This window comes from Brasilonema sennae CENA114 (genome assembly GCF_006968745.1).
Taxonomy (GTDB): Bacteria; Cyanobacteriota; Cyanobacteriia; order Cyanobacteriales; family Nostocaceae; genus Brasilonema; species Brasilonema sennae.
This window is the reverse complement of sequence record NZ_CP030118.1, coordinates 3538016-3653358: the sequence shown is the minus strand read 5'-3', so window position 1 is coordinate 3653358 and position 115343 is coordinate 3538016. Positions and strand designations below refer to the sequence as shown.

The following is a 115343-nucleotide window of genomic DNA, read 5'->3' as shown; positions in this document are numbered from 1 at the left end:
AGTTTTTTACCCTGTTGCACAAGGTCTTGTGTTTTACCCTCGCTAATTGTAAATTGATGAACAGTAGAATTGACAAGAGGAGCTTGTGCCAACACTGGTGATATGAGCACGCAGACAAACATCGCAATTGCTGCGAGTATTGGTTGAGCTATCCAACTTCTACCTGGGTATTTAAATGAAACAATGGATTTTATAATACGGAAAAATACAGGCTTTTTTCCCGCCATGCTCTTTCCCCTTGATTACAATTCAAAGTCTTCTTTCACCTTTCTATTTTCTCCTAAACTTAACTCAACACTAAAGCGTTTTCCTGATTCCCCTTTGAAAAATTTTAGTTGAATGTAGTTATCTTGCAACCTCGAAGTGACTTCCTGAAGGGTTTTTCCTGCTTTAGACAGCAAAGTCAATTTCAGATCAGGCGGCAAATATCTTTCTCCACCCGTGGGATGTACCTGGATCAAAACACCTAATTTTTCATCGCTTTCCTCTGTGATATTTACCAAAAGAGCCACAGTTTTGTAACCGAGTTGCACCCCCAAGTCAATCAGTTTAGCTTTTTTAGCACCTCTTTGTGTAATTCTAGTACTAAGAGCTAAATTTGCCTCTGGATTTATCAGGGTGTCAATTGTTTGCCAGCTTTGTTCAAACACTCCCTCTAACCATTCACTCAACTTGGTTATGGTATTATTCAAAGACCTCTGGAGTGAGACTAAAGAAGATTGAGCGGAAGTTACAGGTAAAGGAATAGCTAAAGGTTCCGAGAAATAGTAGTAGAACAATAAGTGATTGAGTTCGGTATCAAATAAAGACAGCGGTACTTGGTAATAACCATCCCGAAGCTCTAAATTGAATTGATTACGATAATTCATCAGTTCGTCGTAGCGCAAAACTCCTCTAATAATTACTTGTTCTTCCTCTTCTAACACCTCAACAACGACATAAAAATGAACAGCCGCAGAACTTGGGATTTTAACAACTTCATCCAGCAAATGTTCGATCGCAATTGGACAAATTTTATAATCTCCTAAATGCAGATGATAAATATCCTCAAGAACATTCGTCTCTTTACAAATCACTTTTTGTGGTATGCGTGTACTTAGCCATTTTTCACAACCAATGCTTGCCAGTGTATTTAGATAAGTTTGCCATTGTTGTGCTTCGCTATTTACGAATTTGCTGTTATCGATTGCGTTGTCAAAGTCTTCTAGCTCTAGCCAAATAACTTCTGAGAGCAAAAGTCTTATATCATTTGAATTAACCGGATAATTAAGCATGATTGTATTCCTGATTTGTGTTTTATATTTAAGATTTTCCTGGGTTCACTTCAAGACAAGGATTTGAGGATATGAGCGTAAGTTGTATGCACGTTATTCTATATATTTGCGAATTTGCTGAGCATATAAGCTATTCATCGAACGGCCTTTTCCAACTCTGATTTCTTCTGCCGCTTCTCTAAAGATTTCCTCATCGGCAAAAGCTTCAATCTCTTCGGCTAATTTTTTGACATATTCTGGTTCAGCAGGAATTTTGGTTAAACCTTTTTCCTCAGCCTTGCTTAAAACACTATCAAGAACTTGTTTCACTGTTCTGGTACGTATTTTACTGAGCAATTCTCCTGGATTCAACACTCGTCGAGCTTGATCCCAACTTGTCATTCCCAATTGTGGTGCAATATCCTTAAGAGATAAACTCTGACAGTAATATAACTGTAAACCAGGAATAAATTGTTCAGCGAAAATACTATAATGCTTGCTTTTTTTTAAATAGTTTATGCGATCGCCTATTTCTTGCATAATCGCATTACTCAAGGTTAAGCTAAGTTGATCGTGCAAAAAATCCAAGATTTCCTGCTCTTCTATATCCACTTCATTAAAATTGTTAATGGGTAAATCTGTTCTATATGTATAACCTCCTGTATTAGAATCGTGGACTTCTAAAGATTCTCGACAACTCCATATATCATAGTGTCTGAGTTGTCGAACAACCTGTTTGAGTTCAGTCATTAACTCAAAAGTTGAATTGATAATAATATCTCTTTTTTGCAATTCATTGAGCATTTCTTCCATCTGAGGACTTGATGGTTCTGGACATTTTCTGACTCCCTTTGAATTTTTTTGAACTCTGTCACGACGATAGACAGCATGAAAAACTTCTACCAAGTGGCGATCGCGCTTTGATAAACTTTCCAATTGTTTTACTCTAACTCTATTCAGAAGCGCCCAATCACTGAAGTGCTGAAATCCAAACTCAGCTAAAAAATCTTTTAATTCGGGGTTTTGTGTAGTTTTCAAGAATGCCCAATTGTCTAAGCTCATTTTAGACTTTAGATCGGCATTAAATGTCTGCAAAATTTTGAGCGAAAAAAAGTTGTAACTTCTTGTCCTACTTTCCCCATTCTTATCCAGCTTGAGTTGAGTTTTTCCATCTCCATCTACAATAATTAAAGTTTCTCCATCGTCATCCAAGACAAACCTAAGCAATTCCTGGTAGGTAAAAAACTTGTCACCACTGAATAAATTGTCAATTTTTTGACACGCTCTTAAGATGGGTTCAGAAACATAAGACCGCAAACAAAGTCCTGCTTTGGCGCGACTTGTAACATCAACTACAGAATTTTCACCGCCAAAATAGGATAGCAAATCAGCTTGGATATTAGCTGGAGCGAGATTGTGAATCTGTTGGATAAACTCCTGTGCAGCAGGAACTGAACGATGTTCGTATCCAACTCTTTGACTGGTACTTATTCTATAAATTTTCCAGTATCTAGATAATACATCCATGGCGAGTGCATACTCCAGGATAACCAATCCCATATAGTTGCACTCTATATATAAGTGCCCGTGTTTTTAACTTATGCAGTTCTCCCAGTCTCCTTAACTGTGAATAAACACGCTTAACGCTTAACAGGCAAGAAGGGAGATGGTCTACAATCCTAAATCTACGGCAATGCGATGGGCGCAGGCAAACCCAGAAAACGCCACTGCATTTAAACCCTGACCTGGAAACGTACTATCTCCCACACAATAAAGTCCTGGGATAGATGTTTTATTAAACGGCATCCCCAGCAACCCCCGTAACTTCCGGCGCGGAATCGGTCCGTAAGTTCCATCCTGACGACCTAAAAAGCGGCGATAAGTTAATGGCGTCCCCACCTCCAGATAATCCAACCCCGCATTCAAACCAGGAAAAATCTTCTCCAGACGGTCAATAATTCGCCAAGCTGCTTCTTCCTTCTTCACCTGGTATTCCTTTGCACAGAGTCCTTGCCATTCATCAATCCAGTGAGGTGTAAAGGCGTGAATAATGTGATGTCCTGCTGGCGCTAAATCTGCGTCAAGCAACGTCGGGATAGACACAAATAAAGTCCCTTCCGGTTCTGTTATCTTTTCCCAATCTTCTAACACGATATGATGACACTCCGTCCCCTTTGGCAAAATTTCTGCCTTCACTCCCATGTGTAAACTGAGAAAACTGGGTGATTTTTGATAGCGTTGCTGCCAGTTTGTTTCACCAAAAGAAAATTGTTCTTGAGTGAGTAATTTTTCAAATGTATCCCAACGTGTTGCATTGGACACGATGCGCTTCGCACGGTGCGTCTGACCGTTAGCGAGTTGTACTCCCACAGCTTGTCTGTTTTCTATAATAATTTTTGTTACCCTAGCTTGGTACTGAATCTGACTACCTGCTTTGACAAGCCCCTCTACTAATTTTTGGGCAATTTGTCCGACGCCCCCTTTAGGGTAGTTAACTCCTCCATAGTGCCTGTCAGAAAATACCATTCCAGCATTTATCATTGGTGTCATCTCAGCTGGTACGACCGACCAGCAATAACACTCCATATCTATAAATTTCAACAACTCAGAGTCTTGAATATAGCGTCGGGCTATATCTCCAGCATTTTGGGGCAGATACTTTACCAAACCAAGACATGCCAAAGGATGCTGAAAAAATACACGCATTAAATACCGGGGTTCTTCTAGGGACAGCAAGTCAATGCTGTTAAGACAATCAAAGACTTTCCAGCATTCGTCATAAAATCGACGAATCCCTTGGCTTTCATTAGGAAAATACGCAGTCACATGTTGTAAAAATTTTTCATACACTTTATCAACCTTTAGGTTTAAGCCATTAGGCAGATGATAGTGAATTTGTACTGGATCGGGAATCACTTCTAAGCTAACGTTAACAGCTTGCAAAGCACGAGTGAGTAAGTTGGTGCTACCGTTCTGCCCAAACCCAAAAATCATCGACGCCCCAACATCAAAGCGATAGCCTTGCCGTTGAAAGTAACCCGCACTACCTCCTGGAATCAGATAACGTTCTAGTACGAGTACCTTAGCACCTTTTGCCGCCAGCTGAGTTGCTGTCACTAAGCCACCAATTCCAGATCCAATGACGATAACATCACTCTGCATGCATTTTTTTGTTATTTGTCGCTTGTCCTTTGTTTTAGTAAATCATGATAAGACTCGTATTTGATTTTTGCGAAGCTTCGTACAGTTTATCTTAAAGCGTTAAGCGTTCCCTATAACAAAAAAGAGGGAAAAGCCTGCTACCGCTGGCCAATCCCGTCTGCCGATCCTTAAAGAGAGGAGAACACTGAAAATACAATATAACCTTGATTGAGAATCTATGTCAACTACTATTGAAAAAAAATTTCAATAAATTTTTTCGTGCTAATTATAGCAGTGAGTTGCATACAAAAAAAAGTATTATGATGTTTCAGTTGTTATACCATATAGAAAAAGCCCATTTCTGGCTATGACGCTACAATTGCGTGTTTATGTCCCGCCCCACCCCCTAATCAAGCACTGGTTAGCAGTTGCCCGTGATGCTGCCACACCCTCCGTATTATTTCGCAGTGCGATGACTGAGTTAGGACGTTGGTTGACTTACGAAGCTGCTAGAGAGTGGTTGCCAACTCAAGAAGCGACAGTGCAAACCCCTTTGGATGTCAGCCCAGCAACTTTAATAGATCCAACGGTTCCAATGGCAGTGGTACCGATTCTGCGAGCTGGGCTAGGATTACTAGAGGGAGCACAAACAGTGTTACCTTTGGCGTCGATTTATCATCTTGGTTTAGTGCGAGATGAAAAAACACTCCAACCCTCTACTTACTTAAACAAATTGCCAGAAAAATTCCAACCGCAAACGCGAGTGTTAGTCACCGATCCAATGTTAGCCACTGGAGGGTCGATGATGAATGCAATGGCAGAATTAACACAACGGGGTATTGATCCAGCCCTAACGCGGATTGTATCTGTGGTAGCAGCTCCACCAGCTTTACAAAAACTGAATGATGCTTATCCAGGTTTAATTGTTTACACAGCGACTATTGACGCAACAGTCAACAATCAAGGATTTATCATACCAGGATTAGGAGATGCAGGCGATCGCATCTTTGGAACATAAGCTAATATGCACATTCGACAGCATGAGGTGCAAAAACAACCCAACAGGTGCAGCGTTTCTTCAAGGCAGTAAAATTATGAGTCAGCAAGATAGTTTTGCAAGTGGTTTTTTTGCCGGAGCAATTTTCGGTGGTGTGGTTGGTGGTATTATCGGTACGCTTGTTGCCACAAGACGTGATCCAGAACAAATCCTAGAGGAAGAGCCTCAAACAACCACCAACTTAACAGAAGCTAAAAAAGCAGCCAAAAGACGTCAGATGAGAGCTTCGGAAAATGAGAATATGGAAATGGAAGTGGCACGGCGATCACTTGAAGATAAAATCGCCCAGCTCAATGCCACAATAGACGAAGTCCGACAGCAGCTAGGGAATGTGAATGCCAATTCAGAGCAGCTGATTCACGAACGTTCTTCGTCGCGTAGCCAGGAGTTACGCTAATTAGCGAGCATTAGCAGATCGCAAATGCTAACTACAAATGGTGAGAAACCGCAGAGTATTTATCATGGAGACATGCAGAATCTGCAACCGCCATTTGACTTAGCCTCATTTAAAATCGAAGATAAGACCGCTTTTGACACTTCGTAGGAAATTAACCAATCCATGGATTTACTGATTGACACACTGAGCAAATTCATACAAATTTATAGTCTTCTACTGATTATTAGAGTCCTGTTAACATGGTTTCCCAGCATCAACTGGTATAATCAACCGTTTGCAGCGTTAAGCCAAATAAGCGACCCCTATCTGAATCTGTTCCGTTCAATTATTCCCCCATTGGGCGGTATTGATGTTTCACCGATATTGGCTTTTCTATTACTCAACGTATTAGGCGGTTTGCTCTCTTATCTAAGCGCCAATCCATTAGTTGGTTAAGTCTAAAGTTGAGAAATATGAACCTTTGTAGAGACGGAGGTTGACAACGTCTCTACATATTCATATTGTTCAACTACTTACGGACTTGAGCGCTAAATCCAGCCGCCTTGAACTTCTTCAACTTCAAAGGTTCAGGCTGGTTTGCTGCTACAGAAATCCTCAATTCAAAATCACTAACACCCGGTGGAATTTCCTTGATAGAACCAAGACGGTTACGGTTTTCCATGGCAGAATTATTGTTAGCATCATAAATGCGCCCAAAAATATCTGCATCGTAGACAGTTTTGTTCGTGCCATTTTGAGCTTTGCCTGTGACTATAAAGCAATTTGCTGCCATAGTCGTACCACTTGTCACAGATCCTTTTCCTATTTCTGATGGACATTTGTGATAGGAAAGCTCAGAGAGTTTTATCTGTGTCAGCGCTAGAGCACTTGGCGTAAACACCCACGATACAATTCCTATGACACAGGAAACCAAAATCACCTTCAAGACTATTGAGTACTGAATCCTCAATCTTGAGTAATTCTTTGTAAATAAGGGCACAGAATTTAAGAACGATACTAAGCTATTTTTCTTTTGCATATCTCCAACAACAAGAATAACAAAACAATGCACCGATAAAAAGGCTGCGACTAACTCAGCACAGATAAAAAGCACCATTGCGGTATATTTCAACCTCAGCTTACCTGAAATTAGCTCTCAAGCGATTGGATAGTTGTTTTGAAGTTTTGTAATAATTATGATAGATAATACTCTTAATTGCTATATAGCGTATGAGTCCAGATGAGATAAAAGCAGTTTTGCAAGCAGCGTTTGATCGTTGTGATGTCGCAAGCTGTCCCCTCTGTGATATGCAGAAAGGAATATTACTGCAAATCTTAGAGCAAATCAAGGGGTCTCAAACTGGTGTGTCTGATAGCGCTAATCCTCTAGACGAACTAACAAAACAAGAATTGCAAGCATTTTTAGAGTTCTTCAAAGCACAAGAACAACAAGACGGCTCATGGAAAGCGCAATTGCTCAACGACTGGCTAAATCAAAATGACTCCGGTGCAGTACAATTCATTCGCGATCGCTACGGGTTATCCTGGCTAAATCGTATTGAGCCATATCACTTTGACAAGTACTTTACTAAAGATGTCCTCAAGCTGAAAGTGGGCGATGCTCCAGCAGGGAGCCTTACGATTGGTGATCGCATTGAAATTTGCAACGCTCTTTGGGAATGGGTACAAGATAATGGTCCTTGCACCCCAGAATGGTATCCCTGTATTGTCATTAATGTTAATGAAATAAGCGATGGCGATTCTTCCTCAACCGACTGCATCGTCCGCTTCTACAACGGTGCTGAATTTGAAATTCAAGGTATGTACGAGTGGAATCGCGTTCATTGGCGAAGAGGGAGTTAATAGACATCTCCGGAAATTAATGATGCGTTACCTGAAACCCTTGTAGAGACGTTACATGTAACGTCTCTACATTCTTTTTCGGAGATGTCTAATAACAATTCAAAATTCAAAATTCATGGTTGCTGAGCGCAGTCGAAGCAAAATTCAAAATTTGGAATCTCCCCCACATCACCTCATCACCCCATTAATCTTCTAAACCCAAATGCTGTCTCAAAGCTTGGCGCATCACGTCTACGGGAACAGTATCTTGTTGTAACCAGATTTTTAATGCTGCTGCGCCTTGTTGAACAAGCATTTCCAGTCCATCAATGGCAATAGCGCCCACCTGCTGCGCTTGTTTGAGAAATTTTGTTGGGTTGGGGGTGTATATCAAATCGTAGGCGATCGCCCCTACAGGTAAATTCCCCATTTCCTCTGCACTTAAAGGTGATTCTTCAACCTTGGGATACATCCCGATCGGGGTTGTGTTTACTAATAGGTTTGCTTGTGGAATAAGTTTTGGTAAAGAATCCCAAGTGTGGACGTGTAAATTATGCGACTCCTGAAAATCACCCCAACTCTTCTGGAATTCTTCTAACTTTTGGGCGTTGCGCCCAACAACATAAATCTTCTCACAACCTAATTCCGCACAACCTGCAACAACTGCTCTTGCTGCACCACCATTGCCTAAAATCACAGCTACTGTTTGGCTCCAATGCTGATGATATGTTGTTCGCAAAGGAGCGAGAAACCCTTCACAGTCAGTGTTTGTACCAATCCATTTGTTCTCTTTACGACTTACTGTATTGACTGCTCCTATAGCTTTGGCGATCGGTGAAACTTCGCAGAGCAAAGGCAATATTGTCTGTTTATGGGGAATTGTAATGCTAAAACCGACAACACCTACAGCAGCAAAGCCTTGAACAGCGATTTCTAAATTCTGTGGTTCTATTGGAAAAGGAACATAGACGTAATTGAGTCCCAAGTGGGTAAGTGCAGCATTGTGCATCACTGGTGAGAGTGAATGTTCCACCGGATATCCAATCACTCCAAGTAGTTTAGTTTTGCCTGTAATCATGAGTTTGTCATCGGTTATTTATTATTAGTCATTATTAACTTTCATGACCAAGAAAGGAGTGTACGGTTTTGCGGGTGTAAGGGTGTAGAATGCCACTGGAGAATTTTCCAGCGTTGTACCTACACCCCTAAACAAACGGCAACCCGGTCCCCACGCTTATCTTTGATGAGCTTGGTCAATAAAATGGTGGTCGATCCTGTGCCCTCACCAATTACTGCCCCTACATCCTTACACCCCTAATTATTGACACCCATGAAAGCAAACGAATATAAATCTACACACGTTTTTTGAACTGTTCCTCAGAAACCCAAGCACCGTGGAACCCATAAGGTATACGCTGAGGAATCATCACTCGTGCTATTGGTTCATCAGTGATATCCTCAGCACTAACTACCACGAATTCAGAAGTTTCCTCTACGGTGTCGTAAACATAAGTCACAAGCCAGCCGTCATCTTCTGCTTTTGCATTAGGACGTGGTACAAACACAGCTTCACCACCATAACGTCCTTTTCCAAATTCATGGGTTTCGGACTTGCCACTGTTCAAGTCATACTTAATCAAACCATCGAACACAGGCATGGAACTTTTCGCCATTTTCGCAGTGTAGCCGTATCGTGTTTTTTGCCCCAAGAAATTCTCATTCACACGAGGAAATTCAGAAGGGACATCATCCAGCATCTCTTCGCTGACTTTGCCCGTTTTCAAGTTAAACCGCCAGCGATGCAAACGAGGGATATCTCCTTGAGAATCGACGTGTGTGTCTTGCGGCACATCCAAAACAGTGGTGGAATTCATCCGACAAGCAATCAGAACTACCTCATCTCCTTCCTCGTAAGCGTTGAGAGTGTGGAAGACGTAGCAAGCGGGAGTCTCAAACCATACAATGTTACTGTTATTGCCATAACGTGGAACAATACCAAAGCGACTCGGTTTGTCGTGCTCAAACTTCATCATAGGTTCGCCGCGTTTTTGCCTTTCCATATTGAAAGTCAGCGGCAAATCCATAAAAATTGTGTAGTCTTCAGTGATGGCAAAATCATGCATCATCACGCCTGTTGGTATGTCAATAGGTTCCGTCTGCAAAAGTTCGCCTTGTGGTGAAACCACACTGTATTGCAGATAGGGCGGTGCGAAGCTGTAACCAAAAAACATCATCTCACCCGTCACTGGATCTACTTTGGGATGAGCAGTCACGGGTGAGACAAGTTTACCATTGTAAGTATGTTCACCCAGAGTCTTTAACTCAGGAAGTTTGATAGCGTGAGGCGCACCTCCTTCCCACAAGGCCAAAAGTTGACCTGCATGCCACACAAGAGCAGTATTCGCTGTATTCTTGCTTAGTCCGTGAGGATTGTCCATTTGTGGTGGTTCTAGGAACCCACTCCAGACAGCTTTACCTGCTTCGTTCTCAATTTTCCATGCTTTTGTGCGCACATAGCGGTTGCGATAGGCAGCTTTACCGTTAATAATTCGCACCCCATGCAACATTCCATCCCCATCAAACCAATGGTACTCCCCAATCGGCTTCCATTGAGGATTAGGACCATTGCGCACGAACATTCCTGATAAGTCATGAGGGAGTTCACCTATGACTTTTAGGGAGTTTGTGGAGATTTCCTCGCGTATTGGCGCAAAGTTACCATCGAGATAAGGGTTGACTTGTGTTATTGCCATAATTCCTGTCCCAAGCACAAATAGAATATGTTATCGGCACTTCGTTATCTTAGCCATAGCCTCTAATATAGATAACAATCACAGAGACTTGAAACAGAGAATATATTTGTAGGGATATCAGTACGAACTGGTGTGGAGGTGTAAAGGTGTAATACCCTTTCACAAAAATCCTGGTACATTTGACTCCCCCTACTCCCCCTACTTCCCTACACCCTGTCTTTAGGGCATTGACTAATGACTGGTAACTAGTGACTAATGACTAGTGAGCAATCTAAAATCCCAATTGGTATTGGAATTTGGTATTGGAATTATGAGTCTAACTGTTTATTTGCTCCGTCACGGACAGACAGAATACAGCCGCAGTAATTTTTTCTGTGGTTCGCTAGATCCAGAACTTACCACAGATGGCTTGGAGATGGCAAAAGCTTTTGCGACTGCATACAGTTCTAAACCTTGGACGGCAATTTTTTGTAGTCCAATGGGACGAACCATAGCTACCGCAAAACCCTTATGTGACGAAATCGGTATCCAACCAGAATTGCGGGATGGCTTAAAGGAAATTAACTATGGCAAATGGGAAGGCAAAACACCAGAGACGGTGAATCTAGAGTTTCATGATGATCATATCCGCTGGCTAGCAGATCCGGCTTGGTATGCACCTAGTGGAGGGGAAATGGCGATCGCCATAGCATCTCGTGCTACCCAAGTTATTGAAGAAATCAAGCATCGTTACAGCAGTGGCAATGTCTTAATTGTTTCCCATAAAGCAACCATTAGAATTATGCTGTGCAGCTTGTTGGGAATTGATGTCGGGCGTTTTCGTTATCGTTTAGGATGCCCTGTCGGTTCGGTAAGTATTGTAGAATTTAGCTCACATGGTCCTTTACTTAAGGCATTAGCTGACCGTATTCATCTGGACGAGCGGTTACGTAATTTACCAGGAACTTAACAGTTACCAGTGAACAGTGAACAGTTATCAGTTGTTACTGTTCACTGTTAAGCGTTCGCTGCGCTGACTTTGTTAGTTCACCAAATTAAACCGGATTCCTATAGGTAAGCATCTTGTTTGTCCGATAGCATAAAGATTAATATCATTTTTATTTGGAATTACTTATGCTGCCGGTTGTTTCTACTATTCCTCTGCGTCACATGGCTTCAGGTGATGTCTTATCCCTGCAAGTCTACAAATTCATTGGCGCTCAACCGGGCAAAAAAGTTTACATTCAATCTAATTTACATGGTGCGGAAATTGCTGGTAATGGTGTTATTTATCAACTGATTGAATTTTTGCAGACGATAAATGATACAGACTTATTTGGCGAAATTTGGTTAGTTCCTGTTTGTAACCCAATGTCAACCAATGAGCGATCGCACATTTTTTCCTCTGGACAATACTGTAGTTATGAAGGAAAAGATTGGAATCGTATATTTTGGGACTACGAAAAGCACGCTGACGATTTATTGGAATTTGCCAAATCTCAAATCAATTTTGAACCAGAGGTGGTCAGAAAAAACTACCTGGCTAAAATTCAGCAAAGTTTTGTTAAAAATTTAGAAAAAATCAACTCACCTAGTGGAGTTCCTTACACGGAACGATTTAGCTACAGACTGCAATCTCTAAGTTTAGATGCAGATTATTTAATTGACTTACATAGTCACGCTAATCAAGCATTAAACTACCTTTATCTCTACCGTAATAGAGAAGAAAGTGCAAAATATTTTTTACTCCCATTTGGAATTAAATTTGTTGAATTTAGATGCGATGAAGATGGTTTTGATAAAACCTTTATCCAACCTTGGTTAGCTTTGGAAGAGCATTTCAAACAGCTTGGTAGAGAAATTAGGTTTGATATAGAGGCTTGGACACTTGAACTTGGTACAGGAATGCAAATGAACCCAGATTCAGTGGAGAAAGGTCTTCGAGGTGTGAAAAACTATTTAGCATACAAAGGGGTTTTGCAAATCTCTGGGTTTCCTCTCAAGGGAAGCGAATCTCATAACATGAATTTGAAACTAAGAACTCAAATGAAAAGATATTATGCCCCAACAGGTGGAATGATTCAATCAAGAGTAGAATTGGGAAGTTATGTAAAAACTGGAGAGCGAATTTATCAAATTTTGAGTTTTCATAAGGACGGTACATTACCAACTGTGATTGATGTGAGTGCAGAACAAGATGGATTAGTTTTTGATGTCTCAAGCAATCAGGCAGTTAACGAAGGTGAGGTTGTGTTAGGAATTATTGGAGAACTTGTTCTAACTTCAAATTCAAAATGAATAACATCAAAGGGAGCATCCCTATTTTGCGAAAACGTGTTTATCCGCAGGTGTAGCCGTAAATTTTAAATGAGCTAATTACTTATGCTTCCTGTTGTATCTACCATTCCTCTGCGTCACATGGCTTCAGGTGATGTCTTATCCCTGCAAGTCTACAAATTCATTGGCGCTCAACCGGGCAAAAAAGTTTACATCCAATCCAATTTACATGGTGCGGAAATTGCTGGCAATGGTGTTATTTATGAACTGATTGAATTTTTGCAGACGATAAATGATACAGACTTATTTGGCGAAATTTGGTTAGTTCCTGTTTGTAACCCAATGTCAACCAATCAGCGGTCGCACATTTTTTCCTCAGGACGATTCTGTAGTTACGAAGGAAAAGATTGGAACCGTATTTTTTGGGACTACGAAAAGCACGCTGACAATTTATTGGAATTTGCAAAATCTCAAATAAATTTTGAACTAGAGGTTGTCAGAAAGAATTACCTTAATGTTATTATACAAAAATTTGCTCAGATTTTAGAAAAGATTAATTCTTCAAGTGGAATTCCTTACACTGAACTATTTAGCTATAAACTACAATCTCTGAGTTTAGATGCAGATTATTTGATTGACTTACACAGTCACACATCTCAAGGATTAAACTACCTTTATGTCTTTCGTAACCGAGAAGAAAGTGCAAAATCTTTCTTGCTCGACTTCGGAATTCGATTTGATAAATATGATGGTGATGCTTTTGATGAGGCTTTTATCAAACCTTGGCTCGCTTTGGAAGATTGCTTCAAACAACTTGGTAGAGAAATTAGGTTTGACGTCGAGGCTTGGACACTGGAACTTGGTACAGGCATGCAAATGAATCCAGTTTCAGTGGAGAAAGGTCTTCGAGGCGTGAAAAACTATTTGGCAGAAAAAGAAGTTTTGCGAATTGATGAATTTCCTCTAAATAAAAATACATTGAATCAAATGAGTTTTAAACGAAGAAGTATGAGCAAAAAATATTTTGCTCCAACAGGTGGAATGATTCAAAAACGAGTAGAGTTAGGAAGTGTTGTGAAAGCTGGAGAACGAATTTATAAAATTTTGAAATTTAATAAAGAAGGTAAGTTACCGAGCGTGATTGATGTGATAGCAGAACAAGATGGATTAGTTTATGATATCTCAAGCAATCAGGCAGTCAATGAAGGTGAGTTGGTGCTACGAATTATTGGATAGTCTGTTCTGACTTTAGTATAGGACTCGTATGTTATTTTTGCGAAGCTAGGTACACTTTTATCAGTTCTCAGTTATCAGTTACCAGTGATCAATTGTTCACTGTTCACTGTTAAGCGTCTCTACTTTGTGATTCACCAAAGAAAATCGGATTGCGATAGATGGTACGTAAGCGAAATCAGCTATAGTAGTAATTTCAGGGTAGTTTTCTATTTGATTTGTGTTTGTACAAAAAGTTACTTAATCCTAAAAGTAAAATATGACGGTAGAGCCAGGGGTAAATAGTAGTCAAAATGATGTCTTCTCTCTTTCAGGAGAAGTGGTAATTCCGCAGGCTCCTCCTGAATATAAGTCAGGTTTTGTCGGCATTATTGGTCGTCCAAATGTCGGTAAATCTACGTTAATGAATCAATTAGTTGGACAAAAAATTGCGATAACATCACCAGTAGCACAAACAACACGCAATCGGTTACGAGGTATTCTCACCACTCCAGAAGCGCAGATGATTTTTGTGGATACGCCAGGAATTCATAAACCTCATCATCAATTGGGGGAAGTGCTGGTGAAAAATGCCAAACTAGCCATTGAATCGGTAGATATGGTGTTGTTTGTGGTGGATGGATCGACGAATTGTGGGACAGGCGATCGCTATGTTGCTGATTTACTTGCTCACAGCACAACACCAGTTATTTTAGGCTTAAACAAAATTGACGAACAGCCTTCAAATTTCCAGACAATAGACAATAGTTACACCGAATTGGCAAGGGAACATAGGTGGCAAACAAGAAAATTTTCTGCCAAAACTGGTGTCGGATTACCTGAACTGCAACAATCATTAATTGAACAGTTAGAACTAGGACCATTATATTATCCACCAGACTTAGTAACAGACCAGCCAGAACGCTTTATTATGGGCGAATTGATTCGAGAACAGATTTTGCTGTTAACTCGTGAAGAAGTACCCCATTCAGTTGCGATCGCCATTGACTTGGTGGAAGAAACACCAGCTATTACCCGTGTACTTGCGACTATACACGTTGAGCGCGATTCCCAAAAAGGAATTCTCATCGGTAAAGGCGGGGCAATGTTAAAAGCTGTTGGTAGTGCAGCGCGCGAACAAATGCAAAAGTTGATTGCAGGAAAAGTTTACTTGGAATTGTTCGTCAAAGTGCAACCAAAATGGCGTCAGTCTCGGACACGTTTGGCAGAGTTGGGGTATCGCGTGGAAGAATAGAATAATGTTTCAAAATAATACCTTGCGCTTAAATCTACCAGCTAATATTTCTGTGCTGCGCATTTTAATTGTAGAAGATGATCCGATGATGCAACTGGGATTGGAACAGTCATTAATGGCTCATCCCCAGTTGGAAATTGTCGGACAAGCAGAAGATGGCTACTTGGGTGTGCAAGCAGCACTGAAATTAAAACCGGATTTGGTAGTGATGGATATTGGGTTACCCCGGTTGGATGGAATTGCTGCAACACAGCAAATTAAAGCAGCATTACCAGAAACTCACGTTGTGATGCTGACATCGCATCAAACAGATACAGAAATTATTGCGGCGTTGTCTAGCGGTGCAGATGCATATTGTATCAAAGGGGCGAGTGTAGAGCGACTGTTGAGTGCGATCGCCGCCGCAGTTGAAGGTGCAACCTACCTCGATCCCCAAGTTGCCAGACGAGTGATTGATAATCTCAAACCTCCTTCTCCCAGTGGAAACGCCGCAAATTTATCTGGGCGCGAGTTAGAAGTTTTGAAACTGATGGTAGAAGGCTTAAGCAATCCAGAAATTGCACAAAAGCTTTATTTGAGTCCCAATACTGTCAAAACTCATGTTCGGGGGATTATGAATAAGTTATCTGTTGACGATCGCGTGCAAGCTGCAGTTGTCGCGCTGCGTTCTGGATTGGTGTGAAAAACCAAGCGAGTACCAAAAAATAAATTATCCATTATGTAGGGTGGGTTAGGCGCACGACAGTTGAGGTTTTACATGATAATTAAAGTGCGCCGTAGCCCACCATTGTTTCCTGCGTCACTAGAAATTAGTGTTACTTGCCTAATCGCCTCTGACTCTTGTTTGCCAATACATTCATTTCAGCGATTGGCAAAACAAGTTTATCTGCTCAAGTATTCTGCAAGTTTCTCGTGATTTCAACAATCACTGCTTTTAAAGGTGGCAATCCTTCATGAACCGTTGCCCAGACAACATTTACATCAATTCCCCAATACTCATGCACTAACACATCTCGCATACCAGCCAACGCTTTCCAAGGAATTTGAGGGTACTGGCTGCGGATGTCGTCGGGAATTCGCTTGACTGCCTCTCCTAAGATTTCGATTGACTTCACAACAGCTAAAATTTTCTCACGGTTAACTCGAAATGTCTCAAAATCAATCCCGTCTGTAAACGCTTCAATGTCCGCAATAGCATCCAATATGTCTTGGAGAAATTCTGAAAGTTGTCGCTTAGTCATATATAAACGACTTCCGATAACACTCGCTCCCGGATTCTTGGCTTTAAACCGTTTTGCGTTACTATATCAACCTTCATACCGATCGCATTACTGAGATAGTCGCGTAGCTCTACCAGCTTAAATAAGGTAGGCGCTCGATCATAGTCAATGAGTACATCAACATCGCTCTCCTGTGTCTGTTCACCACGAGCGTAAGAACCAAAGATGCCTAGCTGCGTGATCTGATACTGCTCCTGCAACAGCGGTTTACTCTGTCTGAGAATTTGCTTAATTTCCTCCAACGTTTTCATCTTCAAAAGTTTTACTCCAAAGTTATCAAAAGTTGTGTTCAGATCAATTTTGCTGATGGGGATTAAATCAAGAAGTCTTTTTATGTTCTAGCAAATTAGGTTGAATGGATGAAGTAGAATTGTAAATGTTGAGGGCTGGTTTATCAACGTTAACGAATTTACTGCTGTCGCTGGATATTAGCAGGATTATTCACGCTAGGTGAAACTGTGAAGCGAACTAAAGCAAAGATGCATAGCCCTAAGAACAAGTACAAAGCAACTTGCCACCAACGATATTGAGCAGATCTCATTGCTGATTTCATATTAGAGCGAGGATGCCAAGCTTGATAAAAATCTGAGTAGGACATATTTTGGGCGCAATGCCAGATGACTTTGTAACGCTCTTTGTTTGGTTTGGAGTTATCCCTCAAGGCAGTGACAACTTTCGCCATCTGATCTGTTGTCAAAATCTTTTCTAAGCTTTCTGCCGCTTGCCTACGGGTGAATTCATCCTGAGAGGTGTCGATTAACTTTACCAAAGCTGCGATCGCACTTTCGTTGCCAACAGCTATTTTCCCTAAGCTATCTGCCACTAGCCAACGGGTGTATTCATCCTGTGAGGTGTCGATTAACTTTACCAAAGCTGCGATCGCACTTTCGTTGCCAACAGCTATTTTCCCTAAGCTATATGCCGCATCCCTACGGGTGTCTTCATCCTGTGAGGTGTTGATTAACTTTACCAAAGCTGCGATGGCTTTTGCGCGATGCGTCTGTTGCAGTGCTGTATTTGCTCCTTCTTCAACGGGATCTGCAAATGTCTGCCACTGCTTTGTTTGCGTATTGAAGTAACCAAAACCCCATTTAACAATTTGCTCTACGATGTCATCAGCTTTAGAACAATCTCCAAACTCAACAATTCCCATTGCTGCTAAGAAATAAGCTCTATACTGATAAAATTGTCCGCACCCGTCGTTAAACTCCACTAAAGCTTTTATAAACTCTTCTTTCTTCTGGCTTTCCAAATCCAAATTCTCTCGCCCCAGCCACAGCAAAATCACTTCTTTCCATTGCGGCTCAAAAATTTGATATGGCTTAGGTTTACCTGTATCTTTATCTTTTACAGGTTTATTTTTGTGTTCGCGAGGTAAGAAAAAGTCCCAATCATCAATTGTTAGCGCTGCGAAATATTCCTCAAATGTAGCATGAAAGAAAGCATAAACTTTTTCTTGTGATTGAGATTCCGCTGCAATTCCGACATGATTCAACCAGCCAAGTTGCAGTGCTTTGTAAAATGAAGACTTCTCATCATCTGGATCATCTAGTTGCTCTTTAATGAAACTTTCCAGCAACCGGAATCGAGAACCACCCTCTTGAATATCCCGTAGCGCCAAACGTCCCAATGCATTGTTTAATTTCTGTTGTTCTTCAGTGCTGATGGGGAAACGGTTTTTTTTCCATGTGTAAATTTGCTGGACAAACTGCTGGTAAAGTCCCGCCTTTGTCTGTGGTAAATTTCCTTCCTCACTCTGCCAAATGCTACACAAAAGCGTCAACCGCAGAGGATTTTGTACCAAGTCTCGCAAGCGTCCCCGTTCCGCGTTATCCAATTCTGCCTTCAACCGTTCCGCCTTACTCTTCCTCTCCTCACTTTTATCACTCCCCCTCTCCTCGCTTTTATCACTCCCCCTCCCCTCGCTTTTATCACTCCCCCTCTCCTTAATAAGGAGAGGGGGCTGGGGGGTGAGGTTCCTCTGGGAAGTGAGGTTCCCAAACCAATTATCAATAAACTCATGCACCTGCTTAGGATAATCAAAATCCAGTAGGCGATAAGTTTCAAAAGTTTCTAACGCATTGTAATCCGCTTGCCAGACATTCAGCCGACAAGTTAACACCACCCGCGACTGGGCGATCCATCCTGTGAGTTGTTGCGCGATCGCCTGCAACGTCTGCACACCGAACACAGCCACCTCATCCACCCCATCCAACAACAACCAAACTCGCCCTTGCTGAATTTGTGTTGTCAACTCCTCTTTCGCCTGAGTCAACTGTGTTGGTGGAACAGCAAAAGAAAGCCAATTGTTGAATAAATAACTTTGTAAATCCGTCAAAGTGCCACTTCGCCCCAGATCTGCCAGCGAAATCCAAATTGAGAAACCCAAGTTTTTCTCTAACACCCAAAACGCGATGGATTGCAGCAGAGTTGTTTTCCCTGCACCTGCTTCGCCAATTAAGGCGATGTGCTTACCCTTAGTTTTGCCTTCTGCTTTTTCCAAGATTTGAGTCAAGAAAGCTTCATGCTCAAATCGCTGCTTTTCCTCATACTGCGGTTCATACAAGCGCGTTCCCTCTTCTGGGGAAACGTCGTCCTTGTCGCGTTTCTCAGGTTTTGTCCGCTGCACCAGTGCTAGGGGAACATAAATCTGCTCCCTTTGCAATTTGGCAGATTCATCTTGCATCAAGGGATTACTGGTTAGCCGCCGCTGGGATTCCAGTAATTGGCGGCAAATTTCATGCCAGTTGATGGGAGTCGCACCAGAATCATCAGAAACACCAATGTTCTGATTGTGTATGTTCACTATGCTGTTTTGAGCATAAACCCCTATTTTTTCGGCAAACTTACCAGCGTCTTCAGGCATAGTCAGCTAAACCGCAATCAAAATGACTGGTTTTGAATCGAACCCGTACCACCGATCACAACTTGCCCAATTTTTTCTGCTAACTTTTGTAAGTTTGGCATTGTTGGCTGTTGAGAGCTAAGTGTATTTGCTACTTCTTCCACTTGTGGAGCTAGTTTTGGATCACCTTTCGCTGCTGCTTCTACTTCCACAACTCCTTGAGCAATTTCCGTATCTTTGTCTGCCGCTGCTTTGAGTTCCAGCACAGCTTGCCCATAATCTAATCGCTGCTGTTCGTTTGCTTGTGCAGTATTGGTGAGCAATGGTAACTTATTCTTATCACGAAGCTGTTCGATTAACTTGCGACTTTGCTCCCATGCAGCATCTCCAAGATTTTCGCCAGTTTTCTCTAGTGCTTTTGTTAGAAGAAGGGTTGCGATAGCTGTAGCCACAGCCGTTAAAGTAACTGGTTCCATAAATCATTTCATAGTAGATTCTTCTGTATTATTTATACCGCAGCATTCACTAATTTTTCGGAATGACACCTTGCACCGTTTCAGAAATTAGTCTGCACATATCACCTATCATTTCCGGAACTGGCTATTTTGACAAGAATTAGTTAAACTCACATGATTAAATTTGAGACTCAGGGCTACAAATTAGCAACACTCACTAAGATTAGGGTACTGGTGTGGGAAACAAAATTCAACTGATAGACAGGATACGACTGGCTTTTGCTGTGTCAGTCGCAAAAAGCGTTACTTTCACAGTGCGATCGCTGCGCTTGGGTGCAGCGAGTGTTTTACCAGGTTCTCTGGCGCGTCGCATTGAACCCCGATTGTTGCAGTTATTAACTCAACAAGTCAAAAACGGAGTCATCTTAATTGCTGGTACTAATGGCAAAACAACCACATCGCTGCTCTTATGCTCAATTCTAGAACGCAAAGGGTATCGTGTTGCTCACAACTCTACAGGCGCAAATCTAGAAAATGGGTTGATGACAGCACTGCTGGAAAACACTAACTTAGTCGGCGGACTAGATGTTGATTACGCGATTTTAGAAGTCGATGAAAATATTCTACCGAAGATTCTCGCACCAATTCAACCTAAGATAATCCTGTGTTTAAACCTGTTCCGCGATCAACTCGATAGGTATGGAGAAGTTGACACAATTAGCAAGCGTTGGACAAAAGTCATTTCTACTCTTCCAACAGAAACAGTTGTCATTCCGAATGCTGATGATCCAACTTTATCTTATCTTGGTCAGCAGTTACCCCAGCGGGTGTTATTCTTTGGCTTGAATGAACCCGAAAATTATTTAGATGAAATTCCTCACGCCGTCGATTCTATATTTTGTCCTAATTGCGGACACTCACTAGATTACAAAGGAGTTTACTTGTCTCATTTAGGAGATTTTCACTGTCCTAAGTGTGGCTTTAATAAAAGTCAACCCGCGTTTGATAGCAGCGAATTTCCACAAATTCTTGTAGGTTTATACAACAAATATAATACTTTGGCAGCCGCTACCGCTGCGATAGAATTAGGAGTTGATGAAGCAACTATCCTGGATACAATTAACAACTTCCAAGCTGCATTTGGTCGTGCTGAAGAATTAGAAGTTAATGGTAAACGGGTACGAATATTGTTATCAAAAAATCCTGTAGGGACGAATGAAACAATTCGCGTCGTGACTCAAAGTCTTGACAAAACGACGCTGCTTGTGCTGAATGACAGAACACCCGATGGAACTGATGTATCTTGGATTTGGGATGTCGATACAGAGAAATTGGTAGAACGGGGAGGGACTTTAATTGTGAGTGGCGATCGCCTCTATGACATGGCGCTACGTCTGCGTTACAGCGAAAAGACTCCTGAAAGTGACTTCAATTTAATTGTCGAAGAAGATTTACGGCAAGCAATTGCAACCGCCTTAGAACACACACCAGAAAATGAAACCTTGCACATATTACCCACCTATTCTGCCATGCTGGAAGTGCGAGAAGTGCTAACAGGCAGAAAAATTCTCTAAATTGGTTATAGGCTTGTAGTGAGTACTTGAGCACTTATACCAATTCTCCATGAAGATGTACTTAATATTTATTAAACGAACCGCCAAGACGAGCCAGCGCTGCAGGAGGGTCTCCCTCCGTAGGCGACTGGCGTCGCCAAGAACGCCAAGGGTGGAAGAGGTAAGTATTTAGTGCAAGTTTACAGAGAATTGGTATTACTACGAGCCTGTTATGATTTGGAATTTTGAATTGCTTATGCTCATCCAACACTTTCAAATGCTTGCAAATTATAACACCATTACAAATCGAAAACTGTATGAGGTTTGTTCCCAACTTTCGGATGTAGAACGCAAGCGAATTAGACAAGCTTTTTTCAAAAGTATTCATGGAACGCTGAATCATATTATGGTGGGCGATAGGATTTGGATGGGACGCTTTGAAGGCAAACAAATGCCCTCTACCAATCTCGATGCTATCCTGTATGAGGACTTTGATGAGTTGCGCTCAGTTCGTGTCTTAGAAGATGAGCGCATAGAAGCTTTTATGTCTAAGTTAAGTCAGGATTTCTTGACTAAAACAATCAGCTACGTGAATAATTAGGGTAAGCTTTATACTGATCCGCCTAACTTATTGCTAGCACATTTTTTTAACCACCAAACACACCATCGCGGTCAAATTCACGATATGCTAACCCAAACCGAAATTGCTCCACCAGTTTTGGATATGCACCGGATTCTCCAGCCGTAGTTGAGGAAAACGATGAATTGTTGTGAAAGTTATTGAGTAATTTGGCTATCTTTTTCTGGTAAAAGGTATATTACTCCAGAAATGATTGTGAAAACAACAGAAATCCAGAAGGCAATTATGGAAGGTAATTGCCATACTTGGGGTAGAGGTGCAATCAGAAGTGCGATCGCCACAATTTGACTCACTGTTTTGAGTTTCCCCCAAATATTCGCCCCCGTAATCTTGGTTTTACTGACGCGCCAACCTGCAATAGCCAACTCTCGTCCCAAGATCAGAAACACTCCCCAAGCAGGGACTTTTCCAAGCTCAATTAAAGCTAGTAACGGCGCAAGTACCAGCAATTTATCAACTAAGGGGTCAAGAAATTTACCCAAGTCGCTGATTTGGTTAAGCTTCCGCGCCAAATAGCCGTCTAACCAATCAGTCAGGGAGGCGACAAGAAAAATTGCCAAACAAATCCATCTGGCTTGGGGCGTAGGGTTATACAAGCCATAAAGTAGAAATGGTATCCCTAGAAGGCGAGAGAAGGTAATCCAGTTAGGTAAAGTCATAAGGACAAAAAGACAAGGGGAATATAAACTCTTGATGAATGATTAGTTTAAAAAAATAGCATGACTCAACAAATAGATTCTCAAGTGAGAATAGAACGCGATTCGATGGGCGATCGCCAACTACTTAGTACCACTTACTACGGGATTCAAACACTACGAGCCACAGAAAACTTCCCAATTAGCGGCATTAAACCTTTAGCTACTTACGTAAATGCTGGCGTCACTATTAAAAAAGCGACAGCTATTGTAAATGGTGAACTCGGCTGTATTCCCGAAGATGTCAGTCAAGCAATTATACAAGCGGCTGATGAAGTCCTTGCTGGAAAGTTTCGCGACCAATTTGTGGTAGACGTCTACCAGGCTGGTGCTGGCACTTCTCACCATATGAATATTAACGAAGTCTTGGCAAATCGCGCGTTAGAAATTCTTGGCGAAGAAAAAGGCAATTACAAGCGCGTTAGTCCCAACGACCACGTCAACTATGGACAGTCTACCAATGATGTTATTCCTACAGCAATTCGTATTGGTGGCTTATTGGCACTTTCAAAAACCTTACATCCGGCTTTAGAAAAGGCGATAGCAGCACTAGAAGAAAAAGCTGAAGAATTTCAAAATATCGTCAGATCTGGCAGAACCCATATGCAAGATGCTGTACCCGTGCGTTTGGGTGAGAATTTTCGCGCTTGGGCATACATTCTGACAGAACACCAAAACCGCATTTATACAGCTTCTTCTGATTTGATGGTGCTAGGTTTAGGAGGAAGTGCAGCAGGTACGGGGTTAAATACTCATCCTCAGTATCGCGCCCGTGTGGTAGAAACAATCTCAGATTTGATAAATCTCCCTTTGGAACCTGCACCTCACCTGATGGCTGCAATGCAGAGTATGGCACCATTTGTTCATGTTTCGGGTGGTTTACGTAACTTAGCTCAAGATTTAGTCAAAATATCTCATGACTTGCGTCTAATGGATTCAGGACCAAAAACTGGCTTAAAAGAAATTCAACTACCACCCGTGCAACCGGGTTCCTCGATTATGCCAGGAAAGTACAACCCAGTGATGGCCGAGATGACATCAATGGTGTGTTTTCAGGTGATGGGTTATGATAGTGCGATCGCCCTTGCCGCCCAAGCAGGACAATTAGAACTAAATGTGATGATGCCTCTGATAGCTTATAACCTGATTCACAGCATCGAAATTCTTGGTAACACCATCGCCGCACTCACCGAACGCTGTATTAAGGGCATTACCCCCAATCAGGAACGTTGTTTAGCATACGCCGAAGGCAGTTTAGCCTTGGTGACAGCATTAAATCCTCACATCGGTTATTTGAATGCAGCTGCTGTGGCGAAAGAATCTTTAGAAACTGGTAAGTCTTTGCGGCAGATTGTCACCGAACACGGTTTCATGAGTGAAGCAGAATTAGCCCAAGTCTTAAACTTGGAACAAATGAGTGCAATTATGCCTCTAAATATACTAGACGGCACATCGGATTAGAGAACAAAGAAGGAAGATAAAATAAACACCTCTTCCTTCTTTAGTTTTTCTTATTCGTTCTTGATTTCACTATGCAAACTCAAACACCATCCGTCAGCTTAATTCGCGCCACTTCTTACGAACGGGAAGCACTCCGGGAATCTTTAGAAACACTGCTGGAACCTTTGGGAGGAATGGCGGCGTTTGTCAAAAGCGGAAACCGTGTCTTACTTAAACCCAACCTGCTAACAGGCGCACGTCCTGGTAAAGAATGTACAACTCGTCCAGAACTGGTTTATGCAGTCGCCCAGATGGTTATAGAAGCAGGGGGTAAACCATTTTTGGGGGATAGTCCCGCTTTTGGTAGCGCCAAGGGAGTCGCACTCGCAAATGGCTATCAGCCTATTTTAGAAGAACTGAATCTTCCCATCATCGATTTTCACGGGAAGCGCTACCAAAGCGTCAGCGAAGACTTTGATCATCTGCTACTGTGCAAAGAGGCGATGGAAGCGGATGTTGTGATTAACCTACCCAAAGTAAAATCTCATGTCCAATTGGTACTAACTTTAGGAGTCAAAAACCTGTTCGGTTGTGTTCCAGGCAAAATGAAAGCTTGGTGGCACATGGAAGCAGGAAAAGACGCAAATCGTTTTGGTAAAATGTTGGTGGAAACCGCCAGGACAATTGATCCCGACTTAACTATACTTGATGGCATTATTGGTCATGAAGGCAATGGTCCAAGTGGTGGTGAACCCCGTCCACTCGGCATTTTAGCCGCATCACCAAATGTATTTGCCTTAGATCGTGCAATGGTAGAAATCCTCAATGTTTCACCAGAACAAGTACCCACTGTCGCTGCATCAATCCGGCTGGGGTTGGTTGGTGAACTGAACAATATCAACTTTCCTCACCTAGATCCCGACTTAGTAAAAATAGATGATTGGCGGCTACCAGACAAGTTCGTACCCATCGATTTTGGAATGCCCCGCGTCATCAAGTCTACGTTCAAACATCTTTACATAAGATTTATCAAAGAACCTATGAAAGCATATGCCAAACGGTAGTTGCATTTCGCGCATCTTATAAAGAACAAGTGCAAACTCTGTTACAACAATTTTATGCATTGGCAGAGTAAGCTGTAAATACCCTCCGATTGCTTAACCAAACCGCCCTGATTAAGTGGCGGTTTTTTTATTGCTTAGGGATTCGTTATCAAAAGTCAAGCACTTTGAAATAACACATTTTCAGTTGTGTTTGAATCTGGAATCATTCTTTGGGTTGAGATTAAAATAACTAGAAGAAATTATTAAATTTTCCTTATACACAGTAATTTTACACAAAAAAATTGTCCAATGATTAACTCATAAATGTTTGCGTAGTGAATAATTACTCCTGTGCCACCACTTATTTAACGTTCGCCCAAGCCAAGTGTCGCAGGCATACGTGACTGCGTGCGCCAAGAATGCATACCCCCAAAACTACTCAAACGTACGGTGAATATGGGTATGAAGAATAATAATTTTTTGACTTTATAGGCATTAACGTCAGCGCAAAGCCCATACAGGATCGGCGTACTGTAAATAGAAGAGATAGAAAATACCCAAATGACGTAACTTTGAATACTTTTTTCAGTGTATTCCTAAACTTTTTACGAAATTAAGTTAAATTAGCCTGTGAAATTCATCACCAAGTAAAACGTACATATTTTAACTTCCGTTTTGTCTCAAGTGTTTTATTTACAAAAATCAGTATAGATAGCTTAAGAAATGATTGATATTATTTATTGATAGATAGTATAATATTGGAAAATAGCTAAAATACAAGTAAGACTCTTTACAAAAGAGTCAACACAAATAATAAGTGTAAAAAACTTCAACTTTTTATGCATTCAAATACCCAATCTGCTGACCCTGCCAGTACATGTTCCCATACGTTGGCAGATATTGTAGGAACTGTGATCGGTCTTTTGACTCTAACTTTACCCTTGTTTGTTATTGGTCACTACTCTTCAAACAGTGCTCAGGATCACCAGCAACCAATTACCTACAATATAAAGACAGATGTAGATTAGAGAAAACTTGACTCTTAAATGGCAGTTGCATCACTGTCGGCAGAGCCGTCGGCAGTTTGCACTTCACAAGGAGGCTTTGGGATTTGCTCAAGGGATAATATATAAGGAATATGAAAAACACAAAACCATGCTATATACTACAACGGAGGTGACCTCTCTGTGCGTATATCCTTTGAACATGCTCACTAACTTTGCGACACGCTCTTGCAATCCCAAGTTTCTCTCTCAAACACAGGCGTGTGCTTACGGCACGCTTTGCACTTACACCAGTCGCTAAGCACAGGAAACCCTTTAAAGATAGCGTACTGCGCTCATTCTTTTGGGGTTTTTTCTGCATCTTATCTCCAGTCACACTCACCTTGCCTTCAGGTTAGCTTGGCGCAGTATTGAAGTCACTGCGCTAGCTCACAAGCAACAAATTGGTTCCTCAAGGGTTCACTGGCTACTGTTGACAAGAATTTTGAGAATTTAGGCGAAATAGGACGGGTGTAAGTAGTTTCGTGCTGTCTAATCCCACTTTGGAGTTTATGGGGCCTTACGGGATTTCCCTATAGTCCAAAAGTTACAACAAGTGAACAAGAAATGTAATAAGGTACAACGTTTATATAAATTTTACAAAGTTTAAAGGCAAAAGCGTACCAGTGTATGGGTGACAATCCGACACTACTTGCAACGATCAAGTCAGCTCATTCAAAATTAGAAATTCAAAATTAATTTTGAATTTCTAATGGATATAATTTGAATCTTTGAGTGATGGTGTGGGAAATTCCAGCTGTGGTGATGTTAAAATTAGTGTGCTCTGATGGCTTACCAAAAATCTAATTCACTTTTTGTAGTGGAAATGTGAAAGAACAGTAGCCCATTTTCATCTAAAATTATACACTGGGAGCTAAGCATAAAGTACCCCTAATTCACTGTTAGCTGAGGAGTTTTGTTGTGGATTTATCCCGTATTCCTGCCCAACCGAAACCAGGTCTGATTAACGTTCTGATCGAAATTCCAGGCGGGAGTAAGAACAAATACGAATATGATAAAGAACTTCAAGCTTTCGCCCTAGACAGGGTACTATACTCGTCGGTACAATATCCATACGACTACGGCTTTGTACCCAACACATTGGCAGATGACGGGGATCCTTTGGATGGTATGGTCATTATAGATGAGCCAAGCTTTCCAGGATGTGTCATTGCAGCAAGACCAATTGGTATGCTAGAAATGATAGACGGTGGCGATCGCGATGAAAAAATCCTTTGTGTTCCTGATAAAGACCCACGTTACACTTCCGTAAGATCTTTAAAAGATGTTGCACCACATCGACTTCAAGAAATAGCTGAATTTTTCCGCACATATAAAAATTTAGAAAAAAAAGTGACGGAAATTCTCGGGTGGCAAGATGTTGATCACGTGTTGCCTTTAGTAGAAAAGTGTATTAGAGCGGGTAGGGGAAAAAGTTAAGAATCGGATTTACAAGTAACTTGAAACATGAACAATAGCCCAGAGCTAGTCAATAATGAACAGCAATCTGTTGGTTATTGTTTCAACTCATAACTGGTAACCTCAAGTTTAACAGGAGGCTTGCGGTGACTACGAGCGCGTCTTCGGAGGATATCCACTAGACGCGCTTGTCGCAAAGCGATACGCTGCTTTGTATGCCTGCGATTCACTTTGCGCTTACACTAACGCCAGTTCTTTGTGTGGATAAACCGTTCGGCTGAGATCACGGTCGAAGCCCTCACTTGATCGCCAGTCTCGCTAGTGGTCTAGGGAGAGAGACCTTTTCAAGAGCACTGTTTCACTGATAACTGATAAACTGAAACCCAATGCAGCGCACGCTTCTTTTGGCAAAAATTCATAACTGCACGCTCACAGCAACAAATATTAACTATGTAGGAAGTATCAGCGTAGACCAAGTTCTGTTGGATAAAGCGGGTATCTTATGGTATGAGCAGGTGCACGTAGTGAATGTTTCCAATGGCGAGCGGTTTATCACTTATACAATTCCAGCTCCACCCAATTCAGGAGCAATTGAGCTGAATGGGGCAGCAGCACGTCTAGGTATAAGTGGCGATCGCTTGATTATAATGTCCTACGCACAGTTTAATTCGGAAGAGTTAAAAATATACTCTCCTACAGTTGTCATTGTGGACAGCAAAAACCAACTGTTAGAAGTGCGGCGCTACGATGACCTGCTTAGTCAGACCTAGTTTTGAGCCAATATGTCAAATTTTAAGCAGTCGCCTTCCCAGAAGCAGCAAACTCCAGAACCACTGCTACCCCAGATTCTAAGTCAAGGCTTAGAATTTGTGGTGCAATTTTGGGGTGTACGGGGTTTAATTCCCACACCAGATAACCACACCATCCACTATGGTGGTAATACTGCTTGTGTGGAAATGCAAATAGGTGGAAAACGCTTGGTTTTTGATGGCGGTACTGGTTTACGCCTACTTGGAAAAAATTGGCTGCAACTGCAATCACCCTTAAATGCCCATTTATTTTTTACCAACTCCCAATCAAATCGTATCCAAGGATTTCCTTTTTTTGCTCCCGCATTCAAGAGCGAAAATTGCTTCCATATTTATGGAACAGCCGCTTTAAATGGAGCATCTATTAAGCAATGTTTGTGTGATCAAATGCTTCAGCCTCACTTTCCTTACCCTTTACAGTTTATGCAATCTGAATTAAACTTCCATAATTTGACATCAGGTAAGGTGGTGAAGATAGATGATGTTATCATCACAGCTGCAATCATTAATCACGAGCAAAAATCAATCGGTTATAGAGTGAGTTGGAAAAACTACAGTGTTGCCTATCTAACAGATTTATCTAAGATCGCAAATGAAGTGGATCGAAAATGCGTAGCGCAGCTCGCAAAAAACGTTAATGTGCTAATTGCTAATGCCACTTATACTTCTCCTGCAGCACCCAATCATAATGAACCTGACTTTCACTGGGGCACTGCTGTCAATTTGGCTAAAACTGCTAAGGTGAACCAGTTAGTTATTTCTCATCATCGTCCAGATGACCACGATGATTTTCTCGACCAAGTTCAGATTGAAGTAAAATCTGTCTTTCCTGAAACATTACTAGCTAAAGAAGGTTTAGTTTTACCTGTTATGTAGTTAATTATTTATCTAAAAAAAATATCTCAATTTTTGTAACAACACAGAAAACTATAGGACTCCTATTTGATTTTTGTTGGCATAGCCTGCGCTCTGCGCTTAAAAAACTCAGTATACCTTTGTTGTTTTTTCCCTGTTAAGCGTTAAGCGTTCCCTGTTCTCTGCCCTGACGAGTTGTTCAGAAATCAAACCGGATTTCTATAATCTTTTCCAAACTGATATTGATTTTTCCTAAATAATGCGACAGATACTTCAATTAGGGAGATTCGCGCAGGTAGGCTTTTTGTAGCAAAAACTCTGAATTGATATTCCAGCGACTGCCATCATGCACCAACAGTTTCAAGTCAGAAGCAGCAAACTCAAAGTGCAGCTGTCGCTTCTCAAATTCAGACCAAGCTGCCTTAAAGTTTTGCTTGCTCAAGTCTCTAAATGCAACTGTCATATGGGGAGCAAAGGGACGAGTTTTTCCAACCTTGTCAATTATTCCCAAGTTACTTTCCAAATGTAGCATCAAATCAGTATGTAAAGTCAGCAGTTCTAAACTTCTGACAACATTGATGTATATCACACGAGGAGCAAAAGCACCAAATCCACTCAGTGTAATGGGCACAGACTCTCGACGACTGGCAAAATCTTTCAGGCATTCTTCTAGCTTTGGTACCTCAGCATCTGTCCATTGAAAGGGGGGTTGGAGAGTGATGTGCGGTGGAGATTTTTGTGCGTGACGACTGCTATAGTTATCACTAAAGTACTGCTTAATTTGATTAGCGTAGTCTTGAATTTCCTGCGGTGGCAAGAGGGCTATAAAATAAAGTCTCTGTGATTGCAGCATTTATGAAAGAGTGATCAGATGAATGCCCAATTTAGCTAAAAATATAAAAAGCCCCGCTGCAATGTGCGGAGCAATTCTTGATATGCACAAAATGTTCTAAATATTGTCAAGTATCTAGAAAGTGAACGTTGTTCTTAAAGTTCCAATGAACGCATCAGGGTTATTGCTATTCTGACCAGGAGACATCTGATAAATCACTCCAGGAGTAATCGAGACATTATCACTGACGCGATACTTGTAAAAGCCCTCGATCTGATATGGGATCGCGTTAGCACCAGCTATTCTACCAAGGGCATAAGGTTGAGCACCTCCGAAAACACCTAAGACGTTACCTTTCTTTCCAAAGTCAGGTAAGGCAACTCCCAATCCGTAGCTCCAAGCTTCATAGTCATCATTGGGACCAAAGCCTGTGACGTCGTGATAGGAAACGAAGCCACTAACAGAGAGTTTGTCACTCGGTCTAAACGCTGCTGACAAACCATAGGAGTTGCTGGAAGATGCATTCAATGAACTCAGAGCGTTAGCTTGCGAAGTACCTACAACAGGGAGATTTGCTCCCTGGAATCCACCTGCATCAAATAAAGCACCACCAGCACCATGATAACCGTGAACGTAGGTAGCTGCTAACGCTATCCGCTGACCAAGATTAAAGTTTAATTGTCCTAAAGCAGCATAGTTACCGTTGAATATACCTGAACCGATACCTGGATCATTCGGTTCTGAGCCTAAGTAACCCACTGTGAGTGAACTTGGTTTGAGAATACCGCCACCTTTACCAAAGTTCAGATTAAGCGCTGCACCTGCACCGCCACCAATCCGATAGATGGGGTTTTCGGAAGCGAAGGTGGATAAAGCACCATTACCGCCATCATAGTCATCAAAGTAGGGGTTATTTGTAGCAGCATAATCGCTGTGAATACCACCAGTAGCTACAACGTAAAGTTGGGCAGGTCCTATGGGGACGTAGTAACCTAACCAATCGAGGACAATGTCATTGCTGTTGCTAGTATCTCCACTAAGGTTAAAGGTTTGAAAGCCTCCAGCATTTTGCTCAGCGGTATCTATCACTCCATTTCCATTAACGTCTACATCACCACCCGTGTTTAATCTTCTGGCGTTACCAGTTGCTAAACGTGTATGCAGAACGTCCTTACCTGTGAAGCTGGTTTGGAAGTCTAAACGTACTCTGTTTTGGAAGACAGTGTTATTGTTTCTACCTGCTGTATCGCCGAAAGCATCACTGAGAGCGAAGATTGCTTCACCAACGAGTTTGGTAGTTGTTGAGAATTGGTTGGCTTCTAATTCTGCTGTGCGCGCTTCTAATGTGTCTACTCGACCGCGTAGAGTTGCCAATTCTGCAGAAAATTCTTCTTGTAAGCGCTGCAGAGTCGCCAGATCTTCTTTTCTTACTAAGTCAGATGTTGCTGTCGCAATCAGTTCGTTCACCCGATCCAGACATGCATTTAAACCTGCAGCAAATTCATAACGAGTCAAAGCACGGTTACCACGGTACGTTCCATTGGGATAACCAGCAATACAACCATAACGTTCAACTAAAGACTGTAGCGCTTGGAAAGCCCAATCTGTTGGCTGTACGTCGGAGAACTGGGAAACTGATGTCACTTGGGACTGAGAACTATTGTTTCCCTCCTTGGTGTAGCTGCTGACTTGCTGCAAAACGTTGACTTGTGTTTGTTGTGCTTGAGTCAACGTCTCTGGCTTGGGGGAAACTTCAGTCGCAGTTGTTGTTGAAGTTGTTGAGACTGAACTAGAAGCTTGTTGATTATTGCTTGTTTGTGAAACTTCTGTTGTAACAACTTGATTGTTGATGTTCTTTGGAGCTGCGATCGCCGCTGTAGATACCAACAACGTTGCTCCCAAAACTGCTGGACTGATGACTAAAGATTTCCGCAAGATATTAGACATCTTTCCTGTTCTCCTCACACCTTTGTATAGATCACTTTTTGCTGCAACTATTCTCAAAGTTGCAAGATTTATTGAGACTTGTGGATTAGACAAACTTGCCCAATACACTGCTTTAGTTTTTGCCAAGCTAAATAAACAGTTAGTTTTAGCTAAATAAATAATCCAATTAACTTATGCAAAAACATATTTCTATTTACTTGCAATTGTAATTTAGGAAAAATAAATGACAAGGTCGAAGCGATCGCCTTCTAAACTGTCACACATCTCATTGTCTCACTAAGGGAGACGCAGCTTTGAATATTAGATACCTAGTAGTACTGGTTCATTAGACCAATAGCCAAAAACCACTTTTGCCCATTGATGGGAAAAGGTTAAAGGTTAAATGGGAAAAGGAAAAAACCAACATTTCCCTTTTCCCCTTGCTCTTTATCCCCATAGGGAACCCCACCTTTCCCTTTCCCGATAACTGCCACGAAGTCTATTACTTGCACACTCATCATTCTCAATCGTGGCTTCTGACTACTTCTTGAGTCATTTTTTTATCAAAATAGCTATAAAAGCAAATCGGTTAACTTAATTAATTTCCGAAATGACCTTTGCTAAATCAAAGTCTTTCTGTGTTAACCCACCTGCGTCATGGGTTGTGAGTGAAATATTGACTTTGTTGTAAGAAATTTCAATATCTGGATGATGTTGTGCTGACTCAGCAGGTTCAACAAGCTTATTTACAAATTCTATAGCCTGGATAAAGTCTTTAAATTTGCGTGTACATTTTAACGTTGACGCTTCCACTGTCCAATTAGGCAAATGGCTTGCCTTTTGTTGAATTTCTTCCTCAGTAAGTAGCTGTGTCATATTAACAAATCTCAAATTGATTTCAATACTAATCTAATGTTCAGTCGTTGATTGGCTCTCAGGTGCCACGACTTAACGAGGCACTTGCCAAATCTTGATGATCTTATCAGCACTGCCGCCACTAGCAATCATCTTTCCATCTGGACTAACGCGCTACAGAATAAATATAGCCTGAATCCAGTTGACAGTTTTTTAGCAGGATTTTAAACTGGCGTAAATAGAGGCGGCTACAGAGGAGGGGGTTGGGGCTGAGGTTCTGTAACTGTATGTTGCATTAAATACAACTTAGACAAGTTTTCGCTGATTTGCTATTTTAATACAATAAACAAAAAGATTCGCAGAATTATAAATGGACTGGATTACCTTACTGCGATCGCTACAATCTGATTTCATCAAGAGGTTAACATCTAGTTGTCTGCTGCATTGTGAAACAGAAGGGCAATATAGCGAGTTAACAGTTATCTCAGGCGAGAGGTTAAAAGCACTACGGGAATTTTGCTGGCAGATGGCTGAGAAATATAAGCGCACTTCACCAGTCCGTGATGTTTTTATCAGTAATTTGAAAGGCAAATTAGGTGAAGAAGTTGTTAAAGAACGTTTAGCTGCTTTTGTGACTGAAGTAGATTATGAGAAACGATTTGGTGTCGGCGATGGCAAAGTTGATTTTACGCTGACTTTTGACCCCTCAGTTGGCATTGCCGTTAAATCACGTCATGGCAGTCTTAATAAAGTCAGATGGTCAATTAATTCAGAAGAAGTTCAAAAAAATGCCGTTGTTGTCTGCATATTTATTCAGGAGGAAGTCAATGAGGCACAACCTGAATATCATCTCTTCTTTGCTGGTTTTCTTCCTACCCAAATGATTAAGCTAAAGACTGGAAATATTTTATTTGGGATAGAACAATTACTCTATGGCAGTGGTTTACGGTGCTATTTAGAACAGTTAGAATCTTTAACACCAGCAAACTCTCATCAAACATCTCAACTAGGTAAATATAACCTTAAGCACGAACACCGCTATCAGCAAGAAAAGCAACACTTGCCTAAAACAAACTTTTCTTCTCAACAACAGCAACAATCTGTCAAAAAAAACTTTTCTCCGGATCAAAATGATTATCTCCGTTTCCATAATGGAGACATGAATTTGCTTTCTGTCAAACTAGGTGATGAATGCTTTGAGAAAGAACAGTACAATGCTGCCATTAATAACTACAATCAAGCTTTAAAGCTGAACTCTCAAGATGCTGAAACTTTTTATAAGCGTGGTTTTGCTCATTCTCATATAGGAGATTACAAGGCAGCAATTGCTGATTACGTTCAAGCAATAGAAATTAATCCTTATTACGGTAAAGTTTACACTAAACTTGGCTTAGCTCGATATCATCAGGGAGACTACGAGGGAGCAATTGCAGATTATACTCAGGCAATTAAAATGAATCCTAATGATGCAGTGGCTTACAAAAGTCGTGCTGATATTCGTTATCAGTTAAGAGATTATCAGGGTGCAATTGAGGATTATAATCAGGCACTCAAAATTAATCCAAATAATTCTCATTTGGTAAACTCAAAAGAAGCTATTGAGCTTTTTACTCAGTCCAGAGAAGTAAAACCTAATGACATTAATGGTTACAAAAATCGTGGAGATTATCGTTTTGATTTAGGAGATTATCAGGGAGCAATTGAAGATTACACACAGGTGATTAAAAAAAGTTCTCATGATATTGATGCATATTATAACCGTGGTCAGGCTCGTTGTGACTTAGGAGATTATCAGGGGGCGATTGAAGATTACACACAGGTGATTAAGACACATCCTAACGATGCAGACGCATATTACAATCGTGGTCATGCTCGTTACAAGCTAGGAGATAGGCAAGGAGTTATTGATGATTTTCAAAAAGCAGCAGACCTTTATCGAAAAGAAGGTAAATTAGAGGAGCATAAAAATACACGGGAAAGAATTTTAGATTTAGAAATAGAAGAATCCTTAGATATTTTACATTTTTAAAAATCTCTAGCAGGAGTTGAGGATTAAGCAAAAAGAAGGAAAATAAATCGAACAACAACGCGAATAGTTTGATGAGTCATTAATCACAAGTCATTTGTTTTCTTTTCCTACTTTTTCTCTTCCACTTCAATCCCTCTCTTCCCCTACACCCCAAACACCCACACCTCTGGCTGCGACCATATAGCGGAAAATGTATTCCACTAACTCAATATAATTACGGGCAGTTTTGGCAGAAGGTGCCCAAATGGTAACACCGTGGTCACGGATAAGTAAAGCGCTTAGTTGTGGAGGAATTGTTCTAAAGCGCTCTTTAATCTCATCTACAATGCAGGAAACCTGTAAATGGTTGTCAAAGATCGACATAGCGCAATCAGGATTCTCTTCCCAGACTCCCAGTCCTTTGAGCATCTCCAACGGTGGTAGAGGCAAGGTATCTCCTTTCACAAAACGAGAAACCAAATTTGCTTCTACTGAGTGAACATGGTAGCAGCTTGTAGCTTCAGGGAATAGAGCATAAAGAACTTGGTGAATGGCAGTTTCAGCTGAAGGCTTCACATCAGGCGAGGGTTTTTCTACCCTTCGACTACCCTCAGGGCAAGCCGTGCCATTTGGATAGATACGTACAAAATCACCAAGTTCTAATTCTCCTTTACACTGACCACTAGCTGTAATCCAAAAGCTGTGATCAGGTAAACGAACTGAGAGATTTCCTGAAGTCCCCACCATCCATCCTTGTTGGTAGAAGTGACGGGCAGCACAGATGAGTTCAAGGCGAGGATCAATCAGCTTTGGGCTATTCATTGCGTCTTCATTTATACTTTAGTGACAACCTGACGAGTGTGAATTTCTCTCCCTGTATATTCGGGAGTCCAACCTTGACTTCCAGTGAAATAACGCACTGCTTTAACTCGCCGTGCTGGGGTTAGATAAAACCAGTGTTCGGTCTTTGCAGGCACATTGATGTACTCTTGGGGTTGTATTGTCAGTTCTACTTGGCTATCATCCGGTCGGACAAAACCAAAAATGGCTTCTCCATCAATGATGTAACGAACTTCGTCTTCTGAATGGGTATGGATTTTGTCAAACTTTGTCATCATGGCATCAAGGTTCGGCATTCCTGGATGCAGGACAATTAAGTCGCGGGTTTGATAGCCTGCTGTTTGTTGCAGTTGGTGGAAATATTTATCCAGAGATTTTAAGACTTGTTCTTTTTCATCTTCATTGAGGCTATCTTGTGATATAAGTTCACGCAAGTGTTGACTTTCTCCGACAGCCCAACGATTAAGTTGAATATTTAGGGGTGCTAATTCGCGGGATATATCTTGCAAATCAGTGTATCGTGTCCCATCTTCTAATTGTAGAATCGCCATTTCTCACCTCGCGCAAAGATATATCTTCTACGGTATCTTATGAGGGACGGAGCGCGTCCGTTTGCCCTAAATGGGAGATTTAGGGAGAGGGTTTTCTCCACAAAACTCTCCGGCGAACAAGGCGATCGCCAATAAACTTCTATTCATGTTTAACTGTGTTGCCAAGATAGTTTATCTGTAAAAATTGGAGCTTAACTATTAAAATCCCTAAGAATCACTTATCTTTGCACTTTTTCTAGCGTTTTTCTTATTTCTATCCGAAAGTGCATAAGTTGATTCTGTTTACATCTAATAAGTCACAGCAAAGTTTTCCCTGGTTAACTTTCCTTACACAAATCAAGTAGGACTACGGCAGGTAATGACATTTTTGTCAATACCTAAGTCCGGGTTAAATCTAAAAACAAGGAGTTTATTTGAGTTATGCCTTTAATTGATGATGTTAAAAGAGTGTGCGATCGCCTAGCTCCTCTTGGCTGGCGCGACTTACTTCTCGCTCATGGACTTGATATCACCGCAGCCAATCTTAAGCAAGAATTAGCAAAGGAACTGCCAAATATCAACAGAACTATTAAAGGATTTGAAGATTTTGCTTTTGAAGGAAAAAGGGGAATAGAGCCAGGAAGTGCGGCTCGGAGTTTACTATTTCACGCTTTTGCTTCACACAATGTTGTCAGTGAAAACCTGAGGGAATATCCAACGCTGGCGGAATTTGAAGTTATTGAAAATTATGTTTACGGCGTGCAGCCGCCTTCATTGGAAGATTTGCGAGCTCGGGCACAAGGGGAACTTTTAGCGATAGTTGTCTTTGCTAGTGAGTATCGTCCTGCATCGGAAACTGTTCAGCGCAAGCATGCTGATTTGTGTTTTTCGCGTACTGGTGTGGCGCGTGTAGGAACAGCAGAAGCACAGTATAACGGCAAACTTCGTGGATTTTTACCCTTTGTTCAGGAAGATTCACAAGCTTTTCGCGTTTTACCAGCTCGCTATTCTGCCTATATTGCTGTTCAACGTAGAGGTGATCGAGCTACCTTTGTTCCCATGCGTTTTCAGGTTCAAAATAACAATGTTAATCTTCCACAAGGTGATGACAGAAGACGAGCAGGAGACGATAGCAGACTTTTCTGGGTTCCTCTGCACAAGCTGTTCAACGGCAAAGAATGTATTCGCAATTTAGATTTGCAGGTGACACTTAATGCTCGCCATATCAATGAAAAATTGCGGCGGATTCACTTAGTTTTGAAAAATGCAGGATGGGGTGAACCAGACATTAGTAATCCGCCATTCATTTTTTCAGATGGCATTGCTGAATTGACAACAAAGCCGGAATTTGGTCGTGGACTTCTAGTTCCAGTGGTTCATAAGAATCTAATTGAAGCTGCGAATTATCAAGGCAAACCACTGACTTTTAAAGTTCCAGCAGGTAGTAGGACTTTATCTTCCAGCTTAATGATTCCTGCAACTACAGGAGCAAGACGTGCTCCAGAATATGTTCACGCCCGTCACAAACTCTCCAACGGTCAAATCGACAATCTCAATAATCTCGCAAATGTCACACAAGCTGTACAAAAAGGTGGTTATGATGCCCTTCACTACCTTGATTTCACAGGTGATGGATCGATTGAAGCAGTTTGTCCACAGTTAGCAGTGGCAATTCCACGCCGTATTCCTGCTTATTCCCTTGTAACAGCACCAGATTTCTTTCCCAACTGCGATCAGCGAGAGCTATTGGAATGGACTGAGCAGTCGGTACCTGCTGCACTTAGACAGAATCTTTGGGAAGTTAGCCCAGAAACGCTATCCGACAGTCGCCTCGCTCCTAACCTGCAGTTAAAGAACGCTAATTTTCGTCCAGAAGATAAAACCGTCACTGCAATTGTCTGTTTACCCGTGAGTGGTTCAGTCAGACAAATGCCGTTAAGCGCTTCCCCTACAATGCGACATGCTTATCTTCCAGATGGAGCAGCTGGAATATTTGCCCCTGGTTGGGATGTGAGTTTTGATCGCGCCAACGGAGTAGATCATTTAGCAGCTTATGGGTTAGGCAGTCCTTTCCCAGAAGATTCTAAATTGTGTGCAGCACTCAGTACATTTTGGCCTGCAGTCGCTCCCGATGCTGCACGGACATTTCAGCCAAGCCAAGGACCGACTGTCAGCCCTTTGACTGATGAAGAAATTGGTCAGATTGGTAGTTCACCTTGGGATGGTATTCCTGGTCCAAAGCGAGTTACAAAGAATGGCAAAAACTTTATTGAGTATGCAGATTATGACCATGCAGATTATGTAGAAAGTTCTTTGCAGAAGAAATTCTCGTTGTCGCTAACAGGTAAAGTTGATGTGCGTGAATATGAAGCTAGAGTTTTGGCAATGGCAAATGTTTACCGCGTCATCCCTGAAGCGAGAGGTCAATGGAGGTTATTTTCGTTCCGTCAAGTGCAGCCAACTGATTCAGAATTACAACAGGCACAAACTCAAGCAACAACTACACTTGCTGGTATAATCTATCGGTTTGAAATCTATCGTCCTGGAGATCCATCGGCAAATCCAAATTCAGATGATTTTCGCAAACAATTGGTTCCAATTCAAGAAACCGCAACGCTTTTTGTCACACCCCTCAACATTTTGTTGAAACGTAACAATAATGCTTGGACACGTGTCTCATTGTGATGTACTGATTATAGGTAGCGGACCTGCAGGGTCTGCTGCTGCGATTGCATCGGCTCAAAAAGGTTTACGAGTTGTCCTGATTGAGCGGGAGCAATTTCCACGTTACCACCCCGGTGAAACTCTACACCCAGGTGTAGAGCCGCTTTTGAAGCAGTTAGGCGTGATCGAGCCAGTGCTAGCTGCTGGCTTTCTACGCCACACTGGAAACTGGGTGCAGTGGGAAGCCGAGAGGCATTTTGTCCCCTTTGGAGAAGATAATTCGGGCGCATGGCTGGGATTTCAAGCCTGGAGAGCCGATTTTGATACAATTTTGCTGAATCAAGCCAAAGCTTTGGGTGTTGAGGTTTTGCAGCCATGCCAAGCTTTGCATGTACTTGTGGATGAGGATAAAGTCGTTGGTGTTGAGACAAGCCTAGGAATTTTCAGGGCATCTAAAGTTGTTGATGCAACAGGAAGTCATCATTGGTTAGCTCGACAATTAGAACTGCAAATCAACTATCATTCTCCGCGTAGGATTGTATACTATGGCTATGCTTCTGGAGAATGTCCAATCCGGGATGATGCTCCAGCGATAGTTGCAGACTCTGGTGGGTGGACGTGGACTGCAAGAGTGCAACCTCAACTTTACCAGTGGACGCGTCTATGGTTAGTTGATCAGAAAATCCCAAAAGACTGGCTCCCGGATGAATTCCACGGACTCAAGACTCATGGGAAAATGCAGGCGGCTGATGTCACTTGGCGGATTGTTTCCCAGCCTGCGGGTTCTGGTTACTTCATGGTTGGGGATGCGGCGATGGTTCTTGATCCCGCATCCAGTCATGGGGTGCTCAAAGCAATCATGTCTGGGATCATGGCAGGGCATTTGATTGCAGGGGAATTCTTGGGTAGTCTTAACGCTACACAAGCAATTGGGCACTATTGCCAGTGGATTTATGATTGGTTTGAGCACGATGTAGAGAAGCTGAGCAAGCTTTATGCCATGCTGCCATAGTTTCCAAGCGTTTTATATATAGCAGTCGTCAGATAGATTAGGACAGGAACGAATGAGAAAACACGCTCACCAAGAGACTTGAAAGTGTGTTTCCTGTTAAGCGTTGCTTGTTCCCTGCTATATTAACCGAAACGTCCGCTAATATACTCTGCAGCTTCCTGAGTTGTAGGAGTGCTAAACATTTCTTCGGTAGGACTGAATTCGACTAATCTTCCTCTGCGTTTACCATGCTCGCTGATTTCGGTGTTGAAGAAAGCAGTCCAGTCTGCAACTCGCGAAGCCTGCTGCATATTGTGGGTTACCATGATGATGGTGTATTGCTCTTTGAGTTGCAGGCAAAGTTCTTCAACTTGACGAGTGGAAATAGGGTCTAATGCAGAGCAAGGTTCATCCATCAATAGGACATCTGGCTTCATGGCGATCGCCCTTGCAATGCAAAGACGTTGCTGTTGTCCTCCAGATAATGCTGTACCTTTGTCCTTGAGTTTGTCTTTCACCTCATTCCAAAGAGCAGCTTGTCGTAATGATTGCTCTACGAGTTCATCAATATTACCTTTATAACCGTTTGTACGTGGTGCAAACGAGATGTTTTCGTAAATAGATTTTGGAAAAGGATTTGGTCTTTGGAAAACCATTCCTACTTGACGCCGCAATTTCACAGAATTAATTTTAGGATCATAAATATTCTTATTGCGGTAATGCAGCCGACCTTCAACCTTCGCTCCTGGAATTAAATCGTTCATACGATTAAAGCAGCGTAACAGGGTACTTTTGCCACAGCCTGAAGGTCCAATAAAAGCAACAATTTTCTTCTCAGGGATTTCTATATAAACATCCTGAAGCGCGATCAATCCATTGTAGTAAACTTTAATCCCTTCAACATTGAAAACCGTACTGTCATGTTCACTTTGGGTGGCGCTACTTAATTTCCCTTTGGCGTTGTTATAAGTCATTTTTAATCTTTCCAATCTGTGATTTACTGTAAATGTTTGTTGAAATTTTGGAAACTCTTTTATTTAGATAGCGAGTAGCGTTGTCTAATGAAAATCGCCACGCCATTCAGAGCCAAAATTAAAAGAAGCAAGACAAGAATTGTCGCTGCTGCTGCATTGGAAAAACCTGGCTCTGGACGAGAGATGTAGGAGTAAATTTGGATGGGCAATGCCATGAATCGCTGAAACAAACCAGGGCTGAATGTTAAGAAACTAACAGCACCAACTACAATCAGACACGCTGCATCACCAATGGCACGAGAGACTGAAATAATCACTCCTGTGAGAATACCAGGGATGGCATAAGGTAAAACATGATTACTGATGGTTTGCCACTTGGTTATGCCTAAGCCGTAAGAAGCATTTCTTAGAGAATCTGGAACCGCTCGAATTGCTTCTCTGGCTGTCACAATAATCACTGGTAAAGACAGTAAGGACAAAGTTAGTCCTCCAGAAATCAAAGCTGAACCGAAACCCAAAAAATAATTGAAAACTCCTAAACCCAGTAAGCCATAGACAATAGAAGGGACTCCAGCGAGATTGCTAATGTTAATCTCAATCAGATCAGCCCACCAGTTTTTTGGTGCATATTCTTCGAGATACAAAGCTGCTCCTACGCCGATTGGTACAGAAACCAAAATGGTGATGAGTCCTAACATAAGGCTGCTGACAATAGCAGGAAGGATGCCACCTTGATTAGGAAAACGGGAAGGTGTTTCCGTTATAAAACCAGGTGTAAAAAATCTAACTAATCCGTCTTTACAAATGTCAAAAACCAGGAGTGCCAGGACAAACAAACCAATGAGCAATCCAAGTAAAAAAATGACTTCAAAAAATTTTCCAAGTTTTTCTCTATTGTCTATATTGTCGGTAAAATCTTCACTTTCTTGTTGAAAATTGTCGGAGTTAATCGAACTAGCCATATCTCTTACTCGTATTTTTCTTTGAAGCGTTTAGCAATCCAATTACTAAAAATATTTAAAGCCAAAGTTATCAAAAATAGAACTGCTCCCACAGCGTACAAAGTCTTGTAGTTGAGACTGCCACGAGGACTATCTCCACCAGAAATCTGAGCCATGTAAGCTGTCATTGTTTGTACTGACTCCATGATATTAACAGTCAGTCTTGGTTGTTGTCCTGCGGCTATGAGCACAGTCATTGTTTCACCAACAGCTCGAGAAATTCCCAAAATAATCGAGGCGATAATTCCAGAAAGAGCAGCAGGCAGAACAACTCGAAATATAGCTTCGAGTTTAGTTAATCCCAATGCAGAAGCTCCTTCTCGCAAAGAGCGTGGCACAGCTTGTATAGCATCCAGACTAATAGAGCCAACAGTGGGGGTAATCATTACTCCCATCATCAAACCAGCACTCAAAGCGTTGAAGATTTCCAGTGGAAGAATATTGCGCAGCAACGGTGTGACAAATAAAAGTGCAAAGTAACCGTAAACAACTGTAGGCACTCCTGCTAGTAATTCTACTGCTGGACGTAAAATTGCTGCTACTTTAGGTTGGGCATATTCGCTCAAGTAGATGGCAGAACATAAACCCAGAGGAATGGCAACAGACATCGCGATCGCCGTAGTCATAAAAGTGCCATTTATAAGGGGCCAAATTCCAAAATGTCGCTCTGCAAACAAAGGAGTCCACTGAGTATCGAGAAAGAACTGAGCAAACGAAACTTCTTGGAAAAACTCAAATGTCACTTGAAAGATAATGAAGACAATTCCAATCGTCGTCAGGATGGAAACCAAAGCACAGCAAAATAAAATCACTTCGACAATTTTGTCTTGGATATCGTCAGATGGTTGTCTTTCCAGCGTTCTTCTCGGTTCCTGATTGAAATCGTTCTGATAATTACCACTCTGCATAATAACTATAAACAGGTCTATCAAGGGTTTGTCATCAAGCCTATTTGTAGGCCTATTCGCATTTTTTGGATTTTCAGATTTTCTCAGAAGGAATCTCCGAAATCCAAAAAGTTTTAAATATACTTTGTTACTGGTTCGCCTGGTTTTGCATCTTTGAACTTAGAACCCGTTTTCTCAGAAACAAATCTTTGTTTAGCCTTAGCATAAGCCTCATCAGTTAGTTCAACATAGCCAGACTGTCTCACCCACTTTTTGGAATTGTCTAAGTAGAAACTAACAAAATCCTTCACTGCTGGCTTGCTGTCTAAATTCGTCTTGTTAACATAAATCAACAGAGGACGAGATAAAGGTTTGTAGATGTTGTTAGCAACTTTTTCCGGGGGATCTGGCGTTTCACATTTTCCTTCAGGAGTTTGTACACCGACCAGTTGCAGCTTATCCCTGTTTGCTAAGTAATAAGAAATTCCCACATATCCTAGTGCAGCATCATCACCTGCAATTCCATTCACAAGAACGTTTTGATTCTGAGTAGCAGTGTAGTCTGTACGGCTAGCTTTGCCTTTTTTATTGATTGCTTGTGTGAAATAATCAAATGTCCCAGTATCAGAAGCAGGGGCATAAAGCCTCAAAGGTTTGTTGGGAAATTTGGAGTTCACTTGATTCCAGTTTTTGACTTTATTTGTTGCTTTTGGACTCCAAATCTTGTTTAATTCCTTGATAGATAAGCAGCTAGCAAAGTTATTTTTTCGGTTGGCGATTACAGCAATTCCATCAAGAGCAATCGGCAGTTCTACGAATTCAATACCTTGCTTTTTACATTTTGTAATTTCTTCTTTCTTAATAGGGCGTGAAGCACCAACAACATCAATTTGACCAGAACAAAACTTACTCATCCCACCACCAGTGCCACTAGCTGCAACACTAATTTGGGCATCACTTTTAACCTTTTTAAATTCCTCCGCAACTGCTTGATGGAGAGGATAACCTACAAGTCCACCATCGATACTCACCTGCCTCTTCTTCTCTTCAGCACTGCTGCATGAAGTCAGGCTCCAGGCAATAACTAATAGTAATGTTGGAATAACTTGACTACGATCTAGCATTTTTCCAAAAACTAAAGTTCAAAAAAAATAGCACCATTAAGTACGTAAACCTTACAAAACGTAACATAGAGTTTTGGCGATTATTTCGCTTCACTCAACAAAAGATTGAAAATGGATATTTAGTGTTTGATACAATTAACGAGTAACAATTCTAAATTCATCTATTTGAAGATAATTCTGATTATTAGCGATCAGTAAGTGCATGAGTTTCCTCAAATTATTGATCAAGTGATATAAGAATATGAAATCTTAAGATAAATAGCTTTTCTATCTCCCTTTTCATATTGTACTATTTTCTTGTCCGTTTACCGTAGTTGTTAATTATGATTAGACAATATCATAGTTCGGGTATCACATGATATAACTTATGTCATATTTTGATGACATAAATCTAACTTAATACATAAATGCTCTTTGCTGTTGTGTACACACAGGTATATTGCTCTTTTTCATCCGTACTTGAGAAAAAAAGATATAGTTGATACTTAAGATGAACAAGTATTAAGATTGCGTAATATATTCTGTTATTTAAAATGTATAAAAACTCTCTAACTCTTTATAAATCTTATTATGCCGTATTTTGTACGTCAGTTATTCTATTTCTAACTTACGAGATCTGAAATTTTGCTATAAGCAGCTAAGAATTGGCGAAAACCCTTTATAGCTATAGAAGGAATTTTCAACATTACATTGGCTTTAGGGCGATAAAGCAGTAAGTTAAAGAAGCTACTCTAGGAATCGCCAACCTCAACGGCAGGGTAGGTTGGGGACGATATTAAATCTACATATTTACACTAAAAGTCAACTCTTAGGCGATCGCCCTTATTTGCCCAGCCACTCTTCAACTGGCTTCCTCCATAAATTAATTTGCGGAAGCCAATTCTTTGACATTGGGTTGCAAACTCTTGACAGATTGTGCAAACTCATTCAGAGCTTCTTTCAATCTCTGATCAATTTCCTGATCAAATTGAAGACTGCCATCTTGTTGTATTTGCAGTTGTTTGTCTACTGCATAAACGCCGCCCAAGATGAATCGTGCTTTTAACTCTGACAATACGGGTTTGAGGGCATAATCAATTGCCAACAAATGAGCTAAAGTCCCACCAGTGGCGATCGGTAACACGACTTTGCCTGACAACGCTCTTTGAGGTAGCAAGTCTAAAAACGCTTTGAGAACTCCCGTGTAGGCTGCTTTGTAAATCGGAGTGCCAATAATAACACCATCTGCCTTTTCTATGAGTCCTTTTGGTTGTTCTAAAGCTGGGCTATCGTAACGTCCATAGGCTAAAACTTCAGCAGGGACATCGCGAACAGAGATAATATCCGTTTGAAAGCCCTCTTGCTGCAAAATTTTAGTGGAGTGTTCCAGAAGCGTGTAGGTTCTGGAAGGATGAGATGGACTGCCAGCAATTGCTATGATGTTAGGCATATTTTTTGAACCGATACTTTTTCGCTAAACTTTGTCAACAAACTATGTGAACTTACCACAAAAAACTGAGTATAGTTATGGTGCGGGGCGAGGGCGCGAAGGAGCTAAGAAACTGCGTATCTCGTATTTATACTACGGCAATTATATCAAAGAACCGTAATTGTTTTAATTTTAAGATAAAATTGCTGCACGTCCTCTCAAGTCTAGCAAGACTCTTTTATGAAAAATAGGTTTGTATCTCAAATCCGGGTGCAACAGGACATTTTTTCCTTGTTGGGGCGATCGCTGATACTTAATATTGAATATGTAGAGTCTTTTGTCATTCCTAAACGTGCTTTCATCTGAGTTACCAACTATCAACGCCCTCAAAACACCCACAAGTTTTGCTTGGGTGGAACAAGCAATCTCTAACCTAGACACCATTCTCCTCGATCACTCTCAATGCGAACGCAAAGCCGCAGGGGTCGCTTTGAACATGATATTTCGCTACCCTTCCAATGCAAAAATGGTACGGGAGCTAACCAAAATTGCTCGTGAAGAACTAGAACATTTTGAATTGGTCAATCAATGGCTGGACCGTCGAAATATTCCTTTGCGTCCCTTACAGCCACCTCCCTATGGTGCTGGTTTAAAGGCGCAAATTCGACCCAAGGAACCTGAACGGTTTTTAGATTCCCTGCTAGTGAGTGGTTTGATTGAAGCTCGTAGTCACGAACGCCTTGGATTGTTAGCGGCTCATTGTCCAGAACCTGAGTTAGCTAAATTTTATCATGGCTTGATGGCATCTGAGGCACGGCACTATGGTATTTATTGGGTTCTTAGTGATACCTACTTTAACCGTGAAATTGTCAGACAACGGTTGGATGAGTTAGCGGTAGTTGAAAGTCAATTGCTAGCAAATCTACATTCAGAACCTCGCATTCACAGTTAGAAGATATTGGAAATGAAAAATTACTATAAGAAATGTCTCATTCGTGACTGGGAGTTTGGGGTTTAGGACAAGGAAAAAAAATATTTGCTACAACCATTAGAAGCAGCGCTAGCATTCCGTGGTTTTCAGTAAATTTGGATTGAAACCGCCAGTGTTTTGAGCGAAGCTGTCAAACTATACGAAAGCAGTGGGTATCAAAAGGCAACGGGTGTAGAAACAGCTCGTTGTGATACAGTTTATGTAAAGTCCCTAGGCTCTGGTCATTAGTTATAGCTATAGCCAACTCTATTAGGACGTAGGGAACGCTTAACGCTTAACAGGGTTTCAAATCTCGTGATGTCCGTATTTTCTGATTAGTTCATGTCCTAATCTACCTGGCAACGGCTATATTTGAACTTTTTTAAGTGCGTACTCGTACGCCAAATTTTGAATGGCTTAATTTGAGCATAGCAAGTGGGACTGAACCGTCACCCAGAATGCACCAACTGTGAGTCCTTAGCTTTCTTTATACTTTGTCTTTACGCCTCTTTTGCCAAAAAAGTCAAGTTTCAAAACGAGACAAAATTGCTATTTTTATTTTTAAACATTTATGATCAAAACTCTATACTTAGACAAAAGTATTAATAGTAACTAATAAATGATTTCAGACCTGATTTGTGATTCTTGCTTCACCTATGGAGTATGGAAAAACATTAAACTAAGTGAAAATAGGGATAAAAAAATCTCTCTTGAGACGGTTGCATTATTTATCATACTAAATTAATAATAAGTATTTTAAACCAATTTCAGGGATAGTCATCAGACAACTGTTTGTAAAAGAATGGAACCACTATAGGCTGCCATTGATTTTGAAAAACAAGCTGCTGCATTTACCTAGTTTTGTCAGACGTGGAAAACTACTAAACACATGTTATACTCTTTTCTCCTGTACTCTACTTAAAAATTGTGTGTTTTGAGGGACACAACCATTATGTCTGCGAACAAGACAGACGTACTCAAAAATTGGTTGATAGTTGTAGCACTTACGTCTATTTTATCACCAATAGTATTTTTCATCACATTTACCAAAATGGAGGAGTTGTCAAATCAACCAAAAATCGAAAATAGAACTCAAGTATTCTCAACAACAGCTACCCTTTTGCTAGGATTAGCAGTGATGATTCATGCATACGTGGCAGCAAAACGCGCCCAAGCTCTTCAAGAAAGTGCGATCGCAGCGCATAAGAGTAATGAGATTGCAATCAAGAATGTCCGTATCGCCCAAGAAAGGCTGATTACAGAACGCTTTATGACTGCAATTACCCAGCTTGGGCATCAAAGTGCTGCGACACGGACGGGTGCAATTTATTCTTTGGAAAGAATTGCTCAAGATTCTCCTCAGCAATACTGGACAATTATGGAAATTCTGACAGCTTTTGTGCGAGAGAATGCTGCTGGAAAACTGCAAAACGAGCAAATTCAACAAACTGCAAGAACTCCTACAGATATTCAAGCAGCCTTGAATGTCATCGCCAGACGTCAGATCCAAAAAGACCAGCCAAATCAGAAAATTGATTTGCGATATGCTGATATGAGCACAGCAGACTTGCATAAAGCCAACTTCCAGCAAGCAGATTTGCGGGGAGCTAACCTCTGTCAAGCCAATTTACACGGAGCGAACTTGTGTGAGGCAAATTTGGAAGGTGCTAAACTCTCTGGGTCAATTCTATATCAGGCCAACTTGCAATCAACCAACTTAACTGATGCTGACCTTTGTGGAGCAAACCTTAATTGTGCTCAAGCCTCTGGGGCAAATTTACGTGCAGCAAATCTTACAGGAGCAAGTTTGCGTGGAGCTAATCTACGAAGAGCTAATTTATACAAAGCCAATTTGCAAGGGTCTAATTTAAAAGCTGCGAACTTACAAGAGGCAAAGCTGTTTTTAGCTAATTTGCAAGGAGCAAAGTTGGGTAAAGCCAACTTACAAGGAACGGGTTTGATTGGAGCAAATTTACAACAAGCAAACCTGAATGGAGCCAATTTGCAACAAGCAAACCTGAATGCAGCCAAACTGCAAAACACAGAAATGTTTTTTGCCAATTTTTCTGAAGCAAGCCTCAGAGAAACTGACCTCTGCGGAGCAAACCTTATGGGAACGAACCTACAAATGGCAATTCTCCATGAAGCAAACCTCTGTGGGGCAAACCTCATGGGAGCCAACCTTAACATGACAAATCTAAGTCATGTAAAACTGGAAGGGGCAATTTTAACAGGAGCCAAAAACCTGAAACTGCATCAAATGACATTTACACAAGACGATGTTACAACTCACCTGACAGATAATGTTCCATCATAGCGCGGATCGCACGCCGATTAGTTAACTAACAGTAAGTTGGAAGCACAATTAACTGACTGATAATTCATTTACATTTGATATGCAAACAGGGTGCGTCCCTACTTTTCAATACACCCAAACTGACTGACCTGAATAAAATTCTTTTGCAGCTACCAATTATATCGTGTCGGGTTGAAGACTTAATCACCACACTCCATAGGGAAATCCAAATTTTCGATTTTTGTAAGCAGGGTAAGCGCATCTTGTAAATAAGAACGTCTCAGAGTCAATCAAGCCGAAAATCGTCGCAGTAATTCTTGTTTATTGATAATGTTTTTGGCGATTGCAAAAAAGCAACACACGCCTCAGCCCAAAGCGCATGCTGCGGGAAGACGTATCGCTTTGACCCTTGGGAAACATACAAAACGAGAAACTGTGATGATTCATTGACACACAAACACATGTTTTTGTCAACACTAATTTAGATGCGCTTACCCTGTTTTGCAAAAAGTCTAATGTTCGAGAAGCAATGATTACTCAACAGCGCTAGAACTCAAACTTCTTGTCTCCCAAACCACCATATTATTATGGGTTGACGTTGGTGCAGGTGGCTGGTGTAAGGCAATCAACTGTGCTAATGTTCGTTTTAGCTGAGTACGAGGAACAATCTCATCCACAAAGCCGTGCTTGAGTAAATCTTCCGCAGTTTGAAACTCCTCTGGAAGTTTTTCCCGTAAGGTTTGTTCGATCACTCGCCGCCCAGCAAAACCGATAGTAGCCTTTGGTTCTGCTATGATGATATCGCCCAACATCGCAAAACTAGCAGTTACACCACCTGTGGTGGGATTTGTCAAAACGGGAATGTACAGCAACCGCGCTTCTTGATGACGCTCCAAAGCTGCAGAGATTTTCGCCATCTGCATGAGGGAAAGCATTCCTTCTTGCATCCTCGCTCCACCAGAGGTACAAACAATAACCACAGGATATCGTCGTTGAGTGGCTTGCTCAATCAGGCGCGTCAGTTTTTCTCCGACAACAGAACCCATACTTCCTCCCATAAACCGGAAGTCCATAACGCCAAGAGCAATGGATAAACCATTTATTTGACCAAAACCAGTTTTAACGGCGTCTATTAACTTCAGTTTGTCCTGGGTTTCCCGCAGGCGATCAATATAAGGTTTGCGATCGCGAAACTGTAGTGGATCGGTAGGACACAAATGCTCATCTATCGACCTCCAACTATTCACATCAATCAATTGACGGATGCGCTCATCACTATCAACTCGATTATGATGTCCACACTCAACACAAACCATTTGGTTGGCTCTTAGATCTTTGGCATATGTCAACACTCCACAGTTAGAACATTTATGCCACAGTCCATCAGCAATCTCACGCTCTTGGGGTTCTAGGATGGTAGATCCTGATTTCCGTCGATTTGCAAACCAATCTAATAAAGACTTTAAACCGCGTGATTCTTCGTTGTTCGCCATTTGTATCTTATCTTACGTGGATAGTATGTTGATAAAAGATCAAACCAATGCTGTCAAAATCTTAGTTTTTTATCATGACTCCTTTGTCCATACTAAGGATGAATGACTCATAACTAATGACAACATATTCAAAATTGTCTTGTAAGCTATAGGAGACCATATTTTAGATCTTTGGTTGCCAGCTTAACGAAAATACGTAAACCAATTCAAGTCTCTTGCTCGCCTTCTGGGAAACTTAAAAAGTAGTAAAGCAGTCCATTGCTGTTGTAACGGTACCTACAAAGCTCCACTAAGCCCCTGTCCCAAATAGGATTTCACCCCCTAAATCAATAATATTTGTTGGTATGTTATGAGAGGCAAGCAATTGCTGCATCAATTTTTCTTGTCAAAAGGGTACCCGTTATTAAGAGGATCATCCAACTCACGCTTAGGGTCTGTCTGTGGCTAAGGCTACAGCTTTTGGATCAGCGTACGCGCAGTCTCTTTGGAGGAGGTACGACACAGTTATGGCGATGCGATACGCAAAGCGTCAAGCCGGAGGCTTATCGCTCCCAAGTTCTGTGGAAGCTTGCGCGAACAAACAAGCGTGTTGTACAGGAAATACGCACACGCTACTTTAGGTGGTGAATATCACTCTACAGGGTGTGGAAAACCAGACTGCAGGGCTGAATTCACAAGATGATGTTATCAAAAGCTTAAAGATAGTAGTGGTGATTAAATCTACAGTTCTAGTGTATCTCCAAGTAGAGATAGACACTGCAAGGGCTTGCTGGAGAAACCAAGAATCTCCAGGAGTATCCCAAATATGTAAATTTATTTTATTTTGTAGTGCGCACAGAAGCGCGTTGTAGCGACTTCGGGGCCGGACAGCCCGCTTTCAATAGAAGTAGGGAGCAAGATGCTCCGACTACGATCTTTTATGCAAAATTGGATGTTCTCGAATCTCCTCGCATGAGGCTAGGATACAGTAAAATTCTATTCTTCAACTAATTGGAAAAAATAATCGTAAATAAAAAGACAAAATCGCCTCGCCGCCAAATAGAGCAATAACTGCCCCGCAAGCAAGAAAAGGACCAAAAGGTATCTTTTGCCCCCATTTTTGAGACAGCGCTGTGCGACTGCTGTGCTGTGATAGTATGATTTTGCCGCCAGCGACTATTACTCCAATAAGACTTCCAAGAAAACTAGCAAGCAATAAATACTTCCATCCTAGCCATGCTCCGATCATGGCTGCTAATTTGGTGTCTCCTCTACCCATAGCAGTTTTGCCGCATATAATTGAACCAATTATGGCGATCGCATCAAATAGCCATAAGCCCACCACTGCTCCTCCTATCGCCATTTTCAGATGATGTACCAATCCGATCCAACTCGCTTGTGGTAGAAAGCCACAAATTATGTGAAAAACAATTCCTACTAACAAACCCGACTTAGTCAGTGAGTTCGGTAGTGTCATTGTATCTAAATCAATCAGCGATAGTGCCAATAACCAACTGCAAAACGCCCAGTTACCTACTGTATAGAGCGAATACTTCTGTATCCAAAAAACTAACAAAAAAATAATACCCGTCACCCCCTCTACCACAGGATAACGGATAGAAATTTTTCTTTTGCAATAACGACAGCGTCCTCTTAACCATAGCCATCCCAACAGCGGTACATTATCGTAGGGTTTGAGTTGGTTTAAGCAATGGGGACAACCAGAGGGTGGAAAAAGAATCGAAAGTCCAATTGGTAACCGATAGACTATTACATTAATAAAGCTGCCAATAGATGTGCCTAAAGCAAAGACGATGAAACTTGTCTGGACTATTGTCAAGATGAACATTCGAGTCAATTGTGAGTTAGTGCGTTATTTGGGGCTTCGCCCATGAACAGCGGGTTCACCCAAACAGAGGGTTATTGCCATTTGCTCAAAAGTTATAACCTTAACTCACGACTGATGACTCATCACCAGTCTTTATGACTTAATACATATACGACTCAATTTGATTCAAAGGCACAAAGCATTCTTCAGGCAAGAGAATTGGTTGGTGAGTAAAAATCACTTTACCTCGGTGATTAGACCGATTAATTGCGACTCCTGAAGCTTGTCCAGTGATTTCGGGATGTACCTCACAGTAAGTGTGGTAAATCTGTCCAGCAGCTCTGATCACGGCAGGATCAATCAAAGCTGGCTGGTTCTTCTGATTGGTATAGTTTTCCTGTCCTTTTTTTAAAGCGTACACCACTCGCGAAGTATTGTTGTAGGTTTGTGTTAATAGTTTATCCGAAAATTTTCTTTAAAGTTGCCAAAATTTCCACTTTGAGCATATGCACTCATTTTGCTTCCAGAACTTGGATCAGTGCTTGGCCCATAGCGCGACAACCCAAAAGGTTCATATCTGGGGAAATTATATCTCCTGTGCGATCGCCTCTTTGTAACACTTCTAACACTCCTTGTTCAATGTGATCTGCTGCAGTTGATTCGTTTAAACCATAACGAAGCATCATAGCAGCACTTAAAACCTGTGCCAAAGGATTTGCTTTATCTTGCCCTGCTATATCTGGGGCAGAACCGTGGACAGGTTCAAAAACTCCTGGATTAGAAGCACCCAAACTTGCAGAGGGTAACATCCCAATACTCCCAGTTAGCATAGCAGCTGCATCTGAAAGAATATCACCAAACAAGTTGCCTGTGACAATAGTATCGAACTGCTTGGGAGCGCGTAACAACTGCATGGCTGCATTATCTACATACATATGAGAGAGTTCCACATCCGGATACTCTTGGGCAAGTTTGGTGATGCGATCGCGCCACAGTTGAGAAACTTCCAACACATTCGCCTTATCCACTGAACAGAGTTTCCCTCGCCGTTTTTGTGCAGCTTCAAACGCCACCCGCCCAATGCGCTCAATTTCTGATTCGGTGTAAGCCATTGTATTCACGCCGCGCTTTTCACCCGTTTCTGTTTCAAAAATTCCTTTAGGCTTGCCAAAGTAAATTCCTCCGGTGAGTTCGCGGACTACCAAAATATCAACGCCTTCGACAACCTCCCGTTTCAAAGAAGAAGCATCTATCAACTGAGGCAATATTTTCGCAGGGCGCAAATTGGCAAATAATCCCAACCCTGCACGCAGTCCTAACAAACCTGCTTCTGGACGTAAATGGGATGCTAAGGAGTCCCACTTGTAACCGCCAATAGCTGCTAGTAACACAGCATCGCTATTGCGACACGTATCCAAGCTGGATCCTGGAAGGGGTTCGCCTGTAGCATCAATTGCTGCACCACCGATGAGTGCTTCTTGGAATTCAAACTGAATATCAAACTTTTTCCCTACGACTTTCAGCACGTCTACCGCAACTGCCATAATTTCGGGTCCGATGCCATCGCCAGGGAGTAGGGTAATGCGGTAGTTGTGGGTCATACTTCGTTTTGGTGGTAGGTAAATGTTTAATCGCGCAGAATTTCTTGCAGATCAAATATCATACCTAGCAAGTGTACGCCCATGAGTAGCAATCGAGCAAAAAACTGGGTAAAGCCTATAATCCTTATTTGGTGTTGACATCGCTATTACCGCACGCCGCAAAGCGGCGTGCGGTAATTTTATTATTATGTGATTGAAAGAACTTGATATAAAAGATTAAGGAACGCCAAGGAAATGAGTGAACACCTGGGTGATAATCTAGACTCGCCTGAGCAAAAAAGGCAACAGGAGGCGGCCGAGTGGAAAGCTCAGGCTCGACACCAACAGGTTCAGGAGGAGCAACGCCAAATCTCAGAAGAGCAGCGGCAGTCTGCTGAAGAAGACAGGCAGTTACAGGAGAAGAGGCGAGAAGCTGCAGAAGAAATCAGGCGGGCTACTGAGCAAGCGCGAGAGTCTGCAGAAGAAATCAGGCAGGCTGGTGAGCAAGCGCGACTGGCTGCTGAACAAGCGCGACTGGCTACTGAACAAGCGCGACTGGCTCTACTGGAGCAAGAGGAGATTTTGAAGCAGATGCAGCAGTCTGCCGAACAAGCGCGACACACTCGTAGTAAAACCGATTAGTGCACCGAAGCGAATAGCAGTCCTAAATGATTTGTAAATATTGATTTAATGTTGGAGTTGAGGCGAATAGATTGATTGGCTGGGACGAAGTCTCCGATATAATCTTCTTGTTGCACAAGCACGCTCACCCCAGTTGTTGTAAGAAGACAGCAAAATCTGGTTTCAGGCGAATTGCTTTGTGTCAGAGAGCGATCGCTCCTTTGTCCCCTTATCCGCACCCCAGTTTGCTACATTCAGCACAAACAAGAAAAAAATATAGATGTTAAAAGGTTCTTTTTGATGAATTGTATAAAGTGGCGCTTTTTACTGAGTTTGATTCCAAACTGGCGGCGGTTGTTTTCCTTATCTGTGCTGCTGACTTGCTTGTTATTGACAAATGTACAGTCAGCGTTTGCTGATCTTAATAACGACAGATACGATGGCAATATTTTTGTGGTTTATGCGGGGAATGGTTCACTGGTTCCTCCAAAGGCGACTCTAGCAAAAGCTTTAGCAGACCATAAACCAACGCTGTTAGCATTTTATTTGGATGACAGCAGCGATTGTAAGAAATATGCCATTGTTGTTTCAACGATACAAGAATATTACGGTCGAGTAGCAGAAATTATTCCAGTTAATGTTGATAGCATTTTAGATGGAAAAACTTATAACTCTACAGAACCAGCTTATTACTACTCTGGGGTTGTTCCCCAAGTTGTAGTATTTAATCAATCCGGTGAGGTTGTTTTGAATAAAAAGGGCCAAGTCCCCTTTGAGAAAATGGACGATAAATTTAGAGAACTGTTTGATTTATTACCTCGTTCAGAATCAGTACCATTGAAGCGCCGAGCATTTAATGAGTTAAGCAGCGAGTTAGCGAAGTAAGTTGTGGGGCAGACAAAATTTGTCTGCCTTGTTTTTTCGTGTTATTAGATACTGCAAAGCTATTGATTCAAAGGGATAATGTATACGAATAATCTTTAAAAATTGTTGAGAACTGAGGAGTTAGGAAGTCAAGATCAAGTAAGTGAATAAATAATGACTATTGACCAATTGACTTTGACTTATAAAGTGTGCCCTGATGTCAAAGGTTTACACCACCGAGCAGTTAATTCAAATTTTACGTTCTGAACGCCAAGCTTGCCTCAAGGGAAACCGCCTGAAGTTAGCAGTCACTGTCTCTGGCAATCCTGTCATAGACCAGTTTATCAGAACCGATGGGCTACAACAGTTTACAGCATATCAAGATTTTAAAGCCACCATTCACGAATACCAAAACGAACATCAAGTTTCAGGTATTGTCTGGCGTGAGGTGACTATCAAAGGAAAAATGTTACGCTATCCAGAAGTAGATGCTCAGTTAATTGCTTTAGCCAGTGACATAAAAATATTAAAAGCAGCCAACAATTCCATAGTGCAATTTTGGAATGAAGTCACTGTAGGGATGGACTTGTACTTAAGTTTTAGTCATGGCAAACAGCATCGACAGATAGAAAGAATTGATGTAGATAGAATTGCTCAAAGAACAGAATGGACAAGTTTGTCCAAATGTGAAAATACTAATTTTTTGGAAGTGATTTTACACTTAGGATGGGGTCAACCAGAGGAAGCCTGTTATAAACGAGGGTTTCCAACTTCTGGAAGTGAGTGTATTCATGCTGTCAATCCAGGAAATCGTCCAATTGGGTAACGAATGGGTTTGAGTGCTATCGCTTTGCTCATTGCTGTCTTCCGGAATTAGACCGCAGTGATATCAATATTCAAACAACCTTATTGGGTAAGAATCTTGGTGCACTACTTCTGATTTCTTCCATGACAGGAGGGACAGAACTGGCGCGGCTAGTCAACACTCGGCTTGCAAGTGTTGCTCAACGTTACCGATTAGCAATGGGAATTGGTTCGCAACGAATTGCTTTAGAGATGCCCCACCTAGTACAGCACGGCGTAAGTTAACCAGGTATTACTGTGGGAGAATGAGTAATTAGATTAAAAGTAGTTTTTGCTGAGAAGCGGAGAATTAGGATGTGGCAGGATTAGCTCCAAAACAATTAAACTTAAGCGATGGCGATCGCTCAGAACTGCAAGAGTTGGTAAACCGACACAATACAGGGCAACAAATAGTACTACGTGCAAAAATAATTCTTCTAGCGTCAGAGGGGAAAAATAATGGCGAAATTGCTCGAACATTAAATATAAGTCTGGATATGGCTCGTTTATGGCGAAACCGATGGTTTAAAACTAGCGATAAAAAGTTGCCTACTTTTGAGAGACTACGAGATTCGGAGCGTATTGGGGCACCAGTAAAATTTAGTATGGAGCAAGTAATCAAACTGTTTGCCCTTGCATGTTCAAAACCCGAAGACTACGGACGACCAATAAGTCATTGGACACCAAGAGAACTAGCAGACGAAATTATAAAGCAAGGGATTATTGAAAGCATATCTGTCCGCCATGTTGGAAGATTACTAGAAGAGGCAGAACTTAAACCCCACCAGAGTAGTTACTGGTTAACCCCCCCCTAAGGACGAAGAATTTGACGTAAAAGTTGAAGATATTACTGGTTTATACATAAGTGCGATTGAACGTTATCAAAACGCAGAGCGTACAATATCAATTGATGAAATGACGGGTATTCAAGCTACAGAGCGTCTAGAAAAAGATTTACCGATGCGACCTGGTAAAGTTGAAAGAAGGGAGTTTGAGTATATTCGTCACGGTACACAGAGTTTAATTGCTAATTTTGATGTCGCTACTGGTAAGATTATCGAGCCTACTTGTGGAGATTCTCGAACAGAAGTTGATTTTGTTCTCAATATTCGTCGAATCATTGAAAGTGAACCCAATGCTAAAAAATGGCATCTAATCATGGATTGTCTGAATACGCATCAGTCTGAATCGCTGGTTCGTTTGGTTGCAGAAAAAGAAGGTTTGAATATCGATCTGGGTATTAAAGGAAAAAGGGGAATACTCAAATCCATGAAATCCCGTGCTGCTTTTTTAAGTGACAAAACACATCGAATTGTTTTCCATTACACCCCTAAACACTCTTCTTGGCTCAACCAGATTGAAATTTGGTTCAGTATTTTGGTTCGTAAGTTACTTCAGCGTGCTAGCTTCAAGAGTCAGGATGACCTAAAAACCCGAATTCTTGAATTTATCGACTACTTTAATAAAACAATGGCTAAACCTTTTCAGTGGACATATAAGGGTAAAGTGTTAGCTGTCTAATACTTGGTTTATTTACGCCGTGCTGTACTAGGGCGTCGGTCAAGTAATAATGGTTGACAAAATAGATGTAATATGGGTGGGTATTGACCAAAATCAGTTCGCATTAGAGGGTGGTGTAATTTATGCGTCCTTCCTAGTGGAATCCTCCCATCGAATTATCGCCCGTCAGAGCGAAGCATCATCTCTGGGATTAACAGAGCTAAACTATTTATCTTTTTACGCCACAACCGTCATCTTCTGTTTAAGGCACAGTTTCAAGCAGAACTGACTACTATGTTTAAAGACAGCACGGTTGGTCATTGTCCTGTGCCGCCTGCACAACTAGCGTTAGCATTAATTCTACAAGCCTACACTGGAGTTAGTGATGATCAAGTGATTGAAGCATTGGTAATGGATAGACGTTGGCAGTTAGTACTCGAGTGTCACGATTGCCAAAACGCCCCTTTTAGTAAAGGAACTTTGGTAAATTTTCGACAAGCGATGATCGACTTTGAAGTTGACCGGAGATTAATTGAGCGTACAGTAGAAATATCAAAGGAGCAAGGTGGATTTGGTTCCAGTAACTTGAGAGCTGCATTGGACTCCTCACCGTTATGGGGGGCGGCAAAAGTAGAAGATACTTATAATCTGTTAGGTCACGCGCTGCGTAAAGCTGTAAGGTTAATGGCGCAAACGTCGGGGCAGTCAGTTGCAGAGCTTGCACACGAAACACAACTAGATGATCTACTCACACGAACTTCGCTCAAAGCCGTCTTAGATATGAACTGGGATAACCCAACTGAGCGTTCAATAGCCCTAGAAACCATTCTCAACGCTCTAGATCAAGTAGAGTCTGAGTTACAAAAAAAAAATGAATATCAGGAGCTAAAGGATGCCCAAAAAGCACTGTCCGTGGCACGACAGATTCAATCCCAAGATGTAACTATTGATTCTAGTGGGAAACCAACACTGGTTAAGGGTGTAGCCAAAGACCGCCGAATTTCTATTGAAGATTCAGATATGCGTCATGGACGTAAAGTCTGCCGGGGGAAGCAACCCAAGCGGCAAGCTTTACGTAAAAGCCGCTCACAACGTTTTGATGGTTATAAACGTCATGTGCTACGGGATTTGGATATCGGGGTGGTGCGTTCCGTCGGTTTGACGAGTGCTAACGTTCCAGAAGCTCAAGTTACTGAAGCAATGGATGCAGATTTGAAACATCACAAAGTTAAGATGGTAGAGCTGCACATTGATCGAGCCTACTTAAGTAGTCATTGGGTTAAACAACGTTCCCAAGACTTAACTATTTTCTGTAAAGCTTGGCCTGTACGTAATGGCGATTGCCGGAGGCGCAGCTAGCTTAACGCTTGATCAAGACGGACTTTGTACTTGACTGGAACCAAGGTCTAATTCGTTGTCCTAATCATGTCAGCATCCCCTTTGAGTCTGGAAAAACTGTTCACTTTCCCGCCTCTGAGTGTAGTGTTTGTCCTTTACGTGAACATTGTACTACTTCTATTAGAGGTCGCAATGTCTCAATTCATGAGGCAGTGCGTTGCGCGGGTTCCCCGCGTTGTAGCAACTGCCGTCCGGATGAAGCTTTTATGCAGGAATTGCGTGAGCGCCAAGACACTGAATCCGCAACAGCTAAACTCCCAGAACGTTCTATTGTGGAGCATACCTTGGCTCATCTCGGGCAATGGCAAGGCGACCGTGCCCGTTATACTGGCTTGCGCAAGAACTTATTTGACTTACGGCGTGTAGCAGTTGTACATAATCTCCATGTAATTGCACGGTTGCTATCTGGCGCTTCAAACCAACAAGTCTTTTAAATCCCCTAGTTAATGATACGCCCTTGGCGTCTGCCCTTTGGGCAATCGCATCCTTATTCTTCCTGCTTTTCCAGACACATATTATCTCTTTTTTGTCAATCATTATTACTTGACCGACGCCCTAGAACCCCTTACTCTTACCGCTTGTCAATTAACCATCGGCGGGGTTTTATCTCTAGCCAAGGTCAGGGTTTTTTTTGTTATGCCCTGCTAGCTAATAAGTTGCTTTTTTAGATTCTGTTTCACCTTGTACACTCCCTTTTAGCGCAAAGCTCGCCGGGAGGAGTATCCCCCCGGCAGACTTTGCGCCAGTGCCAGCCCATAACAGCCGTCTGATTACGCCCTGTGCCCAGCTTTGGTCTCTAGGATTGCGAGCCTACTTGCCGTGGGCAGATAAGGAGTCACCTCTGAGTTTGAGGGGAAGGGTTTTCACCTTCATTCCCTCCGAAGTTCAACCTTTTGATCGCTCTCAAGGCTGGTTAGCTTATACTTGGACTGATTGCCAAGGTTTGGCTAACAACGAATCGCACTAGTTGTTTAGCTTCTTGACGACTTAGGACGAACTTTGTTAAGTGTTAAGCGTATTTCCATCGAAAACCTCCCACTCCAAAAACTTTCTCATCTCCCCTTTGACTTGCTCCAAGGTTACCTGTACCCTCGTATGATGAAAATATAAGAAAGTAGCCAAATCATAACGGCATCACATGGGCAGTATTTGGGAACTTGATTTTTACTCGCGTCCGATTCTGGACGAAAATCAGAAAAAGGTTTGGGAAGTTTTGGTATGCGAAACTCCTTTGGAAACCCGAACTAAAATTGATTCTGTCTTTCGCTTTGCGAAATATTGCCCCAGTACTGAGGTGAATTCAGTGTGGCTGCGGACTGCGCTGGAAGAAGCAATCAGCGAAGCAGGAAAAGCACCAATCAGAATACGCTTTTTCCGCCGCCAAATGAGCAACATGATTACCAAAGCTTCCAGAGATTTGGGTATTTCCGCCCAGCCAAGTCGCCGCACTTTGCTGCTTAACCAATGGCTGGAACAGCGGATGGAGGAAGTTTATCCTCAAGAACCTGGGTATCAAGCAGGAACAAATCCATCTGTACGTCTAGAGAATCCTCCACCCCTACGCTTACCAGACGCTTTAGAAGGAAAGCAGTGGATATTTGTGACTTTACAACAATCGGAATTCACCCAAATGCACGACTGGGAAATAGGTTTTGGTGAAGCTTTCCCCTTTGAATTGGCACAAATTTCCCCTGAAACCCCTATTCCTGGTATTCTGATTTTCTCACCAAGAGCATTGCCGATCGCAGGCTGGATATCCGGTTTAGAGTTAGCTTGGTTGAAATTAGATGATAAGGAAGAGCCGAGATTGGTTTTAGAAACCGGTGCAACTGAAAGCTGGATTTTGGCAAATCTCAAAAACTCTCAAACCTTAGCAGAAGCCAAAAGCTTTGAAGAAGCAAAGCAAAAAGCTAATGGGGTGCATTTTATCGCAGTACAGTCCAATCCTCAAGAAGAATCTTTTGCGGGGTTTTGGCTGTTGCAAGAGGTCAATGTGCCGTAAATTTGATAGAGGTACTGCCACGCCTTTAGCTGTAGCGGGAATCAACTCATAAACTAATTAGATGGATAAAGGTTGGTGGGGAGTGGTTCATTGTTAGTCATCAACAATTGATAACTAACAACTAACAACCATCCATTTCCTATTGCCAATTTCTAAGTCCACAGCCAAAACAACATGGTGTATAAAGAATTACCAAATAATTTTCTGGTGGAAGAACTGCTGGAACTCTCGATAAAATCGGGTGCGGAAGCAGCTGAAGTCTATCAGTCAAAATCACTGTCTCGACCTGTGTTTTTTGAGGCAAATCGCCTCAAGCAGCTCGAAAGTAGCCAATCAGAAGGCACAGCACTGCGGCTGTGGCGCAATGGATGTCCCGGATTAGCCGTGGCTTACGGTCCAGTCGAACCACAAGCATTGGTGGAACGTGCTTTAGCCCTAAGTCAACTCAATCAACCTGAAGCAGTGGAATTAAATGGTGATTCTAAGCCTTCTTACCCAAACCTGGGTGAAGATGTACCCATAGAAAAGTTGGTGGAGTGGGGGAAAGAAGCGATCGCTATCATCCGCGACGCATATCCAGATGTTATTTGTACAAGTGAGTGGGAATGCGATGTTGAAACCACCAGACTTGTCAACACCAAAGGTTTAGATTGCCATTACAGCGACACCACCCTAAGTTGCTATGTAGAAGCAGAGTGGGTACGAGGTGACGACTTTTTGAGCGTTTCTGATGGTCAAACCAAAAGAGGTAACCTTCAGCCAGACAGAGTTGCTCACCAAATTTTACAACGGTTGGCTTGGGCAAAAGAAAACGTTACACCTCCCAACGGTCGCGTTCCAGTTTTGTTTACTTCTAAAGCTGCTGATATGCTTTGGGGAACTGTACAAGCAGCTTTAAATGCCAAGCGAGTTTTAGAAAAAGCTTCTCCCTGGGTAGAACGTATTGGTACACCAGTGATGTCTCCAATTCTCACCCTCTACCAAGATCCCAAAGCAGGACCTTACAGTTGTCCGTTTGATGATGAAGGTATCCCAACCCAATCTTTAGTATTTATCCAAAATGGTGTATTGCAGCATTTTTACTGCGATCGCACCACCGGACGCCAGTTAAACATGGCTTCCACAGGTAACGGTTTTCGCCCCGGTTTAGGCAGTTATCCTACTCCTGGTTTATTTAATTTCCTCATCCAGCCTGGAGGTGAATCGCTACAACAATTGATTCAATATCTGGATGATGGGTTAATTGTGGATCAAATCCTGGGAAGTAACGGCGGCATTTCTGGTGACTTTTCCATCAACGTTGATTTGGGATATCGTGTCCAAAATGGTCACATTATTGGGCGCGTCAAAGATACGATGGTGGCTGGAAACGTCTATACAGTTCTTAAACAATTAGTTAAACTGGGTGACGATGCTGACTGGAACGGTTCTTGTTACACTCCATCTTTATTAGTAGAAGGGTTATCTAGCACTGGCAAGCAAAATTGAAATGAGTGACATACTCCCCACCGCATGGCGGATGGGGCTTCTCAACCAATCCAGCTATTGCTATCTCCTTTGGAGACGCTACGCGAACGGAGGCGTTGAGCTTTGTTTAGACAGAACGGGATGCCCCTCCGCTCTGTTTTTTATGTTGATTGCTGCATTCCAATCACGATCCATTTGACAACCACATTGACACTTGTGCCAACGCTCATGCAGTTTCTTCGGAACCTTGACGCCACAACTTGAACATATCTGAGATGTGTTGTGTGGATTGACTGGCACTACCAACAAACCAGCTTTTTGGTAGAGTCGATGTCAGGTAGTCGGGTAAGGTTCGAGCGTCACCGCTCTCCCCTCCCCTAAGAACGCAGCATGAGACTTTCGCACTCACTGCGCTCAAGCCTTACTTCAAGCGAGTTGACTTGGATTTTGTGTGTACCTGCTTATGACACGCTTTGTGTAGATGCTGAAGGTTTTTTACGTCATCAAGTCCACCTTGAGCAACAGGTACGATGTGATGGGTTTCTATTTCCTCTCCATTGAATAATGGTTCACCACAGGTACATTTCCAGTCTTGGTTTTGAGCGATTTTATAATTCCGAGAGTTTTTCTCCCAGTAGCTCTTACCATATTTTTGGTGGCGTTTTTCCCAATATTCTTTGAGTGAGGGGTCATCCGGTGATGCTTCCCCCTTGACCTTTACATGGCGTTCGATGGGCGTGTACGCTATCGGGTATAGGATTAAATCCTTTTGTTTGCCTCGGCGGTCGCTAGTAGATGTAGCGAACGTCCATTTCTTGCGATTTCTGGTCTGAAAGTAACGTTTCCGTACCCATTTTGTGTTCTTGTTGGGATGGCGACGTTTAGCCCAACGCCAGAGGTATTGCCATATTCTACTTTTGACATATTCAAAGGTTTCTTTACTAACCACACCTCTGTAATAATTAGCAAAACCTCGGAGAATTGGGTTCAGTCTTTTGATGACTACCTCTTGTTCACATCCGTTCATTGCTTTTATTTCTTGACCGATTCGTTTACAAAAGTCTAAGACTTTCTTTTTCGAGGGTTTGATAAGCAGTTTGCCATTATAATGGCGGTGATTGAAGCCGAGGAAGTCAAAACCATCTGCCATTGACGTTATGAACGTTTTCTCCGTACTGAGATTCAAACCTCTTTCTGACAGCCATTGCTGAATCTGGATTTGGGCATTTTCGAGGCTTCCTTTGTCTCTAGCTGTGACTATAAAATCATCAGCGTACCTAACCACTCCAAGTTTTGGATTGGTGGATTTTATAAAGGTTTCTAATCCATGCAATCCGATATTGGCTAGGAGCGGGGAGCAAACCCCTCCTTGTGGTGTACCCGTTTCTGTCGGGCTGTATATCCCTTCAAAGATAAATCCAGCTTTTAACCATCCTTTGATTAGGTTTTTGTTTGGGAAATTACCTAGTTGTCTAAGGATAGATTCATGGGCAATATTGTCGAAGAATCCTTGAATATCAGCTTCTAAAACCCAGTTATTTCTAGCATTTGGACTTGCATTTAATCTTATCCAATTTTGTGCTATGGCATCATGACAGCTTCTACCGCACCTGAATCCATAGGAGTTTGGTTCAAATACGGCTTCCCATTCGGGTTCTAGTGAATTGACTATTATTGCCTGTTCGATTCTGTCGCGCACGGTTGGGATTCCGAGCGGTCGTTTCTTACCGTTGGCTTTGGGGATCATTACCCGTTTTGTAGGATCTTGATTTCCTCCACTCCAGTTGTTTACCAGCTTCACTCGCTGCTTTGGGGTATTGATTATTTCTTTGTCAATTCCTGCCGTTGCTTTACCCTTATTGGTCTGAGTGATTTTCCGAACAGAGAGTAATAGGTTGGCGTAGCTTCTTTGCATTAACTTTTGGAGGTTTCTCAACTTCCGCCAGTTACCAAGTTTTCTCGCGAGAAAGATTCTTTGACGCAGATTCCTAACCGCTTTGTTGATTTTTCGCCAGTTGATTTGGCTCCAATCTTCTAGTGGTTTTCTTAGTCCGTTTGTTGTACCGAGGTACGACATCTAACTTGTCCTTGAATTAAGTTTCTTTGTGAGTTTCTCTTTCTCATAAGACCCAGAGTAAGTCTGCTATTCCTTTCGGTCAGGGGCAAAGTTTGAACCCCTATCTCGTTCATTACAAACGGGCTTTTGCTTTTTACTCCATCCTTTACCCTCCAGAGGATTCTGCTTTCCTTGCGGTTAGCTTACTATTGGTATCGACATCCTATAGACTCTATGGGGTTTACCTTGTTGTTTCGCTTAGTGTATATTCTCCTTTAGATGTTGACTTTCCTGCGGTGGGAGTTATATTCACACGATTTATAGAGCATAAAACCATAAATCTACCCACTTACCTTTTGGTTGGAACCTGTCAGCCTGATTTGGCTCCCTGTGCGATGACGCAGTTTAAACATCAATTTACTTTTGTTCATCTTGGGAGAACTCCCTCTTGCTCCTTACCACTTTGGGCTAGTAGTTAAGGTTACGTTTGTGGTCTGCATTCCGCCTGTTTCGTTACCTACTTGGGCGTGACCGGACTCCGGAAAGTCTTTTACATTAGGGTAGAGAGTGTGAATTCTCTAGGAGAGTCGGCTCTCCGTTCTAAACGACCTTTCAAGTCGCGCTTATGCCTCGCCCCTCTCTGTTAGAACCGGACGTGCGCTTTTCAGTGCATCCGGCTCCCGATATTCTTAAGGGATAACCCTTTTGCTCATGTGGATATAATCGTGACAGGATTCGTGTACAGCAATCAGATTCTTGGTTTTCCAATTGTTGTGGTTCCCGTCTGCGTGGTGCAAATGTACTCGTTCTTCGCTTGTACATTTTAAGCCACAATATCCACATGTATGGTTTTGCTTTTTAAGAGCTTTAGAGGTTTCCCCATCATAGAACTTACTATTACGTTCGCTCCAGTATGTTAAATCTCCGTCGTAGGGTGATTTATTCCCTTTGACATTGATGTGGGCATTTTCGGAGTAAGAGACTTTAGGAAAAGCTTTTTCTAGCAATTTCTTGCTAGAGTGGCGATTCTGTTTAGCTTCTTTGTTGAATACCTTTATTGTTCTGCTTTGAATGTGATACAGGGAGAACCGTGACCCGTCCATTTTGCAGAATTTGTGGTAATTTCTCCATCCTCTAACTATTGGTGCTAGCTTTTCGGCTTTTACCTTAGAACCATAATTCGAGTTGTTAACGATAGCTTTTACCTTCTGACGAAATTTCAAGAAATTCTCCGCTGAGGGAGTACTTCTAAATTTTCCGTTACTTTGCACTTTAAAATGCCAGCCAAGGAAGTCAAATCCATCTGTCGCGGCGGTTATCTTTGTCTTTTTCTCACTTACTTTCATTCCTCTTTGGGCTAGAAATTGGCTAATTCTTTCAAGTATCTCGTTCGCATCGTCTGAGGGTCGAAGTATTATTAACATGTCATCCGCATAACGGATTGATGGTTCTATTATGCCCCTCGTTCCTTTGTACTGGTGAATACTTTCAATTCCATTTAAGGCGATGTTTGCTAATAAAGGACTCACTACGCCACCTTGGGGGGTTCCTTGTTCCGGAAAGCCAGGGTTAGTTCCTGCTTTTAGGCAGCGGTATATTCCTGTCTGTATGCCTTTGGGGGCTATAAGGTTTTCCATTATGGCGTTGTGTGAGATCCTGTCGTTCGCGCAGCGTGTCCCCTTGGGACTCAGCACTTCTCGATATCGAGTTCTATAACTCTTTTATCTTTTCCCTTGCAAGTGTCGCGTAGGTTGTTGAATAGATATCTTTGGGCATCATGTGCCGAGCGACCTGTTCTGAACCCGTAACTTCTCGCATGGAATGTTGCTTCGTGTGCTGGTTCTATTACATATTTTGCTAGGCATTGCCAAGCCCTATCCGCAATAGTTGGAATTTTTAGCATTCTAGTACTACCGTCCTTTTTGGGAATGGGAATACTGCGTAACTTTTGGTGTTTCCAATTGTTACTGGATGCTTTTAGCAGTTCTTCTAATTCAAAACGTTCCTTAAATGTAAGAGACTTTTTGCCGTCGATTCCTGCTGTTTTCTTCCCAGCATTTAGCTGTGATACTTGACGGATTGCCAATAATCTAGCCGCAGTGGATTTCAGAATAAGTTTTTGAAGTGACATTGCTTTACGCTTGTTTCCTTCTCGAACTGCTTTGAATACTCTCTTTTGTAGGCGAAATACGTCTCGGCGAAATTTCTTCCACGGTAACGTCTTCCAAGATTCGCTATAGTTGTCTATGCGTCCAATCATGCTCTGACTCCAAAAAGTATTTTCTGAATACCTTGCGAAAATTACTTCGCATCCTACCCGAATCAAAAGGGTTCCGTATCTCGTCTTACCTACCTGGGGTTCGACCGCCCCAGGACTTTTGATTCGTTTTTATTCGTTCCCTTAGATGATTGTTGTGTTCCGTTAGGTGTAGCCAATTTAACCATCAGAAACCCTGGATTCATGCTGCTATTAAGCCGACAATGCAGCGGGTTTTAGCTCTGATAAAGTCAAGGTTTTTAGGTTATGCCTTGCTTCAAACTAGGTCACTTTTTTAGGCTCAGTTTCACCATTGGAACTCCCTGTTAGCACCAGTGTCAGCCCATAACAGCCGTCTGATTGTGCCCTGTTCCTCGCTTCACTCTACAAGAATCGAGCTTGTTCGGTGGAGGCAGATAAGGAGTCACGCTTGAATCTGGCGGGTAGGACTTTCACCTACATCGATCTAAGAGTTCAACCTCAGTAGTCGTCTACATTGGTTGGTTAGTGTATGTACGGGCTGGCTACCGTGATTCCACTAACAACGAATCGCACCGGCTCTGTTTGCCAGTATTGAAAGAAAACTTGACCAGCCAGCATCGTGAATTGATTTAGCTAGATTGGACTTTCCCAATCCCTTTACGTTCAAGTCGTCGTGAGCTACCACATCATGCCGATTGAATAAGCGTTTAGCAGTCTTGAAGTGAAAGTCTTTACGCTTGTCAGTTACTTTTTTGTGCTGTCTGGCAAGTTGCTTGACTGCTTTATTCCTGCGGTTACTACCTTTCTTGCGACGCGAAATACGTTTTTGTAGACGCTTCAATCGCTTTTCCGCTTTCCGGTAATATTGCGGGATGGGTGCTTGGAATCCTTCTGAAGTAGTAAGAAAGTGCTTCAATCCCACATCAATACCAACAATCAAATCAGGATTGATATCTGGTTTGGTAGTCGGGACTGTAGGATCTTCCAGCGATAAGGTTACGTATCTCTTCATACCAATTGAATCTATCAGCCAACAGATAGTTGTATTGCGCTCCCAACATAGATAGCCATCTATCAATGTCAGCAGCTTGTTGTTTGGTTGGTCGTAGTCGAAACTGGTATGAAGTTCTCATTTGCTTTGCCCTCCTTGTCATCTATGTTAGCATGAATGTAGTGACAACGACATGATTATGAAAAACAATTTCTTACAAATAAGACTCAGTGATCGTCGAATGAGCAAATTACGCGAGTACTCAGCAATTGAAGATAAGACTATGACTCGCGTACTTGAGGACTTCATTGACTCGTTACCCACTAGGAGTGTGGGAACTCCTCACGCAGCCAACAATCCCGTTGATCAAGAACAACATTGATTGTGGCTGCAATCGTCATTCCCCGGCTATCCATCCCCACCGCACGCCGGACTCTTGAATTCCGGCGAACTTCGTTAAAAAATAATTTAGTGACTTTTTCTTTGTTCAAGTGATAACCTTGATAGGTTTGTTGCAAAAATCTGGTTTTAGGAGATTTAGAACCACAGATGGACACAGATGTACATAGATAATTTATCTGCGTCCAAAGCTTGTGCATCTGCGGTTTCATATTTATTTTTGAATTTTGAACTTTGAATTTTGAATTAATATGTTACCTCTTGTGATCACTCAGAGCTTTCGCACTTTGTGGCAGCCTAGAAGAGGTTTAGCGATCGCAGAAGCATCGGTTATCGGGGTCGTCGCTGCTCTATCAGCTGTATTCTTTAAATTTAGTGTTGGATGGTTAGGATCATGGCGAGTTCATTGTTCCTACTTATTTCCTGCGTGGCTTGTCTTACCAGTAATTGGTGTTTGCTTTGGATTTTTAGCTGGGTTACTTGTGCAGAGGTTGGCACCTGAGGCGTCTGGTGGAGGAATTCCACAAGTCAAAGCCTCTCTTGGGAATGTGCCAGTCAGACTGTCGTGGCGTGTGGCAGCTGTAAAGTTATTAAGTTCTATTATCGCTTTGGGGTCGGGTTTGACATTAGGGCGGCAAGGTCCTACTGTTCATATTGGGGCGGCTTTGGCGGCGGGGATGAGTCGTTGGGTTCCTACCTCCCCAGATCATCGACGTCAGATGATCGCTGCTGGTGCAGGTGCTGGGTTGTCAGCAGCTTTCAACGCCCCGATTGCGGGCATGATTTTTGTTGTCGAGGAATTACTTCAAGATTTATCAGGATTAACTTTAGGAACTGCTATTATTGCTTCATTTATTGGTGGTGTTGTCTCACGACTGTTAGGTGGTCGTAGTCTACAACTTGACTTGGCAGCAACTCATTATTCCAGCAGCTTTTCAATCACAGAAATTCCCTTTTACCTAATTTTAGGAGTCCTCGCGGGGTTACTGGCGGCATTATTCAATCGTGGATTGATCGCTAGTCAAAGAATTTACCGTAATTTACACATTAGCTTGCCGTTACGAGTGGCATTGGCTGGATTTATTTCTGGTGTTATGGTTGCTTTGCTACCACCTTCTTTCCGCAATAATAGTGAGTTACGGGAGTTTGTAATCACTGGTGAAGTTGATCCTTCCATCGCAGCGCTTGCCTTTGTCGCTCAGTTTATCCTTACCTTGGTCGCATTTGGCTCAGGAGCGCCAGGAGGATTATTTGCTCCCAGTCTAATCTTAGGTTCTTGTTTAGGATATATTATCGGTGTCTTCCAGGAACATGCCTTGGGACTGGGAAATCCCACAACTTATGCACTGGCAGGAATGGGCGCCTTTTTTAGTGGTGTTTCTAAAGTCCCATTTACGGCAATTGTGATTGTGTTTGAGATCACCACAGATTTCAATTTGGTGCTACCTTTGATGATTGGCTCTGTGACATCGTACTTAATTGCCGAAAAGATAGTCCCTGGGTCATTGTATGACAAACTTCTACAATTAAGTGGCATCACTATCCAAAAACAAGCTCCTATTGAAGGACTACTGACAAAGTTAACAGCAACAGATGTGATGCAAAGACGGGTAGATACTCTAGAGGTAGAAACGTCTCTGGATGAAACAGTAGAGGCTTTTTCACGTTCTGACCATCGGGGTTTTCCGATAGTATTAGATGGTAAATTAGTAGGAATAGTGACACAAAGTGATTTGCGGAAAATAGGCGATCGCAACCTCCCGAAAAATGCGAGTCTAACGGAAATAATGACTAGCAATCCTTTAACGGTCACTCCCGTGCATAGCCTCAGCGATGTACTGTATTTATTAGATCGCTATCAAATTAGTCGCTTACCAGTAGTCGAGGGGCGTAGACTGATTGGGATCATTACCCGTGCAGATATTATTCGCGCAGAAGCAAACCATATCAACTGTGAAAACAAGCAATCTAAGTCGCGATCAGAACCTTCTTATGTTGTTTATCAAACGCGTTCTCCGAGTACTGGTAGAGGAAGAATATTAGTACCGATAGCGAATCCGGAAACAGCAGTGACACTATTGGAGATGGCTGCTGCGATTGCTCGCGATCGCCATTATGAAATAGAGTGCATACAAATTATGCCTATCTCCCGCCACAGTTCCCCAACAGAAACACCAGTCAGAACAACGAAAAGTCGTCGCTTGTTAAGATTGGCAGAAGCTTTAGGCAAAAAGCGCAAAATCCCCGTGCATACCCAAATTCGGGTTGCTCATGATCCAGCCCAGGCAATTTTAGAGACAATAAAAGAAAGACACATCGATTTGCTTTTGATGGGGTGGAAAGGTAGCACTTCTACTCCTGGTCGTATTTTTGGGGATATTGTAGACACTATCATTCGTCGTGCCAGTTGCGATGTGGTACTAGTGAAGTTGGGACAAGACAATTCTAAATCGCGAAAAACACTTAACCAACCAAAGGATCTGATTCAAAATTCCAAACTACTGACTCCCAACTCAGCACTCAGCAACCCTAATCACCAAGAAAATCTCCCCACGCCCCAAACTCCTCAGTACTCCTTTAACCGTTGGCTTGTTCCAATGGCTGGTGGTCCTAATGCGTCGGTAGCGATTAAATTGTTACCTGCTTTAGTCACATTGGGAAATGATCCAAAAGTTCGCCTGACTAGAATATTCAAGCCATCAGAAATAGAGCCAGATATGAGAATTTTGGAAGAAGCTATTCGCCAACTGATTCGTCGCCGCAAATTGAGTAGTACTGTATTCGCCTCAGCCATTAAATCCGACTCAGTTGCTCAAGGTGTAATTAATTTGGTCAAAGAAGAACAATACGATGTTGTGATTTTAGGCGCTTCGCGCGAAGGGATGTTGCAACACGCAATTACAGGTAATATTCCAGAGGCGATCGCTTCTGGTGTTGATAGTACAGTCATTTTAGTCAGAGGAGCGTTAACCGCTTCAGCCTAAAAACTAGATCATTTTGAATCCTTTTTTCCATTCCCGTTAAGGGGAAGGTTTTTGCAGATCTTTGGTAATTACTTCAGTCAGGAAAGATCTGCAAAAATTTCTATCTTGGTTACACGAATAAGTCATCGAAAGAGATTCTGCACCATCTGGCAGAGCATAGCTAGTAGATTTTTATTTCTCTGGCTAGTTAATGTTTGCAAAATTTGCTGGTTTGGGGCATTGTATTTGCAAAGCAATTTACATTTAAAAACCATTCGAGATTATGAATCCCTATTACAGTAGCGATGACTGATATTAGAGTTACCAGCCAAATAGTCCAAGGCTTTATGTCGCGCATATATATTGTCCAATATTTTGTGATTTACTGATTTCCTCTATCACTGAATCTCTGCCTTAACATTCAACAAATAAGACAGTAGGGCAATTGGTTGTCACTACGTTATATTACTGTGTTAAAGTTATACTAACTTAATTTTTAGATTTTAGATTTACTGATTGTGAAAGAATCATTGGTAATCCTTTTTAAGGTTCAATCCGTCGCATTCTTTTTTCAATTTTGTATTAGATTGTGCTGTCAAATTATCTTAGTAATTCTATTGAGATTATAGTCTTAATTTGTTTGTAGCTTGATTTTAACAGCTTTATAAAAAAATGTATACAAAAATTACTTAAATTCCAACAGGAAAATGTAAATTTTACGTATATCCATAAGTAGCGACACCTGTAGCGTCAACCCTCCGGCTTATCGCCTTTGCCTGCAGCGCTTACGCGATCGCCTAATCTTGTAGGGTGTACAAAAAAACAATTTTCTTTCCCCTTACATACGCCCTTCGGGTTCGCCCTATGGCGTAAGCCATAGGGCAGTGGCTCCCCTACACTCCTACACCCCTACACCCTCATCGCCTTCTTTACCAATTCTGGTATCTCAGAAGGACGTTCTGCAACTGGAACTCTGGCAAAGGAAAAGGCAGCTAACTTATTTTTTGCTGTGCCAAAATCGGGATCGCGTCCGATGACAGCCGCCAAAGTTCCAGTTTGACGCCAATGTTTTGCAGGTGGTGCTTCTCTACCTGCAACATAAGCAACAACTGGTTTATCAATTGCTTCGGCAATATATCGTGCTGCGGCTTCTTCGCGATCGCCACCGGGTTGTCCAACTAAAACTATTGCCTTTGTGGCTTCATCTTCATCCAATATTTGCAACCATTGCAGAAAAGACGAACCAACGATCGCATCACTTCCAATGCTGACACTCATCGACTGTCCCAAGCCAGCATCAGTTAATTCCCTAGCTATTTCGTAGGTGAGAGTCGTGCTTCGACTTAGTATTCCTACTTTTCCTTCAGTATAAAATTCACTAGGTTGAGTTCCTAAAAGGATTTTTCCTGGTATGATGATCCCAGGACTATTTGGTCCTACTATCAGGGTTTCTTTTGCTTCGGCTTTACGAAGTAGTTGTACCATATCCAACGGTGGTACACCAGGAGAGATGATAATGATTTGGCGGATATTAGATGCGATCGCTTCTAGTGCTGCATCTAGAACTTGGTAAGGATGTACGCAGATAATTGTAGTATCAATAACTCCAAATTTATCCACGACTTCCTCTACAAGGTCGAAGACTGGCAGACTGTAGATCTGTTGTCCACCCCATCCAGGATTAACCCCAGCGACCAAATTTGTACCATTGGCTTTCATTTGAGCAACATGATTTGCTGTAATGTACTCAGAAAAGCCTTGGATTAACACTTTGCTATATGGTGTTAAATTCATACTATAGAATTTGTGAAATTATTTGTGTAGGCACAGGGAACAGGGAACAGGGAACAGTGAACAGTGAACAGTGAACAGTGAACAGTGAACAGTGAACAGTGAACAGAGTCAGCGATTTGTTGACTCCCCTTAACTTGGTAACTGATAACTGATAACTGTACCAAGCTTCGCAAAAATCAAATAGTAGTCTTATAGGTGAATTAATTAAAACCTTCTATATGCTGTTGATTTAGCCAAACGGATTGCTTCTGCTACGCCCTTATCTAAATTTTCCACTACCGTTATTGACGTGTCAGTTGGAGTTTTCAGTGCTGCTATATCAGCTCTTGCTGTATCGAATTCAGAACCAGCAAGACGCACGACTAAGCGGGGAAAACTGTTCTCTCGACGTTTACCGCCATTTGACTTAGCCATAAATAATTGAGTTTCATTCATACTATTTTCTACGAACTCACCAATGACTTGAGAAACTTCGCTACCTTGAGAAATGCTACCTAGGAAATTAATGAGTATTACCTGAATACTTTTATCAGTAGCTATATTTTTTAAAGCTTTTTCCAAGCGACTCTTAAAGGTAGTTGGTGAAGCATCAGTAACAGACGCATGGCGGAGGTTCAAACATACCCCAGGTTTCCCACCACTATTAATCACCAAGTCTAAAGTTGCCATTACCAATCCAGCACCATTGCCCAAAATGGCAATTTTACCGTTCATTTCTACTACATCCCAGTTGCCCAAATTCCTGATTGTATCGCTACTGGTATCATTATTTTCCATGGCTTGTGCCATATCAGCGATATTTGGATGGCGACCAATTGCTCGTTCGTTAACGCTGACGTTACCATTAAGCGCCATAACTTGACCAGAGGCACTTACACCTAAAGGATTGATTTCCACCAAGTCCAAGTCTTTTTCTACAAATAAGTGGTACATCTTCTCAACAACAGTGCTCACTGACTGTATCAATGCACCTTGCAAGCCCATTTTCAACGCCAGTTGTCGAGCATAAAATGGGGAAAACTCTTGTTCAACAACCACGTAGTGCATTTTTTCGTCTGCGGATTCCCAATCTATGTCCTCTGCTTCAGTACAACCTAAAAGTATAGGACGGCAGACAGCTGTATCCAATACCACAGCAAGATAAAATTCTTGATCAGTTTCGTACTTAGTTTCTGCCAGTAACACTTCTGGCAATTGTCCTAAAATTGGCAAATTAAAGATACTTCGTGCTGCGGCGATCGCATCAATTGTCGTTCCTACAAACCTGACTCCACCTACTTTTGCTCGTTCCACCGCATTGACTTGAGATTTCAGAACAATTGGGTAGCGAATTTTTAAACGTTTTAAATCCGTGGGATGGTCAATTCGTTGCGAAGGCAATACAGGAATGCCTATGTTCGCAAACCATTCTTTGACTTGGTATTCTAATAAATCCATTGACACACACCTTTTTGCCACATTATAAGGGTGGCTAGAGTGAATCACGAAAACATTCACGCTGCCCCCTTATTGCAGGATAAAGCTTTTTTTGACTAGAAATCTTTCTGTTTTTTTATCAATTTTATTTAGTTTCTTAAATCGATAAGATACATTTATTGATTTTTATCATAAATTAGTTTTTTACTAAAATATAATATCATTACTTACCTCTGTAATTTTGCTATATTTTTTCAATATCTTCTGTAACAATAGAAACATTTAAATTGTTGGCATTTCTCATAAGTCAGTAATCTTGTTGTTGATCAATGATTTAGGATTGCTATAGTACGTATGATAACAAATATATTTGTTAATAATTTGATACAAATGTACAAGGTAAAGTCTGTGCAAGCAGAAAAATCGGTTATGTTAGCTATAAAATTAGTTAAATCCCGAAAGGAAACTAACAATAGTCACATAACTAGTCATGTCAGCACAACAAAACAAAGAAATCGCCCGACAATTCTGTGAACAAACATGGGGAAAGGGAAATTTGGCAGTAGTAGAGGAACTTGCTAGCCATGACTTCAAGGTTTACTACCCTATACTTCCTGGAAGACTTGATTGTGAGGGTTTTAAATCATGGGTCGCTGACATTCACACAGGTTTCCCCAATCTACAGTTTACAATTACAGATGCAATTGCTGAAGGGGACAAAGTTGCGATTAGCTGGACTGCTCAAGGCACTCATAAGGGAGATATAAAGTTTCTAAACCTCCCTCCAACAAAAAAGTCAGTATCGTGGACAGGAATTATAATTTACCGCATTGTCGAAGGCAAAATCACCGAAGAGCGAGGGCAAGAAGATGCTTTGGGTGTTCTTCAGCAACTCGGTTTAATTCCAAAGCTGTAGCTTTGGTTATCTCATATAGGTGAAGACAAAAATAGACCCCATCTAGGACGTGCTAAACGGGGTTTTTTGTTATTTTGAATAGTATGCATGAGATCAACTAAATAGCCAGAAATAAATCTATTCCGAAAAACAAAATCTTGCGCAAAGTAGCTATTGAGTACTGTTGCACGAGTAAAGAGGATACCGCAAGTTCCTCGGCTAGCCATTGCGTGATTCCCAAACTAATTTCTTGCGTTATTACTTGCAATACTAATGCTAGTACCACCGTTAATGCTACGGCAGTTTTAGCGATATGCTGGTGATTTTTGGCATCGGGTTGAGAATCAATCTCTTTTTCAACAATCTGAGGTTGCATAGCTTTTAGCGATTATATGTAGATGACCCAAGGTGTGTGAATACAAGATTAAATTTATCCTAGCGAGAAAAAATAAATAAAGGTCTCTTTCTTATGACTGATTAGAATATATATCGCTAGGTACACACAAGTAAGTCAACTAAGCTCGAAAGTACTGCCCAAACATCCAAGTGAGAATACAATTTGGTATAAGTTACGGTGCATTGATATCAAACAGCCTACGCCTTTATCTCACCAGCTGGGCGGTGGAAGTAAAATATTGACGACATATTCCCCGTGTGACTAACAATATTGTCAGCAAATTGGCAAAAGCAACCATAAACATAATCAAAATTTGGTAAGATGCAGCTTCGCGAGCATTAATGCCACTGAGCAACTGACCAGTGATAATTCCTGGTAGCGTCACCATAGCAATAATCATCATCTGATTAAGAGTAGGAATCAATCCAGCGCGAACAGCATCTTTACGGTATTGTGCGATCGCCTGTTGTGGAGTTGCACCCAAGCTTAAATGAGTTTCTATTTCTAAGTGAGTTGCATTCATAATACTAACAAGACGTTCTCCAGCCAGCGCAGCGGCGTTCATGGCATTACCTAATACTATTCCTCCTAGAGAAATCACATACTGTGGCTCAAACCATCGGTCTGGTTGAAGAATCAGTATATTAGTATAAACCAGTGTTATGGTTGTACTGATCAAAATTGATCCCCACACCAAGGGCAACATCTGCGGTATTTTTTGAGTAATACGATTTCGTGCGACAATTGCTGAAATTGTCAGCATAACTGCTAATATCGCCAAAACTGCCCAAGGATTATCTAAAGCAAAGATGAACTCCAAAACATATCCCAATACGGCTAATTGTAGGAAAGTTCTGCCTGTTGCGAGGGCTAAATTGAACTCTAATCCTATTCGTTCCCACGCGGATAAAGCTATGGCTGCGCCCATTAATCCAACAGCAAAAGCCAAATCGACGAAATCTAGCTTGATCAGCTCCTGCATTGGTTTTCTACCTCTTGTACATATACGTTATAAGCTATAGATTACAGGTAACAGGTAATAGCTTGCACTATGCGTGCTCTGTCCTTTATTCCCTGTTCCTCTAAAAGTACTCACCGGGAACTTTCATATTCGGTATTGGTTCTTGGTGGATATACAATTCCTTGCACCCTAGAAGATAGTAACCTTTTTGAAAAAAACCTCCGTGAAAACTCTTGGAATTTTGTGAATTTGAGGAAGAAGACTTTCACGAGCTTTTTGATTCAAAACGATCAGGGGCACCAAATCTAACGTCAGTATCTATCTTGAATTTAAGATAAAATCTCATGGTTCAAAGTCTAAATCATTCCGTACCAGCTTTTGATATTAAGCAACAATACACCATTATAGAAGCAGAAGTCAGCGCAGCTGTCTTAGAGGTTCTTGCTTCTGGTCGTTATATTGGCGGTCCTATAGTAGCAGGCTTTGAGCAACAGTTCGCTGCATATATTGGCGTCACTGAATGTGTAACATGCAACTCAGGTACTGATGCTCTTTTTTTAGCACTTAAAGCTTTAAACATTGGTGCAGGCGATGAAGTGATTACGACACCATTTACTTTTATCGCCACTGCTGAGGTTATCAGTGCTGTGGGTGCGAAACCAGTGTTTGTTGATATCGATGAGACTACGTTTAATCTAGATGTAAACCAAGTCGCAGCTGCAATAACGCGCCAAACCAAAGCAGTTATCCCAGTTCACTTGTTTGGTCAACCTGTGGATATGGCTGCATTGATGAATGTAGCAAAAGCACACAATTTAGTCGTGATAGAAGATTGTGCTCAGTCTACAGGGGCAAACTGGGTCGGGCAAAAGGTAGGAAGTATTGGACACATCGGTTGCTTTAGTTTTTACCCTACCAAAAATCTCGGTGCATGCGGTGACGGTGGAGCAATAACAACTAACGATCCCGAAATCGCAGCCCGGTTACGATTCTTAAAAGAGCACGGTCAAAAAAATCGATACCTTTGTGAGGAAATTGGTGTCAACAGCCGTTTGGATGCGATGCAAGCCGCTATTCTTCAAATTAAGCTGCGATATTTAGATTTTTGGAATAATCAGCGGCGGCAAGTTGCCGTTCGTTATCACCAGTACCTGAATCAAATTCCTGGTCTGATTGTACCCCAAGAATTGGCTGGAGGTATGGGAGTTTGGAATCAGTACACCATTCGCGTACAAGACAACAAAAGGGACTCGATTCAGAGTTTATTACAACAGCGGGGTGTAAACACAATGATTTACTATCCCCGCCCTTTAGACTTACAGCCAGTTTATGAAAATCTGGGATACAAAGACGGACAATTACCAGTAGCACAGCAAGCTAGCCAGGAAGTTTTATCCTTGCCTATGTTCCCAGAATTATCAGAAGAACAGCAAAATCACGTGATTTATAGCCTCAAGGATTGTTTGGCGTAGAGGGATAAAGGACAAGGAAACGAGGGGAAAAGGGGAAGATTTTTCTCCGTGTTTCCCCCTCACAGTGTCGCCTTGTTCTGTTTTAGGCGTCTGCGCGGAGCGCAATCGCACCAAAACTGACAGTTCCCAACGCTTCCACCAAACCACGTACAGCAGCAATCATGGCGACTTCGCTATTGAGTTGGTTGATAGCAGAACCGACACCAACACCCGCTGCACCAGCAGCAACAGCAAGAGGTGCTGTAACGCTGGAAATACCAGAAGCACACAACACTGGAACTGACACCGCACGAGAAATTTCATAAGCTGCTGCTAAAGTAGGAGCAGCTTTTTCAACGAGTCCCAAAGTTCCAGGGTGAGTTGGGTTGCTACTAGTTCCACCTTCGGTTTGGATGATATCTGCGCCAGCTTTTACCAGATCCTCTGCCAACTGTACCTGTTGATCTAGTGTCAAAATATGGGGAACAGTCACAGAAAGGGTGATTTCAGGAAGGAGAACGCGGGTTTGGTGAGTCAGTGCTAAAACTTCCTCAGCCTCAAATTTGCGTCCTTGAGCATAAAAAGAATCAAAATTACCAATTTCAATTAAATCTGCACCTGCTGCAACAGCTTGGACAAATTTCTCTGGTTCTACGGTTGAAACACAAACTGGTACATTTGTCAACTCTTTTGCCATTTGTACCAAAGCAGGATCAGCTGCGATATCAACAAAAGTAGCACCACCGTGATGGGCTGCTTTGACGATTGCTTGCACTGTATCGCGATCGAAGTTATTCAAGCCGCTGATAACTTTGAGAGCGCGGCGGTTGGCAAATGCACGTTGGATAGTAGGATGCATTGTCATATTTCGTCTTTTGAAGCTTGGAAAATTAGGTTTATTCTATCGTCTCCTCGTTACCTAATAGGGTTAACACTACCTTTCATGACACGATTATGTTAAAAAACAGCCAAAATATAAAGAAAAAATAATTCCTTATCATCTCCCAAAGTATAAAAATTTTGATTAGGGCTGTTTCATTATTAAACGACATCTTTATACGAAAGTAATGACGATGTTCCATGAGCCAGCACCACATAATTTGGGGGAAAGGTGAGGCAGATGAATTGTAGTTTATGCTACAAAAAACAAGTTTCATCCATCGAAAATCAGATAAACTTAGGCTATTCCAGTGTTTGTTCCTTTCACTTATGCAAAGAGCCGACACAACAACTAAGGAGAACTGGTGTGGATGAAGAACTGCAAAGCCTCATAAATGAGGTTTGTCAGTACCCAGAGCAAACTCCAGAGCGGCAGAAAGCTTTACATCAGTTGCTCATAGCCGTTCAAAAATTACCTGGTATTCTGAGGTCTAACCATCAAGACTATCTTCTGGCTTTAAATAAAACTTGGGAATGGGTTTGCCGTAATATCTGTACGTTTGAGCCACGTTCGCCTTCACTACAAGAGAGCTTGATTAGCTGGATTAATGGCTACCTCAGATTCCGAATTAAAGATATATTATCTCCAGACAATCATTATGTCATCAGCTTAGACCAACCTTGGAGTAACAATGATGGGCCGCAAGTCACTTTGAGTGAGTTATTGCCTGACTCTGAAAGTAAGGACTTAGACTTGCTGGAGCGCAAGATTGCCCAACTTCAGGAAAAAAAGCTCCAACGTATTGGTCAAAAAGTAAGACAACAAATGGTCGAAGATAAACAGAGAAAGCTCAGAGCTTGTCATCCGCGAAAATATCCAGAATGCCATTGTCAGCTATTGGCTCAGCGCTTAGTTTTACAGGAACCTCCCGATAGAATTGCTGACATTGCTAGGGAGTTCAACATCAATAACCAAGGCCTTTACGCACACTGGAAGAGAAAGTGCCTTCCACTACTACAAAACATTGCCAGAAATAGCGGATACGAACAATGAGCAGTACATCCCAATATATTAGCGTTCCTCTTGACAAAAATGCCCATTGCTATGCTGAAGAATTTGCTGCTGAACAAGCTACACCCGAAAAAGGCAAACAAGTTTATCTCAACACTCTAGCTGTTTACGCTGTTCATAGTTATTTGAAATGCTTGGGGATAGAAACAGACCTCACTGGTAGCGACAGTTGGCATCCAGGCTTAAGAGCACTTTTGAATGTAGCTGATTTGGTTTTACCAAATGTAGGCAAATTGGAATGTCGTCCGGTACTACCTGGTGAGAGGACTTTAAAAATTCCTCTAGAGGTGACACAAGATGGGCTAGGTTATGTAGCTGTTGAGTTTCATGACTCCTTAAATTCAGTACAGTTGTTAGGATTTGCACCAACTATGACTTCTGATGAGCCTCCCGAAGAACCTGATCTGGAACAATTACAATCTCTGGTAACACTCATTGAGACTATTCACATGGTTAACTTACGCCAATGGCTTGAGGGAATCTTTAAGCAAAATTGGCAAGCCCCGGAATTAGTCCTGGCTGGTAACTCGAAAAGAACTCTGAACTTTAAAAGCATTCAAATAAACAACTCTACGAGTCGAGCGAAGGTGATGACTTTAGCAGGTCATCCTCTTGTACTGGTAGTACAACTAACTCCTAAAAATACAGAAGAAATTAATATTCGCCTGCGTCTTTATCCAGGTAATAATGTTAGTTATCTACCTCAAGATTTACAAATCATTCTTTTCGACCAAGCTGGGACTGCCTGCATGGAAGCACAAACCAGAAGTACTAATGACTGCATACAATTGGAATTTGGTTGCCAACTAGGAGAAAAGTTTAGTATCAATGTGATATTAAAAAAGACCAGCCTGACTGAAAAGTTTGTTATTTGAATATCAAACAGTAGGAGACAACAATGGCGATCGTCAAACTAAAACTTAGAGAAGGCTCAAAAAAAGGATTCCAAGTTACTCTGAAAGAAACAAATCGCGATGATGAGATAGAAGGCCATCTACTGCCGCTTCCACAAGAAATAGATCCAACACAAGAAACATCAGCTTTCTGTCGATGGCAATTAGGCTATCGAGAAGAAGAAGATGTGCGCTCATCATATACACGCATTACACCTATAGGTATCAAACATAGTTCTCCCGAAGAATACGCTAAATACGCTGAAGACGTCAAAACCTACCTCAATCAATGGCTCAACTCTGGAGATAATGAATGGTTGCGAATCCGGGATGCGTTAGTCGCGATTTGCTCGCGATTGAATAGTGCAAGTGACGAAGTTGGCATACTTCTTGATGTAAAAGATATTAACTTGTGCCGCCTTCCTTTACAAGAGTGGAACTTTATTGAAAACCATTGTCCGCAAGCGGAAATAGCCTTCAGGCTTCCCAAGAGCAAAGACGGCAAACCTAGTATTCATCCCCTCAGCAGTTCCAAAATCAGAATTCTAGTGGTTGTAGGTTGGAACAATGACATCAATACTGATCAGGACTTAAAAGAAATTCAGCGTTTAGAAGAACTTGGGGCAGAAGTTAAGTATTTAGAGCAACCAAAGCATGACGTTTTGTGTGATGCTTTGTGGGATCAACAGGGATATCACATATTTGTCTATATTGGACACAGCATTAGTAAAGAAGATGGACAAATTGGTTGGATAAAAGTGAATGAGCAAGAAGATTTAAGTATTGAGGATGTTAAGAATGCCTTAAAAGAAGCGATTAACAAAGGATTACAGTTAGCGATTTTTAATTCTTGCGATGGCTTGGGATTAGCTAACCAACTTGCCCACTTACACTTGCCACAAAGCATAGTGATGCGGGAACCCGTACCAGATCAAGTGGCTGTGAAGTTTTTGAAATACTTTTTTAAAGAATTTACTCATGGTAAATCTCTCTTTGCTGCTGTACACAGATCTCGCAAACGTCTAGAAGATGTTTTCAAATCTCGTTATCCTGGTGTCCATTGGTTGCCTGTTATTTGTGTAAGTCATAGTGTCAAAAAGCCGCTTACCTGGCAAGATCTTATTAAAAGTTGCTCAGCAAATGATGTTTTAAAAAAATCACCCAAAAAACCTCAGACAACATCCAAATTAAAACAGAATTGGATTGCTGTTAGCTTACTACTTCTATTTCTCAGTGGTGGGGTAGTTATCTGGTGGGTAACCAACCAAAAACAAGCACAAATGGTAGTTAGGACATCGCAAATAAACTTCATAGATGTTAGTGGTATTCCTCAAGGAAAGTGGTTATTTAATGGAAGTACAAGTTGGGAAGAGATTATTAAAAAAGTACACCCCAAGATTCAACAGGAATTACGGCAAATTACGTTAAGCCTCCGTCCCCATCCTACCTCGCAACGAGGTTCACAAATAGGAATTAATATGCTGAAGAATGGTGAGATTTAGTTTGCTCTGTCTTCACGACATCTCAAGCCAGATGAGCAGCAGGATCTTCTTGGAAACAAGCTACAACAAAATCCTGTGGCGGATGATATCATTGCAATTGTAGTTAATCGTAATTTGGGCATTTCCAATCTAACTGTAGAACAACTTAAAGGAATTTACACTGGTACATTTCTTAACTGGAAAGATGTTGGTGGATCAGATGTCCCAATCACACCCTACTCTCGTCCACTTGAAGCAAGTGGTACTACTGAATTCTTTAAAGAAAACGTTTTACAAGGTCAGAATTTTGGAAAAAATGTTCAATTCCAGCCTACTACCTCCCGTATTCAAAAAATAATTGGAGAATCAAATTTAGGTGGCATTTACTATCTTACTTCGTCCGAGATTAGTAAGAGTCTTGTTAAGTCTTTACGTATCAATGGTACCGATCATAAAGAAATAGAAAAATATCCTATTATTAGGCGTCTATTTGTAATTACAAAGCAGGATAGTAGACAAGATGAACAGATAGGAAATTCTTACGTTAAACTATTGAAAACAGAGGAAGGACAAAAGTTAATTAAAGAAGCATTACACGAAGCCCAGTAATTGACTATACTGTTATGTATATTGTCGTACAAATACATGAAATACAAAAAAGAGTACGCAATTTTACCGAAAAATCAGCGTGCTTTTTTTGTATTTATAGTGAGTTTTATAATTTTTTATTGCTTGACTAAAAAGTAGATACACAAAACCAAAAATATTGGGCTTAGCTTGAATCTGTGAAGCTTGCCACAGATTTAGTTCTTATCGACTTACGAGGTTTAGGATATGAAAACAGGAACTAACTTTATTTAATACAAGAAAATACACACGGATTGTTAATAATTCCTTCCTCAAGACTAGCTTGTTACTCTTACGTGTGAAATTCGGCTTATTTACTGTAGTCCTGAACCTATTCCTTATGTTGGCAGTTTACTCTAAAGCTACAGCCCAAAAAAATATTTGCCCTTAGTAATAACTTTTATCATCTATTGATATAGTCAAAAGGGAGGCGAGTTATTAATTATAGGTGGTGCATCAAATAAAATCAACCCGCAGAGTGATTGCACAATGGCTCTCAACATCTTGGATCCAGAGTTTGATCATTCTCGTTACCATCACACTTGTCGGTATTCCTTTTCCTGTAATTGCATCGAAAGAGGACTTAAATGGCAGCAATGAACCTGAACCCCTTCAAACTGAGATCACACAAAAGGATCTCAACATTATTGAGCAGTTAGTTCTCATTGCCCAGCGCAACTCCGCTCAAGTACAGGAGACAAAAGCTGAAATGGGACTAAGTGCTTTTTCGGATATTGTGAGCGTAGAATTATCCCCGTCTCAAACCACAACAAATTTAACCTTACCTGAGGTTTCATCTGTCAGCGAGGACAGTTTTTCCCTCACCGTCACATTCGATCCAATTAAGCTTGTGAGCACGATTAAAAAACTACCTGTTATACAGGCTCGTTGGAATGAAGCCAAGCTCCAGAAACGAGTGGCGATCGTAAAAAACTATGTTGCATATCTCCAAGCCCGTCAAGCCTGGAAAATTGCCGCTTACCGAATGCAAAAGCTGAGTGCGAATCGTCTCAATTCCCAAACAACCTCTCCTGGGAGCGTTGATGATCTTGCAAATGCGGACTATGTCACAGCCGTCACTCAAATGCTGAGTACGAGTACAAACGAGCGAGTAGCATTGGAAGAACTAGCAGCTAGTGTCGGTTTATCCTTGCAAAAAACGCTCGCCATTATCAATGGTCAATAGCTATTATGGGTTAAGGAACTGGCCAAATCTTGATAGTCTTGTCCTTACTTCCACTTACCAAAGTTTTACCATCTGGACTGAAAGCGACAGCAAAAACTTCGCTTGTATGTGCGTTAAAGGAGGTTATTTCCTGCCCTGTACTCAGGTTCAAGATTTTAACTATACCGTCATCGCTACCACTTGCAATTGTTTCGCCATCTGGGTTGAAAGCGATCGCACTCACATCAGCTGCATACCCTTCAAAAGTACGTATTTCTCTTCCTGTATTCAAATCCCATACTTGAACAGTTTTATCATCGCTGCCACTCACTAACAATTGACCATTCGGGCTAATGGCAAGGGCATTCACATCACCTTCATGACCTTTGAGGTTGAGTATAACTTTTCCTGTATTCAGATTCCACACTTTGATAGTTCTGTCTGCACTGGCGCTAGCAAGCTTGTGATTATCTGGACTCATCGCGACAGAAAGAACTGCTCCTGTATGCCCTTCAAAAGTGCGGATTTCCTGTCCCGTCTTCAAGTTCCAGACTTTGATTGTATTATCATAACTACCACTGGCAATTTTTTCACCATCTGGGCTGATAGCAACAGAATTAATTAGACCGGAATGTCCTTTAAGAGTGCGAATTTCCTGCCCTGTCTTCAAATTCCAGACTTTGATTGTGTTATCCTGACTACCACTGACAAGAGTTTGACCATTTCGGCTAATGGCGACACAATAAATAATACCTTTATGTCCCTTAAGAGTGCGAATTTCTTTTCTTCTGTTGAAGTTCCAAATTTTGATAGTTTTGTCATCACTACCACTAGCAAGAGTAGTACCTTTAAGGTTGAATGCTAGAGAATTCACTTCACCTGAATGTCCAGTTAGGACTGAAGTTTTCCCAAAAAGTTGCCAGTAAGAAACCAGCCCGCCTAAACCGAAAAGTGTAATCAAACCTCCAATCAGCAAAGATTTCTTCCACTGAGAGCTTGGTTGAATAACAGTGGTTGGAAATCTAGGAAAAACTGATGATAGGGAGGGAAGTTGTGAAGGCGATCGCGTTGCACTCATATCTGGTGGAATGACTTCTAGTTGTCGTTTTTGATGTAAGTCTTGCAAAACTTCATCAGCGGACTGGTAACGAGGCTCGATATCTTTTTGTAATAACTTGTCTAACACCTGATCCAGTTTTGGAGATATGGGAGACTTGAGAAATTGCCGCCAATTCATCACCCAACCATAGCCATGTTCCATGTAAAGCCCAGATGGGTGAATTCCTGTTAATAGATGAAAGCAAGTTACACCTAAACTAAACAAATCGCTCGCTGGATATGCGCTGCCATGTTTCATTTGTTCCATTGGTGCATAGCCATAGGAACCAATAACTGTACCCGTATGATCTAGAGAAGTTACTGTTAACTGCTTGGCAACACCAAAATCAATTAGCACTAAATCTTTTCTACCATCTTCGGAGAAACGACGAATAAGATTTTCTGGTTTTATATCCCGATGAATCACTTGATGTTCGTGAACAAATTTGAGCACAGGTAATAGTTCATGCAACAGTTCCCAAATCTTTTCCTCACCGAACAGTCCCTGTTGTCTCAACTCCTCTCGCAAAGTTTGCCCTTGAATAAACTGCTGCACCAAATACAAGTAGTTATCATCCCTAAAATAGGCATACAAAGTTGGAATTTGCCGATGTTCTCCAAGTTGTTGCAGACGCCGCGCTTCTTCTTGAAAAAGTTCGGTTGCTTTATGCAGGGCGCTGGTTCCTTGGACTTGCGGTGCAAGTTGTTTGACAACACAATCTTCATTCAGCTTATCTTCATCTTCTGCCAAAAAAGTTCTGCCAAATCCCCCACCTCCCAATGGTTGGATAATGCGATAGCGGTTTCGCAACTGAGGTATCAACTCCATACCGCAACTTTGGCAGAAATGTGCACCATCTGGATTTTGGGGCTTCTCGCAACTGGGATTGAGGCAGTAGATCATAGTTAGGCGTCGCTCAGCCGTTATCATCTAATATAATCCCCTGAAACGTCTGAATCACCAATTTTATTAAGTTTTGCTATCTCAGGGGGCGATCGCCCATTATGGAAGATGTTAGATTCAAGGCAGCACTCCTCTACGTAGACCAGTATACCTATGGATTTAGTTACTCTAATAACCATTTTCGGGGGCTTAATCGGTATTGTTGCTGGCACAGTGCAAGTGCTGGACTATGTAGAAAAGAAGCGACGCGAGCAGCCAACACCAATTGAACTAGTACAAAAAGAAACACCAAATCAACAACCTTTATCTACATCTTCGCAACTGCAAGTTGCACCAGTAAATAAACTCCGTCAAGATTGGGGAGAAGCTGTCGATGTATCAGTTTTCTATGGACGTACTGAAGAACTTGCCAAGTTAGAACAGTGGATAACACAAGATGGCTGTCGCTTGGTGGCGCTGTTAGGAATGGGAGGAATTGGTAAGACTTCCTTATCTATCAAACTCGCACAACAAATTCAGGATAAGTTTGAGTACGTTATCTGGCGCAGTCTTCGCAACGCTCCACCAATACAAGAAATCCTAGCAGACTTTATGAAGTTCCTCTCTAACCAACAAGCAACAGATTTACCCGAAGAAGTCGGCGCTAGAATTTCGTTGCTAATTGAATATCTCCGCGCCTCACGTTGTCTCTTGGTTCTGGATAATGCTGAGTCCATTTTACAAGGAGGGGACAAAGCTGGAGAATATCGAGAGGGCTATGAAGAATATGGTGAATTATTCAGGCGCGTTGGTGGAGTCTCTCATCAAAGCTGCTTGATAATCACAAGTCGAGAAAAACCTCAAGAAATTGCTTCATCAGAAGGAGAAACGCTCCCAGTTCGGTCTTTGCAGCTAACTGGTTTAAAAACACGAGATGGAGAAGAAATTTTTCTTTTAAAGGGGCTTTCTGGCACAGAAGATGAGCAAGAAAGACTCATTGACTTTTATCAAGGTAATCCCCTGGCATTAAAGATAATTTCTACGACTATAAAAGAATTATTTGACGGTAGTATTTTGGAATTTTTAGCACAAGAATCTATCGTTTTTGGGAGGATTCGTGATGTTTTAGACCAACAGTTTAATCGCTTGTCGGATTTGGAGCGAGAAGTCATGTACTGGTTGGCGATTAATCGCGAACCTGTTGGGCTATCTGAATTACGAGAGGACATTGCATCACTGGAATCGCCGCCTAAATTGATAGAAGCGCTGGAATCTTTGGTCAGGCGTTCTTTAATTGAAAAAGTTGCGAGAAGTTTCACATTACAAAACGTTGTCATGGAGTACATGACAGACAGATTGATACAACAAGTTAGCGAAGAGATTAGAAAGGGACAATTTGAACTTTTTAACAGTCATGCTCTCATTAAAGCAACAGCAAAAGATTATGTTAGGGAATCTCAAATTTGTCTTATCCTCAAACCACTTGCTGATAGATTAAACCGTGAACAGACGCAAAAGATAATATCTATACTGCTAAATAAGTCGGAAATTTATACAGGTTATGCAGCCGGAAACATTATCAATCTGCTAGTTCACCTTAAGATTGATTTGAACGGTTATGACTTTTGCCATCAAGTCATAAAGCAGGCATATCTTCAGGATGTCACTTTGCAGGGAGTAAATTTCGCTGATTCTGAAATAACCAAGTCAGTTTTTACTGAAACCTTCGGTAGTATCGAGGCGGTGGCATTTAGTCCTAATGGAAAGCTTTTAGCTGTGGGTGACACAAATGGTCAGATTCGCGTATGGCAAGTTGCAAATGGAAAAGAAATTTTCAACTTTCAAGCACATACTAGTTGGATAGTGTCAATTGCTTTCAGTTGTGATGGAGTCACTTTTGTTAGTGGTAGCAAAGACCGAACTATTCGTCTGTGGGACGTCAGGACAGGTGAATGCTTGAAAATCTTGCAGGAACATAGCAGTGTAGTAACGTCAGTCGTCTTCAGTCCAGATGGACAAACCCTTGCTAGTGGTAGTGCGGATCAAACTATTCGTCTGTGGGATGTTAGAACAGGTGAATGCTTGAAAACCTTGCAGGAACATAGCAATGTAGTAAGGTCAGTCATCTTCAGTCCAGATGGACAAACCCTTGCTAGTGGTAGTACTGACCAAACTGTACGCTTATGGAATGTCAGGACGGGTGAATGCTTGAAAATTTTGCAGGGACATACTAATCGGGTACGGTCAGTTGCTTTTTGTCCTTCTGGTGTGACGCTTGCCAGTGGTAGTTATGATGGAACCATACGCATATGGGATGTTAGGACAGGTAAATGTCTGAAAGTTTTGCAGGAACATAATAATCAAATACAGTCAGTTACCTTCAGTCCTAATGGTCAACTTCTTGCAAGTGCTGGTTATGATAAAACCATTAGGTTATGGGATGTTGATGCAAGTGAATGTCTGACAACTTTGCAAGGGCATAGCCATCCAGTTGAATCAGTTGTCTTCAGTCCAGATAACAAAATCCTTGTCAGCGTTAGTCATGATCAAACGGTAAGATTATGGGATGTTAGCAGAGGTGAATCCCTGAAAATTTTTCAGGGATATACTAGTTGGGTAACATCTGTTGCATTCAGTCCTGATAGCCAAATTCTTGCCAGTGGAAATCATTTTTTCGCTAGTTTATGGCATCTCAGTACAGGTTCTTGCCTAAGAACTTTCCAAGGACATAGTAATTGGGTATGGTCGGTCACTTTCAGTCCTGATGGGAAAATTCTTGCTACGGGCAGTCAGGACAGAACAATTAAACTATGGGATGTTAACACAGGTGAATGCCTTAAAACTCTTATCGGACATACTGCTAGAGTTCGGTCTATTTGCTTCAGTCCCAATGGCAAAATCCTTGCCAGTGTCGGTTCTGATCGAATGGTAAAGCTATGGAATATTACTGACGGAAACTGTGTACAAACGCTCCAAGGGCACGCTCAAGCAGTATCGTCAGTTGCCTTTAGTCCTAATGGTGAAATCATTGTTACTGGAAGTTATGATTTTACGATGAGGTTATGGGATCTCAGGACAGGTGAATGCATCAAAATTTTGCAGGGAGACACTGCTTTGGTGTATTCAGTTGTTTTTAGTCCTAATGGTGAAATTATCGCCAGTGCTAGTCATGACAAGACAATAAAGCTTTGGTCACTCAGAACAGAAGAATGCATCAACACTTTACAAGGACACTCCTTTGCAGTAAGGTCAGTTGCTTTTGGTTCTGACGGAAAAACCTTGGTAAGTTGTGGTTTTGACCAGACGGTGAAGATATGGGATGTTAGTACAGGTGAGTGTTTGAAAACTTTACAGGGACATACTAGAGGAGTGCTGTCTGTTGCGGTCAGCCCTTCGACTCCGCTCAGGGTAAACCCTCAAGGTACGACCATTGCCAGTGGTAGCTATGATGAGACAATCAAGTTGTGGGATTTTAACACAGGTGAGTGTCTAAAAACCCTCAGAGCAGCAAGACCCTACGAAAGCATGAACATCGCGGGCGTGACAGGTTTAACAGATGCGCAAAAAGGAACCCTCAAAGCGCTGGGTGCAGTGGAGTGCGTTGGGCGGGTTTCCCGACAGTAGCGCAACTGCCGTTGCAAGAGCGTCTCCGGAGGAGATACCCGAAGGGTGAGTAAGCGCGTCCTTGCTAGGGCTTCCCGTAGAGTACTTAAGTTCAAGGCGTACTCATCACTCTCGGTGCAAGATGTTATTCCGAAAAACGGCTAGATGCTACGGTATAAATAATACAAAAGAATCTACTATAAAATGATTTATGGAACCAGTCACTTTGACAGCTGTGGCTACGGCGATGCTCCCAGAGAGAGCCGCCCAAAGGGCGATCGCCATCCTAGCAGCAGCAGACAAAGATCCAGAAATTGCTCAACGAGTAAAGGAAGTAGCATTATATACGGTTTTTTGCCGTTATTCATGCTACAAATAATCGCACCGGTACTCCTAATCAAGCTGGGAAGATGTCAACTGAGATACTTATCGCACCAGTTCACCATCTCCCAAAGTGCATGAGCAACTCCTTCACGAGAGCGATAGCCGTGGTCTTCTAAAGGTAATACTACCAAGCGAACAGTTGCTCCCAGCCCCTTAAGCGCTTCATACAGTCGTTCCGTTTGTAGTGGATAAGTGCCAGGATTGGTATCTTTTTCCCCATGAATCAGTAAAAGTGGTGCTTTGATTTTAGCTGCATGAGTAAAAGGAGACATATGAATGTAAGTCTGTTGTGCCTCCCAGAAATTGCGTTGCTCTCCTTGAAAACCAAAAGGAGTGAGAGTTCGGTTATAAGCCCCACTCCTAGCAATACCTATGCGGAATAAATCAGTATGTATTAGTAAATTTACTGTTGTAAACGCACCATAAGAATGTCCACTAATACCAATACGTTTGGGGTCGGCAATACCACGCTCTACCACATAGTCTACTGCTGCTTGTGCTCCCGCAATCAACTGCTCTACATAAGTATCATTTGGCTCTAGATCACCTTCGCCAATAATCGGTAAAGTCGGACCAGAAAGAACTGCATAACGTTGAGTGAGAAGAAATAAAACAGAAGCACGGCTGGGACGGCTGAAAGTGTTTTCAGATTTCGTAATCTGTCCTGCGAATTCCTTATCTTTAAATTCTTCTGGATAAACCCAAAATAACATCGGCAGAGGACCATCACGCTTAGCATCATAACCAGGAGGCAGATACAGTTTTGCTGAGAGTTGCACACCATCAGCCCGCTGATATTTTACCAATTCGCCATAAACTCCAGCCAACTGAGGAGCAGGATCTTGATAATGAGTTAGGGCGATAGGACTTTGGTTCTCGTGACGGTTTAACAGAAAATAGTTGGGTGGTTCAGTTTGAGATTGGCGACGAATAATCACAGTTTGTGCTTCATCATCCAACACACAAGCGATTTCCTCAAGATATGGATCTTGACATTGCCATAAGCGTTGCTTGTGTCCTGTTTCCAAATCGAACCAATCTAAAAACGGATACGCTCCATTGGGTGAAGCTCCTTGCCCACTAAGGTAAATGATATTGCCTTGTGGTGCAAAGCGCAGAACTCTATACCTGTAAGATCCCACAGTCATCAAGGCTGAACCAGGATCTGTGTATTTATCTTCATAACTGCGGTCAAAGAGTAATTGCGGCGGTGTTTCAGGCGCTTGGGGATATATGCGCCAGATTCGTTCTTTACGGGTATCGTACCATCGTTCCGAAACCAAAGCGACATCTTCTTTACCCCAAGCAAGGTTCGCAAAGCGGTACTCAGATTCCCAGAGTTGCTTTGGTGTATCTGTAAAAGGAGCATCCAATTCAAATAAAGCATCCCGTTTGGGAACATCACGTGTTGGATCACCTTCGTCTAAAGCTTCTAACCAAGATAATGTTGCTTTTACATCGCTGCGCCAAGAGATTCCCCTGCGCCCTGTGCGGACTTCATCAAATTTAGTTGTACGACGGACAACAAGAGGTACATCAGCAACCTGATAAACCCATTTTCCTGTATCTTCAATAACTTCAATTTTCTTGGGAAAATACGAGATTGGAACTTGATAAGAAAACGGTCGATGCAGCGTGGTGAGTAGAATAAATTTGCTATCAGGCGAAGGTATGGCTTCATGAATGAGACTGCTAGACACTAACAAAGTACGTTGACCATGTAGCGTTACTTTCTCCAAGGTCGAGGTTAAGTAGTATTCAAGTAGCGCCTCATCGTGAGGATTTTGCAGTAGATTTGTGTAGGTGCGAGTTGGGCTTTTACCCTTAAGATTTTCTTGAATAAGCGGTCCTGGTGGAACGGCTGGTTCAGAGGGAGGCTTGGGGCGTTCGCCTAAAATGAACTTGCAAATAAGCGTCTCATCTGACAGCCAACGATACGGTTTTCCATACGCAGCGTTGAGAACTGGCTGTGTTAACTGCTTGGGAATAAAATCTGCAACATCCACAAACCATAATTCCAGTCCTGTTGCTTGAGTCAGAGTAAAAGCAAGTTTTCGGCTATCAGGTGACCACTTTAGGTAACCAATCTGGGCGTTGTCAGGAAGGGCCACGGTTTTGCTCATCTCTAAGAAAGGGAACCCCCGAATTCTCATGGTTTGAAAAGGGTTAGGATGAGCAGGTGCATTCGTTTTGGGATTGATCAAAAGACCTGCCAGAGGAACTTCCGTTTCTGCAAGCAAGGAAATGGGAACCAACAATGGTCTTTCCAACTCTACCATCCATTCTCTGTTGGGAGACAGCAAAATAGCAGGTGGCGATGGAGCATCCAGAATTTGGTTAATCGGTTCTGGAGGAGATTGCCAGAGTTGTTCAATAATGGGGTGATTTATAGAGAGATTGTCCATTTTGAGTGGGATGTTGGCAAGTTCATATTCCAAATTACCAACACCTGACTTAGAATACATCCTGAAAAGCTCACTTTGCTACTTAGTGTGTTGAAATTTCTACATTGCTTTTGATAAACAGAGCAACTTTTTTCAAACGTAAAATGTCCGCCGCGAGGGAAAGCTAGTCAGTAAGGAATGTAGATTTAATCAACAGCAAGTTTTGTAGGGTGCGTGAGGACTCTATTTTAGATTTTTCAATCTTCACTGACTGAAGCATGAGTATTTTTAGATACTCCATGTTTCAAGTGAGAACTATTTTGACTCAACAATTTCTGACAAACTTATAATCTCAGCCATAATTACAACATCTTTTTTTACAGATTTATGCGGAGTATTTTCAAGCTAGGTAGGAATCAAGAGAACTACGAAGAGATAATGAGTTGTTACGGAACACTAATGACAACTAAAACGAGTTAACTTTATTTGTACTGGCTGACTTATTCCTTAAGGTTTTTAAACTTATTTCTTATGAAAGATGACTAAAAATATTGCAGTGTTAGACTTAATATTAACTCCAACAAAAATGGAAGGAACTTAACAAATGAACATCATCGCGTGGGTGGTCTTAGGTCTTCTAGCAGGTGCAATTGCTAAAGCTATCTATCCTGGTTATCAAGGTGGTGGAATCCTTGCTACTATCGTGTTGGGAATAGTAGGTGCTTTTATAGGTGGAACTTTAGGAGTTCTACTCACTACTGGAAAATTAGCCCTAGCGACTCCTACCTTTAGCATCCCTGGTTTAGGTTTAGCTGTTATTGGCGCACTAATTGCTATTTTCATTTGGTATTCGTTTGCTCGCAGAACTGTTTAATGCAAGTTAACAATTTATTATTAGTGATTCGTAATTATGAATACAATTACGAATCATCTATTATTTAGAAGGTAAATCTTTTTTGTATTAATATTGTATTTTTAAGTAGGCAAGTAGAAATAAACACCAGCTACTTAAGAAGTATAAAAACGCCGAAAACGTTATTTTAACAAGCTACTTAATTATTGATTGCTACTTGGTATTAGACGAAATTCTATTTCTTAGGCTACAACTCTTGTATAGCAAGCATTTTAGAGATAGGAATCATAAACCGGTTAGAAATTGAGAAAGGCAGTTTGGATAAGAGTTTGACGGTTTTAGAGCCAAAATTAGTCTAAACTCCAATAAATAACCACTACACTACTAGTAGCCCAACTGGAAAAACGCAAAATATAGAAGGCGTATGATTGAAATAATCACAATGCCCGCTTTACTTAGAATCCAACTGATACTAGAAGAATACTTAAGCCAAAGGTAGGAAAAAACGAAACGTGCTGCCCGATCCTAGCTGACTTTCTACTAAAATCTCACCCCCTTGTAGTTCGACTAAACGACGGGAGATGGTTAAACCAATACCTGTTCCTCCAGAATGGCGATCGCGAGATTTGTCAGCGCGCCAGAACCGCTCAAAAACATACGGTAAATCTTCTTTGGCAATTCCCGTCCCTGTATCCGTAACTGCAATCCATAATTCAGAGGCTTCAGCCCAAGCACGAAGAGTAATTGAACCTTTTGTGGTGTGACGCACTGCATTACCAAGCAGATTGACTAGCACCTGTTCTGTACGGTCAATATCAGCCAATACCAAGGGGAGTTTCGATGGACATTCTAAGCGCAAAACTGGTCCATCATCTAGCAGTTGGTCAGCAAATTTCTCAACTAAAGACTCTAATAAAGGACGTAGATTGACTGACTGTGTCTTTATCGGAAGATAACCCGCTTCTGCCTTAGAGAGTTCTTGCAAATCGTTAACCAATCGCTCTAAACGCCTTGTTTCTTTTGCCAGTCGTAAATAAATTTCGGGAGTTGGTTCAATAGTTCCATCAGCAAGTTCTTCTAAGTAACCGCGTACGACTGTCAATGGCGTTCGTAGCTCATGGGTCATATCTCCAATTAGTTCCCGCCGTCGCGCTTCTATCCCTTCTATACTTATTGCCATACGGTTGAAACTAGCACCAAATCGATTCAATTCTGGAATATCTGATAAAGGTAGTCTTGCATCGAATTCACCAGTTGCGAACTTTTGGGTGATTTGTTCCATCTGTGTCAACCGCTGCATGATCAATCTAGACACCCAGTAACTCAGTCCTCCAGCCGCCGTAGCACCAGTCAACACCGACCATACAGTGCTTCGTCTCCAAGCAAATTCAAAGCTGTTAACTAACTCAGTACGAACATCAAATAAGTCATATCCTCTTTTTTCCAATCGTTCCAAATGCAGAACGAAAAAGCGAGGGGAAGAGACTTTGCTGATAATGACGAAGCTAGCGACTCCTACTATCATCACCAGTAAGTGGGAGATAAATAGGCGTGATGCCAAAGGTAATGACTTTGCCCAACGCCACCCCGTTTTTGTCATAAAATAACAGAAGAATCTTCAAACTTATAGCCAACTCCAACAACAGTTTTCACAAAAGTTGGATTAGTAGGGTCTGGCTCAATTTTTTTTCGCAACCGAGCAATGTGAGTATCCACCACGCGCTCATCACCAAAAAAGTTATCTCCCCAAAGTTTGTCAATAAGTTGGGTGCGATCCCAAACTCGACCAGGATTGCTAATAAAGGTGCTTAACAAATTGAATTCTAGGGTAGTTAAATCTAGCACTTCTGGTTCCTGAGAATTCATTTGACGACTTATCGTCCGCTGCTCTATATCCACAATAAAGTGTTTAGTACGGTACACCTGATTTTGTGAACCGTGGCGGAGACTACGCCGCAATAGCGCTCTTACTCTAGCAATCAACTCTCTGGGGCTAAAGGGTTTGACCATGTAATCGTCAGCGCCTGTAGATAAGCCAATAACGCGATCAATTTCCTCACCTTTAGCCGTAAGCATCAAAATATACGGGTCTTTTGCACCAGGTTTGTGCCGAATTCTTGCACAGACTTCCAAACCATCTAAACCAGGAATCATTAAATCTAAAATAATTAAATCTGGTGATTGCTCCTGAAACATTCGTAAGGCGTTCAAACCGTCGCTGCTAATGCGACAGGAAAAACCTTCTTTTTCTAGAGACATTTGGATTAACTGAGCAATTTCGGGTTCATCTTCAACGATGAGAATGTCCATACTAAATTATCGGCAAGCAAAATGCACAAGGTCATTTCGAATGGTTGCTATTGTAACCGATATTTTCTGATCAATATCAGGGTTGGCAGAGAAATCATAGTCAAATTTTTTACAATTTATTATGTTTCTTTTATTGGTAGCTAAGTTTATAGTAAGGTCATTTGATTTTAAGGTTGATAGATATCGGTAAGTAGTTCTTCCTCTAACGAGATAGAAGGATAGGGGAAACGAATTTTATCAAGATGTTGGTGAAATAATATAAGCCGTCCCTAAAAACTTTGTCTTCTATAAACTAGAATTCGACAAAGGTCGGTAGTTGTAGCAGGAATGCGAATCTTTTTGAATGTATTGTTTGATTGTCTCTATATCAACGAAATAATCAGTAACATCAATCAAACTGTCGCTCGTCATTGAGCGTATGCTGACAACTTCAACTCGAACTCCTTGATAGGAAAGAGCGTTAACTGCATACGCTAAATCTCCATCACCACTTACTAACACTGCAGTATCGTAGTAAGGAGCTAAATTGATCATATCTACAGCAATTTCTACATCTAAATTGGCTTTTTTAGAGCCATCTGGAAACTGTACTAAATCTTTGCTCACAACACGATAGCCATTCCGACGCATCCACAGCAAAAAACCCTGTTGCTTTTCATTTGTACGATCTACTCCAGTGTAAAAGAAAGCACGTAAAAGCTTTGCTTTCTCGGTTAAACAACAAAGAAGTTTGGCGTAGTCAATTTCAAGACCGAGTTGTAAACCGGCATGAAATAAATTAGCTCCATCTATGAAAATGGCTACTCGACCACGATTCAAATTACCGAAAATAGATTGCTCAATTTTAGTCACTGACATTTTTCTGTCTTTATCTTGGTCAATAGTCTCTGTGTGGCATTCTTCTTGCCAATGTGATTGCTCTTTGACTAATTTATATTGATTTTTTTCTTTGTTAAAACCAGCAAGATTCATTAATACCTCTGAATTTCAAATTTGGCAAGTCTTTTTGAGTCAATTGACAAAAGATAACTTATAGTAGATTATCACCTTGACAAAAAATAGTCTAATGTCAATAATGTTAGATATACTCAACTTATCCTAATGTTCAAAAGTACAAATCTCAAAAAATGTTTTTATTTTATACTTTTAACTCTTGATTTCAACATAGGCACGTGCTCAGCTATAAGCAGCATATTTATTGATTAGCATAATTTGAGTTATCTATCAACATTAACTTTATTGTAACTAGGCGTGCAACTCATCTACATATAACATCATATTGTATTGATAAATTTTCTGATAAAAATTCAAAAAAGTACCAAAATATGAAGACTGGTTATTTTGGAGATGGATACCACGCTATTTCTTGATAAAAAATAAAAAGAGTGCAAAAAAGTACATAAGTCATTACGTTATCGAGGACAGTGCCGAGATGAGGTAAGCCGTTTTTAGTCAGGTAGCGCAGACAGCACATGCCTCTGGCGTCGGCAGAGGCATGTGGCGTGGTTTCCCCGATCAGCGACGGGCGTTCCCCGAAAAAGTGAATCCAGTGCTGTGTAGGCGCGTTTGCCACGCCCAAGCGATCAGTGAATCCAGTTATATACCGAGGTTTCCCACACCCCTTAACTGGTGTTCGTTTTTCAAGCATATCCTCCCTTGCATACCCGTTGGGCGAGATTAGCAGTGCCATGAGAGGCAGGCATAGGGTCAGTTGTGGATATTATAATCTGGAGTGACAGAAGTTAGTTTTTCGTAACAAAAGATTTAAGCTTGACAGTCGGCTTTTTATCTTCTGACAATTGGTAACTGGAACACTGGTGTCAAGGCTTGAAATACACAATAGGGTTGTCTTTCCCTGAGTTGCACAGCAAAAAGTGAACTATTATACAAATTCAACATCCGATGGTGTTAATAAAAGAGTCTGTTAATGTCTGCATTTGTTTATGAGACAGTCCTTCAATTGTCTTTATTTCAGCCAAGATTTATCCTTCTTTTTTAAAATTATTTTTTTGTGAAACATCGATTGTGATTTGAGTTTCTTCGGGAGAACTAATGACAATTGCTTTTTGCTGCCGATAATCGTCTCTAGAAATAAATTGCCAAGTCGAGTCTTGTAAAAGTTCCAGAACCCATTGATGATAATTAAACAGACTCTCCCGATGTCCAACACTGATAAACGTTGTTTTTGTTTGTTGTAACTGTTGATATAAATTACCTTCGTTTTTCAAATCTAAAGCACTTGTTGCTTCATCTAATATGGTGAAGCTAGGACGAGTAATTAATAGTCGCGCAAAAGCAAGACGTTGTTGTTCTCCTAACGACAATATATTTTCCCAAGGAACTTCTGTATCAAAGCCATCTACCCGGTTCAGTAAGTGTTGGAGGTTAACTTGTTGCAACACACCTTCGAGTTCTTTGTCGCTCATTTGCCGAGTCGTATGAGGATAGAGTAACTGTTCGCGCAAAGTTCCTAAAATTATATAAGGGCGTTGGGGCAAAAACAACATTTCTTCTAAGGGAGGTCGAACCAGACGACCACTTCCTGCGTTCCATAAACCAGCGATCGCCCTCAACAAAGAACTTTTACCCCTACCACTCGGACCAACTATTAATAACCCTTCTCCTGGTTGAACAGACAATGACAAGTCTTCGACGATCACCTGCTCATAGTTAGGGGTTTGCAAGGTGACATTCTCAAAAGCCAAACGCTTATCTTCTATTGCTTTAATAGTACTAACATTCTCTGGTTGTTTGATAACAGCTTCTAACGCATCTGAAAACTCAGCTAAACGCTCAACATAACTAGAAAAGCGCCCGGAAGTCCCAAATTCACCTATTAATTCTCCCAAAGCATTAGAAAATAGAAAGCAAGCTAAACTAACTTGATTAATTTCTCCGTAATCAATTTGATCTTGAAGAAATAAAGGTGTAAGTATGAACATCGAAAATACAGTGACGGCAGACTGATATCCTCTGTTAAAAACATCCTGACCTCTCTCCCAATTCAGCCTGCGTTCAGCGCTTTTCAGAACATTATTAAATCTCTTTTGAATGATGTTTAATTCTTCGTTTTCTCCCTGAAAAAAAGCTATCGATTCAGCGTGATTGCGAACATGAGTCAGGCAATAAGCGAAGTCAGCTTTAAACTCAAGTTCTTCTTGATTAATTTCGTTCAGTTTTTGATTTAAGTAAACAGCAATCAAATTACCTATAATAGTATAAATAACCAGATAAATTGCAATCTCTGAAGAAATTGTCCAGAGGATTATTAAAAAACTTATCATTTCCAGCGTTTTTTCTAGGAAAGTAGCTGAAAATCTCAAAACACTGCTGGTAATCGGTTCAATTTCTTGAGATATGCGTTGATCTGGATTACCAATATCGGATTTAAAATTGATTTTATAATATGCTTGATGATTGAAATATTTTTCTAAAGTGTGATTATTTAGCCATTTATACCAATCAATAGCAATTTTTTTTCTGAGATATCTAGACAACGCTACCAAGAGCGTTACCACCACAATAAAAAGGGTGGAAACCCATAATGTACTTGTATACCTAGAAAGGTCTCTCTCTTCAATAACTATATCTATTACGTAGCGATTCCAGTAACTACTTAAAGCATTTACGCCTACAAGCGCGGCTATTAATAATATTAGGAGAATTAGCATTCCCCATGAGCGAATAACATCTGAAAATGCTCTTGAACCTGCCTCTGTTGGATACCAGTAAGGTTGAGCAACTATTTTGACATCCTGCCAAAACTGAGTCAAAATCGAAAAAGGATTCGTTATGGTTTTATCACGAACAACTTGAGTTTGCATATTTCAAAATATAGTCATTTGAGAGAATTAATACGCATTTACAGAAAGCTGACTCTATGGTTTAAAACCACGAGCCACTTGAAGAAATAAATTTCTCGCTTTATTTATACCAGTTTTCAATCAACTCTGCACTCTGTTGTTGGGTTTTTTTGTTTGCTACACTCCGAAACGCGTCTCTTACTCTCTTGCGATCGCTTAACATTCAAGACAACCACTACAAATTCTGATATAGCTATAGCCAACTCTATTAGGACGCTCTTAAGAGGGAATAGGGAATAGGGAAAGTGATAACTGGTAACTGGTAACTGATAACTGGTATTAGTTCATGTCCTAAGCTACCTGGCAACGGCTATACAAATTCAGATTCGATAATTTATTTTTTGGTAGTTAGTAGAATTTCCGCAATTGCTTGGGAAATCGGGAAGTGTGGTGAAAACACCTCCATCCAAAAAAACTCCCCAACTGGGTTAACCTCAAGGAATACGTGCCGACCATCCGGTGTAACAATAATATCTATTGCCCCATAGTTTAAGCCAAAAGAAGCCATGAGTTTGAGAAGTTTTTTCTCAACGTCTTCCGGCAAATCGTAGGGTTTCCAAGCGTTACTCAACGCCCTTCCCTCTTTGCGCCAATCAAAAGCAGATCCCTCCAAACTTTGCGAGTCTACTGCAGCTGTAAATACACGGTGTCCCACAATAGTTGTTCGCAACTCCAGCGCCTTTGGCACATTTTCTTGAAATGTCATCGGACAGAAACGCAGTCCTTCCAGATTCTCCAGATCATCATCTGTAACTGGATTGGTGAAAACAACCATTTCTTCTCCCTTCTCACCATAGATGGCAAAAGAAGAAAGCATTTTTGTGATGATACCCTGCTCTTTACACTCTTGGGCAAATAGCTTCACAGCTTCTGGATTGTTTGTAGTCAGGGTACGCGGAGTCAAAAGACCAACTTCTCGTGCAACTTGCAGTTGTAATTGCTTATTATTGGTAACATCAACATTTGACATTTTGTCGAAGTGGAATCCCTTGATGCTGGCAATCATACCCCTAACAGTGCGGCGAGTTTCCTCAATTGAAGCGTCTCTAAATTGCTTGTCCATCGTGTCAGGAATTTTTTGCCCGTAGCGCATCCGTCGGTACCAAACTGAAGACACTTCACTCAAATCAAGCTTCTGTTCGCCATCAGTAATAATGATTCGCTCAGAATCACCCTGATAAATATCTAGCTGCACTTCAGTGGGAAATCTGTCTGTGTCAAAACGAAATGCTTTTTCTCCTTTAGCCTCAATCGCTTTGATCACCAGAGGAATACTCTCGTTGTCTTTGCTAAAAGTAATGATTAAAACTGTCATTTTATTTTAGATTTTATCTTGATACCACTAGTCGGGTGGCTTCAGCCTAACGCACCATATTGTATCGCGGTACGTTGGGCGCTATGCTCATGTTTTGGGTGACAAATCATTTCAAATGATGCGCCTAACATACCCTACAGTAACTGTTTAGCCTTCATCGTTTTTTTGAAGTAGGGCATCTGCGATCACACTCGAAATCGGCAAGTCCAAATCTCGTTCCAGCATTCCCCACTCTCCTACGGGGTTAACTTCCAAAAACACATATTCACCTGATGGCGTGACAATGAAATCTAACGCCCCAAACAAAAGCCCAAATTTACCCATAAAAGTTTTGAGACGGCTGACGACTTCATCAGGAAGTTCATGGTGTTGCCATGCGCCAACATCAACACCAGGTTTACGCCAATCAACTTTAGCTGCTGAATAAACATCTGCATCTAGTGCCCCCACAAAGACATTGCCATTCACATACACCACCCGCAATTCCGACTGCTTAGGAATTTGCTCTTGAAAAACCATTGGGCAATAGCGCAGTGACTCAGCATCAAGCAAGTCTTCCTCTTTTACAGTGCTGGTGTAAAGGAAGAAAGAGTTGGTAACTTGCATACCGTAGGAAAGAGGAGTTAATAGCTTACTCACCATTTTTCCGTTGACTTGTTGGAAAAACTCCCGTGCGGCTTCAGCTTTGTTGGTGACAAGAGTCTGGGGGATAGTAAAACCTACTTCAGACGCAACCCGCAGTTGACGCAGTTTATTTTGTCCAGCATTTATGCATTCCAAATCATCTACCCAACGGGCTTCTTTAAGGCTGTCCCAAAAACCATCCAAAGTTGCTTGTGATTCTCTAATACAGGCATCTCGGAACTGTGGAGCCAATTCTTTACTCAGTTCTGGTTCCCAAATGCGTCGCATCCAAACAGCTTGCACCTGCTGTGTACTGATAGAGCGTGTACCATACTTCAACGTGTGATAGCTTTTGGATTTTTCAAAGTGTGCTGTCAATTGAACTTCTAGCGGAAACTTATCAGTGTCAAGGCGGAATGGTTGCGCCCCTTTTTTTGACAAAGCTTCTGCCACTCTATCTATTGTGAAGAAATCACCACTGTGAGTGATTAATAAAATAACGTCACGCGACGAGTGCATAAAACATTTGCTTTAAGAGTTTTACGACGAATATATTAAAGACTACCAAAAAATGAATGATCCAATCTTAATTTAGTCTTGCTACACCAATAGGATGCGTTATGCCTTCTCGCTAACGCACCACAATATCCTACTTGTATTTGGGAAAAACTTATTACTTTTCTTTGATTGGTAAAGCATGCTCATTACCATTTAATGGTACCGTTAATATGGTAATGAGCACGCCTTAATAAAGAGTTTTCAGTTATTTAATAACTCCAACTGCCTTCATTTTAGTTGAACAACACGCTTATTTAACGATCTTCCCAATCGGAAGGATACTTAAAAGTGAAGGGAGGAGGAGTCTGTGGCTTATCCTCATCTGACTGTTGAACTCCTTGTTCTTCCAAAAAGCGGGCGAAGAAAGGTGCCGCTTTTACATCCGATGGTTTTATGATCGTATTTTCAGACATGGGATTTTCTCTCGAACTTGGTTGATAGCAATCAGGAGTTTTTAGTTATTTAACAACTGCAACTGCCTTAATTTTAGATTAAGCTCACACTTATTTAGTAATCTTCCCAATCAGAAGGATACTTTAAAGTCTGGACTGGAGCAGTATTTGACTCTTGAGATGCTTGTTCCTCCAAAAAGCGGGCGAAGAAAGGTACCGCTTTCACATCCGATGGTTTGACGACTGTATTTTTAGACATGATATTTTCTCCTTGGGACTTTTTTGTTACCCAATTAACGTATAGCAGGTATCCGGTTATAAATGCAAGGACAGTTAAGACAGTTAAGAAATAATGATATAGCAATCTTAAATAATTCCTGAGCACAGAGGAACCGAGTTCCTTTGAGAAACAGGGTTTGGTGGTATTGGAAATTTTTACAAATCAAATGGGATTGGTATAAGAAATTGAAAATAAGACAGTTAAGACACTTAAGACAGTTAAGACACTTAAAAGGGTTGACAAAAGAGTCATCATGTAGTATATGGAGATTATAAAATGTGGGCCAAAAAAGCTTGATTTGGAACCATCGCAATTTTGCAAGACGGGTTTTGGGAGCCGGAAAACTCCTTACTTGATTACCGAAGCGGGCTGTGCAACTCGTACTGCAAAATAAAATAAATCCTTTCATCAACACCAGAGACAATCACTACTTCGCGAGCGATAGTTCAGCAGACTGAACAACCTGTAATTGGTAACTCTCGAAAGGAACTTTTTGCTGCTCATTCTCCCCTTGGGCAGAACTCACCGACTGATAGGTCACCAGTTCATAGTGAAGCCGATTACTTTGTCGCTCATATTGTGTATTGAGTAATCTATTTTTGACTCTGAATTGACTGTAGAGTCTGTCCCCAACCCACCACGCATCAATGAGAGTTCCATCTTTCTCGTCAATCACAAAATGACTAGCACCCTGATCCTTAGCAACTAACTCATAATTACGTACCAGCTTTTTCGCCCCCGTTCCGTAAGTGATTTGCCAACTGTAGCGCATGGGATTGTTAGAGATTGGCTGAATTCGGAGTGTCATTGGTACAGTTTGAGACCGCCCTTGTACAGGGCTATTGAACATTGTGCCGCTCCATGTGCCTTGCCAGTTCTGAGGAAAGGAATTACTCGACGATGCAGGAGTTTGCACAATCGTCATGCTTATAAGTATCAAAAAAGACATGAACGTGACAATGAGGAGGTTTCGCTTCAGCATAATAATAATTAATCGTTTCATATGACTGTCTCTTCATAGTTAAATTGTGTCGTTAAATGTAGAAATATTGCATATTAAGATGTTTGTTGTAGAAAAGAAGGATAACAATGCCAGACCAAAAAATGGTTTGCACTTGTTTGCCATAGCAGAGTAATGTATTCATGCTAGAAGATAAAACAATCCTCATCACAGGAGCCACAAAAGGCATCGGCAAAGCGCTGGTGTCGAGGCTTGAAACACATAATACGGTTCGCTTTGCGTTAGTTGCTCGCTCAAGTGAACTCTTAGGTGAACTCAAAGCACACCTACAAAAGCAGGGACATGAATGTGAAGTCTTTGCCGGGGACGTTGCCGCAGAACCTTTTGTTGTCTCTACCGTTCAACACTGCCTTGAACGTTTCGGTTCCATTGATATTCTTGTGAACAATGCAGGCATAGGAAAATTTGGCGAAGTTGAACAGTATTCTCTTGGGGAATGGCAGCAGCTTTTTGATACTAATGTCACAGGTACCTTTTTGTTTTCGCGTGAGGTTGTGCCGCATATGAAGCGGCAAGGAAACGGACACATTGTGATGGTTGCATCCGATGTATCAAAACGGGTGTTTGACGGAGGAACTGCCTACTGTGCGACAAAATTCGCTCAAGATGCCTTCTCGATGGCTTTACGCAAAGAGGTTCGACGATTTGGCATTAAGGTAAGCACTATCTTTCCAGGTTTGGTTGACACATCATTCCATGCACAACCTCAGGGAGATTCCGCACATCAAGGATGGCTGAGCGCATACGACGTTGCTGATGCCATTATTTATACGCTCAGTGCACCGTCACATGTAGTCATTGATGAACTGATGCTTCATCCACTAATACAGGAGTATTAGATTGTGGTTGAAAAAACCCAGGACTTACGCACGAGTTACGAAAGAACAAGACTGTAGTTACGACTTACGTCGCAATGACGTAACTACGTTATTTTTGCGTAAGTCCTGAAACTCTTTGTTCACTTTTTCACTAAAATATATGCCGTAGCATATTCAGGTAGTTGCCTAGTATACTGCCCAAAATCTTGTCTACCTTGAAAAATACCTGCCAAAAAATCGAGTTGATGGAGATTAGGTAAAAATGCCCCACCTGTATCTGCAAGGACTCCTAGTTGTAGTTGTTTGCGTCCACCTTTAGGATACTCAAGAACAATCACTCTACCTAAACCAATATTTAAGACATCTCCTGCAAAAGTCACTCCTGGTTTGATAGAAATTTTTGCATCTATCTTATATCCATAACCTTTGATATCATCCACTTGTCTAAAATACCAATAGCGCTTTTGTGATGTAGCTGTGACTCCTCGAAGATAAGGCATTTCATTACTTCTATCTACATTAAAAAGCGCTTTAGAACCATCCGTAAAATTAAGAAGTATTGTTCCCTCCATCAGCGCTTCTTCAAAACCTTCTCGGGTTAAGTAAGCAAGAGGTTCCACTTTTCCATATTCTTTCCCACCTTGTTCATAAATACCTGATAACACATCCTGCTTTGTATATTTTGTATAGAACTTTTCAGATGTTGAGTTATCTTTTAAGCTATAAAGTGGTATGTTATATTTAGAAGTTTTTTTGTGAGAAGCTGAATGAGTAAAAACAGCATATTTTGTAATTCTTAATTGCTTTTTACTAGAGTTTGGAGAGTGATAAGCAGACCATTTAATAACACGAAAGTTAGTGTTAATAAAATTAGAATCTTGTAAACGAGTTGCTCGATTATTAGCAATATCTTCTTGCAAAACACTAATCATGAAGTCTAAGGTTTTAAGAATGTCTTCTACAGTCACTCCTTGAGTCGCAAGTACTCCCGTGCGTAGAACATTTTGGTCTTCGGAAGCGTAATTTTGATAATACTTTCTAGTGTTAACCAGAACTGTTAGTAAGTCTGATTGATTGAAATTAACTTTCGTTGTTGGTAACTTTCCAGAAGTGAACACCTGATTTCCGTGAACACTAAATTTATATTTTTTTAACTCGTCTATAACTTGATAATATGTTGATGTTGCTGCTGACTTTTGCTCAGAGGGACGAGTGTTTTGTTTCTCTAAATTCTGAGATGAGGTTTGTTGAACCAAAAGAGTCTTTTTTTGACTTGAGTCTAAGGGATTTTGCTGTTGAGGTGGGACAGAATTTTCCCACTGTTTGGTTTTTGACTGAGCAGACAGATTACTATTGGCTAAACCGATAAATAATGAGGTAGCAAAAGTGACTGTGAGTCCGAGTTTTTGATGAAATGGAATACTCATAAATTTGAGAATTAATGCAACTGGTCAATAATACACGACTGATGCAAACAAACGAAAAGTCAGGAAAAAGGGGTGTAAGGGGGTAAGGCTATAGGGGTGTAGGGGTATAGGGGTGTAGAAGAAATGCGGCGTTTCGTTGCTGAGGACTCGCAATCGAGTTTTGATGAACAAACTTTGTAGATCAAGTCATACTAAAGTTGAAAAAAATGCAAAATTTCTCAGAATTCTAGTCTCTGTAAGGCTTTTGAGCTTCGCGACCTTTACTTAACTATCAAATGAGGTAATTCTCCAAAATTCGTTATATGTAAAGAATTTGACGTTTTATGCTGAAAATTAGTCTAAAGTCCGGAGCACTAATTACGTCTAGTCTCAGGTTTTGGGAACACTTCCAACTGCATAAGTTAATTTCACTGGTATTTATATAATCATTAGGCAGTTTAGTGCCTAGATTCACTACAGCCCTTTCCCCCTGCCCGCGAGCGAGGGGGTTTTTTTATTTTGCCACACACAAAACAGATCCGGTGCCGATAAAATCAGAACGCTTGTGCAAAGGAGGTTCATGAAGAACTCAGAACACAGTAGTCAGAATATCCCCAGACATCTCCAGAAATTTGTTGTGCGTTGTCTACAACTTTTGTAGAGACGTTACACGTAACGTCTCTACATTATTTTCACCAGACGCCTAAACTGTAACCCAGCTTCTCACCACAATTCTGATATCGCTTGATAGTGACCCAGAGCTAATAAAGGAAAATATTGTTGATAGAGGTGATACTTCAGATAAAAATGACAAGGAAACCCTGTCCCTGTAAAATCTGCCTCGTACCAAGTCCCATCAGACTGCTGAGTTTCCAACAGGTAGTTAATTCCCTTCTCCATAGCAAGCTTTGCAAACTTGCTAGTTGCTTGACCTGCTGCTATTAAGCCTATTATTGCCCAAGCTGTTTGAGAAGCAGTACTGGGACCTTGTCCTTTGAGGGCTGGATCATTGTAACTGCGGCAAGTTTCGCCCCAGCCACCATCTGAGTTTTGACACCCAACTAACCAAGCAGCACCTCGTTCGATACTGACTTGCGTCTTTTCTGGCGCAATTAACGATAAAGCCGAAAGTACTCCACTGGTTCCATAAATGTAATTTACTCCCCAGCGACCAAACCAGCAACCCTCAGTTTCTTGCTCGCGTATGAGATAGCTAATTGCCCGTTCTTGGTTACGTGTGTCTATTGACAAATTGCCACTGCCTAACATTTCTAAAACTCTAGCGGTGACATCAGCGGTGTTTGGATCAATCATGGCTTTGAGATCACCATAGGGAACTAGGTTGAGCCACTCTTGATTATTGTCCAAATCAAATGCTGCCCAACCTCCGGGCTGACACTGCATAGATGCAGTCCAGTTGACAGCACGGGCGATCGCCGCTTGCTTCAATTTTTCATTCGGCAGTTTCACCTGATTCAAAGCCATGACAACAACAGCAGTGTCGTCTACATCTGGATAAAAGCGGTTGTCAAACTCAAACGCCCAAGCCCCCGGTTTTCCTTTTTTATTTTTAATCGCCCAATCACCGTAGTCTAGAATCTGCTTGCTTAACAACCATTCTCCAGCCTGAACGACAGCTGGATGATCTGGTGTTAAACCTGACTCTATTAAAGCTCGCATTGCCCACGCAGTATCCCATACTGGGGAAATACAAGGCTGCACTGTGTAGGTATCCGCAGTTTCAATGGCAAAATTGTCAACTGCTCGTAGTCCTCGCTCTACAATGGGGTCGGCTGGGTTATAATCCAGAGCGCGCAAAGCTAGCAGTGAATTCAGCATGGCAGGAATAATACCACCCCAATCGCCCGTTGCTTCTTGCCGTTCTAAAATCCAACGTTCTGCAGCTTGAATACCTTCTTCACGAAAAGGAACCAGATTTAGAGTTTCTGCTAACTTAAAAGTTTTATCAAGAGTAATAAATAAATCTGTCCAATCACCATTGCTGGGCAACTCGTATTTGACCTGCTCGAGACCTTCAGCATACAGTTCGTCCAGGGTGATAGCTGGATTAATTTTAAAAACAGGTTTACGGTCAATAACAATCAGCAGAGGAACAGTACTTGACCTTGCCCAGCTCGACATTTCGTAGATATTAAACACGAAATTATCGGGCAACAACATCACCCAAGGTGGCAAAGAAGGAATACCTTGCCAGCTGTAGCATCCAATCAGGGCTAGGTGTAACTTGGTAAAAATGCGAGTTTTACTGATACCACCACGTTCTAAAATAAACTTCCGCGCCTTCACCATTGCGGCATCTGTTTCTGGTACACCAAGCAACTTCAACGCCATGTATGCTTCAACCGAAGTGCTCAGTTCTCCTCCATCTCCGTAGAAAAGTTCCCATCCTCCGTGATCCCGTTGTTGAGAACGTAGGTATGCTTCAACTTTGTGTAATGGTCTTTCTCGGTCTGTTCCCCAAATTTTATGAAGGAGGACAACCTCAGCAGTGATGGTAACATTAGATTCTAGCTCCGCCCACCAGTATCCATCAGGATATTGAATGGAAAGAAGATAGTTCTGATTTTTGGCGATAGCATCCTTAACACGGGAAACTGTCTGTTTATCTTGAATTTGCATCCGTTTCCGTTACTCCTCAACCACATCTGCTTCTTGTTAGCTGTAACAAGAAAAATCTTTGCTTCTCTAATCGTGACATTGTAATGTGTTTTCTATGTGAAAAAAAGAAAACACAATGAGCGGTGAAATTGGACTATGGCTTTCTGTTCTATCTTTAGTAATTTGGGTGATTTTACTAGGTTTTTGGGGTCAATTTTGGCGCTGTGACCAACGATTAACAAGACAGGAAACAAATTTACAAAAGTTCCCTGCCATTTGTGCGGTAGTTCCTGCCAGAAATGAGGCTGAATTACTACCTGTTAGTTTGCGATCGCTTCTCACCCAAAACTATCCTGGTTCTTTCACTGTCGTTTTGGTAGACGATAACAGTACTGATGGAACAGCAAATATTGCCTCTAGTGTTGCCCAAGAATTAAACAGGACTCAGCAATTACACGTCCTTTCTGGACAACCTTTGCCTGCTGAATGGACGGGCAAATTATGGGCGTTACACCAAGGTATCGAATATGTAGAAACCCTGACACTGCCACCCGACTATATTCTTCTGACAGATGCCGATATTGAACATGATGCTCAAAATCTCCGTTCCTTGGTAACAAAGGCGCAACAAGAAAATTTAGAACTTGTTTCTCTCATGGTGCTGTTGAGGTGTGAAAGTTTTTGGGAAAAAGTTCTCATTCCAGCATTTGTCTTTTTCTTTCAAAAGCTTTACCCCTTTCCCTGGGTGAATGATTCTACAAAGCCAACAGCCGCCGCCGCCGGTGGTTGTATTTTAATTGCGAGTCAAGCTTTAACCCGGATTGGTGGTATTCAAGTCGTCCGTAATGCACTCATTGATGATTGTGCCTTAGGGCAAGCAGTAAAGTCTAGCCGTTTTACCAAACTTCCCCATGAGGCGATTGAGAAAGCACCAGAAGCAGAAGAAAATATTCCCTCCCTCACTCCTTCACTCCTTCCCTCCCTCTCCTCGTCTCACAAAATTTGGCTAGGATTAGACGACTTAACCCACAGCTTGCGATCTTACCCCTCGCTGTCAACAGTTTGGGACATGGTAGCCCGAACTGCCTTTACGCAGTTACATTATTCTTTAGGGCTGTTAATTTTAGCAGTCATCGGGATGATACTTGTTTACATAGTTCCACCTGTGAGTGCAATCTTCGGTTTGCTCACCGGAACTTGGCTTGTCGCGTGTGTTGGCTTATTAAGCTGGCTACTTATGAGTTGCGCTTACTTGCCTACCATCCGATTTTATAGGTGTTCACCCTGGTTTGCACTCTGTCTTCCAGGAATTGCGCTCCTATATACGCTTATGACTATAGACTCGGCTGTGCGTCATTGGCAAAAGCGAGGAGGAACTTGGAAAGGAAGAGTATATTCTAAAACTTAAGGTACTAGTTAGCCCAGTGAGTAATTAGTAGCACAACTAATGACCAATGACCAATGACTAATGACTAAATTCATTTTATGGCTTCAATTGCTCGTAAGAATTTACTGGAAGACATTCCTCGCTTTTTGGTGGCGCAGGCGGGAATTTTATTTGCTGTTAGCTTAGTTACGATTCAAACAGGTTTGCAATATGGATTTGCTCGTTCTTCTTCCCAATTAATTGATCAATCTCGTGCTGATATTTGGGTGTCTTCAAAAAATATGCAGCATTTAGGGCTAACTCTACCAATTCCTTATGAACGAGTTACCAAAGCGAGCAAAGTTAAAGGTGTTGCCAAAGCTGAAGCTGTGATTATTGATGGTGGACTTTGGCATGAACTTGCAACAGATAAGATTAATTCTATTACGCTGGTTGGTGCAGATCCACAAGGGATGTTATTTGATAGGTCAAATATTGTTGAAGGTCGTTTCAATGACTTTAAACAATCGTTCCGTTTTATGATTGACAAAACTAACCTGAATTCTATTGATCTCAAAAGGTTGGGTGAAGTAGGAGAAATTAATAACATTCCTGCAAAGTTAGTGGGTTTCACTCAAGGAACTCAATCAATTGTCTTCGGAACTTTAATGTTCACGTCTTTAGAGACTGCCAATACTTATAGAAATTACGGTACTCAGACAACAGCTTCTCCAAATAACGTCGGTTCCTCTGCGAAAAAACCAGTATCAAAAGACCAAATTAGCTTCGTTTTGGTGAAGGCAAAACGAGGTCAAAGCATTGCGAAACTGAAGCGGGATTTGGAACAGGCTTTGCCAGATACACGTGCTTACACTCGCCAAGAAATGTCTAAAATCACACAAGATTTTTGGCAGGTTCGCTCTGGAATTGGATTTATTCTCGGTCTTGGTGCGGTAGTAGGCGTTGTTGTTGGGGCAGTTGTAGTGAGTCAAATTCTCTATGCTTCTGTCACAGATCATATAAAAGAATTTGGCACCCTCAAAGCGATGGGGGCATCTGACTGGTTTATTTATAATGTGATTATTGAGCAAGCAATCTGGATGGCAATTTTAGGCTATCTACCAGGAATCGCTCTTTGTGTAGGAGTAGCAGCTTGGACATCAACAACACAGGGAATTGTCATTTTAATTACACCAGTATCAGCACTCGTTGTTTTCGGAATTACAGTCTTGATGTGCGTCGGTTCTGCTGTTTTTGCAATTCAAAAAGTTACACGCGTTGATCCAGCAATTGTCTTTAAAGGATAGTTTTATTGGTACTTATTAAGTTTACAAAAAATTAGTGTCAATTATGACAAAATCAAAAAAATAAGTTTAAAGTCTAGTCGAAATCACTCAACAAATATCAACTAATAATTAAAAACTATATATGACAAAAGAATTTGAGGAGATGGCTGATTATAAAAAGAAATTTGAGAAGTTTGCTCAGAGCAAATATCAAATCAATTTCACCACAAGAGGGGCAATAATTGCCAAAAACGTGGGAATGGTTATCAATTCTAAGCAGCAGCAGCTTCAAATTTTGAAAAAAGTTTACTGGGAGATCCAAAAAGGTGATATAGAAATTCTGATGGGACCTTCTGGTTCAGGGAAAACAACTTTGCTGTCTATTTTAGCGGGACTTTTGACTCCGACGGCTGGCAATGTTTATTTACTTGGGCAAGAAATTACGAGAATGTCTCGAACTCAACTAGCTAAGTTCCGAAGACAAAATATTGGCTTTATTTTTCAAGATTTTAACTTGTTTCCAGCACTAACGGCTATTGAGAATATAGAAACAGCCTTGAACGTTAAAGGGATTCGTGGAAGATCAGCACGCAAGGAAGCCCAAGCTTTGTTGGAACAAGTTGGACTGGCTGATAAAGCAAAGCTGCTTCCGCGTGATTTGTCGGGAGGACAAAAACAAAGAGTAGCGATCGCCCGTGCTTTAACTGGTTCTCCACAGATCATTATGGCGGATGAACCAACGGCTGCTTTAGACTCTCACAGCGGACATCTGGTTATGGAGTTATTGCGTGGACTAGCAAAAGAACAAGGTTGCACAGTACTCATTGTGACTCATGACCCCCGGATTTTAGATTTAGCTGACCGAGTAGCGCATATGGAAGATGGAGTACTGAAATAATAAACAAAAAATCGCTCTTGTCCTATCAAGAGCTATTAGAACATGCGTACTAATAAGATGTACCGTTGAATATTATATTTAGGTTGCTAATACACATCTTTCAGAGTTATTTATGCACAACCTCTTCCAAGTTTTAAAGAAATTTACAAATAAGCAAGAAGTACCAGTAGCCGAGAATTTGTATTCTGTCGTGGGGCAAGAATACTAAAGTTGTCTAATATGCGTGAATTTAAACTATATAACTGCAATTATGTCAATGCATAAATTTTACAATTGTGAGAGAATCCCACTTTTTTCACGCTTGTTTACCTGTGCAAGATAGAATAGAGCATAGTCTTGGTGTCACCTCTTATTCATAAAAATACAAAAACTTAATCTAAAAAAAACAAGTATGTATTAATGTATACATTATAAAAGAGTAAAAACTTGTATCAAATAAAAGTTAACAGCATCTAGCCATATGACTTCCCAGATTCGCTTTTTAATCTGTCCTCCTCACTACTACGATGTAGACTATGTGATTAACCCCTGGATGGAAGGGAACATTCACAAGTCATCGCAAGAGCGTGCCGTAGAACAGTGGGACAAACTGCATCACATCCTCAAAGAACACGCAATTGTTGACATAGTACCACCCCAAAAAGGCTGGCCTGATATGGTATTTACGGCAAATGCCGGTTTGGTACTAGGAAAAACAGTGGTACTGAGTCGCTTTTTACATAAAGAGCGTCAGGGTGAAGAGCCTTATTTTAACCAGTGGTTTGAAGAAAACGGTTACACTGTCCACGAATTGCCAAAAGACTTACCTTTTGAAGGTGCAGGAGACGCACTACTGGATCGGGAAGGACGCTGGCTTTGGGCTGGATACGGTTTCCGTACAGAATTAGATTCTCACCCTTACCTTGCAAAATGGCTGGATATTGAGGTGTTGTCGTTGCGACTGATTGATGAGCGTTTCTACCACCTAGATACTTGCTTCTGTCCGCTGGCTAATGGTTATCTGCTATACTATCCACCTGCGTTTGATTCCTACTCCAATCGCTTAATTGAAATGCGGGTATCGCAAGAAAAGCGGATAGCTATTACAGAAGCTGATGCGGTAAACTTTGCCTGCAATGCGGTGAATATCGAGAGCATTGTTGTGATGAATAAGGCGAGCGAACCACTGAAAGCACGCCTTGCAGAAGTTGGTTTTCGAGTTATTGAAACACCACTGACTGAATTTCTCAAAGCTGGTGGTGCGGCTAAATGCTTGACGCTACGAGTAACCGAACCGGTACGGGAAGAACTTCACGCCAATGTGTCGGTGGAGAGTCGCGTCTTTAACCTAGAAGGACACTTGCTTGACTCTGGCTTGATTAACCGCGCTTTGGATTTGATTGTCGATAACGGCGGTAGTTTCCAAGTGCTGAATTTTTCACTGGGAGAACAGCGGCAAAGTACATCAGCAGCTAAGGTAAAAGTATCAGCGCCTTCCCATGAGGTGATGGAAAGCATCATATCGCATCTGATTGATTTGGGTGCGGTGGACTTGCCTCAAGATGAGCGCGATGCCAAATTAGAGCCGGTTACCCAAGCAGGGGTAGCTCCTGATGATTTTTACGTTAGCACGATTTATCCCACCGAAGTGCGGATTAACGGTGAATGGGTGAAGGTAGAGAATCAGCGGATGGATGGGGCGATCGCCATCACTCGAACATCCAAACGCATAGTGGCACAGTGTAAACTACTACGCGACGTTGAAGTCGGCGAAGAAGTCGTTGTGGATGTGCTAGGTATTCGCACCGTCCGCAAAACAGAATCACGGGAAAGACGCAATGCAGAAGAATTCAGCTTCATGTCGTCGGGGGTTTCCAGCGAGAGACGCGTGGAACTCGTCGTTGAGCAAGTGGCTTGGGAATTACGTAAAATCAGGGATGGTGGTGGTAAAGTAGTTGTCACGGCGGGACCTGTGGTGATTCACACTGGAGGCGGTGAACATCTGGCGCAATTGATCAGAGAAGGTTACGTGCAGGCGTTACTGGGTGGAAATGCGATCGCCATCCACGACATTGAGCAAGCGATCATGGGAACTTCTCTCGGTGTGGATATGAAACGGGGTGTGGCTGTACGCGGTGGACACCGCCATCACTTAAAAGTCATTAATACCATTCGCCGTTATGGTAGCATTGCCAAAGCTGTTGAAGCTGGGATCATTGAGAGTGGTGTCATGTATGAATGCGTTAGTAATGGAGTTCCATTCAGTCTGGCTGGCTCGATTCGCGATGATGGTCCTTTGCCCGATACCGAGATGAATTTGATCAAAGCCCAAACCGAATACGCCCGACTGCTCAAAGGTGCAGATATGATTTTGATGCTGTCGAGTATGCTGCACTCAATAGGTGTGGGGAATATGACTCCGGCTGGTGTGAAGATGGTTTGTGTGGATATTAATCCAGCGGTGGTGACAAAGTTGAGTGACAGAGGTTCTATAGAATCAGTTGGTGTGGTGACAGATGTTGGGTTGTTCCTGAGTTTGTTGCTACAGCAATTGCAGAAGTTAACTAGTCCGTATACTGCTAAAGTAAGTTAAGAAAGTAGAAAGTAGGGTGGGTAGCAATGCTCCCCACCTTATAAAAACGAAAGAGAAAGAAATGTTGCCAGGATTAGTTTTTAAAAAAAGTTCTTCTACTCAGCATTTTCAAATTCGTTGGGTGAGTGCAATCGCTGATTTTTTATTGGCTGGGATGGTGGTAGGACCACTTGTAGCTCCATTTCTTGCTGCGTCTGGGTTGCCGATATTACCCGTAATTGCAAATATTATTTATTTTATGGGCGTTCATGTTTGTCCGCAGCCGGATATGGGCGTAGCATTGTCACCACCGTATATTATGGCTGTGTGTATGCGTTGTTACGGTACTGTGACAGGGTTGTTGATAACGCGTCTGTTATATGGAGTTACAGGTGGCAAAGGTTTTTACTGGTTAAGTCAGTATGGTTGGAGTGGTGCGGCGCTTGCTAGTGTGTTAATGATGGCTTATCCACTGGAATTGGCAGCAGAGGTTTTGGGTTGGTGGAATTTTCATAATTACGTTGTTACACCTTTTGGGTTGATCACTGGTTTGGCATGGGGTTTATTTACTATGCCAATATTGCACGAGTGGCGGCGAGTACCAATTCATGAGAAGTTTTGAGCCTCAGAGCAAGCGAATTTGTTCAAAATTCAAACAGTGAACACTGAATAGTTATCAGTTAACAGGTTACATACGGGGATTTTCAATCAGTGAACGGTGAACAGTAAAAACTGATATAGCAGTCATCAGGTAGATTAGGACACCAACTAATGAGAAAACACGGTCACCAAAAGACTTTCAAGTCTGTTAAGAGCGATGCACTGCGCCACCGTGAGCTTTGTCGTAAGCGCAAGCGCAGTCCGTTCGCGAAGCGTGTCCGGAGGACATAGGACTCAGAGTCGAAGTGTTCCCTGTTAAGCGTTCCCTGCTATAACTGATAAAAACTCGTAGGCGTGGTAAACGCTTACCACATTTACCACGCCTGCAAACGAATTGAATCACACAGTCAATCTACTGCTATATAAAACCTAGACAAGTCTAGACATTA

Annotated in this window: 92 protein-coding genes and 8 pseudogenes (1 of these 100 cut by a window edge); 51 read left to right on the top strand and 49 right to left on the bottom strand. The window is 41.6% G+C overall.

Going from position 1 to position 115343, the window contains the following annotated elements:
• From DP114_RS15540 to crtH, 4 genes are all read right to left on the bottom strand, one after another.
• Positions 1 to 227 carry the start of a CHAT domain-containing protein gene (locus DP114_RS15540; protein WP_171976514.1) on the bottom strand. It extends 2632 nt beyond the left edge of the window, so 227 of the gene's 2859 nt are visible here — the first part of the coding sequence; its start codon is at positions 225 to 227; the stop codon falls past the left edge of the window.
• Positions 228 to 242: 15 nt separating this feature from the next.
• Complete coding sequence (locus DP114_RS15535; protein WP_169264798.1) at positions 243 to 1274, bottom strand: DUF1822 family protein; 1032 nt, start codon at positions 1272 to 1274, stop codon at positions 243 to 245.
• A 93-nt stretch (positions 1275 to 1367) separates the two neighbouring features.
• Entirely contained in the window at positions 1368 to 2813 is a 1446-nt protein-coding gene (locus DP114_RS15530; RefSeq protein ID WP_246163207.1) for a hypothetical protein, read from the bottom strand.
• Positions 2814 to 2924: 111 nt separating this feature from the next.
• Complete coding sequence (gene crtH / locus DP114_RS15525; RefSeq protein WP_171976513.1) at positions 2925 to 4415, bottom strand: carotenoid isomerase; 1491 nt, start codon at positions 4413 to 4415, stop codon at positions 2925 to 2927.
• Between the two features lie 346 nt (positions 4416 to 4761).
• Here crtH and upp point away from each other — a divergent pair, with 346 nt between their 5' ends.
• The 3 genes from upp to DP114_RS15510 all read left to right on the top strand — a co-directional run bounded on the left by upp (position 4762) and on the right by DP114_RS15510 (position 6283).
• Positions 4762 to 5412 carry a uracil phosphoribosyltransferase gene (gene upp, locus DP114_RS15520; protein ID WP_169264796.1) on the top strand — a complete coding sequence of 217 codons (651 nt, stop codon included), beginning with the start codon at positions 4762 to 4764 and terminating at the stop codon, positions 5410 to 5412.
• 76 nt (positions 5413 to 5488) lie between these two features.
• Positions 5489 to 5848, top strand: a complete 360-nt coding sequence (locus DP114_RS15515) for a ssl2009 family thylakoid membrane protein (protein ID WP_169264795.1) — start codon at positions 5489 to 5491, stop codon at positions 5846 to 5848.
• A 162-nt stretch (positions 5849 to 6010) separates the two neighbouring features.
• The gene (locus tag DP114_RS15510; protein ID WP_169264794.1) at positions 6011 to 6283 is read left to right on the top strand and encodes a YggT family protein; all 273 of its coding nucleotides are present in this window, start codon (positions 6011 to 6013) and stop codon (positions 6281 to 6283) included.
• A gap of 73 nt (positions 6284 to 6356) precedes the next feature.
• Here the strand turns inward: DP114_RS15510 and DP114_RS15505 are convergent, their stop codons facing one another.
• Complete coding sequence (locus DP114_RS15505) at positions 6357 to 6866, bottom strand: hypothetical protein (RefSeq protein ID WP_246163204.1); 510 nt, start codon at positions 6864 to 6866, stop codon at positions 6357 to 6359.
• 191 nt (positions 6867 to 7057) lie between these two features.
• Between DP114_RS15505 and DP114_RS15500 the strand changes: the two genes are divergently transcribed.
• A complete protein-coding gene (locus tag DP114_RS15500) occupies positions 7058 to 7690 on the top strand; it encodes a hypothetical protein (protein WP_171976512.1) in 633 nt (210 codons plus the stop codon).
• 184 nt (positions 7691 to 7874) lie between these two features.
• Here DP114_RS15500 and DP114_RS15495 read toward each other — a convergent pair whose 3' ends face one another.
• Both DP114_RS15495 and DP114_RS15490 read right to left on the bottom strand, forming a co-directional pair.
• Positions 7875 to 8747 (bottom strand): shikimate dehydrogenase, encoded by an 873-nt coding sequence (locus tag DP114_RS15495; protein ID WP_171976511.1) that lies wholly within the window; start codon positions 8745 to 8747, stop codon positions 7875 to 7877.
• A gap of 274 nt (positions 8748 to 9021) precedes the next feature.
• Positions 9022 to 10422 (bottom strand): carotenoid oxygenase family protein, encoded by a 1401-nt coding sequence (locus tag DP114_RS15490; RefSeq protein WP_171976510.1) that lies wholly within the window; start codon positions 10420 to 10422, stop codon positions 9022 to 9024.
• Between the two features lie 310 nt (positions 10423 to 10732).
• Here DP114_RS15490 and DP114_RS15485 point away from each other — a divergent pair, with 310 nt between their 5' ends.
• From DP114_RS15485 to DP114_RS15465, 5 genes are all read left to right on the top strand, one after another.
• Positions 10733 to 11371, top strand: a complete 639-nt coding sequence (locus DP114_RS15485) for a histidine phosphatase family protein (RefSeq protein ID WP_169264830.1) — start codon at positions 10733 to 10735, stop codon at positions 11369 to 11371.
• A 164-nt stretch (positions 11372 to 11535) separates the two neighbouring features.
• A complete protein-coding gene (locus DP114_RS15480) occupies positions 11536 to 12699 on the top strand; it encodes a succinylglutamate desuccinylase/aspartoacylase family protein (RefSeq protein WP_171976509.1) in 1164 nt (387 codons plus the stop codon).
• An 84-nt stretch (positions 12700 to 12783) separates the two neighbouring features.
• Positions 12784 to 13914, top strand: coding sequence for a succinylglutamate desuccinylase/aspartoacylase family protein (locus DP114_RS15475; protein ID WP_171976508.1), 1131 nt, complete (start codon positions 12784 to 12786; stop codon positions 13912 to 13914).
• Positions 13915 to 14170: 256 nt separating this feature from the next.
• Positions 14171 to 15145, top strand: a complete 975-nt coding sequence (era, locus tag DP114_RS15470; protein WP_171976507.1) for a GTPase Era — start codon at positions 14171 to 14173, stop codon at positions 15143 to 15145.
• A gap of 4 nt (positions 15146 to 15149) precedes the next feature.
• Positions 15150 to 15827: a response regulator gene (locus tag DP114_RS15465; RefSeq protein WP_171976506.1), complete on the top strand. Its 678-nt coding sequence runs from the start codon at positions 15150 to 15152 to the stop codon at positions 15825 to 15827.
• Between the two features lie 208 nt (positions 15828 to 16035).
• Here DP114_RS15465 and DP114_RS15460 read toward each other — a convergent pair whose 3' ends face one another.
• The 4 genes from DP114_RS15460 to DP114_RS15445 form a co-directional block, all read right to left on the bottom strand.
• Positions 16036 to 16386, bottom strand: a complete 351-nt coding sequence (locus DP114_RS15460) for a HepT-like ribonuclease domain-containing protein (RefSeq protein WP_169264786.1) — start codon at positions 16384 to 16386, stop codon at positions 16036 to 16038.
• On the bottom strand, positions 16383 to 16676 hold the full coding sequence (locus tag DP114_RS15455) for a nucleotidyltransferase family protein (protein ID WP_169264829.1): 294 nt from the start codon (positions 16674 to 16676) through the stop codon (positions 16383 to 16385). The genes DP114_RS15460 and DP114_RS15455 overlap by 4 nt, the downstream gene beginning before the upstream one ends.
• A gap of 158 nt (positions 16677 to 16834) precedes the next feature.
• On the bottom strand, positions 16835 to 19291 hold the full coding sequence (locus DP114_RS15450; RefSeq protein WP_172195221.1) for an NACHT domain-containing protein: 2457 nt from the start codon (positions 19289 to 19291) through the stop codon (positions 16835 to 16837).
• A 17-nt stretch (positions 19292 to 19308) separates the two neighbouring features.
• Complete coding sequence (locus DP114_RS15445) at positions 19309 to 19746, bottom strand: hypothetical protein (protein WP_171976504.1); 438 nt, start codon at positions 19744 to 19746, stop codon at positions 19309 to 19311.
• A gap of 215 nt (positions 19747 to 19961) precedes the next feature.
• Between DP114_RS15445 and DP114_RS15440 the strand changes: the two genes are divergently transcribed.
• The gene (locus DP114_RS15440; RefSeq protein WP_169268888.1) at positions 19962 to 21299 is read left to right on the top strand and encodes a Mur ligase family protein; all 1338 of its coding nucleotides are present in this window, start codon (positions 19962 to 19964) and stop codon (positions 21297 to 21299) included.
• A gap of 211 nt (positions 21300 to 21510) precedes the next feature.
• Positions 21511 to 22026 (top strand): annotated as a pseudogene (locus DP114_RS15435) (DinB family protein).
• A gap of 29 nt (positions 22027 to 22055) precedes the next feature.
• On the opposite strand, the gene pgsA reads toward DP114_RS15435, so the two are convergent.
• Entirely contained in the window at positions 22056 to 22577 is a 522-nt protein-coding gene (gene pgsA, locus DP114_RS15430; protein ID WP_171976503.1) for a CDP-diacylglycerol--glycerol-3-phosphate 3-phosphatidyltransferase, read from the bottom strand.
• Between the two features lie 60 nt (positions 22578 to 22637).
• Between pgsA and DP114_RS15425 the strand changes: the two genes are divergently transcribed.
• From DP114_RS15425 to DP114_RS15405, 6 genes are all read left to right on the top strand, one after another.
• A complete protein-coding gene (locus DP114_RS15425) occupies positions 22638 to 24074 on the top strand; it encodes an aspartate ammonia-lyase (RefSeq protein ID WP_171976502.1) in 1437 nt (478 codons plus the stop codon).
• Positions 24075 to 24145: 71 nt separating this feature from the next.
• On the top strand, positions 24146 to 25117 hold the full coding sequence (locus tag DP114_RS15420) for an Npun_F2552 family protein (RefSeq protein WP_169266593.1): 972 nt from the start codon (positions 24146 to 24148) through the stop codon (positions 25115 to 25117).
• An 818-nt stretch (positions 25118 to 25935) separates the two neighbouring features.
• A complete protein-coding gene (locus DP114_RS36570; protein WP_210620981.1) occupies positions 25936 to 26124 on the top strand; it encodes a TLTLP motif-containing protein in 189 nt (62 codons plus the stop codon).
• 936 nt (positions 26125 to 27060) lie between these two features.
• Positions 27061 to 27579, top strand: a complete 519-nt coding sequence (locus tag DP114_RS15415) for an inorganic diphosphatase (protein WP_169266592.1) — start codon at positions 27061 to 27063, stop codon at positions 27577 to 27579.
• Positions 27580 to 27944: 365 nt separating this feature from the next.
• Positions 27945 to 28328, top strand: a complete 384-nt coding sequence (gene panD / locus DP114_RS15410; protein ID WP_169266591.1) for an aspartate 1-decarboxylase — start codon at positions 27945 to 27947, stop codon at positions 28326 to 28328.
• 12 nt (positions 28329 to 28340) lie between these two features.
• Positions 28341 to 29243, top strand: a complete 903-nt coding sequence (locus DP114_RS15405; protein WP_169266590.1) for an MBL fold metallo-hydrolase — start codon at positions 28341 to 28343, stop codon at positions 29241 to 29243.
• Positions 29244 to 29499: 256 nt separating this feature from the next.
• Here DP114_RS15405 and DP114_RS15400 read toward each other — a convergent pair whose 3' ends face one another.
• From DP114_RS15400 to DP114_RS15390, 3 genes are all read right to left on the bottom strand, one after another.
• Positions 29500 to 30075 carry a 2'-5' RNA ligase family protein gene (locus DP114_RS15400; protein ID WP_171976501.1) on the bottom strand — a complete coding sequence of 192 codons (576 nt, stop codon included), beginning with the start codon at positions 30073 to 30075 and terminating at the stop codon, positions 29500 to 29502.
• Between the two features lie 114 nt (positions 30076 to 30189).
• A complete protein-coding gene (locus DP114_RS15395) occupies positions 30190 to 32001 on the bottom strand; it encodes an iron uptake porin (protein WP_171976500.1) in 1812 nt (603 codons plus the stop codon).
• A gap of 573 nt (positions 32002 to 32574) precedes the next feature.
• Positions 32575 to 32856 (bottom strand): 4a-hydroxytetrahydrobiopterin dehydratase, encoded by a 282-nt coding sequence (locus DP114_RS15390; protein WP_171976499.1) that lies wholly within the window; start codon positions 32854 to 32856, stop codon positions 32575 to 32577.
• A 349-nt stretch (positions 32857 to 33205) separates the two neighbouring features.
• Here DP114_RS15390 and DP114_RS15385 point away from each other — a divergent pair, with 349 nt between their 5' ends.
• Positions 33206 to 34864, top strand: a complete 1659-nt coding sequence (locus DP114_RS15385) for a tetratricopeptide repeat protein (protein WP_171976498.1) — start codon at positions 33206 to 33208, stop codon at positions 34862 to 34864.
• 126 nt (positions 34865 to 34990) lie between these two features.
• On the opposite strand, the gene mtnB is transcribed toward DP114_RS15385, so the two are convergent.
• A complete protein-coding gene (gene mtnB, locus DP114_RS15380; protein WP_171976497.1) occupies positions 34991 to 35665 on the bottom strand; it encodes a methylthioribulose 1-phosphate dehydratase in 675 nt (224 codons plus the stop codon).
• An 11-nt stretch (positions 35666 to 35676) separates the two neighbouring features.
• Positions 35677 to 36234 carry a 1,2-dihydroxy-3-keto-5-methylthiopentene dioxygenase gene (locus tag DP114_RS15375; protein ID WP_171976496.1) on the bottom strand — a complete coding sequence of 186 codons (558 nt, stop codon included), beginning with the start codon at positions 36232 to 36234 and terminating at the stop codon, positions 35677 to 35679.
• 420 nt (positions 36235 to 36654) lie between these two features.
• Here DP114_RS15375 and DP114_RS15370 point away from each other — a divergent pair, with 420 nt between their 5' ends.
• The gene (locus tag DP114_RS15370) at positions 36655 to 38898 is read left to right on the top strand and encodes a hypothetical protein (protein WP_171976495.1); all 2244 of its coding nucleotides are present in this window, start codon (positions 36655 to 36657) and stop codon (positions 38896 to 38898) included.
• Complete coding sequence (locus DP114_RS15365) at positions 38873 to 39889, top strand: NAD(P)/FAD-dependent oxidoreductase (RefSeq protein ID WP_169266582.1); 1017 nt, start codon at positions 38873 to 38875, stop codon at positions 39887 to 39889. The genes DP114_RS15370 and DP114_RS15365 overlap by 26 nt, the downstream gene beginning before the upstream one ends.
• A gap of 122 nt (positions 39890 to 40011) precedes the next feature.
• On the opposite strand, the gene pstB is transcribed toward DP114_RS15365, so the two are convergent.
• The 5 genes from pstB to ssuE all read right to left on the bottom strand — a co-directional run bounded on the left by pstB (position 40012) and on the right by ssuE (position 45283).
• On the bottom strand, positions 40012 to 40842 hold the full coding sequence (gene pstB, locus DP114_RS15360) for a phosphate ABC transporter ATP-binding protein PstB (RefSeq protein WP_169266581.1): 831 nt from the start codon (positions 40840 to 40842) through the stop codon (positions 40012 to 40014).
• Positions 40843 to 40901: 59 nt separating this feature from the next.
• Positions 40902 to 41804 carry a phosphate ABC transporter permease PstA gene (gene pstA, locus DP114_RS15355; RefSeq protein WP_171976494.1) on the bottom strand — a complete coding sequence of 301 codons (903 nt, stop codon included), beginning with the start codon at positions 41802 to 41804 and terminating at the stop codon, positions 40902 to 40904.
• Positions 41805 to 41809: 5 nt separating this feature from the next.
• Complete coding sequence (pstC, locus tag DP114_RS15350) at positions 41810 to 42751, bottom strand: phosphate ABC transporter permease subunit PstC (RefSeq protein ID WP_171976493.1); 942 nt, start codon at positions 42749 to 42751, stop codon at positions 41810 to 41812.
• Positions 42752 to 42864: 113 nt separating this feature from the next.
• Entirely contained in the window at positions 42865 to 43854 is a 990-nt protein-coding gene (locus DP114_RS15345) for a PstS family phosphate ABC transporter substrate-binding protein (RefSeq protein ID WP_171976492.1), read from the bottom strand.
• Between the two features lie 862 nt (positions 43855 to 44716).
• Positions 44717 to 45283, bottom strand: a complete 567-nt coding sequence (gene ssuE, locus DP114_RS15340) for an NADPH-dependent FMN reductase (protein ID WP_171976491.1) — start codon at positions 45281 to 45283, stop codon at positions 44717 to 44719.
• A gap of 219 nt (positions 45284 to 45502) precedes the next feature.
• On the opposite strand from ssuE, the gene DP114_RS35770 reads away from it, so the two are divergent.
• The 4 genes and pseudogenes from DP114_RS35770 to DP114_RS15330 all read left to right on the top strand — a co-directional run bounded on the left by DP114_RS35770 (position 45503) and on the right by DP114_RS15330 (position 48549).
• Positions 45503 to 45628, top strand: coding sequence for a hypothetical protein (locus DP114_RS35770; RefSeq protein ID WP_256379384.1), 126 nt, complete (start codon positions 45503 to 45505; stop codon positions 45626 to 45628).
• Entirely contained in the window at positions 45615 to 46214 is a 600-nt protein-coding gene (locus DP114_RS15335; protein ID WP_169266596.1) for a MiaE family protein, read from the top strand. The genes DP114_RS35770 and DP114_RS15335 overlap by 14 nt, the downstream gene beginning before the upstream one ends.
• A 78-nt stretch (positions 46215 to 46292) precedes the next feature.
• Positions 46293 to 46481 (top strand): annotated as a pseudogene (locus DP114_RS35000) (GNAT family N-acetyltransferase); the annotation flags it as partial.
• Between the two features lie 703 nt (positions 46482 to 47184).
• The gene (locus DP114_RS15330) at positions 47185 to 48549 is read left to right on the top strand and encodes a pentapeptide repeat-containing protein (protein ID WP_171976490.1); all 1365 of its coding nucleotides are present in this window, start codon (positions 47185 to 47187) and stop codon (positions 48547 to 48549) included.
• Positions 48550 to 49061: 512 nt separating this feature from the next.
• Here the strand turns inward: DP114_RS15330 and accD are convergent.
• The 4 genes from accD to leuB all read right to left on the bottom strand — a co-directional run bounded on the left by accD (position 49062) and on the right by leuB (position 53429).
• Positions 49062 to 50021 carry an acetyl-CoA carboxylase, carboxyltransferase subunit beta gene (gene accD / locus DP114_RS15325; RefSeq protein ID WP_171976489.1) on the bottom strand — a complete coding sequence of 320 codons (960 nt, stop codon included), beginning with the start codon at positions 50019 to 50021 and terminating at the stop codon, positions 49062 to 49064.
• A 982-nt stretch (positions 50022 to 51003) separates the two neighbouring features.
• Positions 51004 to 51849, bottom strand: coding sequence for a prepilin peptidase (locus tag DP114_RS15320; protein WP_171976488.1), 846 nt, complete (start codon positions 51847 to 51849; stop codon positions 51004 to 51006).
• Between the two features lie 139 nt (positions 51850 to 51988).
• Complete coding sequence (locus DP114_RS15315) at positions 51989 to 52249, bottom strand: hypothetical protein (protein ID WP_169266574.1); 261 nt, start codon at positions 52247 to 52249, stop codon at positions 51989 to 51991.
• Between the two features lie 91 nt (positions 52250 to 52340).
• A complete protein-coding gene (gene leuB / locus DP114_RS15310; RefSeq protein WP_171976487.1) occupies positions 52341 to 53429 on the bottom strand; it encodes a 3-isopropylmalate dehydrogenase in 1089 nt (362 codons plus the stop codon).
• Between the two features lie 234 nt (positions 53430 to 53663).
• Here leuB and DP114_RS15305 point away from each other — a divergent pair, with 234 nt between their 5' ends.
• The 10 genes and pseudogenes from DP114_RS15305 to DP114_RS15260 all read left to right on the top strand — a co-directional run bounded on the left by DP114_RS15305 (position 53664) and on the right by DP114_RS15260 (position 62124).
• Positions 53664 to 54050: a hypothetical protein gene (locus tag DP114_RS15305; protein ID WP_169266572.1), complete on the top strand. Its 387-nt coding sequence runs from the start codon at positions 53664 to 53666 to the stop codon at positions 54048 to 54050.
• Between the two features lie 279 nt (positions 54051 to 54329).
• Positions 54330 to 54914, top strand: a complete 585-nt coding sequence (locus DP114_RS15300) for a thylakoid membrane photosystem I accumulation factor (protein ID WP_169266571.1) — start codon at positions 54330 to 54332, stop codon at positions 54912 to 54914.
• Between the two features lie 196 nt (positions 54915 to 55110).
• Positions 55111 to 55719 (top strand): hypothetical protein, encoded by a 609-nt coding sequence (locus DP114_RS15295; RefSeq protein ID WP_171976486.1) that lies wholly within the window; start codon positions 55111 to 55113, stop codon positions 55717 to 55719.
• Positions 55716 to 55961, top strand: a pseudogene (locus DP114_RS15290) (type 2 isopentenyl-diphosphate Delta-isomerase); the annotation flags it as partial. The gene DP114_RS15295 and the pseudogene DP114_RS15290, both read left to right, overlap by 4 nt.
• 92 nt (positions 55962 to 56053) lie before the next feature.
• Positions 56054 to 56551 carry a helix-turn-helix domain-containing protein gene (locus DP114_RS15285; protein ID WP_169263472.1) on the top strand — a complete coding sequence of 166 codons (498 nt, stop codon included), beginning with the start codon at positions 56054 to 56056 and terminating at the stop codon, positions 56549 to 56551.
• Between the two features lie 31 nt (positions 56552 to 56582).
• Positions 56583 to 57257: a transposase gene (locus tag DP114_RS15280; RefSeq protein ID WP_256379389.1), complete on the top strand. Its 675-nt coding sequence runs from the start codon at positions 56583 to 56585 to the stop codon at positions 57255 to 57257.
• Positions 57258 to 57406: 149 nt separating this feature from the next.
• Positions 57407 to 59068, top strand: a pseudogene (locus DP114_RS15275) (transposase).
• A 311-nt stretch (positions 59069 to 59379) separates the two neighbouring features.
• Positions 59380 to 59601, top strand: a complete 222-nt coding sequence (locus DP114_RS15270) for a hypothetical protein (protein WP_169262853.1) — start codon at positions 59380 to 59382, stop codon at positions 59599 to 59601.
• Positions 59602 to 59772: 171 nt separating this feature from the next.
• Positions 59773 to 60636: a Tab2/Atab2 family RNA-binding protein gene (locus DP114_RS15265; RefSeq protein ID WP_171976485.1), complete on the top strand. Its 864-nt coding sequence runs from the start codon at positions 59773 to 59775 to the stop codon at positions 60634 to 60636.
• 174 nt (positions 60637 to 60810) lie between these two features.
• A complete protein-coding gene (locus DP114_RS15260; RefSeq protein WP_171976484.1) occupies positions 60811 to 62124 on the top strand; it encodes a TldD/PmbA family protein in 1314 nt (437 codons plus the stop codon).
• Positions 62125 to 62202: 78 nt separating this feature from the next.
• Here DP114_RS15260 and DP114_RS15255 read toward each other — a convergent pair.
• From DP114_RS15255 to DP114_RS15235, 5 genes and pseudogenes are all read right to left on the bottom strand, one after another.
• Positions 62203 to 62424 (bottom strand): annotated as a pseudogene (locus DP114_RS15255) (zinc ribbon domain-containing protein); the annotation flags it as partial.
• Positions 62425 to 62524: 100 nt separating this feature from the next.
• Positions 62525 to 64180 carry a group II intron reverse transcriptase/maturase gene (gene ltrA / locus DP114_RS15250; RefSeq protein ID WP_169264597.1) on the bottom strand — a complete coding sequence of 552 codons (1656 nt, stop codon included), beginning with the start codon at positions 64178 to 64180 and terminating at the stop codon, positions 62525 to 62527.
• A 668-nt stretch (positions 64181 to 64848) separates the two neighbouring features.
• Positions 64849 to 66419, bottom strand: a pseudogene (locus DP114_RS15245) (group II intron reverse transcriptase/maturase).
• 553 nt (positions 66420 to 66972) lie between these two features.
• Positions 66973 to 67531 (bottom strand): annotated as a pseudogene (locus DP114_RS15240) (RNA-guided endonuclease TnpB family protein); the annotation flags it as partial.
• A gap of 181 nt (positions 67532 to 67712) precedes the next feature.
• Positions 67713 to 68000, bottom strand: coding sequence for a hypothetical protein (locus DP114_RS15235; RefSeq protein WP_169262856.1), 288 nt, complete (start codon positions 67998 to 68000; stop codon positions 67713 to 67715).
• A gap of 39 nt (positions 68001 to 68039) precedes the next feature.
• Between DP114_RS15235 and DP114_RS15230 the strand changes: the two genes are divergently transcribed.
• Positions 68040 to 70772, top strand: coding sequence for a chloride channel protein (locus DP114_RS15230; protein ID WP_171976483.1), 2733 nt, complete (start codon positions 68040 to 68042; stop codon positions 70770 to 70772).
• Between the two features lie 888 nt (positions 70773 to 71660).
• On the opposite strand, the gene DP114_RS15225 is transcribed toward DP114_RS15230, so the two are convergent.
• Positions 71661 to 72545 (bottom strand): succinate--CoA ligase subunit alpha, encoded by an 885-nt coding sequence (locus tag DP114_RS15225; protein ID WP_169262858.1) that lies wholly within the window; start codon positions 72543 to 72545, stop codon positions 71661 to 71663.
• 204 nt (positions 72546 to 72749) lie between these two features.
• Entirely contained in the window at positions 72750 to 73982 is a 1233-nt protein-coding gene (locus DP114_RS15220) for a succinate--CoA ligase subunit beta (RefSeq protein WP_169262859.1), read from the bottom strand.
• Between the two features lie 469 nt (positions 73983 to 74451).
• Between DP114_RS15220 and DP114_RS15215 the strand changes: the two genes are divergently transcribed.
• Positions 74452 to 74877 carry an ester cyclase gene (locus tag DP114_RS15215; RefSeq protein WP_171976482.1) on the top strand — a complete coding sequence of 142 codons (426 nt, stop codon included), beginning with the start codon at positions 74452 to 74454 and terminating at the stop codon, positions 74875 to 74877.
• A 97-nt stretch (positions 74878 to 74974) separates the two neighbouring features.
• On the opposite strand, the gene DP114_RS15210 is transcribed toward DP114_RS15215, so the two are convergent.
• Complete coding sequence (locus tag DP114_RS15210; RefSeq protein WP_171976481.1) at positions 74975 to 75232, bottom strand: hypothetical protein; 258 nt, start codon at positions 75230 to 75232, stop codon at positions 74975 to 74977.
• A gap of 226 nt (positions 75233 to 75458) precedes the next feature.
• Positions 75459 to 76235, bottom strand: a complete 777-nt coding sequence (locus tag DP114_RS15205; protein ID WP_169262862.1) for an ABC transporter permease — start codon at positions 76233 to 76235, stop codon at positions 75459 to 75461.
• Between the two features lie 323 nt (positions 76236 to 76558).
• Between DP114_RS15205 and DP114_RS15200 the strand changes: the two genes are divergently transcribed.
• Positions 76559 to 77686 carry a DegT/DnrJ/EryC1/StrS family aminotransferase gene (locus tag DP114_RS15200; protein WP_171976480.1) on the top strand — a complete coding sequence of 376 codons (1128 nt, stop codon included), beginning with the start codon at positions 76559 to 76561 and terminating at the stop codon, positions 77684 to 77686.
• An 82-nt stretch (positions 77687 to 77768) separates the two neighbouring features.
• Here the strand turns inward: DP114_RS15200 and DP114_RS15195 are convergent, their stop codons facing one another.
• The gene (locus tag DP114_RS15195) at positions 77769 to 78530 is read right to left on the bottom strand and encodes a DUF561 domain-containing protein (protein WP_171976479.1); all 762 of its coding nucleotides are present in this window, start codon (positions 78528 to 78530) and stop codon (positions 77769 to 77771) included.
• Positions 78531 to 78911: 381 nt separating this feature from the next.
• On the opposite strand from DP114_RS15195, the gene DP114_RS15190 reads away from it, so the two are divergent.
• The 5 genes from DP114_RS15190 (at position 78912) to DP114_RS15175 (ending at position 83803) form a co-directional block, all read left to right on the top strand.
• Positions 78912 to 79598, top strand: a complete 687-nt coding sequence (locus tag DP114_RS15190; protein WP_169262865.1) for a hypothetical protein — start codon at positions 78912 to 78914, stop codon at positions 79596 to 79598.
• Positions 79595 to 80491: a DUF1822 family protein gene (locus DP114_RS15185; RefSeq protein ID WP_171976478.1), complete on the top strand. Its 897-nt coding sequence runs from the start codon at positions 79595 to 79597 to the stop codon at positions 80489 to 80491. Before DP114_RS15190 ends, DP114_RS15185 begins: the two co-directional genes overlap by 4 nt.
• A gap of 23 nt (positions 80492 to 80514) precedes the next feature.
• Positions 80515 to 82011, top strand: coding sequence for a CHAT domain-containing protein (locus DP114_RS15180; protein WP_246163200.1), 1497 nt, complete (start codon positions 80515 to 80517; stop codon positions 82009 to 82011).
• A gap of 6 nt (positions 82012 to 82017) precedes the next feature.
• Positions 82018 to 82599, top strand: a complete 582-nt coding sequence (locus tag DP114_RS34995; protein ID WP_246163326.1) for a substrate-binding domain-containing protein — start codon at positions 82018 to 82020, stop codon at positions 82597 to 82599.
• Positions 82600 to 83134: 535 nt separating this feature from the next.
• The gene (locus DP114_RS15175; protein WP_246163198.1) at positions 83135 to 83803 is read left to right on the top strand and encodes a hypothetical protein; all 669 of its coding nucleotides are present in this window, start codon (positions 83135 to 83137) and stop codon (positions 83801 to 83803) included.
• A 10-nt stretch (positions 83804 to 83813) separates the two neighbouring features.
• Here DP114_RS15175 and DP114_RS15170 read toward each other — a convergent pair whose 3' ends face one another.
• Positions 83814 to 85811, bottom strand: a complete 1998-nt coding sequence (locus DP114_RS15170) for a protein kinase domain-containing protein (RefSeq protein ID WP_465251442.1) — start codon at positions 85809 to 85811, stop codon at positions 83814 to 83816.
• Positions 85812 to 85937: 126 nt separating this feature from the next.
• On the opposite strand from DP114_RS15170, the gene DP114_RS15165 reads away from it, so the two are divergent.
• Both DP114_RS15165 and DP114_RS15160 read left to right on the top strand, forming a co-directional pair.
• Positions 85938 to 89387, top strand: a complete 3450-nt coding sequence (locus DP114_RS15165; RefSeq protein WP_171976477.1) for a WD40 domain-containing protein — start codon at positions 85938 to 85940, stop codon at positions 89385 to 89387.
• Positions 89388 to 89577: 190 nt separating this feature from the next.
• Complete coding sequence (locus tag DP114_RS15160) at positions 89578 to 89745, top strand: hypothetical protein (RefSeq protein ID WP_171976476.1); 168 nt, start codon at positions 89578 to 89580, stop codon at positions 89743 to 89745.
• Between the two features lie 34 nt (positions 89746 to 89779).
• On the opposite strand, the gene DP114_RS15155 is transcribed toward DP114_RS15160, so the two are convergent.
• Entirely contained in the window at positions 89780 to 92215 is a 2436-nt protein-coding gene (locus tag DP114_RS15155) for an alpha/beta hydrolase family protein (protein WP_171976475.1), read from the bottom strand.
• 523 nt (positions 92216 to 92738) lie between these two features.
• Here DP114_RS15155 and DP114_RS15150 point away from each other — a divergent pair.
• Positions 92739 to 93008, top strand: coding sequence for a GlsB/YeaQ/YmgE family stress response membrane protein (locus tag DP114_RS15150; RefSeq protein ID WP_169262870.1), 270 nt, complete (start codon positions 92739 to 92741; stop codon positions 93006 to 93008).
• Positions 93009 to 93471: 463 nt separating this feature from the next.
• Here the strand turns inward: DP114_RS15150 and DP114_RS15145 are convergent, their stop codons facing one another.
• The 9 genes and pseudogenes from DP114_RS15145 to DP114_RS15105 form a co-directional block, all read right to left on the bottom strand.
• On the bottom strand, positions 93472 to 94587 hold the full coding sequence (locus DP114_RS15145) for a sensor histidine kinase (protein ID WP_171976474.1): 1116 nt from the start codon (positions 94585 to 94587) through the stop codon (positions 93472 to 93474).
• On the bottom strand, positions 94584 to 95297 hold the full coding sequence (locus tag DP114_RS15140; RefSeq protein ID WP_169262872.1) for a response regulator transcription factor: 714 nt from the start codon (positions 95295 to 95297) through the stop codon (positions 94584 to 94586). The genes DP114_RS15145 and DP114_RS15140 overlap by 4 nt, the downstream gene beginning before the upstream one ends.
• Before the next feature lie 285 nt (positions 95298 to 95582).
• The gene (locus DP114_RS15135; protein ID WP_169262873.1) at positions 95583 to 96269 is read right to left on the bottom strand and encodes a LabA-like NYN domain-containing protein; all 687 of its coding nucleotides are present in this window, start codon (positions 96267 to 96269) and stop codon (positions 95583 to 95585) included.
• A 920-nt stretch (positions 96270 to 97189) separates the two neighbouring features.
• A pseudogene (locus tag DP114_RS15130) lies at positions 97190 to 99121 on the bottom strand (ABC transporter ATP-binding protein/permease).
• A gap of 373 nt (positions 99122 to 99494) precedes the next feature.
• Positions 99495 to 100475, bottom strand: coding sequence for an MvdD family ATP-grasp ribosomal peptide maturase (locus tag DP114_RS15125; protein ID WP_169262875.1), 981 nt, complete (start codon positions 100473 to 100475; stop codon positions 99495 to 99497).
• Positions 100476 to 100622: 147 nt separating this feature from the next.
• A complete protein-coding gene (locus DP114_RS15120; protein WP_169262876.1) occupies positions 100623 to 101618 on the bottom strand; it encodes an MvdC family ATP-grasp ribosomal peptide maturase in 996 nt (331 codons plus the stop codon).
• 293 nt (positions 101619 to 101911) lie between these two features.
• A complete protein-coding gene (locus tag DP114_RS15115) occupies positions 101912 to 102070 on the bottom strand; it encodes a microviridin/marinostatin family tricyclic proteinase inhibitor (protein ID WP_169262877.1) in 159 nt (52 codons plus the stop codon).
• Positions 102071 to 102164: 94 nt separating this feature from the next.
• A complete protein-coding gene (locus tag DP114_RS15110; protein ID WP_169262878.1) occupies positions 102165 to 102308 on the bottom strand; it encodes a microviridin/marinostatin family tricyclic proteinase inhibitor in 144 nt (47 codons plus the stop codon).
• Between the two features lie 448 nt (positions 102309 to 102756).
• Positions 102757 to 103332, bottom strand: a complete 576-nt coding sequence (locus DP114_RS15105) for a hypothetical protein (RefSeq protein WP_171976472.1) — start codon at positions 103330 to 103332, stop codon at positions 102757 to 102759.
• 140 nt (positions 103333 to 103472) lie between these two features.
• Between DP114_RS15105 and DP114_RS15100 the strand changes: the two genes are divergently transcribed.
• Positions 103473 to 104189, top strand: coding sequence for an SDR family oxidoreductase (locus DP114_RS15100; RefSeq protein ID WP_169262880.1), 717 nt, complete (start codon positions 103473 to 103475; stop codon positions 104187 to 104189).
• Between the two features lie 119 nt (positions 104190 to 104308).
• On the opposite strand, the gene DP114_RS15095 is transcribed toward DP114_RS15100, so the two are convergent.
• Both DP114_RS15095 and shc read right to left on the bottom strand, forming a co-directional pair.
• Positions 104309 to 105595, bottom strand: coding sequence for a hypothetical protein (locus tag DP114_RS15095; protein WP_171976471.1), 1287 nt, complete (start codon positions 105593 to 105595; stop codon positions 104309 to 104311).
• Positions 105596 to 106297: 702 nt separating this feature from the next.
• Entirely contained in the window at positions 106298 to 108214 is a 1917-nt protein-coding gene (gene shc, locus DP114_RS15090) for a squalene--hopene cyclase (RefSeq protein WP_171976470.1), read from the bottom strand.
• A gap of 115 nt (positions 108215 to 108329) precedes the next feature.
• Between shc and DP114_RS15085 the strand changes: the two genes are divergently transcribed.
• The 5 genes from DP114_RS15085 (at position 108330) to DP114_RS15065 (ending at position 114916) form a co-directional block, all read left to right on the top strand.
• Positions 108330 to 109601 (top strand): glycosyltransferase, encoded by a 1272-nt coding sequence (locus DP114_RS15085; RefSeq protein ID WP_169262883.1) that lies wholly within the window; start codon positions 108330 to 108332, stop codon positions 109599 to 109601.
• Positions 109602 to 109678: 77 nt separating this feature from the next.
• On the top strand, positions 109679 to 110866 hold the full coding sequence (locus tag DP114_RS15080) for an FtsX-like permease family protein (protein ID WP_171976469.1): 1188 nt from the start codon (positions 109679 to 109681) through the stop codon (positions 110864 to 110866).
• 121 nt (positions 110867 to 110987) lie between these two features.
• Positions 110988 to 111743 (top strand): ABC transporter ATP-binding protein, encoded by a 756-nt coding sequence (locus tag DP114_RS15075; protein ID WP_171976468.1) that lies wholly within the window; start codon positions 110988 to 110990, stop codon positions 111741 to 111743.
• Between the two features lie 460 nt (positions 111744 to 112203).
• Positions 112204 to 114315: a bifunctional arginine dihydrolase/ornithine cyclodeaminase gene (gene argZ / locus DP114_RS15070; RefSeq protein ID WP_171976467.1), complete on the top strand. Its 2112-nt coding sequence runs from the start codon at positions 112204 to 112206 to the stop codon at positions 114313 to 114315.
• 61 nt (positions 114316 to 114376) lie between these two features.
• On the top strand, positions 114377 to 114916 hold the full coding sequence (locus DP114_RS15065) for a DUF2085 domain-containing protein (protein WP_169262887.1): 540 nt from the start codon (positions 114377 to 114379) through the stop codon (positions 114914 to 114916).
• The last annotated feature ends 427 nt before the right edge of the window (positions 114917 to 115343 follow it).

Bases quoted from the DNA above. Each gene is read 5' to 3' on its own strand.
- DP114_RS15330 (WP_171976490.1), top strand. From the start codon at position 47,185: ATGTCTGCGAACAAGACAGACGTACTCAAAAATTGGTTGATAGTTGTA.
- DP114_RS15385 (WP_171976498.1), top strand. From the start codon at position 33,206: ATGGACTGGATTACCTTACTGCGATCGCTACAATCTGATTTCATCAAG.
- DP114_RS15225 (WP_169262858.1), bottom strand. From the start codon at position 72,545: ATGAATTTAACACCATATAGCAAAGTGTTAATCCAAGGCTTTTCTGAG.
- argZ (WP_171976467.1), top strand. From the start codon at position 112,204: ATGACTTCCCAGATTCGCTTTTTAATCTGTCCTCCTCACTACTACGAT.
- DP114_RS15450 (WP_172195221.1), bottom strand. From the start codon at position 19,291: ATGCCTGAAGACGCTGGTAAGTTTGCCGAAAAAATAGGGGTTTATGCT.
- DP114_RS15505 (WP_246163204.1), bottom strand. From the start codon at position 6,866: ATGCAAAAGAAAAATAGCTTAGTATCGTTCTTAAATTCTGTGCCCTTA.
- DP114_RS15200 (WP_171976480.1), top strand. From the start codon at position 76,559: ATGGTTCAAAGTCTAAATCATTCCGTACCAGCTTTTGATATTAAGCAA.
- leuB (WP_171976487.1), bottom strand. From the start codon at position 53,429: ATGACCCACAACTACCGCATTACCCTACTCCCTGGCGATGGCATCGGA.
- DP114_RS36570 (WP_210620981.1), top strand. From the start codon at position 25,936: ATGCATTCAAATACCCAATCTGCTGACCCTGCCAGTACATGTTCCCAT.
- DP114_RS15320 (WP_171976488.1), bottom strand. From the start codon at position 51,849: ATGTTCATCTTGACAATAGTCCAGACAAGTTTCATCGTCTTTGCTTTA.
- DP114_RS15455 (WP_169264829.1), bottom strand. From the start codon at position 16,676: ATGAAAACGTTGGAGGAAATTAAGCAAATTCTCAGACAGAGTAAACCG.
- crtH (WP_171976513.1), bottom strand. From the start codon at position 4,415: ATGCAGAGTGATGTTATCGTCATTGGATCTGGAATTGGTGGCTTAGTG.
- DP114_RS15230 (WP_171976483.1), top strand. From the start codon at position 68,040: ATGTTACCTCTTGTGATCACTCAGAGCTTTCGCACTTTGTGGCAGCCT.
- DP114_RS15490 (WP_171976510.1), bottom strand. From the start codon at position 10,422: ATGGCAATAACACAAGTCAACCCTTATCTCGATGGTAACTTTGCGCCA.
- DP114_RS15375 (WP_171976496.1), bottom strand. From the start codon at position 36,234: ATGGCGATTCTACAATTAGAAGATGGGACACGATACACTGATTTGCAA.
- DP114_RS15535 (WP_169264798.1), bottom strand. From the start codon at position 1,274: ATGCTTAATTATCCGGTTAATTCAAATGATATAAGACTTTTGCTCTCA.
- upp (WP_169264796.1), top strand. From the start codon at position 4,762: ATGACGCTACAATTGCGTGTTTATGTCCCGCCCCACCCCCTAATCAAG.
- DP114_RS15405 (WP_169266590.1), top strand. From the start codon at position 28,341: ATGTCAAATTTTAAGCAGTCGCCTTCCCAGAAGCAGCAAACTCCAGAA.
- ssuE (WP_171976491.1), bottom strand. From the start codon at position 45,283: ATGCCTAACATCATAGCAATTGCTGGCAGTCCATCTCATCCTTCCAGA.
- DP114_RS15425 (WP_171976502.1), top strand. From the start codon at position 22,638: ATGACTCAACAAATAGATTCTCAAGTGAGAATAGAACGCGATTCGATG.
- DP114_RS15195 (WP_171976479.1), bottom strand. From the start codon at position 78,530: ATGACAATGCATCCTACTATCCAACGTGCATTTGCCAACCGCCGCGCT.
- DP114_RS15530 (WP_246163207.1), bottom strand. From the start codon at position 2,813: ATGGGATTGGTTATCCTGGAGTATGCACTCGCCATGGATGTATTATCT.
- accD (WP_171976489.1), bottom strand. From the start codon at position 50,021: ATGGCGAACAACGAAGAATCACGCGGTTTAAAGTCTTTATTAGATTGG.
- DP114_RS15165 (WP_171976477.1), top strand. From the start codon at position 85,938: ATGGATTTAGTTACTCTAATAACCATTTTCGGGGGCTTAATCGGTATT.
- DP114_RS15475 (WP_171976508.1), top strand. From the start codon at position 12,784: ATGCTTCCTGTTGTATCTACCATTCCTCTGCGTCACATGGCTTCAGGT.
- DP114_RS15125 (WP_169262875.1), bottom strand. From the start codon at position 100,475: ATGACAGTTTTAATCATTACTTTTAGCAAAGACAACGAGAGTATTCCT.
- DP114_RS15080 (WP_171976469.1), top strand. From the start codon at position 109,679: ATGGCTTCAATTGCTCGTAAGAATTTACTGGAAGACATTCCTCGCTTT.
- DP114_RS15100 (WP_169262880.1), top strand. From the start codon at position 103,473: ATGCTAGAAGATAAAACAATCCTCATCACAGGAGCCACAAAAGGCATC.
- DP114_RS15445 (WP_171976504.1), bottom strand. From the start codon at position 19,746: ATGGAACCAGTTACTTTAACGGCTGTGGCTACAGCTATCGCAACCCTT.
- DP114_RS15215 (WP_171976482.1), top strand. From the start codon at position 74,452: ATGTCAGCACAACAAAACAAAGAAATCGCCCGACAATTCTGTGAACAA.
- DP114_RS15345 (WP_171976492.1), bottom strand. From the start codon at position 43,854: ATGCTAGATCGTAGTCAAGTTATTCCAACATTACTATTAGTTATTGCC.
- era (WP_171976507.1), top strand. From the start codon at position 14,171: ATGACGGTAGAGCCAGGGGTAAATAGTAGTCAAAATGATGTCTTCTCT.
- DP114_RS15395 (WP_171976500.1), bottom strand. From the start codon at position 32,001: ATGTCTAATATCTTGCGGAAATCTTTAGTCATCAGTCCAGCAGTTTTG.
- DP114_RS15465 (WP_171976506.1), top strand. From the start codon at position 15,150: ATGTTTCAAAATAATACCTTGCGCTTAAATCTACCAGCTAATATTTCT.
- DP114_RS15370 (WP_171976495.1), top strand. From the start codon at position 36,655: ATGCCTTTAATTGATGATGTTAAAAGAGTGTGCGATCGCCTAGCTCCT.
- DP114_RS15085 (WP_169262883.1), top strand. From the start codon at position 108,330: ATGAGCGGTGAAATTGGACTATGGCTTTCTGTTCTATCTTTAGTAATT.
- DP114_RS15420 (WP_169266593.1), top strand. From the start codon at position 24,146: ATGCAAACTCAAACACCATCCGTCAGCTTAATTCGCGCCACTTCTTAC.
- DP114_RS15120 (WP_169262876.1), bottom strand. From the start codon at position 101,618: ATGCACTCGTCGCGTGACGTTATTTTATTAATCACTCACAGTGGTGAT.
- DP114_RS15235 (WP_169262856.1), bottom strand. From the start codon at position 68,000: ATGAAACCGCAGATGCACAAGCTTTGGACGCAGATAAATTATCTATGT.
- DP114_RS15300 (WP_169266571.1), top strand. From the start codon at position 54,330: ATGAATTGTATAAAGTGGCGCTTTTTACTGAGTTTGATTCCAAACTGG.
- DP114_RS15295 (WP_171976486.1), top strand. From the start codon at position 55,111: ATGTCAAAGGTTTACACCACCGAGCAGTTAATTCAAATTTTACGTTCT.
- mtnB (WP_171976497.1), bottom strand. From the start codon at position 35,665: ATGAATAGCCCAAAGCTGATTGATCCTCGCCTTGAACTCATCTGTGCT.
- pgsA (WP_171976503.1), bottom strand. From the start codon at position 22,577: ATGACTTTACCTAACTGGATTACCTTCTCTCGCCTTCTAGGGATACCA.
- pstB (WP_169266581.1), bottom strand. From the start codon at position 40,842: ATGACTTATAACAACGCCAAAGGGAAATTAAGTAGCGCCACCCAAAGT.
- DP114_RS15115 (WP_169262877.1), bottom strand. From the start codon at position 102,070: ATGTCTGAAAATACGATCATAAAACCATCGGATGTAAAAGCGGCACCT.
- DP114_RS15485 (WP_169264830.1), top strand. From the start codon at position 10,733: ATGAGTCTAACTGTTTATTTGCTCCGTCACGGACAGACAGAATACAGC.
- DP114_RS15180 (WP_246163200.1), top strand. From the start codon at position 80,515: ATGGCGATCGTCAAACTAAAACTTAGAGAAGGCTCAAAAAAAGGATTC.
- DP114_RS15390 (WP_171976499.1), bottom strand. From the start codon at position 32,856: ATGACACAGCTACTTACTGAGGAAGAAATTCAACAAAAGGCAAGCCAT.
- DP114_RS15160 (WP_171976476.1), top strand. From the start codon at position 89,578: ATGGAACCAGTCACTTTGACAGCTGTGGCTACGGCGATGCTCCCAGAG.
- DP114_RS15460 (WP_169264786.1), bottom strand. From the start codon at position 16,386: ATGACTAAGCGACAACTTTCAGAATTTCTCCAAGACATATTGGATGCT.
- DP114_RS15205 (WP_169262862.1), bottom strand. From the start codon at position 76,235: ATGCAGGAGCTGATCAAGCTAGATTTCGTCGATTTGGCTTTTGCTGTT.
- DP114_RS15075 (WP_171976468.1), top strand. From the start codon at position 110,988: ATGACAAAAGAATTTGAGGAGATGGCTGATTATAAAAAGAAATTTGAG.
- pstC (WP_171976493.1), bottom strand. From the start codon at position 42,751: ATGCAGAGTGGTAATTATCAGAACGATTTCAATCAGGAACCGAGAAGA.
- panD (WP_169266591.1), top strand. From the start codon at position 27,945: ATGCAGCGCACGCTTCTTTTGGCAAAAATTCATAACTGCACGCTCACA.
- DP114_RS15400 (WP_171976501.1), bottom strand. From the start codon at position 30,075: ATGCTGCAATCACAGAGACTTTATTTTATAGCCCTCTTGCCACCGCAG.
- DP114_RS15500 (WP_171976512.1), top strand. From the start codon at position 7,058: ATGAGTCCAGATGAGATAAAAGCAGTTTTGCAAGCAGCGTTTGATCGT.
- DP114_RS15510 (WP_169264794.1), top strand. From the start codon at position 6,011: ATGGATTTACTGATTGACACACTGAGCAAATTCATACAAATTTATAGT.
- shc (WP_171976470.1), bottom strand. From the start codon at position 108,214: ATGCAAATTCAAGATAAACAGACAGTTTCCCGTGTTAAGGATGCTATC.
- DP114_RS15265 (WP_171976485.1), top strand. From the start codon at position 59,773: ATGGGCAGTATTTGGGAACTTGATTTTTACTCGCGTCCGATTCTGGAC.
- DP114_RS15305 (WP_169266572.1), top strand. From the start codon at position 53,664: ATGAGTGAACACCTGGGTGATAATCTAGACTCGCCTGAGCAAAAAAGG.
- DP114_RS15220 (WP_169262859.1), bottom strand. From the start codon at position 73,982: ATGGATTTATTAGAATACCAAGTCAAAGAATGGTTTGCGAACATAGGC.
- DP114_RS15260 (WP_171976484.1), top strand. From the start codon at position 60,811: ATGGTGTATAAAGAATTACCAAATAATTTTCTGGTGGAAGAACTGCTG.
- DP114_RS15140 (WP_169262872.1), bottom strand. From the start codon at position 95,297: ATGGACATTCTCATCGTTGAAGATGAACCCGAAATTGCTCAGTTAATC.
- DP114_RS15065 (WP_169262887.1), top strand. From the start codon at position 114,377: ATGTTGCCAGGATTAGTTTTTAAAAAAAGTTCTTCTACTCAGCATTTT.
- DP114_RS15145 (WP_171976474.1), bottom strand. From the start codon at position 94,587: ATGACAAAAACGGGGTGGCGTTGGGCAAAGTCATTACCTTTGGCATCA.
- DP114_RS15210 (WP_171976481.1), bottom strand. From the start codon at position 75,232: ATGCAACCTCAGATTGTTGAAAAAGAGATTGATTCTCAACCCGATGCC.
- DP114_RS15110 (WP_169262878.1), bottom strand. From the start codon at position 102,308: ATGTCTAAAAATACAGTCGTCAAACCATCGGATGTGAAAGCGGTACCT.
- DP114_RS15170 (WP_465251442.1), bottom strand. From the start codon at position 85,811: ATGATAACGGCTGAGCGACGCCTAACTATGATCTACTGCCTCAATCCC.
- DP114_RS35770 (WP_256379384.1), top strand. From the start codon at position 45,503: ATGAAAAATAGGTTTGTATCTCAAATCCGGGTGCAACAGGACATTTTT.
- DP114_RS15480 (WP_171976509.1), top strand. From the start codon at position 11,536: ATGCTGCCGGTTGTTTCTACTATTCCTCTGCGTCACATGGCTTCAGGT.
- DP114_RS15155 (WP_171976475.1), bottom strand. From the start codon at position 92,215: ATGTATTCTAAGTCAGGTGTTGGTAATTTGGAATATGAACTTGCCAAC.
- DP114_RS15095 (WP_171976471.1), bottom strand. From the start codon at position 105,595: ATGAGTATTCCATTTCATCAAAAACTCGGACTCACAGTCACTTTTGCT.
- DP114_RS15365 (WP_169266582.1), top strand. From the start codon at position 38,873: ATGCTTGGACACGTGTCTCATTGTGATGTACTGATTATAGGTAGCGGA.
- DP114_RS15135 (WP_169262873.1), bottom strand. From the start codon at position 96,269: ATGAATCTTGCTGGTTTTAACAAAGAAAAAAATCAATATAAATTAGTC.
- DP114_RS15150 (WP_169262870.1), top strand. From the start codon at position 92,739: ATGAACATCATCGCGTGGGTGGTCTTAGGTCTTCTAGCAGGTGCAATT.
- DP114_RS15105 (WP_171976472.1), bottom strand. From the start codon at position 103,332: ATGAAACGATTAATTATTATTATGCTGAAGCGAAACCTCCTCATTGTC.
- DP114_RS15515 (WP_169264795.1), top strand. From the start codon at position 5,489: ATGAGTCAGCAAGATAGTTTTGCAAGTGGTTTTTTTGCCGGAGCAATT.
- pstA (WP_171976494.1), bottom strand. From the start codon at position 41,804: ATGGCTAGTTCGATTAACTCCGACAATTTTCAACAAGAAAGTGAAGAT.
- DP114_RS15495 (WP_171976511.1), bottom strand. From the start codon at position 8,747: ATGATTACAGGCAAAACTAAACTACTTGGAGTGATTGGATATCCGGTG.
- DP114_RS15185 (WP_171976478.1), top strand. From the start codon at position 79,595: ATGAGCAGTACATCCCAATATATTAGCGTTCCTCTTGACAAAAATGCC.
- ltrA (WP_169264597.1), bottom strand. From the start codon at position 64,180: ATGTCGTACCTCGGTACAACAAACGGACTAAGAAAACCACTAGAAGAT.